This window comes from Streptomyces sp. HmicA12, from assembly GCF_000373565.1.
In the GTDB taxonomy this organism is placed as follows: domain Bacteria; phylum Actinomycetota; class Actinomycetes; order Streptomycetales; family Streptomycetaceae; genus Streptomyces.
The window spans coordinates 114519-225876 of record NZ_KB891800.1 but is presented as its reverse complement, the minus strand read 5'-3'; the positions used below and the strand labels follow the sequence as shown (position 1 = coordinate 225876).

Genomic DNA, 111358 nt, shown 5'->3' with positions numbered 1-111358 from the left:
TCCTCGCTCAACGAGGCGTGGAACCTGACGATCGACAACTCGTCCTCGGGTCCCTACACGCTGAAGGTGATGACCTGGGTGGCGGGCATCATGACGCCGCTGGTCCTGCTCTACCAGGCATGGACCTACTGGGTGTTCCGCAAGCGGCTCGGCACGAACCACATTCCTGCCGAAGCGCACTGAGCCCGAACCCGCCTGATGTGAGGGTGTGTTTCACGTGAAACCGATCGACCAGCGCCTGTTCCGGTACGCCCGGGCCACTCGCCTCTTCCTGATCGCCGTGGTGGCTCTCGGCGCCGTCGGGGCGGGCCTGGTCATCGCTCAGGCGATGCTCGTCGCCGAGGTGGTGGTGGGCGCCTTCCAGCACGGTTTCGACGTGGACCGGCTCGCCACCCCCCTGACGCTCCTCGCGGTGGTCGCCGTCGGGCGCGGGCTCGTGTCCTGGGTGACCGAACTGGCCGCGCACCGGGCGAGCGCGGCGGTCAAGTCCGAGTTGCGCGGGCGGCTGCTCGAGCGCGCCGCGCAGCTCGGTCCCGGGTGGCTGAGCGGGCAGCGCACCGGGTCGCTGGTGGCGCTCGCGACGCGGGGCGTGGACGCACTGGACGACTACTTCTCGCGCTATCTGCCGCAGTTGGGGCTCGCGGTGGTGGTTCCGGTGGCGGTGCTCGCCCGCATCGTCACCGAGGACTGGGTGTCGGCGGCGATCATCGTCGGCACACTGCCCCTCATCCCGGTCTTCATGATGCTCATCGGCTGGGCCACCCAGTCCCGGATGGACCGGCAGTGGCGGCTGCTGTCCCGCCTGTCGGGGCACTTCCTGGACGTGGTCGCGGGCCTGCCGACGCTGAAGGTGTTCGGCCGCGCCAAGGCGCAGGCCGAGTCCATCCGCAAGATCACCGGTGAGTACCGCAGGGCGACCGTGCGCACCCTGCGGATCGCCTTCCTCTCGTCGTTCGCGCTGGAGCTGCTCGCCACGCTGTCGGTCGCGCTCGTGGCCGTCACCATCGGCATGCGGCTCGTGCACGGCGAGATGGACCTGTACGTGGGCCTGGTGATCCTGATCCTGGCGCCCGAGGCGTATCTGCCGCTGCGGCAGGTGGGCGCGCAGTACCACGCTGCGGCCGAGGGCCTCGCGGCGGCGGAGGAGATCTTCGCCGTGCTGGAGACCCCGCTGCCCGAGTCCGGCACGCGGAGCGCCGCTTCGGGCGGTGGCATCAGGTTCGAAAGCGTTTCCGTCCGCCATGACGGGCGGACCTCGGACGCCGTGTCGGAGGTGTCCTTCGAGGTCGCCCAGGGGGAGACCGTCGCTCTGGTCGGGCCGAGCGGCGCCGGCAAGTCGACGCTGCTGAGCGCCCTGTTGGGTTTCGTACGTCCCTGTAGCGGGCGGGTCGTCGTGGGGGACGTCGACCTCGCGGACATGGCGCGGGAGGCGTGGCACGCGCGCGTGGCGTGGGTGCCGCAGCGGCCGCAGCTGTACGCGGGGTCGATCGCGGACAACGTACGGCTCGCCCGGCCCGACGCCGACGACGCGGCGGTGCTGGGCGCCCTGCGGGAGGTCGGCGCGCTGGAGTTCGTGGAGGCGCTGCCCGAGGGCGCGGCGACCGTGCTCGGCGAGGACGGGGCCGGGCTCTCGGCCGGGCAGCGGCAACGGCTCGCGCTGGCCCGGGCGTTCCTCGCCGACCGGCCCGTGGTGCTGCTCGACGAACCGACGGCCGCCCTGGACGGCGAGACCGAGGCGGGCATCGTCGAGGCGGTGCGCAGGCTGGCCGTGGGCCGGACGGTGCTGCTCGTCGTGCACCGGCCGGCGCTGCTCGCGGTGGCCGACCGGGTGGTGCGGATCGAGGCGCCGGGGACGGCACGGACGGGCCGGGCCGCTGTGGCCGTGTCCGCCGAGGTTCCCGCGCCGACCGCCGTTCGTGAGGCGGCCGAGCCGGTCCGGGGGGTGCGGGACACGGAGGCGGCGCACGGGCACGTCCTGGCCCGGCTGCGGGCCGCCGCCCGGCCGCGCCGGTCGCGGCTCGCGCTCGCCCTGCTGCTCGGCGCGCTCGCGCTCGGCAGCTCCGTGGGCCTCATGGCCACTTCAGGCTGGCTGATCTCGCGGGCCTCGCAGCAGCCGCCGGTGCTCTACCTGATGGTCGCGGTGACGGCCACGCGCGCGTTCGGCATCGGCCGGGCCCTCTTCCGGTACATGGAGCGGCTCGTCTCGCACGACGCCGTGCTGCGGATGCTGGCCGACACCCGGGTCGCCGTCTACCGGCGCCTGGAGCGGCTCGCCCCCGCCGGGCTGCGGACCCAGCGGCGCGGCGATCTGCTGTCGCGGCTCGTCGCCGACGTGGACGCCCTCCAGGACTACTGGCTGCGCTGGCTGCTGCCCGCGTCGGTCGCCGCACTCGTCGGCACGGGAGCGGTGGCGTTCACCGCGTGGATGCTGCCCGCGGCCGGAGCCGTGCTCGCCGCCGGACTGCTCCTCGCCGGGGTCGGTGTGCCGCTGCTCTCCGGAGCCGTCGCCCGCCGCGCCGAACAGAGGCTGGCCCCCGCGCGCGGCGTGCTCGCTACCCGGGTGGCCGAACTGCTCACCGGCACCGCGGAACTGACGGTCGCGGGCGCCCTTCCGCGACGTACGCGGGACGCCCGCGCCGCCGACTCCGTGCTGACCCGGATCGCCTCGCGCGCGGCCACCGCGACCGCGCTCGGCGACGGGCTCACCGCCCTGATCACCGGCCTGACCGTGGCCGCGGCGGCGCTCGTCGGCGTCCAGGGCGTGCGCGCCGGACAGCTCGACGGGGTCTCGCTCGCGGTCGTCGTGCTGACGCCGCTCGCCGCGTTCGAGGCGGTGCTCGGCCTGCCGCTCGCCGTGCAGTACCGGCAGCGGGTCCGCAAGAGCGCCGAGCGGGTCCACGAGGTCCTCGACGCCCCCGAACCCGTACGGGAGCCGGAGCGGCCCGCACAGGCGCCGCGGGATCCCTTCCCGCTCGTGGTGCGCGATCTCGTCGCCCGGTACGAGGGGCAGGCGCGGGACGCGCTGGCCGGCGTCGACCTGACGCTGGAGCGGGGCCGCAGGGTCGCCGTCGTGGGCCCGTCCGGCTCCGGCAAGACCACCCTCGCGCAGGTGCTGCTGCGCTTCCTCGACGCGGACGGCGGGACGTACACGCTGGGCGGGACGGACGCGCACGCGCTCGACGGCGACGACGTACGACGTCTCGTCGGCCTGTGCGCCCAGGACGCGCACCTCTTCGACAGCTCCGTGCGTGAGAACCTGCTGCTCGCCAAGAAGGACGCCGGCGAGGACGAACTGCGGGCCGCGCTCGGACGCGTACGGCTCCTGGACTGGGCGGACGCGCTGCCGAACGGGCTCGACACCCTCGTGGGTGAGCACGCGGCGAGGCTCTCCGGCGGGCAGCGGCAGCGGCTCGCCCTGGCCCGCGCGCTGCTCGCCGACTTCCCGGTCCTCGTGCTCGACGAGCCCGCCGAACACCTCGACCTGGAGACCGCCGACGCCCTGACCGCGGATCTGCTGGACGCCACCCGGGGGCGGACGAGCGTGCTGATCACGCACCGGCTCGCCGGGCTGGACGCCGTGGACGAGGTGCTCGTGCTCGACGGCGGACGGGTCGTGCAGCGCGGCTCCTACGCCGACCTGGTCGCTGTCGACGGGCCGCTGCGGCGGATGCGGGAACGGGAGGGCGCGGCGGAACTGCTGGTCGGGGCGGGGCCCGGAGCCGGGCTCGCAGAGTGACCCCGACTTTCCTCGCTAAATAGGACTAACTAGGCTCAAGGGCATGGCAGCACCCCCGGACCCCGCTGTGCCCGACGCCGACTCCCTGGAGGCGGCGACCCAAGCCACGCGCAGCCTTCAAGGTCTGTCGACCGAGCTGACCGCGCGCGTGCCGCAGCTCCTCGAAGCGATGCGGTCCGTGGGGACCGGCCTGGAACTGCACTCCACGCTGGACCGGATCTGCGAGACGGCGGCCGAGCTGGCGGACGCCGAGTACGCCGCGATCGGGGTCGTCTCCGAGGACGGCGACGGGCTCTCCGACTTCGTCTACCACGGCATCGACGCGCAGACCGCGGAGCGCATCGGGCGGCTGCCCGACGGCCATCGGGGCCTGCTCGGCGCGCTCATCCACGACCCCGACCCGGTGCACCTCGCGGACCTCGCGGACGACCCGCGCTCGTGCGGGTTTCCCGCGCACCATCCGCCGATGCGGACCTTCCTGGGCGTCCCCATCCGCGTACAGGGGGAGATCTTCGGAAACCTGTACCTCACCGAGAAGCGCGGCGGCGGCGAGTTCAACGACTACGACCTGAACATGGTCCGAGTACTCGCCACGGAGGCCGGCATCGCGATCGGCAACGCACGCCTCTACGAAGCGGCCAGACAGCGGGAGCGGTGGATCGACGGGTCGGTCGCCGTGACCACCGCGCTGCTCTCCGGCGGCGACGCCGAGGACGCGCTCCAAGTGGTCGCCGAACAGGCCCGCAAGCTGTCCGAGTCCGACGCCGGGATCGTGCTGCTGCCCGCGGAGGAGGGAGGCATGGAGATCGTCGCCGTCGCCTCGGAGGGGCCCTCCGTCATGCTCGGCGTGATCATTCCCCCGGAGAGCGAGATCGTCTCCGAGCTCCTCGACGGCCAGGCCGTCTTCATCGACGACGCGGCAGGTGACCCGCGCATCCTGACCGACCTCGCGCGGGGCTACGGACCGGCCATGATGCTGCCCCTGCAGAGCGACGGCCGGGTCCTCGGGACCTTGGTGACGCCCCGCGCGCGCGGGGGACGGCCTTTCACCGAGGTGGAGCGGACGCTCGCCACCCAGTTCGCCTCGCAGGCCGCGCTCGCGCTGATGATGGCCGAGGCGCAGCGCGACCGGGAACGGCTGGCCGTCTTCGAGGACCGGGACCGGATCGCGCGCGATCTGCACGACCTCGTCATCCAGCGGCTCTTCGCCACCGGGATGATGCTGGAGACCGCCCAGCGCCGGTCCGTCGTGCCCGAGGTGCAGGCCGGGATCGGCAAGTCCGTCGACGAGCTCGACACCACCATCCAGGAGATCCGCACCGCCATCTTCGCGCTCCAGCAGGGACCCGCGGAGGCGCCGTCGGGGCTGCGCACGCGTGTCCTGCGCGAGATCAACATGGCGGCCGTGCCCCTGGGCTTCAAGCCCTCGCACCGCTTCCTCGGGCCGGTCGACACGGTCGTCGGCGAACTCACCGGCAAGAACCTCATCGCCGCCCTGCGGGAGGCCCTCTCGAACGCGTTCCGGCACTCCAGGGCCGCCCACATCGACGTCCTCGTGGACGCCGGCGTGATCCTGCCCGACGGGCAGCAGGGCGTCCGTCTCACGGTCGCCGACGACGGCGTGGGCATCCCGGAAGGCGGGCGGCGCAGCGGCCTGAAGAACCTCAAGCGGCGGGCCGAGTCGCTCGGCGGCGACAGTTGGTACGGGCCCGGGTTCGGGGACGACGGGGGCGGGACGACGGTGGTGTGGCAGGCGCCGTACTGATCCGGAGTGCCCTACTGCTCCGGAGCGTCCGGGACCGATCCGGAGTGCCCGGGACCGATCCGGAGCGCCGGAGACCGATCCGGAGCGCCCCGGGGTGCTCCGTGCCCCCCGGCGGTCCCTGATTCGGCGGTACGTTTCTGCGCCGTACGGGGCATGCCGTGCCCCGGCCGTACCAGTCGTGCGGGACGGCGTCCGGGTGGGCGGGCAACCATCCGAGACATGCGCCCAGGACACCGCCGTTCCAGCACCTCGCTCCTCGTACCGGCGGTGTTGTTGTGCGTTCTTGTCGCCCTCGGCGGCACGCCCGCCCTCTCGGAGGGCGCGGAGGGCCCCGAGCCGAGTGCCGAGGTGGCACGTCTTCTCGAGGAGGCGTCAGCGGCCTCGCAGCGCTACGAACAGGGGCGCAAGGAAGCCGACGCGCGGAAGGCCGAGGCGCGGAAGCTGGAGCGGCTGCTCGCGGGCCAGCGTCGGCGGATCGCCGTGCTCCACGACGATCTCGGCCGCATCGCCCGCGCCCAGTACCGCAGCGGCGGCGACATCCCGTTCACGGCGCAGATGCTGCTCACCGACCGCCCCGAAGAGCTCATGCACGGTCAACGGGCCGCCTGGCAGGCCGACTCGGCGGTCAACAACGCCGTCGACAAGAGCCAGCGGGCCGAGCGCAGGCTCGCGCAGGGGCAGCGCAGGGCGACGGCGGCGTGGCACGCCCTGGAAGGGCGCACCGTACGGCTCGCGCGCCTCAAGGAGGACATCGAGACCAAGCTCGAAGTGGCGCGCCAGCAGCTGCAGGGCGAGGCGGACCGGTCCGTCGCGGCGGGCCAGTGCCGTGGTGCCGTACGCATGGACCAGCCGGAAATCCACGCCACGCGCGCGTGGGTGACTCCCGTGGCGACGTACGCGCTGTCCGCGGGCTTCGACAGCGCGGGCGCGCACTGGGCGCACCGGCACACCGGGCAGGACTTCGCCGTCTCCATCGGCACACCGGTGCGGGCCGCCGGGGCCGGGCGCGTGGTGAGCGTGTCCTGCGGCGGGGGATTCGGCATCGAGGTCGTCGTGCGGCACCCCGGCGGCTACTACACGCAGTACGCGCACCTGTCGGCCGCGGCCGTCGACCAGGGCGAGAAGGTCGTGGCGGGCCAGTGGCTCGGGCAGGCGGGCACCACCGGCAACTCGACGGGGCCGCACCTGCACTTCGAGGTGCGGCTCACGCCGTATCTGGGATCGGGGATCGACCCGGTCACGTGGTTCGCCGATCGCGGCATCAGGCTGTAGCGCCGGTGCGCGGCGCGCGCGTCAGGTGGTGGTGCGGTGCGCGGCGCGGGCGGCCAGCAGGTCCTCGATGACGCGGGCGACACCGTCCTCGTTGTTGGTCGCCGTCACGCCGGTCGCGGCGGTGAGCACATCAGGATGCGCGTTCCCCATCGCGTAGGAGGTGCCGGCCCAGGCGAGCATCTCCATGTCGTTGGGCATGTCCCCGAAGGCGACGACGTCCGCGGGGGAGATGCCGCGCTCCATGCAGCACAGTTCGAGAGTGCTCGCCTTGGAGACCGTGCGTGCGCTGATCTCCAGCAGGGCGCTCGGGCTGGACCGGGTGACGGCCGCCAGGTCGCCGACCGCGGTGCGGGCCAGCGTCAGGAACGCGTCGGGGCCGAGCTCCGGGTGGTACGCGAGGAGCTTGAGGACCGGCTGGTCCGCGACGGCCGATCCCTCGACGGCCTCCGCGAGCAGCTTCTCCGCGGGCGCGACGCTCTCCCCCGGCTCCAGGTGCAGCGGCGGGTACGTCGGCTCGTGGTGCAGGCCCCCGGTCCGCTCGACGGCGAACGACGTGCCCGGCGCCGCCGCGCGCAGGACGCGGACGACATCGAGGGCGTCCGGGACCGCCAGCTCGCGGATCTTGACGAAGCGGTGCTGCCCGGGGCCGCCGTGCAGGTCCACCACGGCCGCGCCGTTGCCGCAGATCGCCAGGCCGTGGCCGTGCACGTGGTCGCTGACGACATCCATCCAGCGGGCCGGGCGGCCCGTGACGAAGAAGACCTCGATGCCGGCCTCCTCGGCGGCGGCGAGCGCGGCGACCGTGCGCGGGGAAACGGTTTTGTCGTCGCGCAGGAGCGTGCCGTCGAGGTCCGTGGCGATCAGCCGGGGCGCTGAGGGGGCCGAGGTCCGGGGCCCAGGAGTCGGTGAGGTCACCGCACCATGGTCGCGCATATGCGCGCACGGCCGTGCGGCGGGGCGCGCAGATGAGTACGTTCCTGGCTCACGCGCCCCGCCCGCCGCGTGCTGTCACCCCATCTGTTTCAGCCGAGTTGGGCGAGGGCCTCGGTGGCGATCTGCTCGAAGACCTTCTGGTCGGCCGCGAAGGCGGTGTCCGGGATCGGCCAGTGCAGGACGATCTCGGTGAATCCCAGCTCCCGGTGGGTGCCCGCGAAGTCCACGAAGGCGTCGACGGACTCCAGGGGAAGGCCGCGGTCCGGGGTGAATCCGGTGAGCAGGATCTTGTCGAGTTCGGCCACGTCACGGCCGATGGCCGCGCAGGCCGCGCCGAGCTTCTCGATCTGCCGGCGAATGGCCTGAACCGATTCCTCGGGCGTGCCCGTCTCGTAGATCTTCGGGTCGCCGGTGGTCACCCAGGCCTGGCCGTGGCGGGCCGCCAGCTTGAGACCGCGCGGCCCGGTCGCGGCCACCGCGAACGGCAGCCGGGGGCGCTGCACGCAGCCGGGGATGTTCTGGGCGGCGCCCGCCGAGTAGAAGTCGCCGTCGTACGAGACCGTGTCCTCGGAGAGCAGCCGGTCCAGCAGTGGGACGAACTCGGCGAAGCGGTCCGCCCGCGCGCGCGGGGACCACGGTTCCTGCTCGCTGTGCGCGAGCGCGGTCGCGTCGAACCCGGTGCCGCCCGCGCCGATGCCCAGCGTGACCCGGCCGCCGGAGATGTCGTCGAGGGAGAGCAGCTCCTTGGCGAGGGTGACCGGGTGGCGGAAGTTCGGCGAGGTCACGAGGGTGCCGAGGCGCATCCGCTCGGTGGCGGTCGCGGCGGCGGTCAGGGTGGGGATCGCCCCGAACCACGGCCCGTCCCGGAACGGCACGCGCCAGGACAGGTGGTCGTACGTATAACCCGTGTGGAAGCCGAGCTCCTCGGCCCGCACCCACGCCTCGCGGGCGCCCTCGTGCCAGCGGCGGTAGGGCAGGAGCACGGTGCTCAGGCGGAGTGGGGACTGGGGCGTGCGGGCCGTGTCGGTCATGTCTGTGAGCGTATGCGGAGCGGTTCGCGCACGCGCGGGTGGTTCACGGGTGGTCGCGGCCGGTCGGGGACGCGCGCGAGGGGGCCGTCAGCGCACGCGGCCGCTGAGCCACTTCGAGAGCGTGAGCACGGTGATGAGCTCCTTGTACGTGCGGTCGCCGGGCAGCGGCACGATCAGCCAGTAGCCGGGCGGGAACCGCTTGCCGCGGACGTGGGCGAGGTCCCCGTAGCAGGACCGCAGGAACGCCGGGACCTCGTCGCGCGGTACGTCGTGGAACTCGACGCCCTCGACCGTGATCAGCGCGTCGTCCTCGGGGAAGAGCCGGACGTCGATCCGCGGGGAGCCGCCCAGCTCCACGTAGGCCTCGTGGGGCAGGGAGCCGTCGGGGTCGAGGGCGACGCCGACGCCGACGTGGGTGCGGCGGGAGGTCCGGTCCGCGCCGATGTCGTGCGTGACCTCGATCGCCAGGTTGAACTCACGGGCGATCTCACGGACCGCGGCGACGGCGGCCTCGGTCGTGGGCAGGTAGGGGTGGTGCGGCTGGTCCATGCTGACCGATCTTGCCTCAAGAGGGCGTGCGGTGAGCCGGGTTCGTCAGGAGAACCGCAGGTAACGCGGGGGAACGGCGGCGGTGAGCCAGACCTCGTTGGCGCTCATCCGGAAGATGTGGCCGTCACGGTGCATCGCGCCCGCGTCCACCGGCAGCACGACGGGGCGGCCGCGCCGGGCGCCGACCCGGGTGGCGGTCTCGCGGTCCGCCGACAGGTGCACGTCGTGCCGGGTCATGGGCCTGAGCCCCTCGGCGCGGATCGCGTCGAGGAAGCGGGCGACCGTGCCGTGGTACAGGTACGCGGGCGGTTCGGCGGGGGCGAGTCCGAGGTCGACGCCGATCGTGTGGCCCTGATTGGCGCGGATCCGGGTGCCGTCGATCGTGAAGCGCCGCTTGTCGTTCGTGGCGACGACGTGGTCGAGCTCGGCGCGGGTGATCCGGAACCGGTGCGCGGCCGTCGCGGAGAGCAGCTCGTCGATCTCCACCCAGCCCGCCTCGTCGGGCGTGAGGCCGATGCGCTCCGGCTGATGCCGCAGGTGTTTCGAGAGGTACTTCGACACCTTCACGGTGCGTTGTTCGTCCATGGCGTCAGAGTGCCCGAGGCGTCTCGGAATCTCTTCCGAATTCTTCTCGGGAAATCTCGACTCGCATGTTTGATCCACAAGCAAGTCCTGTTATCCACAGGGGAATTGGCGATTCTGTGGACAACTGACCAGCGATAAGCCCCACTTGATCAACAAGGTTCTATTTGTCATGACTTGACGTCATTGCGTCCAATGTCCTTGCTTGTACCTCACGTTGGGCGGCGGCCGAGATGAACGCCGAGACGTTCTCCGGCCCAACCAGTGTGCGCACGGCGCGCATTGTCTCCGCGGGAAGGGCGACGGACTGCGGCTCGTCGGACGGCGCGGCGACCGGGCCCGCGGTCAGATGCCGATGGAGATGACGGGTCGCGAACAACCGCATCGCGCGCGCGAGTTCGGCGTCCACGGACTGCTGGGCGAGCGGCCGCAGCCGGCGTACGAGCGAGGCGGCTTCGGCGGCCTCGGTGTCGGTCGGCGGCTGCGGGCCGAGATAGCGTGCGAAGACGTGTTCGGTCGTGAACTCCAGGAAACGGGCCGCTATATGTTCGACCTGGCCCCTCAACTCCCTCAGATGACCGGAGATCGCGGACAGCGGAACGCCCGCCGCGTACAACTCGGCCGCCACCGCCAGCTCTTGAGGACTCGGGACGAGGAACTCGTCGTCCCTTCCCGGTACGCGCTCCAGGACGCCGAGGTCGATCGCGTCCCGCACGGCGGCCTCGTCGGGGTCGCCGCCGAACTTCTCGTCGAGTTCGGCGCGGGTGATGCGTCCCGCCCGCTCGTCCGTCCACGGCTTGTCGACCTCGGCGACCAGGCCGAGCACGCCGCCGAGGCCCCGCCCCGCGTCCCAGGCCTCCAGGAGCTCCTTGATGGAGGCCAGGGTGAAGCCGCGGTCGAGCAGGTCGGCGATCTGGCGGAGGCGGGCCAGATGCGTGTCCGTGTACACGTTCGCCCGGCCGCGGCGCTCGGGGCGCGGCAGCAGACCGCGGTCCTGATAGGCGCGGATCGTGCGGACCGTGGCGCCGCTGTGGTGGGCCAGGTCCTCGATCCGGTACTCGGCGGCCGGCGGTCCCGCTCGCTCCGTCACACCCCACGCCCCTCGGTCGTACCCGGTCGCTCCTGCGGAAGATCCCCGTCCGGTCACGTCTCCGGTCTCGCGCCCGGTCACGCGAGGGCCGAGCGGCCGATCGCGCCCGCCGCGGCCCGGGCCGCGGGTGAGATCGCCAGATACTCGACGGCCTTGCGCAGCGAACCCTCCTGCGAGGGATGGTACGACCGGCGCAGGTAGCGGGGCACGGCCGCACCCAGGTCACGCCAGGAGGGCAGCAGCCCCTTGCGCACGGCCTTGTTGTGCTCGGCCAGCGAGTAGCGCGGGCGCCCGGCGAGCTGAGGGTCGTTCCGTACGAGGTAGGCGGCGCCCCACGCCCACAGGTAGAGCATCACGGGCGCGGTGACCGCCATGCCCGCTGTGCGGCGCGCGTAGCGGGGCAGACCCCGGCCACCGCAGTGCTGGTACATGTCGAAGGCGACGGAGCGGTGCTCGACCTCCTCGGCGCCGTGCCAGCGCAGCAGGTCGAGCATGACCTCGTCGCAGCCCGCGCGGTCGAGGGCCTCGGCGTGCAGCACCCAGTCGCCCAGGACCGCTGTGAACTGCTCGATGGCCGCGATGACCGACAGCCGGAAGCGCAGCCACTCCCGCGTCGGTATCGGCGCCCCCAGAGGCGGCTTCTCACCGAGCAGCTTCTCGAAGAGGAAGTCGACGTACCTGGTGTAGTCGCCGGTCTCCAGCTTCTGGGCGGCCAGGTGGTCCAGTACGTACGCGTGCTGCACGCTGTGCGTGGCCTCCTGCCCCATGAACCCCTTGACGTCCTTGAGGAGTTCGGGATCCTCGACCAGCGGCAGGCCCTCCTTGAAGACCTTCACGAACCAGCGCTCGCCCGCGGGCAGCAACAGATGCAGCACGTTGATGACATGGGTGGCGGTCGGCTCGTCCGGTATCCAGTGCAGGGGCGTCGACCCCCAGTCGAAGGAGACGCGGCGCGGGGTGATCGTGTGGTGCTCGCCTCCCTCGGTGGCCCGCGGGACGTCGGTGCTCACAGCGGCGGCTCCAATCGTGCGATCGCGCGCAGGGCCCTGGGGGTGAAGCGGGACATGAGGTGCGCGCCGCGGGCCTCCGGGGTGACCGGGACGACCGCCTTGTTGTGCACGACGGCGCCGAGGATGGCGTCGGCGACCTTCTCCGGCGGGTAGTTCCGCAGGCCGTACAGGCGCGAGGACTTCTTCTGGCGGCGCTTCTCCTCCTCGGCGTCGGCGCCGACGAACCGGGCCGTCGACGTGATGTTCGTGTTCACCAGGCCGGGGCAGATCGCGGAGACGCCGATGCCCTGCCCGGCCAGCTCGGCACGCAGGCACTCGCTGAGCATGAGGACCGCGGCCTTGGAGGTGGAGTAGGCCGGGAGTGCCTTGGAGGGCTGGTACGCGGCCGCGGACGCGGTGTTCACGATGTGGCCGCCCTGGCCGCGCTCGGCCATCTGTTTGCCGAACAGGCGGCAGCCGTGGATGACGCCCCACAGGTTCACGTCGAGGACCTTCCTCCAGTCCTCGGGCGTGGTGTCGAAGAAGGACCCCGACAGGCCGATGCCCGCGTTGTTCACCAGGACGTCGAGGACCCCGTACTCGGTGGCGACCTTCTCGGCGAGCTTCTCCATGGCCTGCTCGTCCGTGACGTCGACGGTCTCCGCCCATGCCTGCGGGGCGCCGGTCAGCCGCGCCATCTCGGCGGTGCGGGCGGCGCTCTCGGCGTCCCGGTCGACGGCGATCACCCGCGCGCCGGCCTCGGCGAAGGCGAACGCGGTGGCCCGCCCGATGCCGCTGCCCGCCCCCGTGACGAGCACCAGCTGGCCGCCGAACCGGTCCGCGTGCTTGCCGTCGGCGACCTTCCGCTGTGCGGGCACGCCCGCCTCCTGTTCCTCGTTCGCCGTGACGAACTCGCCTATCCAGGCGGTGAGCTGATCGGGACGGGTGCGGGGCACCCAGTGCTTGGCGGGCAGCGTGCGGCGCGTCAACCGCGGTGCCCACCGCTCCAGTTGGTCGTAGAGCTGCGGCGAAAGGAAGGCGTCCCCGAGCGGCGTGATGAGCTGCACGGGCGCGTGCGCGTACGCGTCCTCGCGCGGACGGCGCAGCCGCGCCCTGACGTTGTCCCGGTACAGCCAGGCGCCGTGTGCGGCGTCCGAGGGCAGCGACGGCGTCGGATAGTCGCCGGCCGGGACCCGCTCCACGCGCTCCAGGATCTTGGGCCAGCGCCTGCCGAGCGGTCCGCGCCAGGCCAGCTCCGGCAGTACGGGCGTGTGCAGCATGTACACGTACCAGGACTTGGCGCCCTGGCCGAGCAGCTGGCCCACCTTGCGGGGCGTGGGCCGCTTGACGCGCTGCTTGATCCAGTGCCCGAAGTGGTCCAGGGACGGGCCCGACATCGACGTGAAGGACGCGATGCGGCCCTCGGTGCGCTCGACCGTCACGAACTCCCAGGACTGCACGGAACCCCAGTCGTGCCCCACCACGTGCACCGGCCTGTCGGGGCTCACCGCGTCGATGACGGCCATGAAGTCGTCGGTCAGCTTCTCCAGGGTGAAGCCGCCGCGCAGCGGCTGCGGCGCCGTGGAGCGCCCGTGCCCGCGGATGTCGTAGAGGACGACGTGAAAGCGGTCCGCGAGGCGCGTGGCCACCTCCGACCAGACTTCCTTGGAGTCCGGGTAGCCGTGCACGAGGACGACGGTCGGCCGCGCCGTGCCGCCCGTGTCGGCGGGTGCGCCGGCGGGAGTTTCCGGGGGTGCTCCCAGTTCCACGACGCACAGCTCGACGCCGCCCGTGCGTATCCGGCGCTCGCGCGCGCCGTGGATCTTCGTCAGGTCCGTCATCAGATGCCCTCCGCCCAGCGCCGCACGTGCGGCAGATCGTCGTCCAGCCAAAAGGCGCTCTCCACCGGGTCCTTGGAGTCGGTGACCACGAGGATCTCCTCGAACTTGGCGCCCGTGCCCCGGAAGCCGAGGTGCGGCTCCACCGCCCACAGCCCCGGCTGCGGCGGATGGTCGGAGAAGCGGTACGGGGACCACAGCGGCGACCAGCCGTCCCGGTGTCCGTGCAGCGCGTCGCTCGCGAGCCCCTTGAGCGACTGCGTGCCGAAGCCGAAGAGCGTGGGGTTGATCCGGCGCTCCTTGACCCGGTCGATCTTGTGCGCGATGACGCCGAACGGATACGCCCGGTGCCGGTTCGCATAGCCCTGGCGGACCATCAACCGGTCGACGCTCTCGTAGATCTCGCGCAGCGAGCGCCGCTCGCGCACTTCACGCAGGAGCAGCTCCCGGTGCGCCTCGAGATCCGAAAGCAGCTTGTCGTGCACGGGGTTGAGGCCGAGGCAGCCCGAGTATCCGATGTCCGCGGTGAACCCCTTGTGGACGGGAGCCATGTCGAGGATGAAGGGCATCCCCGCCTCCAGCTTCCGGTTCGTGGGGAAGAACTGCAGCGGTATGCGGAAGTTCGCGAACGCCGTGCGGTCCCCGAACCAGGCGAAGGGCAGATGGAACCAGTCCCGCACCCCGCGCTCGCGCAGCCACTCCCGCTGCATCCGCGCCGCCTCGCGCTCGGTCACCCCGGGCTTCAGCTGCGCCGCGACCGCTTCCGCGCACTCGTACGCGAGTGCCTGCACTTCCCTGAACCCCCGCAGCTCCGCGGAGAGTTCACGTACCACTGCTGAGGTCATGCCACCGTCCGTCCGTGTCACGGCTGCCGGGTCCCGAGACCGGGCCGTCGCCGTACGCGCTCGTAACTTGACACTGATGAATGTGACAATGGCTGACGGCGACGTCAAGAGGCCTGCGCAAGACTGTGGAGAACCTCCCGGTTGTGCACAGTGCCGTCCCCACGCCGGGTGAGCGTCAGGGGCGCGAGGGGCTACTCGGGGATGACCCCTACGGGCCCGTAATACTCAGGTCTCATACGAGGTCGACCCCGTGGTCTGACGCCTCGTGTGGCCTGCGCCACTAACTTCGAACTGTGACTGTGATCGCGACCGAAAGCCTGAGCAAGCGGTTCCCCCGGGTGACCGCGCTTGACCGGCTGACCATGGACATCGGGCCCGGGGTGACCGGACTCGTCGGGGCCAATGGAGCCGGCAAGTCCACCATGATCAAGATCCTGCTTGGTCTGTCCCCCGCCACGGAGGGCCGTGCCGAAGTGCTCGGACTCGACGTCGCCACCAAGGGCGCCGAGATCCGTGAGCGCGTCGGGTACATGCCGGAGCACGACTGCCTGCCGCCCGACGTCTCGGCCACCGAGTTCGTCGTCCACATGGCGCGCATGTCGGGCCTGCCGCCCACCGCGGCGCGCGAGCGCACGGCGGACACGCTGCGCCACGTCGGCCTGTACGAGGAGCGCTACCGCCCCATCGGCGGCTACTCGACGGGCATGAAGCAGCGCGTGAAGCTGGCCCAAGCGCTCGTCCACGACCCGCAGTTGGTGTTCCTGGACGAGCCGACGAACGGCCTGGACCCGGTGGGCCGCGACGACATGCTGGACCTGATCCGCCGCGTCCACTCCGACTTCGGCATCTCGGTCCTCGTCACCTCGCACCTGCTCGGCGAGCTGGAGCGCACCTGCGACCACGTCGTCGTCATCGACGGCGGCAAGCTCCTTCGCTCCAGCTCCACGACGGACTTCACCCAGAACACGGCGACCCTCGCGATCGAGGTCACCGACAGCGACGAACACCCGGACGGGACCAAGGCGTTGCGCGAGGCCTTCGCCGAGCGCGGCATCGAGACCGCCACCGGCGGCGAGCTGCCCGGCGCCGGCCACACCGTCCTCATCACCGCGCAGGGCGAGGAGACGTACGACATCGTGCGCGACGTCGTCGCCGACCTCGGCCTCGGACTCGTCCGGATGGAACAGCGCAGGCACCACATCGCGGAGGTCTTCAGGCCCGCGGAGCAGCCGCGGGCCACCGAGCGGGCCGCCGCCTGGGCCGCCACCGCCGCCGCACAGCAGACGGGAGGCCCGAGCGATGAGCGCTGAGCCCATGCCCACGGACCGTGCGTCCACCCAGATCCACAACATCGGCTACCGCCACTACGACGGTCCGCGCCTGGGCCGCGCGTACGCCCGCCGCTCGCTCTTCTCGCAGAGCCTGCGCGGCGCGTACGGCCTGGGCCGCTCGGCCAAGTCGAAGGTGCTGCCGATGCTGCTCTTCGTCGTGATGTGCGTCCCCGCGCTGATCATGGTCGCGGTCGCCGTCGTCACCAAGGCGAAGGACCTCCCGGTCGAGTACACGGGATACGCGATCTACCTCCAGGCCGTGATCGGCCTGTACGTCGCCTCCCAGGCCCCGCAGGCCGTCTCCCGCGACCTGCGCTTCAAGTCGGTGCCGCTGTACTTCTCGCGCCCCATCGAGCGCGCCGACTACGTGGTCGCGAAGTACGCCGCCATGGCGTCGGCCCTGTTCATCCTCACGGCGGCGCCGCTGCTCGTCCTCTACGTGGGCTCACTGCTCGCCAAGCTCGACTTCACCGAGCAGACCAAGGGATTCGCCCAGGGGTTGGTGTCCGTGGCGCTGCTGTCGCTGCTCTTCGCCGGGATCGGCCTCGTCGTCTCCGCGATCACGCCGCGCCGCGGCTTCGGCATCGCCGCCGTCATCGCCGTCCTGACCATCTCCTACGGAGCGGTCTCCACGGTCCAGGCGATCGCGGACGCGCAGGACAACGGCGGCGCGGTGTCCTGGCTCGGCCTCTTCTCGCCGATCACGCTCATCGACGGCGTACAGACCGCCTTCCTGGGCGCCGCATCCGCCTTCCCCGGCACGCACGGCCCCTCCACCGGCCAGGGCGTGATCTATCTGCTCGTCGTCCTCGGACTCATCGCCGGCTCCTACGGTCTGCTGATGCGCCGCTACCGGAAGGTCGGACTGTGACCGCCCACCCGTCGCCCACCACCACCCTTCCAAAGAATGGGCTGCGCCCATGAGCACTCTTTCCATCGACCACGTCTCCCGGTGGTTCGGCAATGTCGTCGCCGTCAACGACGTGACGATGACCATCGGCCCCGGCGTCACCGGCCTCCTCGGGCCCAACGGCGCGGGCAAGTCCACCCTCATCAACATGATGGGCGGCTTCCTCGCCCCCTCGAACGGCACGGTGACCCTCGACGGACAGCCGATCTGGCGCAACGAGAAGATCTACCGCCACATCGGGATCGTCCCCGAGCGCGAGGCGATGTACGACTTCCTCACCGGACGCGAATTCGTCGTCGCCAACGCCGAGTTGCACGGCCTCGGCACGAAGGAGGCCCAGCGGGCGCTCGCCACGGTCGAGATGGAGGACGCGCAGGACCGCAAGATCTCGACGTACTCCAAGGGCATGCGGCAGCGCGTCAAGATGGCGTCCGCGCTCGTCCACGACCCGTCGGTGTTCCTCCTGGACGAGCCGTTCAACGGCATGGACCCGCGCCAGCGCATGCAGCTCATGGAGCTGCTGCGGCGCATGGGGGACGAGGGGCGCACCGTCCTCTTCTCCTCGCACATCCTCGAAGAGGTCGAGCAACTCGCCTCCCACATCGAGGTGATCGTCGCCGGACGGCACGCGGCCAGCGGAGACTTCCGCAAGATCCGCCGCCTGATGACCGACCGCCCGCACCGCTACCTGATCCGCTCCAGCGACGACCGCGCGCTCGCCGCCGCGCTGATCGCGGACCCGTCGACCGCGGGCATCGAAGTCGACCTGAAGGAAGGCGCGTTGCGCATCCAGGCCGTCGACTTCGGCCGGTTCACGACGCTGCTGCCGAAGGTCGCGCAGGCACACGGTATCCGCCTGCTCACGGTCTCGCCGTCCGACGAGTCCCTCGAGTCCGTCTTCTCTTATCTGGTCGCGGCCTAGTCACGGCACAGGAGGCACTGATGTACGACCCCACTGTCGCCCGGCTCACCTACCGGGCCCTGCTCGGCCGCCGCCGGGCCCTCATCCTCTTCGCGCTGCCGCTGCTGCTCATCGTGATCTCCGCACTCGTGCGGGCGCTCACCGGAGCGGACGACCAGACCGCCGCCGACGTCCTCGGCGGGTTCGCGCTCGCCACGATGGTGCCGCTGATCGGTGTCATCGCGGGCACCGGCGCGATCGGCCCCGAGATCGACGACGGGTCCGTGGTGTACCTGCTGTCGAAGCCGGTCAAGCGGCCCACGATCATCTTCACCAAGCTCATCGTGGCCATCGGCGTGACCATGGTGTTCTCGGCCGTCCCGACGCTCATCGCGGGCCTGATCCTGAACGGGAACGGGCAGCAGATCGCCGTGGCCTACACGATCGCCGCCCTGGTGGCCTCCATCGCGTACGCCGCGATCTTCCTGCTGCTCGGCACGGTCACCCGGCACGCGGTCGTCCTCGGCCTCGTCTACGCCCTCGTGTGGGAGGCGCTCTTCGGCTCCCTGGTGGCCGGCGCGCGCACCCTCAGCGTCCAGCAGTGGTCCCTCGCGGTCGCCCACAAGGTGGCCGGAGGCGACCTCGTCACCTCCGACGTCGGGCTGCCGCTCGCCACGGTGCTCCTGGTGGCCGTGACCGTCCTGGCGACCTGGTACGCGGGCCAGAAGCTGCGGTCGCTGACGCTGGCGGGGGAGGAGTAGGCCCGGGCGCCGCACGAACTTGATGCCGCTTTCACCCTCCCGCCCGCACACTGGTGGGAGGGTGCGTTGTCCGACATGTCACCCGAGTCGAGTCACCCGAGCCGTCGGAGGAGGGCCACCATGGCTGCCGAACGCGACGCCTGGGACGACGTGGTCCTGGATGCCGACTTCATACGCGACGCGGAGACGACCGAGCCGTCCGCGCGGGCCCGCATGCTCAGCGCCCGGTGGCGCAAGAAGGCTCCCGAGCCGCAGCCCTGGCGCTCCGACGAGCCGCCCGCCGGATGGTTCTTCAGCAAGATACGGCGCAGGAAGTGGCGTCGCCGCTGACACCGATGATCACCGGCGATTAATTCGGTGGCGGTGAACTCGGCGCAGGCGCACAGTAGTTGTGTCACCGCGCCGGTGCGGTCCGTTCGCCACCGGTGCCCATCCACGGGGAGAGGAGCGCGACGATGTGGATCAGTGGTCCGTCGAGCTCCCGACAGGGCAGCCCGAGGCAGGCTCCGGAGTAGTCATTGCACTCCGTCGAGCCCCGCCCCAGGGGTGTTGCCCGGGGCGGCCGCTTCGAGCACGTGCCCTCAGCGGTACGTGGGCCGCCCACCCGGAGGATTGGCCGAGTGGTAAGGCAGCGGCTCGCACTGTGTTTGTTTGAGAAGCGAGTCGTCGTCGGGGTCGGTAGCCCCGCGCGCGTTCGATCCGCGCATCCTCCGCAAGAAGCCCCGAGAAGGCCCAGAAGCCCGGCAATGGGCTCAGACCTGCAGCAGACGCTCCAGGACGACCGCGATGCCGTCGTCCGCGTTCGACGTCGTCACCTCGTCGGCCACGGCCTTGAGCTGCTCGTGGGCGTTGGACATCGCCACGCCGTGGGCCGCCCAGCCGAACATCGGGATGTCGTTGGGCATGTCGCCGAACGCGATCGTGTCCACGGCCTTCGCGCCCAGGCGCCGGGCCGCGAGCGAAAGACCCGTGGCCTTGGAGAGGCCCAGCGGGAGCAGTTCGACGATGCCCTCGCCCGCCATCGTGACGCCCACCAGATCACCGGCCACCGTGCGCGCGACCTCCGCGAGCTGGTCGTCGGTGAGCCCCGGGTGCTGCACGTACACCTTGTTCAGCGGCGCCGCCCACAGCTCCGAGACGTCCGTGAACGGGATGGCGGGCAGGTGCCCCTCGCCCACCTGGTAGCCGGGACCGACGATGACGTCGCCCTCCAGGCCGTCCCGGCTCGCGGCGAGCGCCAGCGGGCCGAGCTCCGCCTCGATCTTGGAGAGCGCGAGCCCGGCAAGCTGCCGGTCGAGCGTCACGGACGTCAGGAGGCGGTGCTCCCCCGCGTGGTACACCTGCGCTCCCTGGCCGCACACCGCGAGCCCCTCGTAACCGAGGTCGTCGAGGATGTGGCGGGTCCAGGGCACCGCCCTGCCGGTCACGACGATGTGCGCGGCGCCCGCCGCGGTGGCCGCGGTGAGCGCCTCACGCGTGCGCTCCGAGACCGTGTCGTCGGGGCGCAGCAGCGTCCCGTCGAGGTCGGTCGCGACGAGCTTGTACGGAAAGGCGGGGGCGAGGGGAGCGGGGTGGCTCACTTGGCGTTCGGCTCCAGGCTGTACTGGCTGTGCAGGCCTTTTCGGGCTGCGCTTACTTGGGGTCCAGGGTGGTGCGTCCCCCAAGGTACGGCCGCAGCATCTCCGGAACCCGCACCGAGCCGTCGGCCTGCTGGTGATTCTCGAGGATGGCCACGATGGTGCGCGGGACGGCGCACAGCGTGCCGTTCAGCGTCGCCAGCGGCTGCAGCACCTTCTTGCCGTCGCGGTTGTCCCGCATCCGGATGGACAGGCGGCGCGCCTGGAACCCGTCGCAGTTCGACGCCGAGGTCAGCTCGCGGTACTTGCCCTGGGTCGGGATCCACGCCTCGCAGTCGAACTTGCGCGAGGCCGAGGAGCCGAGGTCACCGGTGGCGACGTCGATCACCTGGAAGGGCAGCTCGAGGCCCGTCAGCCACTGCTTCTCCCAGTCCAGGAGGCGCTGGTGCTCGTTCTCCGCGTCGGCCGGGTCGACGTACGAGAACATCTCGACCTTGTCGAACTGGTGCACGCGGAAGATGCCGCGGGTGTCCTTGCCGTACGTGCCGGCCTCGCGGCGGAAGCACGGCGAGAAGCCGGCGTAGCGCAGCGGCAGCTGGTCCGCGTCGAGGATCTCGTCCATGTGGTAGCCGGCGAGTGCGACCTCGGAGGTGCCGACCAGGTAGTAGTCGTCCTTCTCCAGGTGGTACACGTTCTCGGCCGCCTGGCCGAGGAAGCCGGTGCCCTCCATGGCGCGCGGGCGCACCAGGGCGGGGGTCAGCATCGGCGTGAAGCCGGCCTCGGTGGCCTGCGCGATCGCCGCGTTCACGAGCGCGAGCTCCAGGAGCGCGCCGATGCCCGTGAGGTAGTAGAAGCGCGAGCCCGAGACCTTCGCGCCGCGCTCGACGTCGATGGCGCCGAGCGCCTCGCCGAGCTCCAGGTGGTCCTTGGGCTCGAAGCCCTCGGCACCGAAGTCGCGGATCGTGCCGTGCGTCTCCAGGACGACGAAGTCCTCCTCGCCGCCGCGCGGGACGTCGGGGTGCACGATGTTGCCCAGCTGGAGCGCGAGGCGCTGCGTCTCTTCCTCGGCGTCGCGCTGATCGGCCTCGGCGGCCTTCACGGCGGCGGAGAGCTCGCCCGCCTTCTTCAGCAGCTCCTGCTTCTCCTCCGGCGAGGCCTTGGGGATCAGCTTGCCGAGCGACTTCTGCTCGGAGCGGAGTTCGTCGAAGCGGAGCCCGGACGACCTGCGCCGCTCATCGGCGGACAGGACGGAGTCGACGAGCGCGACGTCCTCTCCACGGGCGCGCTGGGAGGCGCGAACACGGTCGGGGTCCTCACGGAGCAGGCGAAGGTCAATCACCCCTCCAGGCTACCGGTGCGAGGTTCCGGCCCACGACCCGATATCCGGTGCGTTGGTTTATGCCCTATTTGCCGGAATGCGAATTACGTGCGGAACGCGACCGGAAAAGATCGGTGCGCGCCTTCGGTGTGCTCAGGGAGGCGGGGTCAATAAAAGCACCTCTTTCCCCGAAAAGGGGCAGGCTGGGCGCCGCGGCTTGACTCGACTCCCTTGCGGGAGGCGGGACTTGGGGCCCCGTTGTCCACAGGAGTGCACGACTCCGGAGAGTTATCCACAGGCTGTGAGAAAGATCTGTGGATGCCGGAGGAGATCGTTCCGAAAGCCGCATGCATCGCGAAGGATTCCCGTTCCAAACCCTCTTCATGCTCACTTTCGGGTGGAAACCCTTCACTCCAAAGAGTTGATCAAGTGAAAAGAGTGGACGAGGGGTGACGTACACGGCTGTGGACGGACTTGGGGGCTGTAGGGCGATTTGTCGACCATGTCATGCCTTCCTGTCGACTTGTCCCCAGGTCGAGATGGGTACCTGTGGATAACTCTTGTGGATGAAGAAAATCCGCTGGTAGCACCGGGTGCGGAGGCCGAAAGAAGCCGGACCCGACGGTGGAGAACTCGGGTCCGGCGGCGTTCGGGCTCGGGGTGCTAGAACCGCCCGTCCTGGCAGCGCGCCAGCCAGTCCGACGCGGCCACGAACTCGCCGTCCGACGTGCCCGACCGCGGCGGCCGTACGTCCGCGACGGCGACGCCCGCCCGCGGGTACGAGCCGAGGAAGCGCACCTGCGGGCACGCCCGCTTCAGACCCATCAGCGCCTCCGCCACCCGGCGGTCGGAGATGTGCCCCTCCGCGTCGATCGCGAAGCAGTAGTCGCCGATGCCCTTACCCGTCGGCCGGGACTGCAGCAGCATCAGGTTGACGCCGCGGATGGCGAACTGCTGGAGCAGCTCCATCAGGGCACCGGGGTGGTCCTCGCGCTGCCAGATGACGACCGACGTCTTGTCCGCGCCGGTCGGGGCGGCGGGCCGGGCCGGCTTGCCGACGAGGACGAACCGGGTCTGCGCGTTCTCCGCGTCGTGGATCTCGGTGACCAGCGGTTCGAGTCCGTACGTCGCCGCCGCGAACTCGCCGGCGAACGCGGCGTCGAACCGGCCCTCCTGCACGAGCCGCGCGCCGTCCGCGTTCGACGCCGAGGACTCCCAGGTCACGTCGGGCAGATGGGCCTTCATCCAGTTGCGGACCTGCGGCTGGGCGGCCGGGTGCGCGGTGACCGTCTTGATGTCGCCCAGCTTCGTCCCGGGCCGCACCAGCAGCGCGAAGGTGATGTCGAGCAGCACCTCGCGGTAGATCATCAGCGGCGCGCCCGCGACCAGCTCGTCGAGCGTGGTGGTGATGCCGCCCTCGACGGAGTTCTCGATCGGCACGAACGCCGCCTCGGCCTCACCGTTGCGGACGGCGTCGAGCGCCGCGGGCACCGACACCACGGGGGTGAGTTCCCTGGTGGCGGCCTCCGGAAGCGTGCGCAGGGCGACTTCGGTGAAGGTGCCCTCGGGGCCGAGATACGCGTAGCTGGCTGGCATGGGGTCACCCTAATGGGCCTTACGGGACACGGCTCACGGATGCGCCACGGGCCACCCGACCGGGCGGCGGCCCCCTCATCCCTCCAGCAACGCCTGCCCCACGTACCCGCCCTTGTCCGCGCCGCCCGGCACCGCGAACAGCCCGCTCGCCTCGTGCCGGAGGAACTGCGACAGCGCGTCGCCACGATCCAGCTTCCGCTGCACGGGGACGAAGCCGCGCAGCGGGTCCGCCTGCCAGCAGATGAAGAGCAGGCCCGCGTCCGGGACGCCGTCCGCGTCGATGCCGTCGTGGAACGAGAACGGGCGGCGCAGCATCGCGGCCCCGCCGTTCTGGTCGGGTCGGCTGATGCGGGCGTGGGCGTTGATCGGGACGACGAGGTCACCGTTCGCGTCCGTCTTCTCCAGCTTCATCTCGGAGGTCTCGTCACCGCCGGTCAGCGGGGCGCCCGTCGACTTCTTGCGCCCGATGACGTCCTCCTGCGCCTTCGTCGACAGCTTCTCCCAGTCGTCGAGGAGCATCCGGATGCGGCGTACGACGGCGTACGAGCCGCCCGCCATCCACGCGGGGGACTGCGCCGAACCCGACGACGGCACGAAGATCCGCCGGTCGAAGTCGGACTCGGACGGCTTCGGATTGTCGGTGCCGTCGATCTGGCCCATCAGGTTGCGGGTCGTCATGGGCCGGGCGGTGGCGCCGGGTGAGCGGTTGAAGCCGTTCATCTGCCAGCGGACCTTGGCCGCGCCGCCCGCGTCCTTCTGGATCGCGCGCAGCGCGTGGAAGGCGACGAGCCCGTCGTCGGCGCCGATCTGCACCCACAGATCGCCGTTGCTGCGCGCCTTGTCGAGGTGGTCGGAGAAGAAGTCCGGCAGCGGGTCGAGGGCCCCCGGGCGCTGCTTCTCCAGCCCTGTACGGGAGAAGAAGCTGTGGCCGAAGCCGAAGGTGAGCGACAGGGACGACGGCCCGGCGTCCCGGGCGACATCGGTGTCGTCCGAGGTCATCGGCTCGCCCGCCATCAGCCGCTCGGCAGTCGCCGACCAGCGGCGCAGCAGCGCGGTGGCCTCCTTGCGGCCCGCGCCCGCGGCCAGGTCGAAGGCGACGAGGTGACCGTGGGCCTGCATCGGCGTGGTGATGCCGGGCTGATGTTTCCCGTGAAACATCACCTCGTCCGCGCCGAGCGACGTCAACGCCTCTTGCCGCTCGGGCGAGTTCGAGGAGGCCACGGCATATCCCGCGCCCGCGCCGACGGCGCCCAGGGCGACGCCGGTGGCGCCCGCCGTGCCGAGCAGTCGGCGCCGCGAGATGCCCGCGGTGGCCGAGGTGTCTGTCGGGTTTCCGGTCCGGCTTTCGGTGTCAGCCATGGTGGTTCAGCCGATCTTCGCGTTCTTGGAGACGGTGATCTGGTCGATGTCGGAGGTGCGCACGGTCACCTCGATCTTCCAGTCGCCGGCCACGGGGATCTGGACGCCGCTCGCGGTCCAGTGTCCCGTGGCGATGTGGTCGGGGGTGACGGACAACGGCCCGATCTTCTTCGCCTCCTGCGTGAGGGCGACCTTGATCTCGGGGACGTCGAAGGCCTTGCCGTTGGGCCGCTCCACGTAGACATGCATCTCGTTGTCGCCCGTACGGCCCGGATCGACGTCGAGCAGCACCGTGCCCTTGCCGTCCTTGCCGCCGGTGTCGAACGGCAGCTTGAGGGAGAGCGGCCCGGACCGGGTCTGCGCGGCGGAGGTGGCGGCCTTCGCCTCTTCCTCCGTACGGCCCGGTTCGGTGGTGGTCAGCACCGTGGTGACGGCGAGCAGGACGATCGCGACCCCCGCCTCGGCGAGCACGGACCGGCGCAGGCCGAACCGGTGCGGGTCCGCGTCACGGACGCGCTTCTCGCGGGCGGTGGTCATCGCGGCACGCTGGCGGGCGAGCTGGGCGGCGCGCCGGGGGTCGGCCCCCTTCCCGCCGACGGCGACGGGCTCCTTGTCCTCGGCACGCTCGGAGCGCTCCGAGTCCTTCGACTCCTCCGAGCTCTCGGGGTTCTCGGGGTTCTCGGTCTTCGACCCGGTCGTACGCTGCCCCACCACGGTCACGGCGGCGGACTCCTCGGCGATCCGGCCGGTCCACCTGCGCGAGATCCAGGCGATGCCGACGAGAACGGCGACGAGCCCGACCTTGACCAGGAGGAGCTGCCCGTACCGCGTCCCGGTCAGCGCGGACCAGGAACCGACCTGACGCCACGACTGGTAGAGGCCGGTGGCGGCGAGGGCGACCACGCTGCAGAAGGCCACCCGCGAGAAGCGGCGCACCGCGGCCGTCTCGATGGACGGCGCCCGGTACAGCGCGACGAGCAGCGTCGTGAGGCCGCCGAGCCAGGCCGCGACGGCCAGCAGATGCAACACGTCGACGGGCATCGCGAGCGCCGTCTGGATGCCGGTGGAGGCGTGCTCGGCCATCGCCCAGGTGGCGCCGAGTCCGGCCGCGACGACGGCGCCGCCGATCGCGAGTCCGAAGGTGAGGTCCTTCATCTCCTTCTTGTCGCCCTCTTCGGCCCTCTTCACATAGGCGCCGAAGAGCACCGCCACGAAGAGCGCGGCCGCCGCGAGCAACAGAAGACGGGACGTGAGCGCCGCGCCCGACTTGGTCTGCAGCACCTGGCCGAGCAGCGTCATGTCGAAGATGTCGCCGACCTTGCCCGACCCGGTGTACGAGCCGCGCATCAGCAGCATGGCGATGGTGGCCGCGGTCAGCGCGGTCCAGCCGCCGACCACGACGCGCTGCACCGGCTTGATCCCGGCACCGCGCGGCCAGCAGGCGAGCACGAACGCGGCGCCGCCGACGAGCAGGACGAAGCCCGCGTACGAGACGTAGCGCGCGAAGCCGTAGAGGCCGCCGACGACGCCACCGCCGGCGTTCTGGTCCGCGACCACGGCCGAGGTCTTGGAAGGGGCGCCGATGGAGAACGTATAGGCGCCGGAGACGGGATGGCTGTCCGCCGAGACGACCTGGTAGGCGACGGTGAACGTGCCGTCGGGCAGCCCCGAGTGGAGCCCGACCGTGTAGGTCGTGCCCTTCGGGTTGCCCACCTTGCCGTTGTCGACGCGCTTGCCCGACGGGTCGAGGACGCGCACCGAACCGTCGGACATGGCGACGTCCTCGGAGAAGGTCAGGGAGACCTGTTCGGGCGCCTGTTGGACCACCGCTCCCTGCCGGGGATCGCTCCCGGTCAGCGCGGCGTGCGCGGACGCGGGCGCGGCACCGGCCAGGAGCGCGCCGGTGACGGCGAGGAACAGCAGCACCAGGTGCCGGAAGCGGGGAGCGATGGTCTTCACGTTCGGTCAGCCCCTCACTGAGACGAATGAGACGCGTGCGACGAGTCGGATGACGGGTTGTAGGTGGCGGCCTTCACCGGGAAGGCGACCGAGACGGTGCCGGACTTGGCGAAGTGCAGCTTCACGGTCACCTTCTCGCCCTCCTTCGGCAGTTGCTTCAGGTTCTCGAACATGAGGTGGTTGCCGCCCCGTTCGAAGTCCAGGTCACCGTCGGCGGGCACGGCGAAGGAGTCCTGCTCCTTCATGACGCCGCCCTTGGTGCTGTGCATCGTGACGTCACCGGCGATGCCGCTGCTCACCGAGGTGAGGGTGTCGGCCGCGCCGGCGTTGTGCACGACGAAGAACCCGGCCGCCATGTCGCCGGACGCGGGCGCGGGGATGAACGCGCCCTCGACCTTCACCTCCGGCTCGCCGGCGGAGCCGTCGGAGGACGAGCCGCCGCACGCGGTGAGCGCGAGCCCGGACGCCAGGACCACGGCGCCGAGCGCCAACGGGGTGCGCCTCACGGCTTCTCCCCCTTGACGATCTTGGGGAGGTCCTTGGTGTAGTCGTCGACGGTGGCGTCCTCGCCGTAGAGGACGTAGCCGCCGTTGGTCTTCGGCGAGAACGCGATGACCTGCGTGCCGTGCATCGAAACGAGCTTGCCGTTCTTGTCCTTCTGCGTCGGCTCGATGGAGATGCCGATGGTCCGGGCGGCGCCCTGGATGGTGGCGAAGTCGCCGGTCAGCCCGATGAAGTCGGGGTCCTGGGCGTTGAGCCACTTGCCGAGCACGGCCGGGGTGTCACGGTCCGGGTCGGTGGTGACGAAGACGACCTGCAGCTTGTCCTGCTCGGACCGGGGCAGCGCCTTCTTGGCGACGGCGAGATTGCTCATCGTCAGTGGGCAGACGTCGGGGCAGTGCGTGTAGCCGAAGTAGATCAGCGTCGGCTTGTCCTTGGTCCGCTCGCGCAGGTCGAACTTCTTGCCGTGGGTGTCGGTGAGGACGAGGTCCGGCTTCTTGAAGGGCGTGTCGAGGACCGTCGCGGCCTTGTCCGATCCGGCCTCGGTGGACACTTCGGTCACCGGCTTGTCGCTTCCGCTCCCGCTGCCGCAGGCGGTCAGCGTGAGGGCCGCCGCCGTGGCCAGTCCGGCGGCGGCGAGCAGGGTCTTCTTACTCATCTTCATGGTCGTGCGCATAGAGAAATGTCCCAGTTGTGAGGGGGCCGGCGGATGCCGGGGTCGCCCACCGCGACCCCGGCACCCGCCATGGGTGGCTCAGCCGTTGGTACGCCGACGACCCGCCAGAACGCCGAACGCCACACCGGCGGCACCGACGACGATGCCGACGATGCCCAGGACGCGGGCGGTGGTGTCGCTGTCCGAGCCGCTCGAGCTGTCGGTGGTGGAGGAGGCGGCCGCCTCCTTGTGGTCGTCCGACGCCGAGGCGCCGGACGCGCCGTGCTCGTCGTCGGCGGCGGCCGACAGCGCGAGGGTGGGCGCCGGGTTCTCCGGCTCCTCCTGGCCCTCCTGCTGCGGCTCGATCCAGCGCACGACCTCCTTGTTGTCGTACGTCTGGATCGCCTTGAAGACGAGCTGGTCGGCGTCGGTCGGCAGCTGGCCGATGGACACCGGGAACTTCTGGAAGTAGCCAGGCCGTACGCCCTTGTCGTCGCCCTTGCCGGTCGCGGTCCAGGTGACCTTGGAGACGGCCTCGGTGATCTTCTCGCCGTGCATCTCCAGCGGCTTGTCCAGCGTGGACTTGGTGACCTTGGCCTCCCAGCCCGGCACCGGCTCCGGCATCACGGAGGCGAGCGGGTGGTCGGTCGGGAAGTTGACCTCGAGCTTGGTGGTCGCGGCGTCGTCGCGCTCGTTCGGCACCTTGAAGTCGACCACGGCGTAGCCGCCCTTGGCGGCGGTGCCCTCCGGCTGCACGCTCACGTGCGCGAAGGCGGGGGCGGAGACGAGGACGACGGAGGAGACGGCGGCGGCACCGACGAGAGCGGCGCGGGACATCTTCTTCATGGCAGAAAGAACTCCACGTTCAGCGGGATCCAGCGAAGGATGAGAGGGGCGCGACCGCGCGACGCCTCACCTGTAGGGGGCGAAGACGCGGGTACGCGCGCGTGCCGCACGGCACACCTCACCCCAGGACCCCGAGCGCTTCGTGGTGGAGTTGCGGATGCCGTGTCAGGCAGCGAGAAGGAACGCTTCGGCGGCGGGTGGCCCGCGCCGGATCACCGAGTGCTGAAGTGCCGCCGCCCGCAGCGCGGGTGGCGGGGCGAAGCCGGGCCGCGGAACCCACGGGAGCACCTGGGGCGCCCCGGGCAGCCCGGCCCGCAGGGCGCGTACGAGAGCGAGCGCGGCGCGCAGCGAACGGGTGAGCGCCGCTTCCGCGACCCCGTACGCCGAGTGCCGCGACAGCCGCACGACGCGCCCGAGGGCGAGATCGCCGTGGCGCAGCAGCCACCCGGCGCCGGCCGCGGCCAGCAGGTGACCGATCAGCATCGGCAGGGACGGCAGCAGCGACATCGAGGCACCGGCCGCGCCCGCGGCCATGTCGTGGTGCATGCCGCCGGACGGCACGCGCGCGTCGTCGAGGATCCGCTGGGCCTGCGCCGGGCTGAGCGCCGAGGCGCCCGCCCCGCACATCAGCCGCGCGGCCCGCTCCACGACGGACGGCTCCGCGGCGCCCATGGCCATGGAACCGTGCTGCTGGCCCAGCCCGAAGAGGGTGTGCAGGGTGATCTGCCCGATGCCCAGCGTGCCGACGATGCCGGCCAGCGAGCGTTCGCGGCCCGTCATCGGCAGGGCCGCGCAGAAGGCGACGAGGAAGCCGAGCCCCAGCGTCCACAGCGGAACGGTGGCGGTCGAACCGAGGACGTGCCCCGCCGCGGACAGCACGACACAGACCGCGGCGAACACCGCGGCCCTGAGCAGCCGGAGGTCGGCCGCGCTGTGTGTCTGACGACTGTGGGGGGCAGTCATGGCGGCCTCATCATCGCACTGGGCCTGCCCGTCCCATACGGCAGGTCCACAAGGTCCGGAATCTCCCCTACCCCTCTCGCGCGGGCGTGCGCGTCGGCTATATGGGCGCAATCACGTCAACTCCGTGATTGCGCAAGGCCGGTGGCGGCAATACGTATCGGTATGTCGAGCCGCGCCCTGGAGGCTGGAGCATGAGCATCTGGTGGTCCCTCCATCTGCGACGCGATGCTGCGAGCGTTCCGCTGGCCAGGCGCCTCCTCATGGGCACCATGGAGACCGCGGGCGTCGACCCCGACATCTCCTACGACCTGTCGGTCGCGCTCAGCGAGGCGTGTGCGAACGCCGTCGAGCACGGCGGTTCCGCGGCCACCAGCGACGCGTCGGGCGCCTACCGCGTCACCGCTTATCTGGACGGCGAGAAGTGCCGTATCGAAGTGGCCGACTCAGGACCGGGATTCCCCTCGCGGGGGCGGGCCCTCAGCCGCCGCGCACCGGACTACGCGGAGAACGGCCGCGGCCTGTGCCTCATCCAGGAGCTCGCCGACCACGTGGACTTCGGCAACAAGCCCGGCAGGGGCGGCGCCGTGGTCAGCTTCGACAAGATGCTCAAGTGGAAGAAGGACGCGCCGCTGATGGCGGTCTGAGGCGTCACCCAACCAACCGGGAGCGCTACGTGAAGCGCGCGATCGCCGTCATGGTGGGCCGCAGATTCCGCAGCCCCGGCACCTTCCCGAGCAGCGGCCACACCGCCCCGTAGTAGGCGCCCCGGCCGCGCGGCAGCGGCAGCTCCCGTACGTCGTCGATCGCCGGGTGCGCCGTGCGTATGTTCTGCAACTCCCCCGCGTTCAGGCCCCACGGCATGGGCGGCGTCGTGTAGCCCTCCTGGGTGCGCATGTCGCCGCGCAGCGTGCGCTCGCTGAACCAGCGCGGCACCGCGTCGAAGACCAGCGCCCCGCCGCCGAAGCGCTCGGCGCAGCCCGCGATCAGCTGCCGCACCTGCGGCGGCCGCAGGTACATCAGCAGGCCCTGCGCGGTGACCAGGACACCGCGCGAGGGGTCCACCTCGTCGCGCCACGTCAGGTCGAGCGCCGACCGGGCGAGGGTGCGGCGCCGCTCCTCGTCCGGCAGCAGCCGCCGCCGCACCTCGGCCGTCTCGGGCAGCTCGACGCACAGCCAGGTCGCCCGCCCGTTGTCGACGCGCCAGAACTGCGTCTCCAGGCCCTCGGCGAGCGTGACGACCGTGCCGTCCGGGTGGGCGGCGAGAAAGTCCCGTACGGCGTCGTCGAAGGTGCGCACGCGCAGGGCCTGCCCCTGCGCGAGGAGCGGATTGACGGCTCCGAAGGTCTCCTCGAAGGGATGGTCGATCCGCTCGACGAGCTCGATCGCCTTCGGGTCGTCGAGAACGGGCGAGGGCTGCCCGGCCTCGTACGCGCGGTGGTAGAGGTTCCACAGCAGCGTCTGAGGGACACCGCTGAGCTCGACGGACGTCATGGATGCCTCCTCATGGACGCGGAAAAGGCCGCGCCCGTACGCACAGGCGCGGCCTTTCTTCTCATGGTGTGTCAGCCCTTGAGGCCGGCCATCCACGCCTCGACCTCGTCGGCCCGGCGCGGCAGCCCGGCGGACAGGTTCGTGTTGCCGTCCTCGGTGACGAGGATGTCGTCCTCGATCCGGACGCCGATGCCGCGGTACTCCTCGGGCACCGTCAGGTCGTCGGCCTGGAAGTACAGACCCGGCTCGACGGTGAGGCACATGCCGGGCTCCAGCGTGCCGTCCACGTACGCCTCGGTGCGCGCGGCGGCGCAGTCGTGGACGTCCATGCCGAGCATGTGACCGGTGCCGTGCAGGGTCCAGCGGCGCTGCAGACCCAGCTCCAGGACGCGCTCCACCGGGCCCTCGACCAGACCCCACTCGACGAGCTTCTCGGCGAGCACGCGCTGCGAGGCGTCGTGGAAGTCGCGGTAGGCGGCGCCCGGCTTCACGGCCGCGATACCGGCCTCCTGGGCCTCGTACACGGCGTCGTAGATCTTGCGCTGGATGTCGCTGTACGTGCCGTTGATCGGCAGCGTGCGCGTGACGTCGGCGGTGTAGTACGTGTGCGTCTCCACACCGGCGTCGAGCAGCAGCAGGTCGCCGGAGCGCACCGGGCCGTCGTTGCGGACCCAGTGCAGGGTGCAGGCGTGCGGGCCGGCGGCGCAGATGGAGCCGTAGCCGATGTCGTTGCCCTCCACGCGCGCGCGAAGGAAGAACGTGCCCTCGATGTACCGCTCGGACGTGGCCTCGGCCTTGTCGAGGACCTTCACGACGTCCTCGAAGCCGCGCACGGTCGAGTCGACCGCCTTCTGCAGCTCACCGATCTCGAACGCGTCCTTCACGACCCGCGCCTCGGAGAGGAAGACCCGCAGTTCCTCGTCGCGCTCCGCCGTGACCTTGTCGGTCAGGGCGGCCTCGATGCCGGCGTCGTAGCCGCGCACGACGCGCACCGGCCCGGTGGCCTCGCGCAGCTTGGCGGCGAGCTCGCGCACGTCGGACGCGGGGATGCCGTAGAGCTTGCCGGCCTCGGTCAGGGAGTGGCGGCGGCCGACCCACAGCTCGCCCTGGCCGTCGAGCCAGAACTCGCCGTTCTCCCGGTCGGAGCGCGGCAGCAGGTAGATGGTCGCCTTGTGGCCGTCGGAGACGGGCTCCATGACGAGGACGCCGTCCTCCGTCTGGTTGCCGGTCAGGTACGCGTACTCGACGGAGGCGCGGAAGGCGTACTCCGTGTCGTTCGAACGCGTCTTCAGGTTGCCCGCGGGCACGACGAGACGCTCGCCCGGGAAGCGGGCGGACAGCGCGGCACGGCGGGCGGCGGTCTCGGCGGCCTGCGCGATCGGCTGCAGGTCGTGCAGCTCGGTGTCGGCCCAGCCGGACTTCATGTTCTCGGCGAGCTCGTCGGACACGCCCGGGTAGAGGCCGTTCTTGCGCTGCTTGATGGGCTCTTCGGCCTCGGTGGCCTCCGGGGTCTCCGGGTTGAGCTCCTCCGACACGGTTCCTCCTCGACGCGGGTCCTTGGAAACGCCTGGGTACGGCCTGGTGCGGCCTGAAATGGCAGTGGACCCCCTCCATCGTACGAGCGTACGGAAGGGGGTCCAGGGCCGGACGGCCTCTTACCGACCGTGCCCGAGCGCCTACGCGAAGCGGGCGGCGAGAAGGACGATGTCCTCGTCGCTGTCGACGGCGTCGAGTCCGTCGGGAAGCACGGCGTGCAGGACGTGATCGGCGATGGCGCCGGGGTCGTCGCGGATCGCTCTGGGGACGCTCGCGGCGGCCGCGTGCAGCCGTGCGAAGGCGCGGTCCATGGGGTCGCCGGTGCGGCGCAGCAGGCCGTCCGTGTAGAGCAGCACCGTCTCGCCCGGCTCCGGCGTGATCTCCGCGCTCGGGGCCTCCCAGCAGGCGAGCATCCCGAGCGGCGCCGACAGCGTCGTCTCGGCGAACTCCGTGCGCCGCTCGCCGATCACCAGGGGCGGGGTGTGCCCGGCGCCCGCGAGGACGATCTTGCGCTCCGCCGGCTCGCAGTACGCGAACAGGGCGGTCGCGCTGCGCGCGGGCTCGGTCAGCCGCATCAGCAGCTCCAGGTCGGACAGGACGGCGACCGGGTCCTCGCCCTCCATCACCGCGTACGCCCGGAGCGAGGCGCGCAGCCGTCCCATCGCGGCGACCGCGCTCGCGCCGGAGCCGGTGACCGACCCGACCGCGAGCCCGAGCGCGCCCTCGGGCAGCGGCAGCGCGTCGTACCAGTCGCCGCCGCCGCGCGGCCCGGTGCGGTGACGCACGGCGAGCTGCACACGGGCGACCCGCGGCAGGCGCGGGGGCAGCAGTTCCTCGGCCATCGTGCGCGACCACGCGCGCGTGCGCTCCAGTTCCAGCAGGCGGGCCAGGTGCTCGGTGGCGTACGCCGCGTACAGGCCGATGAGGTGGCGCTGGCGCTCGCCCGGCTCGGCCGGTTCGTCGTAGAGCCAGACCGCGGCACCCAGGCGGCCCGCGTCCTCGGTGGCGAGCGGCAGCGCGTAGCTCGCCGCGTAGCCGAGGCGTGCGGCGACCTCGCGGTGGCGCGGGTCGAGCCCGTCCTCGGCGAGCAGGTCGGCGCGGGACTCGGGGTCGGTGCTGAGCCCGTCGAGGATCCGCCCGTACGAGGTGGCGCCGCGCGGCACCGTCTCGATGTGCCCGAGGTCGGGGCGGGACAGGCCGAGGCCGACGGTGGTGTCGAGGCCGAGGCCCCCGTGGACGCCCTCCGGCTCCAGTACGACAAGACCGCGCCGGGCGCCCACCAGGGCGGCTCCGGCGCGCAGCAGTTCGTGCAGTGCGTCCTCGAGTGCGGCCGTGCGGGCCAGACGCTCGGTGAGTTCGTGCAGGGTCGTGAGATCGGAGACCCAGCCGGCGAGGCGGTCCTGGATCACGGCGCCGGGGGCGGCCGGTGCGGGAGGCACCGGTGGTGCCGTCGGGACCGCGGGCGCGGGCGCGACGGTGTGGGCGGGAGAGGGAACCTGTCCAGGAGAGGAATCGATTCCAGCCACTTTCGGCAGGCGCGGGGTTGTCATGGCTTCCGGCTTTCCACCCGGTGCATATTGCTCAATAGCATCGCAAACCCCCATGTCCGCCTTATTGGCTCTGCGCCGCCAGCAATGTCTCCACATCTACACGCACTGGAGAGGGGATGTCCAGCATTGTCCTGCTGGGATTCGTGGTGTCCATGGTGCGGAAGCAGCTTCTGAGGTAAAGAGATCTCGATCCCCTTCCTTGATCCACTCTCGATCTCATGTCGATCTAGATCGTTCCGAGCCGTTCTAAGTTGGCCAAAAACTGACTCGGTGATCGCCATATTGCGGTCGACTGGCATTGTTCGGCTGTGGTCACCAGAGCGTCATAGCGGCCGTGATGGGTACGTACTCGGAGAAGACCAGGGGCAGTTGGGATCCACCCGGAACCTGGTGACGGACCCGGGCGTCATAACCATCGACGACCGTGCCCCATCCTCCCGTGAGGGAGGCGGCGAGAAATACGCGGGACGGCAAACGCCAGGCGCCGCCACCCCACGCCAGGCTTTTAAAGCACACAGCAGGCGCTCGGACTATAGGGGTTACCCCTGCCTCAGGCCGGTGCTTCAGGCTGGGGTCAGGCACTCCAGCACGTACGCGCAGTGACTGATCGACACATGGTGCGATGTGGCCCATAGCGTTCTCTTCGGCTACGGAAAGGAACGAGCGCTCATGCGCGAGATCCTCGGAAGGCGACGCAGGCTCCTGTCCAGGCGTGACAACGGGAAGTCTGACCTGATCAGCGCGGCCCTCACGTTCGCGACAGCGTGGCGGTGGCCGGTCCTGCCGGGCATAGGGCTCGAAGCGGCGGGCCGCCGGGACGGCGTCCGCTGCGCCTGCCCCGACCCGGAGTGCACGGTGCCCGGCGCGCACCCCTTCGACCCGGGACTGCTCACCGCGACGACCGACGAGCGCATGGTCCGCTGGTGGTGGACCAACCGGCCCAAGGCGCCGATCGTGCTCGCCACCGGCGCCTCGTCCGGGGCTTCCGGGGGGCGCGCACCGTGCGCGGTGAGCCTGCCGGCCGTCGCGGGCGCCCGCGCGCTGGCCGCGCTCGACCGCAAGGAGATCCGGCTCGGCCCGGTCATCGCGACCCCGGAGCGGCTGTTCATCCTCGTGGCGCCGTACTCCCTGGAACAGCTCGGTGAGCTCCTGTACGCGCAGGACTTCGTCCCCGGCTCGCTGCGCTTCCACGGAGAGGGCGGCTATGTGGCGCTGCCGCCGTCCGGCACGGGCGCCGGACAGGTCCGCTGGGAGCGGGCGCCGCTGCCGGGTTCGGCCGCCCCCTGGGTGCCCGGCGTGGAGGCCGTGGTCGACGCGGTCGTGGACGCGCTCACTCGTACGGGTGTGAGCGCGCCCGAGTTGTAGCGGTATCGGGCGCGCTGCGAGCCGCTCCGCGGGGTCTGCGCCGATATGTTCGGCGCATGCCTGCCGCGCCACCTCCTCCCACGTCCTCGAACGGGTCCGAGCAGGGGCGCCCCCACTCCCGCCTCCGGCTGGCCGGGCTGCTCGCCGTGGTGGCGCTCACCGCGGCGCTGCCCCTGGCGGGCGCCTCCGCGGGGCCCGTGGGCGACGGGCCCGAGCGGCCGGTAGCGGAACAGGCCGGGCCGGCGCAGACGGGTGCCGCGGACAAGGTCGACGACGTACCGGGAAGCGGCCCATCGGGGCGTGACGCTTCCGAAAGCGACGCTTCCAGAAGCGGTGCGTCCGGACGTGTCGGGGCCCCGGACGAGAAGGCGCGGGCGGAGAAGGAATCCGCGGCGCGGCGGCCCCAGGACGGTTCCCTCCTCACGGGCCTCGGCCTCGCCACGACCACCCGGTGCGGCCCCCAACTCGCCTCCCCCGGCGGCATCGAGGCCCAGACCTGTGTCCTCACCCAGGGCGAGGACACCTGGGCGCGGACCTACTACCGCAACGCGACCGGCTCGGAGCTGACCGCCGTACTGACCCTGATGGCGCCCCGCGGCCGCACGGTGCAGATCCATTGCCCGGTGGGCGCGGAGGACGAGCCCGGCCTGTGCGAGACGCCGCGGGAGCGCACGCAGGGGAGCCCGTCGCAGTACGCGGCGGTGGCGGAGTACGCGGCGGCGGGGGACGGCCCGCTGCTCCTGCGATCGGGGAGCAACTCGGCGCCTTCGCACGGGCGTTGAGGCTTCCCGTCCGGGTGCGGACATGAAAGCGCCCGGTTGCTGGCGACGGGGGATGCACCAGCAACCGGGCTACTTGAACGGTAACAAGAGATCGGCAGTTAGCAAATTCGATCTCTTCTATTCGGACATGGATTTACCTGCAACTACTGGGAGTTGTGACCGGAGTCACCCATTCCGAAAGGGGCTTTTCGGGCCCCCGGCAGCTGACTGGTCGGTCAGTCCGGGGTCCGGCCCGTGCGGACGCGGTGCGTCAGCTGAGCGTCACCTGTCGGTTGGTGAGTCCCCCGCGCGCCCGACGCTCGTCCGCGGTCAGCGGAGCGTCCGTGGCGAGTGCGGCGCTGAGCCGCTCGGCGAACTCGGCGGCGGGCTTCTCGATGTCCTCGGCCTTCACCGGGCTCGGCAGATCCCACACCGGGACGGTGAGGCCGTGCGCCCGGAACGAACCCACCAGACGCGTGCCCTCGCCGAGCGAGGACGTGCCCGCCGCGTGCAGCCGCGCGAGCGCGTCGAGGAGCTTCTCCTCGGGGTGCGGCATCACCCACCGCAGGTGGTTCTTGTCCGGGGTCTCGCACCAGTAGGCGCTGTCCACGCCGGTCAGCTTCACGGTCGGGATGGCCGCGTCGTTGGCACGCTCCAGGGAGGCGGCGACCTCGCCCGACGCGTTCTCCGAGTCCGGAACCCAGAATTCGAAGCCCGTGTGCACGACCGGCTCGAAAGCGCCCTCGGGGTCGAGCACGTCCTGCAGCCGCGGACCGTCGGCGGGGGCGCGGCGGGCCTGCACCGGGTTGCCCGGCTCGGCCTGAAGGGCGCGCAGCAGGGTGTCGGCCAGGTCGCGGCTGAGGTCGCCGGAGGGCGTGTCGTTCTGCAGACCCAGCAGGACCGAGCCGTCGTCACGGCGCAGCGCGGGCCACGCCATGGGCAGCACGGTCGCGAGGGTGACCGACGGGACGCCCTCGGGCAGTCCGTCCTTCAGTGCCAGCTCGACCGTCGCCGCGGGCACCAGCTCGCGCAGGGCGACCCAGTCGCCCTCGCCCGCGAGCCCCTCGAAGGGGCGCTGCACCAGCTCGGTCACCGCGTGCGCGGCCTCCCGGCCGTGGCAGGCCTTGTAACGGCGGCCGCTGCCGCAGGGGCAGGGTTCGCGAGCGCCGACCACCGGGTAGTTCCCGTCAGCGCCTGCGGCGCGGACCCCGTTGGTGACGTGCGGCTTGCCCTTGGTCTGGGGGCGCTTCTTGGCCATCTTGGGTGTCTCCCGGATACGGCTCTCGTACGTACGGGCGCGAGCCTAGCCGCTCGTACTGACACGGGTGGGATTCGGTCCAAGTGCCGCTCGGGGAGCGGGGGTCAGCCGAGGTCGTCGAAGGCGTCCGCGAAATCCAGGCCGGCCAGGTCCGCGACGGGCGGTGCGGCGATGCGCGTGGCGAAGTCGTCGCGGCGGTGCGCCGCGGTATTCGCGTGGACGTCTTTGTGTACGACCACCCAGACGGTGACCTCGCCCCGGGTGTCGTCCCGTACGCCCCAGTCGTCGGCCAGCGCCGTGATGATGTTGAGCCCGCGGCCGCCGTGCGCGGTGACCGACGGCGTGGCCGGAACCGGGCGCGTCGGGCCGCCGCCGTCCGTGACCTCGACCGTCAGGCAACCCCGGTTGTCCACGCGCCATGCGGCGCGTACGTCCCCGTCGCCGACGAAGTCGTCGCCCAGCGGCCTGCCGTGCCGGCAGGCATTGCTGAGCAGTTCGGAAAGGATCAGAATCGCGTCGTCCACGACCGGATCCGGCACCCCGCTCATGCGGAGCTGATCACGCATCCGGTGTCTTGCCTCACCCACGCCTGCAGGGCCATGGGGTACGGCCATGCTCGACGAAGCGGGCACCTCCTGTGCCACCACCAACGCCACCCCCGAGACCTCCTTTGCCCCACGCCACGGTGTGAATGCCCCAATGGACTGGACCGGAAACCGGCCAATCCATGTGCGGTGACGCACTCGTAACGATCGAATACGCAACGAACGCGCCGGAGCACTCCCTGTGACCGTAAGGGTGAAGGTGGCCGGAATCAGGCCCTGCCGAGCCGCCGCAGCACCGCCGCGGGGCGGTTGGTGATGATCGCGTCGACGCCGAGGCGGACGCAGAGGTCGACGTCCTCCGGCTCGTTCACCGTCCAGACGTGGACCTGGTGACCCGCGCGCGCGAGCTTCTCGACGTACGCGGGGTGGCTGCGCAGGATCCGGATGCCGAGCCCCGCGATGCGCACGCCCTTGGGCAGGCGTCCTTCGCGGTGACGTGGGGAGACGAACTGCATCAGGTAGACCGTCGGCAGGGTCGGCGACGCCTCCTGGATGCGGAGCAGGGAGCGCGACGAGAAGCTCATCACCCGCACCGGAGAGGGCTCGTTCGCGGGCGGCGCGTCCAGGCCGAAGCGCTTGAGCAGGAGCAGCAGGCGCTCCTCGACCTGGCCGGCCCACCGGGTGGGGTGCTTGGTCTCGATGGCCAGTTCCACCCGGCGCCCCGCGTCGGCGACCAGTTCCAGAAGCCGCTCCAGGGTCAGCACGGAGGTGTCGACGGCGCTGTCGGCCCAGTCGGGGCCCTCCTCGCTGTCCTTCCAGGAGCCGAAGTCGAGGGCGGCCAGATCCGCGAGTTCCAGGGCCGAGACCGCGCCACGGCCGTTCGACGTACGGTTGACGCGACGGTCGTGCACGCACACGAGGTGGCCGTCGGCCGTGAGCCGCACATCGCATTCGAGGGCATCGGCACCGTCCTCGATCGCCTTCTTGTAAGCGGCCAGCGTGTGCTCGGGGGCGTCCTCCGAGGCGCCGCGGTGGGCGACGACCTGGATGCGTTGCTGTCGTGCGTGGGTCACCGCGTCATGGTGCCACCGCGCGGCGGGCCACCGAGAAAGTTCGGCCTAGCGGATGCGTCCGTTTCGCCCGACATAAAGGATGTCAGCAAGTGCACAGGAACGTCTTATGGCGCCCTGACGTCCCGTGGGAAAAGCTGACGACGTACAACAGCACAACTGGACCGTGACAGGACCATGCCGGACGTCGAGTGACGGCGACCGCTCCGAGGTCGCTGAACACATCGAAGCGGGCTGTGATCGAGGCGGGCTGGGACAATCGAGAGCGATCACATCGGATCGCTCTGGATCGCATCAGCCCGAAGTGGATCGGGTACCCGCATAGACCTGACCGGCCTGACCGGCGACACGACAGCCGTGGATCGAGGAGAGAAAGCTGTGAGCACCGAGAACGAGGGCACTGCGGTCCCCCCAGCCCCGTCCGCACCTCCCGTGCCGGTGGACGCTCCCGCTGCTCCCGCACCGGCCCCGGCGGGCCCCGCCCCGTCGGCCCCTCAGGGTGCGGGGTACGACACGGCGGGACAGGGAGCCGTGGCCGTGGGCCAGGGCGCACCCGGGACGCCCTCCGGCGCACCCGGGACGACCGGTTCCGCCGGCTCCGCGCCGGTCGGCGACTGGCCGCCCCCGCCGCCGGCCGTTCCCGCGTACGCCTCGGGCGGCGGTGGCGGTGCCGGCGGTTCTGAATGGGGCGCCTCCTACCAGCCGCCGCAGCCCAAGTCGGGCGGCCGCCGCGGCGGTCTCGTCGCCGGAGTCATCGCGGCCGCCCTGGTCGCGGGCGCGATCGGCGGCGGAGTCGGCTACTGGGCCGCCGAGCGCAACGACGACGGCGGCACCGGCTCCACCACGGTCTCCGCCTCCACCCCCGCCGACGTCAAGCGCGACCCGGGCACCGTCGCGGGCATCGCCGCCAAGGCGCTGCCCAGCACGGTGACGATCGAGGCCGAGGGCAACAACGGCGAGGGCGGCACCGGCACCGGCTTCGTGTACGACAAGGAAGGCCACATCCTCACCAACAACCACGTGGTGGCGGAGGCGGTGGACGGCGGCAAGCTGTCGGCGACGTTCTCGAACGGCAAGAAGTACGACGCCGAGGTGATCGGCCACGCGCAGGGGTACGACGTCGCGGTCATCAAGCTGAAGAACGCGCCGAACAACCTCCAGCCCCTCCACCTGGGCAACTCCGACAAGGTCGCCGTCGGCGACTCGACCATCGCGATCGGCGCGCCCTTCGGCCTGTCGAACACGGTGACCACGGGCATCATCTCCGCCAAGGACCGCCCGGTGGCCTCCAGCGACGGATCGAGCGGCAGCAAGGCCTCGTACATGAGCGCTCTGCAGACCGACGCGTCGATCAACCCGGGCAACTCCGGCGGCCCGCTGCTCGACGGCAGCGGGAACGTGATCGGCATCAACTCCGCCATCCAGTCCGCCTCCAGCGGTGGCCTCGGCGGTTCGGGCCAGTCCGGTTCGATCGGCCTCGGCTTCGCCATCCCGATCAACCAGGCCGACATGGTCGCCCAGCAGCTGATCAAGACCGGTCAGCCGGTCTACCCGGTCATCGGTGCCACGGTCGCCATGGACGAGGGCACCAGCGGGGCGAAGATCACCGAGCAGGGCGCGGGCGGCGCCGCGGCCGTCACGCCGAACGGCCCGGCGGCCAAGGCGGGCCTCAAGTCCGGCGACACCATCACGAAGCTCGACGACACGGTGATCGATTCCGGCCCGACCCTGATCGGCCAGATCTGGACGCACAAGCCCGGCGACACCGTGAAGCTCACCTACACGCGCGACGGCAAGGAGCACACCGTCGACGTGACCCTCGGCGAGCGCAAGGGCGACAGCGACTGACGGACCCGCTTCCGGGACCCGCTACCCTGGTCCCCGCGCCGCGACGGACTCGAAAGCCGTGCGGGGCGCGGGGTGGGTTGCCCGAGCGGCCTAAGGGAACGGTCTTGAAAACCGTCGTGGCGAGAGTCACCGTGGGTTCAAATCCCACACCCACCGCGCACGTGGGAGGCCCCTGACCAGGAACATTGGTCGGGGGCCTTCGTCATGCTTGCTGCCCGTTGGGGACCGTGATTCCCCGTGAGTTCCCGGTCTGTCGGGCACGGGTGGGGCACGGGCGCGTTCTGGCGAGCCGTCAGTCAGGGCCCCATGGACACCGCCCCGCCGTTATAAGGTCTCGCCATTCTGATCGGACAGCAACGTGCAGGACTTTGGGGTGGGGATCGTGAGCGGAAGTGCGCTCGACGAAGGCAGCATCTGGAAGCTAACACCGCAGGAGGGCGGAGAGCTGGCCGCCAGATGGTGGAAGTGGGCGCTGTCGGCGCCAGACGATCGGAGCCCGGTCAAGGATGAGACCGGTGAATTCGCCGACTGGAAGCAACCGGAGGACGTGTGGTTCCTCGCCGGAACCTACGGCGGACGCGTGGTGCGACGGTGCCAGATACCTGCGCAGCAACCCGTCTTCTTCCCTGCCTTCAACACTCAACGTGGTGGTCTTATTGCTCCTGCCCCCATGCTCGTCGACATTGCGAAGGCTGAGGTGTTCCTGAACGGCCTGCCACTGCCGCTACAAGAGTTCACGTCGAAGCCATTTCGCGTGGGCCTGTACCGGCATGTCGCCTGGGGACTGTGGTGTGGACTTCAGCCCCTCCCGGCAGGGCAGTACGTGCTCGAAATCAAGGCTCAGACCACAGGTGGCTTCTGGGTGGACACCAACTACCACCTGACGGCAGCTGACAGCTAACGGCTGTCCCGAAGAGGTGGAGCCGATTGACCTCGGCTGGCCCCGCACCCGCCCCTGTTCCCCTGCTCACCACTCTCCCCAGCTTCCATCCCGTCCGCCGTCGACCCACACACCGTGGAGCGGGCGTGGTTCAGGGGCGTCAAGGTGGAGCGCGCCACTGTACGAACGACCTTGACGCCCCTGGGCCGCGTCTGCTCGGCTCTGCCTGGGTCGATGGTGGTCGGGATGGGAGCCCACCACGCTCACCACGATGTGCCTGTGGTCGGCGACGGCGCCCCTCCATCCCGGTGCCGGCCGATCCCCGCCGGAGGCATCCTCTGTGACCGTGGCCGTGCATACCTGGTGCTCGACTCATGGGCCCGGCGTTATTCACGTGGGCGGGCGTCGGCGCAGCAGGGGCGGAGCGGGCCGAAGGCAGGAGCGCAGCCCCAGGCGGAGCCGGGAGCCAGCCCGGCGGAGCGGAGCGCAGCCGGGCTTGATGAGGTAGAGAAACTTGTAACAGCTCCTACGGACTTGCGGTCTTGTCGGCGTGGCCCCCGGCTGGTGGCATATGTGGAGGCGGCATGCGTCAGGGGGAGGCGAGCGGTGAGCGGCTTATCGGTGAGTTCGTGGAAGCGGCACGGTCGGGACCGGCTCTACGTGAACCTTCTTGACGGCACTGCGGTTGCCTGGGCAGATCGCGCTACGAGGGCCGTGACAATCATGGTTCCGAGGTACCAGGCAGAAGCGCTTGAACTACTCAGGCAACACCTCGGCTCCGACCTCACCGTTACCCAGACGTCAGAGCGATCGTCCGCGGCGCTTCCTCGGACCTCCGAAGAACCTCGTGGTCCTCGGACCCCCCTTGCTGGCAGTAAGCCCGCACCCCTTCCTCGGCTCGAACCAAGTGAGGACCTGGCGCGCAATCGACCGGGCTCACGGATTGTCGGGATGCTGGCTGAGCGCGGCCCCTCGACCGCGGAGCGACTCCGGGACAAGCTCCTGCGGCGCCCTTCCGAGTGGGACGGCTGGTACACCGGCCTGAGGGGAGAACGCCGGGTTGGCCGAGAGCTGGAACGCCTCACCGCGCTCGGGTGGCGGGTCGTGCACGGTATTGCCAAGAGCAACGGCGGCGACATCGACCATCTGCTGATCGGGCCCGGCGGAGTGTTCAGCCTCAACACCAAGACTCATCCTGGCGCGACGGTCTGGGTCGGTGACTCCATGGCAAAGGTCAACAGAGGTCGCCCGTACCCCTACGTGTCCGCGAGCAAGTCAGAGGCGTCCTACGTGAGGGAGGTACTGGAACGGCACTGCGACTTCTCGATCACTGTCGAACCGGTCCTGGTCTTCGTCGATATCGCGTCTCTTGATCGTGAGGTGACGCAACAGGTCGTCCGCGTCTACCAAGAGCGTGAGGTGTCAGCGCTCGGTCCGCTCCGCGGAGTCCTCGCTCCCGATCAGGTAGAGCAGGTCTACGCGGTGGCGCGTCATCAACGTGTCTGGCTCAGAGCCTGACCCTGCGCGTTCCTCACTAGTCGGCCCGTAAAGCCTGCTTCGCAGAGCCGTTTGTACGCGGCAATCACGTTGTCTGGTACTTGCTGGGTGACCATGAACCCCTGGTCCGGGTAGATCAGTAGTCGCTGCAAGGCGCCAACGAGCATGTCGATTACAAGGCGGGCGTCCCCGATGGAGTCGACGTACTCGTCGAGCGTCATCGGGGTGGACGCGCTGACGATCTCGACTTCGGGCCAGAGCTTTCGCGCCGTCGCGTAAGCCCGCCGCTCCTCGTACGGCTTGCTGATCAGGAGCACGGAGGAAACGTCAACTCCGGCTTCCTCCAACAGGGCTTTGGAGAAGCGGATGTTCTCTCCGGTGTTGCGGGCTTCAGGCTCTACGAGCACTGCCGAACTGGGTACGCCGAGTTCGAGGGCACGCTCGCGGTAGTGAACGCCTTCTCCTCGCGGCATGTGGTCGCGCGTGGTGGGACTGGTGGCTCCGGTGAACACAAGCAAGGGGGCAAGACCGCGCTTGTAGAGGTCTACCGCCGTGTCGGCGACGCCCAGGTCGTGGCTCCCCAGGCCGACCGCGACCGAGCACGGCTTCAAGGCGTGGCCCATCTGGTGGTAGTCCCACAAGCGGCGAGTGTCGGCCCATGCCTGCGTCGAGATCATTCCTGCCCCTTCTCGGCTTTCGCTGAGTCCGGAACCTTGAAGTCGTACTCCCAGGCGAAGCGCGAAGCCGCGTGTACACCGATAGCGAACTCGACCACTGTGTCAGAGGCGGTGAAGGTCGTTCGGTGCAGTTCGACAACGGGTTCGCCTGGGGGAAGCTGGAGGAGTTTCACCTCGTCGGCAGAGGGGGCGCGCGCGAAGATCTCTTCCTTCATGTGGTCGATCTCGTACCCGGCGTCGAACAGCACCCGGAATCCGCCTCCGCGGCCGGCCGGTCCTGGTGTCGGGTCCACCAGGCGTGTGCCCTCGACGTGCTCGGGCCGGTAGTAGCTGGTCAGGGAGTGCGTCGGCTGGTCGCCTTCCTTCACGAGTCGAGCGCGTGCGTAGACCTCGGCCCCTTCGGGGAGCCCGTGCGCGGCGGCGACGAGGGGCGGGGCCTCGATCAGGCTGACCGTCTGAGTCTGTTCGTTTCGGCGGTAGCCGCGGCCTGAGGCGACCCGGTCGGCGATGAACGCCACCTCGTCACTGTCGCGCCACTTCGCCTTGTCGTAGCGGGCAACGCCAAGCCGTTTGAGCGGAACCTGTTGCCGGACAACCGTGCCGTGTCCTCGCGACGAGGTGACCAGGCCCTCGGCCTCCAAGGCCTTATAGGCGGCATGCACCGTGGACTTGGAGCCCTCGCCTGCATCCACCAACTCCCTGATCTGCGGCAGCTTCCTGCCCGGAGGGTATTTGCCCTGCTCGCCGCGTCTGATCTCCTCGGCCAGCTTGTCTGCCAGCTCCCGCCACTTGGGCGCCATTGCGTGACTCCTCTCGACGAGTCCAGTCAAACACAGTCCTAGGACTGTTGACAGTCCTAGGACTGCGCGTCATAGTCATCTCAATGAACCCGCAGTCCTAGGACAGCGGGACCGGAGGGTCTTCTTTGGGCTGCTCCGACGCATCGACTCAGGGAGAGCTGTATGCCGTCCTTCAAGATCGACCTCAAGACCGCTGTGGTGTTCGTGGCGACCGCGCCGACGCCGAAGCTGGTGAACCAGAAGACGGGCGAGCGGGCTATGGACCGGGAGACGAACGCGCCGCTGTCGACGGTGGGGCTGCTGGTCTCGGACGACGGGGAGGGGAACCTCTACCAGGTGACCGTCCCGGAGACGGGTCTCCCGAAGGAGCTCACGCCGGGGATGCCGGTCCGGGTGACCGGGCTCAAGGCCCGTGACTGGGAGAACACCTTCAACGGCGAGAAGCGCCACGGGATCTCGTTCCGCGCGATCGCGATCACGACGGGGGCCTGATCATGGCTGACCTGACCGTGTGGCTGGAGGCGTCGGGCGCCTTAGCGGCGGCTGGTGGCGTCGGCTACGCCAAGGTCCGTGCACCGCGGGCGTACTGGGCGACGGTCGGCCTGCCGATGGCCTGGGGCCGGTTCGCCTTCTCGTACCGGAACACGATGGATGTGTGCGGGCTGACGGTGCAGCCGTCCGGCTTGCGGGCGTTCGTGTCGCGCCGGGTCGCTCGCAGCGAGGTGCAGCCGGTTCCGCCGAAGATCCGCCGGGTGCGGGGCACCTCGACCGGCCTGCGGGTGACGCTCCGGCTTCCTGCCGGTCTGGAGCCTGCCGACCTGGCCGCGGCCTCCGAGCGGCTCCGGCACGCCTGGGGCGTCCACGCGGTCCATGTCCGCCCGACCAAGCCGGGATTCGTGGAACTGCGGATGACCGGCTTTGACCTGCTGCGCCGGGTGCAGATGCCGAAGAAGGCGGCTCCGCGCGGTCTGGTGGTGCCGGTCGCGCTCCGGGACGACGGCACCGCGTATGAGCGGAACTACCGCGAGATCCCGCACGCGCTGACTCTCGGTGCGAACCAGTCGGGCAAGTCCATGTACCAGCGCAATCTGATCAGGGGCTTGGCTCAACTGCCGGTTGCCCTGGTCGGGATCGACTGCAAGCGCGGTGTCGAGCAGTCCCGGTACGCCCCGCGGCTGTCGGCGCTGGCGACGACCCCGGACGATGCCGCCTCGCTGATCGATGTGCTCGTGGCGGAGATGGAGGACCGCTTCGACCTGCTGGCCAAGCATGGCGTCTCGGACCTGTGGGAGCTGCCCGAGCGACTGCGTCCGGCGCCCGTCGTGCTCCTGGTCGACGAGATCGCGGAACTGTTCCTGATCTCCTCCAAGAGGGATGAGGAGCGCCGCGAGCGCATCGTCACCGGCTTGATCCGGCTCGCGCAGCTCTCCCGCGCGGTCGGGATCTACCTGGAGATTTGCGGGCAGCGCTTCGGCTCCGAGCTGGGCAAGGGCGCGACCATGCTCCGGGCTCAGCTCACCGGCCGTGTGGTGCACCGGGTCAACGACAAGCAGACCGCGGAGATGGGGCTGAACGACGTGGCCCCGGAGTCGGTCCCGGCCGCGTGCACGATCCCCGCCGACCGACCCGGGCAGGCCGTTGCCGCGGATGCCTCGGGTGGTTGGGGGCGCATCCGTACCCCGTTGACCTCGGTCGACGAAACCGTGGCGGCCTGCCGGGAGTTCGCCCACCTGATCCCGGATCTCCCGGCCCTGGAGCCCTTCCGCCCGGTCGTGCCGCTCGATCCGACGCTGATCATCCCGCCCATGCCGAAGCAGGCTCCGGCAGCCTTCTGACCTGCTGCTCCACCCGGTTGGCGTGACCGTCTCGCGCCAAGTCCCTACCCCGTCCATGCCTGAAACCGGAAGGGAACACCGCCATGGCTCGCGTCAAGACACCCGCCCCCGCCCCGGCACCGCAGAGCACCGAGTGCCCGACCTGCAAGGGCTCCGGACAGGTCTCCCGGACCGTCCGCGTCGGCAGCAAACACCGCGTCGTCGGCCAGCAAGCCGGACTCTGCCTGACCTGCCTCGGCTCGGGCGACGCCCCCGCCGAATGACCGCCCGGGGCTGGGCGGCCGGACCCGTTCCCCGCCCCGCCCCCGGCCCAACGCTCAAGGAGGTGAAGCGACATGAACCGCTCGATCCGTGTGGACGCCGTACTCGTCCAGGCCGTGATTGCCGGTGCCCTGTCCTTCTCCCACCTGCATGACCTGGCCGACGCTGCCGGACAGACCGGCTGGAAGGCATGGGCCTACCCGATCAGCGTTGACCTGCTGCTGGTCGCGGCCTGGCGGCGCCTGCGCACCGCCCACGGTGACCGTGCGGCCTGGATCTGGTTCGTGATCGCCCTGTTCGCCTCGCTCGGCGCCAACATCGCGACTGCCGGTTTCCTCGACCTGGCCCATGTTCCGGCCTGGCTGCGGGTCGTCGTCGCGGGATGGCCTGCGCTCGCCTTCCTCGGCGGCACGCTCCTCGTCCACACCCCGGCCACCGCACCCGCCACCCCGGAGCCGACCGAGGACGGGCCCGCGGTCGACCTGCACCGCACCGACCCCGCGCCCGGCCTCGACGAGCGTTCCGAGCCGCCCGCGCCCGCCGAACTCTCCGCCGCCGAACCGTCTCCGGAACCGGCTCCGGTCCCGGCGAGCGTTCCGCCGGCACTCCTGGACCACGCCCGAAAGATCGCCGAACAGCACCGCGCGAGCACCGGAACACCGCTCCCGGTCGACAACCTGCGCGCCCAACTCGGGCTTCCCGACACGGTCGTCGACTCGATCGCCGCACACCTCCAACTCACCTGACCAGAAAGGCAGACCCGTCATGACCGTTTACCGGCGCTTTCGCAACGTCCGCCAGTTCGGCCCGGTCCAGGTCGCCAGCTTCTTCGACGCCCGCGGCCGCGAGCGTCATGCCGCCGCCTGCACCGCGCCCCGTTGCGACTTCTCCGCGGAGTACGACAACCGCTCCGCCGCCGAACTCGCCGCCCGCACCCACCGCTGCACCGCCTAGGAGACCGCCGTGGACGTCCCGCTCTGGCTCGCCCTGATCGTCGTCGGCTATCTCGGCATCAAGCTCACCCGCCCGCCGATCTGGCTCGTGGTCCTGCTCCTGCTTGGCGGCTACCTCATCGCCCACAGCTTCCTCGGCCCCACCGTCGACGCCCTCATCAACTGACCTGCACAGAAAGGAGATCCCGATGTTCAGTCCCAAGGTCCCGGTCAACGACCAGCCGACCGGTCAGATCATCCCGCTCGGCGGCATCACCGCCGTGAACGGCCACCAGCACGCCCCGGCCTGCTCCTGCTCGAATCCGGCCCCCGCACCGGCCACGTCCACGCGGCCCGCGGTGCAGCTCACCCCCGGCTCGCTGCTCCTCCTCGTCGGCAGCGGTACCGCCGCGGTCCTCGTGGTCGGCGCCGTGCTGGTCTCCATGCTCCTCGCGGTCGCCATCACCGCGGGCTCGCTCGCGATCGTCGCACTTGTCATCCGCTCACTCATCAACCAGGAAAGGAAGTCCTGACCATGGGCATCTTCAGCAAGCGTCAGGAAGTCGACCACGCTGCGGCGGACCGCGCCCTCCAGGCGGAGAAGCGCCGGGGAAGCGAAGAGCTCAACGCGATCCGCGATCGGATCGGCGACGGCTCGGCAACGGACCAGGACTACAAGATTTTCCGCAAGGTCACGGGCATCAAGCGCTCCGAACTCTAAACACCGCCCGGGGCGGCCTCGGTCGCCAAACTTCCGCCGCCCCGGACGGCTCCACCCCTCCTGATTCAACGGACCCGAAAGGGAAGTCCCATCATGTCCCAGCCCACCCCTGCCCGCGCGCGCATCTGCTCCGACTGCGACGGCTTCCCCGTCGTCGCGATCACCACCGGCCTGCGCAACCGCGACGGCTCCCGCCAGACCCTCACCGCCACCTGCCCCACCTGCAAGGGCCACGGCCGCACCACTCCGGCCGCCACCCTCGTTCGCGTCGGGCGGTGACCGCGATGGCTGAGCTGACCCCGACCCCCGAGCGGCCCGGACTGCACATCAGCAAGCCCTCGCCTTCCGCCCCCGCCACCGCGTCCGCGGTCTGCCACTGTGGTGCCTCGGCCACCGCCAAGGGCGACGCACAGGTCAAGGCCCTCGTCGACGGCTACACCGCCAACCACGGCCCCGCCCACCACCGGACGGGACGCTGACCATGACCGACACCGCCACCATGGCGGGCCTGGACCCGGCCACCCTCGCCGACGTGCTGAGGGTCGCCGGGTCCCCGGGCTTCGACCGCATCCAAGACCAGATCCGCCGTACCGGCGGCTGCTCCGACCCGATCCACCTCCAGGGCTCGACCGTCACCCGCGACCGCGCCACCGGCCAAGCCCTGTTCTCCTACTCGACCGACACCGAGCCCGGCGGCAAGCTCCGCATCGCGTGCGGCAACCGCCGGGCCTCCCGCTGCCCCTCGTGCGCCTGGACCTACGCCGGGGACACCTACCACCTGATCCGCGCCGGACTCGTCGGCGACCCGGACAAGGGCACCCCGCACACCATCCGCGACCACCCCCGCGTCTTCGCCACCCTCACCGCCCCGTCGTTCGGCCCGGTCCACAACCGGCCCGACAACCGGCCCTGCCGCTGCGGCACCCGACACCCCGAGGACTCGCTCGAGTTGGGCACGCCGCTCGACCCGGACAGCTACGACTACGCGGGCGCGGTGCTGTGGAACAACCACGCCTCCGAGCTGTGGCGCTTCTTCACGATCTACCTGCGCCGCGAGATCGCCGCCCGCGCGGGCCTCACCCAGAAGGCGGCCCGCGAGCAGTCCAAGGTGTCCTTCGGCAAGGTGGCCGAGTACCAAAAGCGCGGTGCCATCCACTTCCACGCCGTGATCCGCTTCGACGGTCCCGACGGACCTGACTCCCCGCCGCACCACTGGGCGAGCGTCGAGCTGCTGACCGACGCGATCCATGCCGCGGCTGCCCGGGTCCGTGTCGACCTGGACGCCTCCGGCGACCACCCGGCCCGCGTCCTGTGCTGGGGTGACCGCCTCGACGTGCGCGAGATCAAGGCGTTCGGGGACGGCTCCGAGATCACCGAACAGGCCGTGGCCTCCTACGTCGCCAAGTACGCCACCAAAGCGGCCGAGACCACGGGCACCGTGGACCGCCGGATCGGCAACAGGGAAGCGCTCGTCCTCCTCGACGTGCCCGACCACCCCCGGCGACTGATCGAGGCATGCCTTGACCTACACGCGGCGTACCCGGACCGGAAGCTCCGCGACTGGGCCCACATGCTCGGCTTCCGCGGCCACTTCTCCACCAAGTCCCGCCGCTACTCCACCACCCTCGGAGCCCTCCGCCAGGTCCGCGCCGACTACCGCGCCGCCCAACACCGCGCCGCCCTCGGCCTGCCCGACCCCGACGAGATCCCCGAGGAGACCACCCTCACGCTCGCGCACTGGAGCTACGCCGGACACGGCCACACCCCGGGGGAGTCCTGGCTCGCCGCCAACATCCGCCGCGACATCGAGCACAACCGAGAGACCGCCCGCGAAGAAGGCACCACCGACGCACTGATCGAAGGGGAGGCGTGGTGACGATGGACCGCCTGTTGACCGTGCAGCAAGCAGCCGAGGCGCTTGGTACCGGAGTCCGCTTCCCGCGGCGGCTCATCGAGGAACGGCGCATCACCTTCGTGAAGGTCGGGCGGCACGTCCGGATCCCGGAATGGGCCCTGGCGTCCTTCATCACGGAGCACACCGTGGAACCGGTCGCCGTGACCTATCGGAGGGCCGCGTAGTGGCTGGTAAGCGCAAGGTCCGCCGGAACTTCGGCCGTATTCGCAAGCTGCCCTCCGGCCGCTTCCAAGCGCGCTATCCGGGCCCTGACGGCGTGCTCCGCCCTGCGGACCGCACGTTCGCCACGACGACGGACGCCGGTCGGTGGCTCGACAAGAAGCGCATCGAGATCGAAGACGGCCGGTGGCTCGACCCTGCCGAAGGGCAGACGACCGTACGCGACTGGTCCGCGCGCTGGCTCGCCGCGGTCTCCCCGCAGCTCAAGCACAAGACCCAGGCCACGTACCGGTCCCTGATCAACTCCCTGATCAATCCGGCACTGGGTGACCGGGAGCTGTCGAGCCTGCGGCCCATCACGATCACGGAATGGGTCGGCTCGATGCGGACCAGGGGGCTCAGCGCGTCCCGCATCCGGCAGGCATACCGGGTGCTCTCGCAGATCATGCAGTCTGCCGTCGACAACGACATGATCCCGGTGACGCCATGTCGGGGCGTGAAGCTTCCGCGGATGCCCCAGACCGAGCCGCACATCCTGACCCCGCTCGAAGCGTCCCGGGTGGTGCGGAGCGCGGCCAAGCCCCATGACCTGCTGATCGCGCTCCTTGCGTACGCGGGCCTGCGTGTCGGTGAGGTCTTCGCCCTCCGACGCGTCGACATCGACGTGTCCGGCGGCTTCGTCCTCGTGGATGAGAACCTCGCCGAAGCGAACGGCAAGCTCGTCTTCGACACCCCGAAGTCCCACCAGAAGCGACTGATTCGCGTCGGCCCGACCCTGGCGAAGAAGATCGGCAAGTACCTGGAGGCTCTTCCCGGTGGGGATGACGCGCTCCTGTTCACTACGCCTGCGGGCAAGCCCCTGCGCTACAACCAGTGGCGCAAGGCGTACTTCGACCCGGCCGTGAAGGCTGCTGGACTGTCCGACGTGACCCCGCATGATCTCCGGGCCTCGCACGGGACGTGGGTCGCCGACAAGTACGGCGTCATGACCGCCGCGCATCGGCTCGGGCACTCGAACGCGAGCGTCACGACCCGGCACTACGCCCGTCCGGTCGCCGGTCGTGATGATCAGGTGGCCGAAGCGTCGGACTCCTGGCTGAGCGGGCACGATCACGAGCCGGGGGCACGTAGCGGGCACGACGACGATGACGACGGCTCCTCTGGCGCTCTCGTACCCGTCTGACCTGCGGCGGAGACCTCATCGCCCGTGATCGGCGAAAGGTCTTGAAAACCGTCGTGGCGCGAGTCACCGTGGGTTCAAATCCCACACCCACCGCGCAGGTTGGAAGGCCCCCGACCGGGACATCCGGTCGGGGGCCTTCGCGCTGCGCGGCGTCGTCCGCCCCGCCGCGGGGCGATCAGCCGGCCCGGCCCCGCCGCGCCGTCGGCCCGGGCGTCATGGTCCGGCCGTGAGCCGGGCCGCCGACGCGATCGTCGAGCGGGCCTCGCGCTCCGGGAGGCCGGTGCGGACCGCGGCGTCGGTCAGGGCGTCGGCGAGGGTGTCCCCGATGCCGTTCTCGTAGGCGCGGCACGCCGCCCAGAAGAGACGGGTGTTGCGCTGCCCCTCATGGGCGCCCAGGACGAACTGGACGAGTCCCAGGCCGTGTTGCCCGGAGTGGCCGGGCGCGGGGTGCTGCGGGCGCGGTGGAGGGGTGAGCAGGCGCAGCAGCGCCGGTGGGCAGGGAGCGGGCGCCAGGTGGGCGGTGCCGGGCACCGTGGCGTAGACGCCGTGCTCGGTGCGGGAGCCGGGCCCGACCAGGTAGCCGCCGGCGCCGCGGATGTCGATGCCGGGGGCGAGCCGGCCCGCCGAGTTGGGCACGGCGACGTCCGGCGGTCCGGACAGCCACAGGTGCCGGCCACCGCTCGGGGTGGCCACGACGACGGTGTCCGGGATCGTGAAGAGGTGCCGTAAAGCCAGCTCGCGCAGCGAGGCGGAGGAGTCCGTCCCGGTCTTGGTGTCCAGGTCGACGCCGATGAGGTGGTGCGGCGGGAGACCGCACGCGATGCCGTAGCCGGTGGCCCTGGGGGCGGCGGCGAAGAGGGCGCGGATGCGGCGCGGGTCGGTCGTCGCGTCGTACACGCCGTGCCCGGGAAGCCCGCACTCGCCGTGGCAGCGCGGAGCCGTCGGGGGGTCGTCGCGGTGCGGTGAGGGCAGCGCGGGGAGCTTGGTGCGCGACAGCGGGATGACGGAGAGCCCGCGCTCGGCGGCGGACAGGGCGTGCGCGAGCGCGAGGGTCGCGAGGGGCGCGTTCGACGCGTACGGGGCGTGTGGGGCGGGGGATGCGGGGCGGGAAGGGTGCCGGTCGGTGGTGGCCATGCCCTCATTTTCGTACGAGTGTTCGAAAGAAGAAAGAGGTGGGGTCCGAACGGGGTGCCGATTCGCCAAAAAATGTGCTGAAACGCTTCGCCGCATGGGAGGGCCGGAATGTGATCACCAGTTGGTGTGCATTGACGACTGAACCGGGAGTTTGTGGGCGCGAAGAGGGTTTATCGATATGTCCTCACGCTTGCGTGTGAAGAGGGGCTTCTGGGGTGGTTCGCCAGGGTTCCGGTGGGCAACTCTGGTCTCGCGACGTCGTGAACATCGCTGAGGCGGTCGGCCAACTGCCTTGGTGCAACCCGTACTTCCCCGGGTGTCGGACCCCCGTCCGAGTGCCCGGTGTACTTCCTTCTGGAGGAAAAGACATGGCTTCCATCCGTACCGCCCGTGCCATCGCCGCCGTCGCAGCCCTGCCCCTCGCCGCAGCCCTCTTCTCCGGGGTGGCGATGGCCGACAACGGCGCGTTCGCGGACAACGGATCGAATGCGGGCGTGGCGACGATCAGTGGCAGTGGTGTCGGTCACGACAACAACGGCAACTCGTCCACCAGTCAGCAGCAGGCCGTGGGCAGCGGCGCCTCGAACCAGAACAACACGGCCCAGGTGAACGGCTCGGCCTTCACGGCGATCGACCAGTCCAACGAGAACATCGCGGTGAACTTCACCGAGCTCTGGTGACCCTCCGGCCCCTGCTCGCCAGGGGCCCTCTGTGGGGTGTGTGACAGTCCGCGCGGCGGTGCTCCGGCACCGCCGCGCAGGCGTGTGTGCGCCCGGCGGATCTCTTGACAGGGCAACGTATCTGACGGACAGTCAGAAACTCTTCTTCGTCCCCCTGTCGGTACGAGGTCCGGGAGGGCCGCCGTGCACCTCGCCCCCACCGACCGCCAGCGCGAGCTGCGCGGTCAGTTGCGTGAACGCTTCCGTACGCTGATGCCGGACGGCCCGCCCGCGGCCGACGACCTGACCGGGCAGCGCGAGGTGCTGCGCCGGATCGGTGCCGAGGGGTTGCTCGGCCTCGGCTGGCCCGTGGAGTACGGCGGGCAGGGGCGCGGACCCGACGAGCAGTTCGTGTTCTTCGACGAGGCCTACCGCGCGGGCGCGCCGGTCTCCATGGTCACGCTCAACACTGTCGGCCCCACGTTGATGAAGTACGGGACCGAGGAGCAGAAGGCCTATTTCCTGCCGCGCATCCTCAGCGGCGACCTCGTCTTCGCGATCGGCTACAGCGAACCGTCGGCCGGCACCGATCTGGCCTCGCTGCGCACCCGGGCCGTGCGGGACGAGGCGAGCGGTGACTGGCTGATCGACGGGCAGAAGGTCTTCACGTCGAACGCGCAGAACGCCGACTGGATCTGGCTCGCCTGCCGCACCGCCCCCGAGGCGCCCAAGCACCAGGGCATCTCGATCGTCCTCGTGCCGACCGACGCACCCGGGTTCTCCTGGACCCCGATCGAGACCGTCGGCGGGCTGACCACGACGGCCACGTACTACGACGGCATCCGCGTGCCCGGCTCGAACCTGGTCGGCGAACTCCACGGCGGCTGGGGGCTCATCACCAACCAGCTCAACCACGAGCGGGTCGCGCTCGCCGCGATCGGGATGCAGGCCGAGGACTTCCACGCCGCCGTCCTCGCCGCCGCGCGTACACCCGATCCAGTGACGGGTGAGCGCCGGATTGACGCTCCGTGGGTCCGTTCCGCACTGGCCGAGGCGCATGCCCGGCTGGCGGCGACGCGCCTGCTCAACTGGCGTCTGGTGGGGGATGTCGGGGCCGGCCGGCTGGCTCCCGGCGACGCCAGCGGCGTGAAGTTCGTGGGAACCGAATCGGCGGTCGAGGTGTATCGACTGTGTCAGCGGATCGCGGGCGACGCCGGGTGGGTGCGGTCCGGGTCGCCGGGGGCGTTCGGGGGTGAACCCGGATCGGGGGACGGGGAGTTGGAGCGGATGAACCGGGCGGCGCAGATCAACACGTTCGGCGGCGGGGTGAGCGAGGTGCAGCGGGAGATCGTGGCCACGATGCGGCTCGGGATGAAGCGGGGGAGGCGGTGAGGGGCATGGCCGAGGAGCAGCAGGCGTCGGTGGGTTCGGTGGACTCGGTGGACTCGGTGTACGAGGAGTTGAAGACGTTCGAGGGGCGGGTCGCCGCGAGCGCACTGGAGGGCAAGGACCCGGTCAACGTGCCGATGATCCGGCACTGGTGCGAGGCCATGGGCGACACCAGCCCGGCGTACGAGGGCCCGGACGCGATAGCGCCGCCGACGATGCTGCAGGCCTGGACGATGGGCGGCCTGTCCGGGTACGAGGGGCGCTCGCCGGCTCACGACGAGCTGTTCGCGCTGCTCGACGGCGCGGGGTACACCTCGGTCGTCGCCACCGACTGCGAGCAGGAGTATCTGCGGCCGCTGCGGCCCGGGGACACGATCACGTACGACTCGGTGATCGAGTCGGTGTCGCCGCTGAAGACGACGAAGCTGGGCACGGGGCACTTCGTCACGACGCGGATGGACGTGCGGGCGGACGGCGAGCTCGCCGGGACGCACCGCTTCCGGATCCTCAAGTACGCTCCCGCGCGGCGCGGTTCGAAGCCGGACGGTACGGCGAAGAAGCTCCGGCCGCGCCCGGTGGTGAACCGGGACAACGCCGGATTCTGGGACGGCGTCGCGGAGCACCGGCTGCTCATCCAGCGCTGCACGGAGTGTGACGTGCTCCGTTTCCCGTGGCTGCCGGGGTGCAACGCGTGCGGCGGCCAGGAGTGGGACACGGTCGAGGCGAGCGGCGAGGGCACGGTGTTCTCGTACGTCGTCATGCATCACCCGCCCTTCCCTGCCTTCGACCCGCCGTACGCGGTGGGGCTGATCGAGCTCGCGGAGGGCGTGCGCATCGTCAGCAATGTGATCGGGGTGCCGTACGACAAGGTGCGGATCGGGTTGCCGGTGCGGCTCGAATTCCTGCGGGCGGACGAGGAGTTGGAGCTACCCGTGTTCCGGGTGGTGGAGGGGCTCGTCGAGAACGGGTCGGGCGGCGCGGCCGGGGCGGGTGAGGCGTGACATGGACTTCACCCCCACCGCAGAGCAGGAGGCGGCGCGCGACCTGGCGGCGCGGATCTTCGGCGACCTGTCCACTCCGGAGCGGCTCGCGGGCCTGGGCGACGGCACCGACACCGAGCTGTGGAAGGCGCTGGGCGGCGCGGGCCTGGCCGGCGCCGTGGAGGAGACCGGGCTGCTCGGCCTGGTGCTGATGCTGGAGGAGCAGGGCAGGGCGACGGCGCAGGTGCCGTTCGCGGTGAGCTGTGTGTACGGGCTGCTGACGGTGGCCGCGCACGGCACGGCCGAGCAGCGGGAGCGGCTGCTGCCCGGGCTGCGGGACGGATCGGCCGTGGCGACGGGGGCCTTTCCGGGACGTACCGGGATCATGGTGTCCGCGGGCGGCGGGCGCGACGGGTCCGGGCGGGCGCGGCTGACCGGCGCCGTGCCGTGGGTGCCGTGGCTGCGGGACGCCACGCAGGTGCTCGTGGCGGTGCGCGAAAAAGTTACCCACAGCCTGTGGATGGTGGACGCGGCCGACGCCGGGTGCGAGCCGGTCGAGCTGACCGCGCCCTGGTCCGCGGGCCGGCTCGTGCTCGACGGCGCGCGGGCCGAGCGGATCGGCGGCCCGGACGCCTACGAGGACGTGCTGGCGACGGCCCGCACCGCGTTCGCCGGGCTGCAGGCCGGGGTCGGCGCGGGCTCACTGGCCAGAGCGGTGGCGTACACGAACGAGCGGGAGCAGTTCGGCAGGCCCCTCGCGGCCAAGCAGGGGGTCCAACTCCGCGCTGCCGAGGCTCACATGGACGTCGAGGCGATCCGGGTCACCGCGTACGAGGCGGCCTGGCGGCGGGACGAGGGGCTCGCGTACGGCAGCCACGCGCTGACCGCGGCCTGGTGGGCGTCGGAGGCGGGCAAGCGGGTGGTCCACACGGGCCAGCATCTGCACGGCGGCATGGGCGCCGACCTGGATCATCCGGTGCACCGGCACTTCCTGTGGGGCCGGCAGCTCGACGGCTATCTGGGCTGTGGCGGCGAAGTGCTGGAGGAGCTGGGCACGTTCATCGCGCACGAAGGACATGGAGGAGGCGAGTCGGCATGAAGGCGGGCGATGTGCTGCCGGTGCTGGAGATCCCGGTCACCCGGACCCTGATCGTCGCCGGGGCGATCGCGTCCCGCGACTACCAGGACGTGCACCACGATGCCGAGTTGGCCCATCAGAAGGGCTCCCCCGACATCTTCATGAACATCCTGACGACCAATGGCCTGGTGGGCCGGTACATCACCGACCACTTCGGCCCGACGGCGGTGCTGCGCAAGGTCGCGATACGGCTCGGGGCTCCCAACTACCCGGGCGACACCATGGTGTTGACCGGCGAGGTGACCGAGGTCGAGCCCGGGGCGGACGGGGACACGGCCCGGGTCAGGGTCGTCGGGAAGAACGGGATCGGCAGCCATGTCACCGGCACGGTCACCGTCACGGTGCCCGCCGCCTCGCCCGTCTCCGGTGCCGAGGACGAAGGGAGCCCGGCATGAGCGTGCGGACCAGGGACCGGCTCGGGGGCAGGGCCGCGATCGCCGGCATCGGCGCCACCGAGTTCTCCAAGGACTCGGGCCGCAGCGAGCTGAAGCTGGCGGTGGAGGCGGTGCACGCGGCGCTCGACGACGCGGGCCTGACCCCCGGTGACGTCGACGGCATGGTCACGTTCACCATGGACACCAGCCCGGAGATCACCGTGGCGCAGGCCGCGGGCATGGGAGAGCTCTCCTTCTTCTCGCGGGTGCACTACGGGGGCGGCGCGGCCTGCGGCACCGTGCAGCAGGCGGCCCTGGCCGTGGCGAGCGGCGTGGCCGAAGTCGTCGTCTGCTACCGGGCGTTCAACGAGCGGTCGGGCCGGCGCTTCGGCTCCGGGGTGCAGCACCGGGAGGCCTCGGCGGAGGGCGCGGCGCTCGGCTGGAACCTGCCGTTCGGGCTGCTCACCCCGGCGTCCTGGGTGGCGATGGCGGCGCAGCGGTATCTGCACACGTACGGGCTGACCCCCGAGGCGTTCGGTCATGTCGCCGTGGTGGACCGCAAGTACGCGGCGACGAACCCGGCCGCGTACTTCTACGAGAAGCCCATCACCCTCGCCGACCACGCCGCGTCCCGCTGGATCGTCGAACCGCTGCGGCTGCTCGACTGCTGCCAGGAGACGGACGGCGGGCAGGCGATCGTCGTGACGAGTGTCGAGCGGGCCCGCGATCTGGCCCGGCCGCCCGTCGTGATCCGGGCGGCGGCGCAGGGAGCCGGCCGGGCCCAGGAGCAGATGACCAGCTTCTACCGGGACGACCTGAGCGGGCTCCCCGAAATGAGCGTCGTGGCACAGCAGTTGTGGCGGACGGCGGGGATGGGTCCGGACGGCATCGACGTCGGGATCCTCTACGACCACTTCTCGCCGTTCGTGCTGATGCAGCTGGAGGAGTTCGGGTTCTGCGCCGCCGGGGAGGCGGCCGGTTTCGTCGCCGAGGAGCGGCTGCCGCTCAACACCCATGGCGGACAGCTGGGGGAGGCGTATCTGCACGGGATGAACGGCATAGCCGAGGGCGTGCGGCAGGTCCGCGGCACCGCGGTGAACCAGATACCGGGCGCGGCGACGGCGCTCGTCACCGCGGGCACCGGGGTCCCCACATCGGGTCTGATTCTGGGGGCGGACGGCTGAACGGGGCGTGTGTCCCTGGCCCGCCGACGGGTGCTGACCCTTCACTCGGCCCATGTACCGACAAAAGATGATCATGGGACTCGGGGTCTTTCTCGCGCTTCTGCTGGGCGGTGGCGCCGCCCTCCCGGAGGCTTCCGCGTCGGGGCAGGGAGCGTCCCGGCCCTGGAGCGCCGGGGTGCGCACCTTCAAGGGCTGGGCCTTCGACGTCTGCTCGGCGCCGTCGCGGGACACGATGCGCCGGTGGAGGTCGTCCGACTACCGGGCGGTGGGCGTGTACTTCGGCGGCCGCGGCCGGTTCTGCCGCCACCAGCCGAACCTGAACCGCGGGTGGATGCGCGCGGTGCACGGGATGGGGTGGGGGGTCCTGCCCGTGTACGTGGGTTCGCAGGCGGTCTGCGTCAAGGCGCGGCACAAGAAGGGGGTGGGCATCGGGCGGCATCCGTGGAGGCAGGGCGTGCGCGAGGCGCGGGACGCGGTGCGCCGGGCCGGGGCGCTCGGCATGCAGCGGCGCAGCCCGCTCTATCTCGACATGGAGGCCTACGACTATCGGAAGCGGGCGTGTGCGCGCAGGACGCTGTCCTTCGTACGCGGATGGGACAGGGAGGTGCGCAGACACGGTTACGTTCCCGGTTTCTACAGCAGCGCCGGATCAGGGGTGCGGCACATGGAGGCGGCCCGCCGGGCGGGGGTGCCGGATCTGCCGTCGGTGATGTGGTTCGCGCGCTGGCACACCCGTCCCCACCTGTACCGGGAGCCCTCGCTCAGACGGCACGCCTGGCATCCGGAGCGCCGGATCCACCAGTACGCGGGCAATGTGAAGGAGCGGCACGGCGGTCGCACCCTGGTGGTCGACCGGAACCTGGTGCACGCTCCCGTGGCCCGCGTCCGCTGAATCCGGCGTGACGCCGGGTGCTTCCGTGGGCGTACGTTGGGGGTGTCTCTCAGGGGAGAACCCTCAGGGATCCTCACCCCGTCCTCCACCTTCAGGAGGTGGGGCTACCACCCCGCGTACAACCTGAGGCGGACGCCGCTTCGGGACCTCCGGCCGATCCGCAGGAGGAGGGTGCGCTCATAGCGTGGAGCCATGACCGCAACCCTGGCGTCTGTCTGCACCGGCGCATCGGAGCCTGCGCCGCGTCCGCGTACCGGCCCTCACCACGGGACCACCGGGACGCACCCGTCGCGTGCCGCCCACCCGGCGCACACGACGTACCCGTCGTTCGCGTCGTACGTCCGGGCCCGCCAGCCCGTGCTGCTGCGCACCGCCCGGTCGCTCACCGCGAACCCCTGCGATGCCGAGGACCTGCTGCAGACCGCGCTCACGAAGACGTACGTCGCGTGGGACCGGATCGAGGACCACCGGGCCCTCGACGGCTATGTGCGCAGGGCCCTGCTGAACACGCGGACCTCGCAGTGGCGCAAGCGCAAGGTGGACGAGTACGTCTGCGACGAACTGCCCGAGCCGCCCGTGGTGCCCGCTGGGGACCCGGCCGAGCAGCAGGCGCTGCACGACGCGATGTGGCGCGCCATCGTGAAGCTGCCCGCGCGGCAGCGGGCGATGGTCGTCCTGCGGTACTACGAGGACCTGAGCGAGGCCCAGACCGCCGAGGTGCTCGGGGTCTCCGTCGGCACGGTGAAGAGCGCGGTGTCGCGGGCTCTCGGGAAGCTCCGGGAGGACCCGGAGTTGCGCCCGGCGCGGAGCTGATCATCGAGGTCCGCAGGTCGGCTCCTGGAGGTCCGCAGGTCGGCCGGTTGATCGATCATTCCCGGGACTAGTGACATACCGAGTGGTATGCGGTGAGAATCGGCGGAAACCTACTGCTCCGTAGCGCCCACCGGGAGGACGCCGTGCTGAGCACGATGCAGGACGTACCGCTGACAGTCACCCGCATTCTTGTGCATGGCGTACTGGTGCACGGTTCATCGCAGATCATCACCTGGACCGGCGAGGGCGAGCCACAACGCCGTTCCTTCGCCGAGGCCGGGGTACGCGCCGTGCAACTGGCCAACGCACTGCGCGACGACCTGGGCGTCGAGGGCGACGACCGCGTGGCGACGCTCATGTGGAACAACGCCGAGCATGTCGAGGCCTACTTCGCCGTCCCCTCCATGGGCGCCGTTCTGCACACCCTCAACCTCCGCCTTCCGGCCGAGCAGTTGACGTGGATCGTGAACCACGCAGCCGACCGCGTCATCATCGTCAACGGTTCGCTGCTCCCGCTGCTCGCGCCGTTGCTGCCCCGCCTGGAGACGGTCGAGCACATCGTCGTGTCCGGGCCCGGCGACCGCTCCGTGCTCGAAGGAGCCCGCGCCCAGGTCCACGAGTACGAGGAACTCCTCGCCGGGAAGCCGACCACGTACGACTGGCCGGAGCTGGACGAACGCCAGGCGGCGGCCATGTGTTACACCTCCGGCACCACGGGCGACCCCAAGGGCGTCGTCTACTCGCACCGTTCCATCTACCTGCACTCCATGCAGGTCAACATGACGCAGTCGATGGGCCTCACGGACGCCGACACCTCGCTCGTCGTCGTGCCCCAGTTCCATGTCAACGCCTGGGGACTGCCGCACGCCACCTTCATGACCGGCGTGAACATGCTGATGCCGGACCGGTTCCTGCAGCCCGCGCCGCTCGCCGAGATGATCGAGAGCGAGCGGCCCACGCACGCCGCCGCCGTCCCCACCATCTGGCAGGGACTGCTCGCCGAGCTCACCGCCAAGCCGCGCGACGTCTCCTCGCTCACCCAGGTCACCATCGGCGGCGCGGCCTGCCCGCCCTCCCTCATGACGGCGTTCGACAAGCTCGGCATGCGGGTCTGCCACGCCTGGGGCATGACCGAGACCTCCCCGCTCGGCACGGTCTCCCGTCCCCCGGCCGGCGTCGAGCCCGGCAGCGACGAGGAGTTCGCGTACCGGCTCACGCAGGGCCGCTTCCCGGCGGGCGTCGAGGGGCGGCTCTGCGGCCCGGCCGGCGAGATCCTGCCCTGGGACGGCGAGTCCGCGGGCGAGCTGGAGGTGCGCGGCAACTGGATCGCGGGCGCGTACTTCGGCGGCGCGGGGTCGGACGACAAGCCGCTGCGCCCTGCCGACAAGTTCAGCGAGGACGGCTGGCTCAAGACCGGCGACGTGGGCACGATCAGCCCCGACGGCTATCTCACCCTCACCGACCGCGCCAAGGACGTCATCAAGTCCGGCGGCGAGTGGATCTCCAGCGTCGACCTTGAGAACGCGCTGATGTCCCACCCGGACGTCGCCGAGGCCGCCGTCGTCGCCGTACCCGACGACAAGTGGGGCGAACGACCGCTCGCCACCGTCGTGTTGAAGGAGGGCGCGAGCGCCGACTTCGAGACGCTGCGGACGTTCCTCGCCGACAAGGTCGCCAAGTGGCAGCTGCCCGAGCGCTGGACGATCCTGCCCGCGGTCCCGAAGACGAGCGTCGGCAAGTTCGACAAGAAGGTGCTGCGCAAGCAGTACGCGGACGGAGACCTGGACGTCACCAAGCTCTGACGGTGTGTTTCACGTGAAACGGGGGACGGCCGAACAGGCCGCCCTCCGTTGTCCGTTGGTGCCGCGTCCGTTGGTGCCGTGTCCGTTGGGCCGCGTCAGTTGGTGCCGATCTTCGCCAGCAGATCCACGATCCGGCTCTGCACCTCGGTGCTCGTCGAGCGCTCCGCGAGGAACAGCACCGTCTCCCCCGCCGCGAGCCGCGGCAGGTCGGCGGTGTCCACGGCCGCGGTGTAGACGACGAGCGGGGTGCGGTTCAACTGGCCGTTCGCACGCAGCCAGTCGATGATGCCGGCACGCCGACGACGTACCTGGAGCAGATCCATCACCACCAGGTTCGGCCGCATCTGCCCCGCGAGCGTCACCGCGTCGGAGTCGCTCGCGGCCCGCGCGACCTGCATCCCGCGCCGCTCGAGGGTCGCGGTCAGCGCGAGCGCGATCTCCTCGTGCTCCTCGATCAGCAGAACCCGCGGCGGGTGCTGCTCGCTGTCCCGCGGGGCGAGAGCCTTCAGCAGCACCGCCGGGTCGGCCCCGTACGCGGCCTCGCGCGTCGCCTGACCCAGGCCCGCGGTCACCAGGACCGGCACCTCGGCGGCGACGGCGGCCTGCCGCAGCGACTGCAGCGCGGTCCGGGTGATCGGCCCGGTCAGCGGGTCGACGAAGAGCGCGGCCGGGAACGCCGCGATCTGCGCGTCGACCTCCTCGCGGGAGTGCACGGTCACCGGGCGGTAGCCACGGTCGCTCAGCGCCTGCTGCGTCGTCACGTCCGGAGCGGGCCACACCAGGAGCCGGCGCGGATTGTCCAGCGGCTCCGGCGGCAACTCGTCGTCCATCGGCTGCGGTTGCGGCCGGTTGGCGACCTCGACCGCGCCACCCGGACCGTCCAGCGGCTCGGGGCCCTCGTCGGCGTCCTGGTCGGGGGCGCCGATCGCGTAGGAGCGGCCGCGGCCCTCGGACGGGTTCATCGACGCCAGCAGCGGCGGCTGCGGCGCGGACTGCTGCTGGGGGTGCGGGCGGGCCGCCGTCCCCTGCGCGGGAGTCTCCGTGGCGGAGGCCTCCGGCTGCTCCTGCCGGGTGGACAGCTTGCGTCGCCGTCCCGAAGCCCCGCCGAGTGTCTGCCCGGCCTCCGGCTGCTGCACGCCCTGCGCGGGCGTCGCCCCGGGACGAGGCGGCACCTGTGCGCCCCGCTGCTGCTGGGCGATCTGCCGGCCGAACGGCACGCCCTGGCCCAGGGTGCGCACGCTGAAGGCGCGGCCCTGCGTCGAGTTCGGGTCGGCGGCCGGTGCGGGCGGGCCCTGCGGGGCCTCGGCGGGCAGCGGCTGTGCGGCGCGCGGCCGCGAGGCGTTCTCCGGCGGCAGCACGGTGCCGGTTCCGGTGGTGGTGGCGCCGGCCGGGGCGGCATCCGGCATCGGCGTGCCTTGGGCGGGCGTGCTCTGCGTCGGGTGCGGCTGCGGCGGCGTGTGGTCCTCCGCCGGGTGCTGCGCGGCGGCGTCGTGCTGCTGTTCCTCGGGCAGCGGCATCGGCAGGGGCTGCGCACCGGCGCCCTGTGCGCCGTGCGTGCCCTGTGCGGCGTCGTTGCTCTGCTGTACGTCGCCGGAGTCGGCCTGCGCCTGAGCCTGTGCCTGCGCCTGTGCCTGAGCGGCCTGAACCGCGGCATCCGGCGCGGCGGTGGTCGCCGCGGGCATCGCCGACCCTGCGGCCTCGGGCGCCACCGGCGTCTCGACGGCCTCGGGCGAACGATCGGCCTGCGCGGGCGGCAGCGCGAACACCTCGCGCGGGCCCGCCTGCTCCTCGGCGGCCTGGTTCTGCGCGGCACCGAGCGCACGCCGCGCACGCCGCCCCGAAGGCTGCCCCGTGGCACCTGTCCCGGCACCGGCGAGCTCCAGCTCACCGCCCTGACCCTGCTGCCCCTGGCCCTGATCGGCGGCGCCCGACGGCAGTGCGGGCAGCGCGGCCTGCTCCTGGTCCCCGGCACGCCGGGCCCTGCGGCCGGTCGGCGCGGGCACGCCCTGCGGCGGCACCGTCTCGCCCAACGCCGGGGAACCCGCCGCGTGTTCGGCCGCGGTCATCACGGAACCCTCGCTGGCCGAGCCGCCCTGCGCGGGCCGTGCCCGGCGCCGTCCGGTGCCACCGGACGCCGGAAGCTGGTTCTGCGTGCCGTCGTCTCCGGCCTGAACGGGCTGACCGGGCTGACCGGCCTGACCGGCCTGACCCGGACCTGCCTGGCCGGGCAGTTCCGCGGAGCCCGTGGCACCCGCGGCGCCGGCGGCACCCGTGCCCTCTTCGGCGGCACGCCGCCCGCGTCGCCGCCCGGTACCGCCGGACGGGGCGGCGGCAGCCGTCTCACCCGGCAGCCCGCTCTCCAGGAAGGAGTCGACCGAGGGCCCTGCGGCCCGGCGCGCACGCCGCCGCCCGCCCCCGGTGGCCGCGTTGGCCTGCTCGGGCACGCTGAGCGCGGTCTCCTCGGCCACCCGCGCGGGCGAGGCAACGGGCGCGGCCGGAACGACCCCGGCCCCACTGCCGATCGGCACTTCAAGTACGTACGCGCTGCCGCTCATGCCCGGCATCTCGTGCGTCTGCAGCACGCCGCCGTGCGCCCGCACGATGCCCCGGACGATCGGCTCGTGCACCGGATCGCCACCGGCGTACGGCCCGCGCACCTCGATGCGGACGCTCTCGCCGCGCTGCGCCGCGGCCACGACCACGGTGTTGTCGACGTATCCGGCACCGGCGGCGGGCACCCGCGCGTTTCCGGTGGCGTCGATCCCGGCGACGTCGGCGATCAGATGCGCCAGGGCGGTGGCGAGCCGGCCGGCGTCGACCTCGGCCTCCATCGGCGGCGCGTGCACGGCGAACTGGACCCGCCCCGGGCCGATCAGCTCGACGGCCCCGTCGACACCGGCGGCCACGACCGCGTCGAGCATCACCTTCGTGCGGGCGAGCAGGGAGCCGCCCTCGTCAAGGGTCTGGTAGGCGAGCACGTTGTCGACGAGCGTCGTGATCCGGGAGTAGCCGGCGGACAGGTGGTGCAGCACCTGGTTCGCCTCGGGCCACAGCTGGCCCGCGTCGTCGGCGGCGAGCTGCCCCAGCTCGCGGCGGAGTTCGTCGAGCGGCCCGCGCAGCGACTGCCCGAGCACGGCGAGCAGCTGCGAGTGGCGCGCGGCCAAAGCCTCGTAACGGTCCTTCTCGCGCTCGGCGAAGGCGGCGCCCCGCTCCCGCTCGGCGGACAGCTCCTCGGCATGCTGCTCGCGCAGGCCGGTCAGCTCGGCGCCGAGCTCCTCGCGCACCCGGGCGAGCTCCTCGGCCCGCTCCTGGCGCTCTTGCTCGGCGGCCTCGTCCCGCCGGGCGATCTCCTCGGCGTGCTCCTCGACCAGCTTGTCGTAGGGGCGGCGGTCGGTGAACGTCATCACGGCGCCGACCAGTTGGTCCCCGTCGCGCACCGGCGCCGTCGTCATGTCGACGGGCAGCCGGTCGCCGTTCTTGGCCCACAGGACCTGCCCGCGCACCCGGTGCTTGCGCCCGGAGCGCAGGGTGTCGGCGAGCGGCGACTCCTCGTAGGGGAACGGCTCGCCGTCGGCCCGTGAGTGCAGGACGAGCTGGTGCAGCTCCTGTCCGCCCAGGTCACTGGCGCGGAAGCCGAGGATCTGCGCGGCGGCCGGATTGACGAGCACGATCCGCCCGTCGGTGTCGGTCCCGACGACGCCCTCGGAGGCGGCCCGCAGGATCATCTCGGTCTGCCGCTGCGAACGGGCCAGCTCGGCCTCGGTGTCGACGGTCCCCGACAGATCGCGCACCACGAGCATGAGCAGCTCGGTGCCGCTGTAGCCACCGACGCCGGAGCCTCCGGAGCCGTACGAGGATCCGTACGGGTCCACGGCGTCCCGTGCGCTGTCGGCGAGGTTCGCGGAGGTGACCTCGACGGGGAACTCGCTGCCGTCGGTGCGCCGGGCGACCATGCGGTGCGGCTTGGTCCGCCCCCGCTCGTCGGTGACGGTGTCGGGGCGGCGCATCGATCCCGGGATCAGCCGGGAGTCGAACTCCGGCAGCAGATCGAGCAGTCCGCGCCCCACGAGGGCGGTGCCGGGCGCCTCAAAAGCCTCAAGTGCGATCGAATTGGCGTTCACCACGGTCCCGTTGGTGTTGACCAGCACCAACGCGTCCGGGAGCGCATCGAGTATGGCTGCGAGGCGAGCAGCGCCTCGGGATGGCCTGCTGCTCACGACGACGCTTCCTCCCTGATGTACCGCTTTACCGCGACGTGCCCATCGCGCAGGCCATCTTGCCTCGCGCCGCGCAACGTGTCACGGGAGGGAGTCTACGGGCACCCGTTGCGCTCGCGGCGCCGGATGAGAGGGAGCCCACGTAGAGGGGCACGAAGAGGATGTGGGGATCGCGCGGGGGCGGTGTGCCCGGTGGACCCAGGGTCACGGCGCGGTAGCAGGCAGCACGGGATCCAACTGCCGCCAGCGCGCGATCTGGCATCCGTCGCTCACCTTGTACGAGGCGTCGACGGCCCGCCCGTGCCAGGTGCCGGTGATGCGCGCGGTGGCGTCCCCGCCGTACTGCATCGTGCACTGCGCCCCGGCGGGCACCGGCGCGAACGGATCGGCCCCCGTCGCCCCGATCTCCTCGAGCCTCCCGCAGGCCGCGCCCGGATCGGGGTGCGTGCCACCGGCCGGCCCGCACTCCAGCTCGTACGTCCCGTCGCTCCCGTTCCCCGCGTCGGCGACGGAGATGGTCAGCCGGTCGGGCCCGCGCCCGTCCAGGGAGCTGAACGGGGCCGGTGGCATGCGCCGCGGCCCGGTGTCGGCGTGCGCGGCCGAGGGCAGGGCGGCGAGGGCGGCGCCGGAGGCGACACAGACGGCGGACGTGACGAGTACGTGGCGGGAGAGACGACGCAGCGACAGCATGCCGTGCCTAACGCGTTCGCCCGCCACGACGTTGCGCCCCGCAATGGGCTTTGCTCTGTGGCCTGCCCTCCTAGTACCGTGGGAGGCGATTGGTGACACGGCGTTCAGCTGTGTCATCATCTGCACGCAACCGCTCGCGTTCGCGCCTGCGGGATGTGCTGGAGGCGTCGCCTAGTCCGGTCTATGGCGCCGCACTGCTAATGCGGTTTGGGCCTTAAAGCCCATCGAGGGTTCAAATCCCTCCGCCTCCGCAGCAAGATCCGAAGCCCCGGTCCACCAGGACCGGGGCTTCGGCGCTTCCCTGGCCTCGACCACGCGCAGGACGCGTTTCCGCAGGTCACAACGGGTGAGGCAATCGGATTTCACATGGCGGCGGCAGTCATGTAATGTTCTTCTTGTCGCCGGGACGGGCCGAAAGGCCGGGAACGAAGACAAGAGCGAAAACAAAAAACAGGCACTCGTAGCTTAACGGATAGAGCATCTGACTACGGATCAGAAGGTTGCAGGTTCGAATCCTGCCGAGTGCACACAGACAAGAGGCCCCGGAGAGATCCGGGGCCTCTTGCGTTGTTCCCGGGGCCGGCTCAGGCCGTGCCCCGTTTCGCCGTGCTGATCGCCGTGGAGAGTGCGCCGGTCGCCGCCAGGCTGCCGAGCATGACCAGGACGACGCCGACCATGAAGAGGCCGCTGGAGTCGTCCGACCAGTCGTAGGCGGCGGCCGCGGTGAGGCCGGTGGTGGTGCCGAGGGCCGCGGCGGTGGCGTGGTGGCGGGACGCCGACCAGTAGAGCGGGGCCAGCAGGGTCAGGACCAGGCCGATCACCTGCCATGCCTCGTAGGGGCCGGTGACCGAGCCGTCGGGGTGTACGTCGCGGGTCTGGTCCCAGCCCAGCCAGAGTGCCCACGCGGCGAGTGCCGTCGCGGCCGGGGCGAGGGCCGGCAGGAGGCGGCGGGCGGGGTGCGGCAGTCGTTCGTCCATGGGTCCGAGTGTGGTCGCGAGAGCGGCGGTGGAGCAGAGCGCGGGTACTCAGATCGGGCCGAGTACGTGTACCCGGCGTTGTCAGTGGGGTGCGCCATCCTGGGACGTATGACGTGGTGGTGCACCGGGGTGCGGTGGCGTGGGGGCGGGCCGATGTTCGGGTGGACGGGGGACGGGGACGGCAGCGAGCGGGAGAGCGCGGTGCGGTTCGGGGAGGGCATGGCGTTCCGGGTCGCGGGGCCGCGGCGGTGTCTCGGGGTGTGGCGGGGCGGGCGGCGCAGACTCTGCCCGGGGTGGGACGCCGTGCCGGTGCGCGGGACGCGGGCGCAGTGCGCGGAGTGTGCGGGGATCGACCGGGCGCAGTCCGTGGCCGCCGACACGATGGCCGATGATCCGCGGCCGTACCACGTGTATCTGGCCTGGTTCGGGGACGGGCTCGTGAAGGTGGGGATCACGGGGGTGGGGAGGGGCAGCGCGCGGTTGTTGGAGCAGGGCGCCGTCGCCTTCACGTGGCTGGGGCGGGGGCCGCTCATGGCGGCGCGGCGGGCCGAGGAGCTGCTGCGGGTGGCGCTCGGGGTGCCGGACCGGATCTCGTACGAGACCAAGCGTGTGGTGCGGGGCGCGGCGGTGTCGCGGGGCGCGGAGGACGAGTTGGCGCGGGCGCACGCTGTCGCCGGGGGACTGGGCGGGTGGCCCGAGTCGTTGGAGCGGATGCCCTGCGAGGTCGTCGGGCACGCGGAGGTGTTCGGGCTCGCCGCGGTGGACGGGGTCGACGCCGTGGTGAGCGGGCTCGCGGAGGGGGCCGTGGTGGCGGGGCGCGTGGTGGCCGCCGCCGGGCCGGACCTGCATCTCGTCGAGCGCGGTGGGCGGCGGCTCGTGGTGGATACGCGGGTGCTGGCCGGGTGGCCGTTGGAGGGCGTCGGTGACGGGGTGACCGGGTCGTCCGTCGAGGTGCGGGAGGTGCCCGGAGTGCAGGGCGGATTGTTCTAGGCGGACGGCGAGGAAGCGGCGGGAAGGGTGGACAGGGGGGTGGGCGCGGGTGACCGTAGGGCCATGAGTGATCACGCCGAGGCGCCTGTCGCGCCGTTGCCGGCCTTCGAACTGCGTTATTACGTGGTGGTGTTCAGCTCCGCGCGGACCGAAGAGGACCGCGGGTACGGGGAGACCGCCTATCTGATGCACGAGCTGGTGCGGGAGATCCCGGGGTATCTCGGGCACGAGTCCGCAGGGACGCCCGGCGGGCTCGGGATCACCGTCGGCTACTTCCGGGACGTCGCCGCGATCGAGCAGTGGCGGTCGCGGGGCGAGCATCGGGACGCGCAGAAGCAGGGGCGGGCCGAGTGGTACGAGCGGTACACCGTGCACGTCGCCAAGGTCGAGCGCAGCCATGGGTTCGTGCGTGAGTAGCCCCGACGCCGGTGAGGCCGGCCTCGTCGCCGGGTTCCTCGCGCGGCACGGGCTGCCCGGGCTCGTCGACGTGCACACGCACTTCATGCCCGAGCGGGTGCTGCGCAAGGTGTGGGCGTACTTCGACTCGGCCGGGCCGCTGACGGGCGGCGAGTGGCCGATCACGTACCGGGAGGCGGAGGACCGACGGGTCGCGCGCATGCGGGAGTTCGGGGTCGTGGCCTTCACCGCGATGCTGTATCCGCACAAGGCCGGGATGGCCGAGTGGCTCAACGAGTGGGGTGCGGACTTCGCCCGGCGGACGGCCGGGTGCCTGCGGACCGCGACCTTCTTCCCCGAGGCGGGCGCGGAGGCGTATGTGCGGCGGGCCGTCGAGGAGGGCACGCGGGTCTTCAAGGCGCATGTGCAGGTGGGGGCGTACGACCCGACCGACGCGTTGCTCGATCCCGTGTGGGGCGTGCTGGCCGAGGCCGGGGTCCCTGTCGTGACGCACTGCGGGTCCGGGCCCGCGCCGGGCAAGCACACCGGGCCGGGGCCGATGGAGCGGGTCCTCGCGCGCCATCCCCGGCTGCGGCTGATCGTCGCGCACATGGGGATGCCGGAGTACACGGAGTTCCTGGACCTGGCCGAGCGGTACCGCGAGGTGCGGCTCGACACGACGATGGCGTTCACCGACTTCGTGGAGCGGCAATCACCCTTCCCGAGAGGGGAGTTGGGGCGGCTGGTGGATCTCGGGGACCGGGTGCTGCTGGGCAGTGACTTCCCCAACATCCCCTATCCGTACGTGCATCAGCTGGAGTCGATCGAGCGCCTCGGCCTGGGAGAGGAGTGGGTGCGCGCCGTCTGCTACCGCAATGGCGCCGAGCTGTTCGGGCTGTGACTCAAGTGACGTGTGTGTGACGGGAGTTGGGGTGGGTAGGTACCGCCGCGGATCGATTGGTCCAGACCAGGTGAACTCCACGGAGGTACTGACATGTTCGGGCTCTGGTTCACAAGACGCGTGGTGTGGGTGGCGGCCGCCGTCGCCGGGATCGCCGGGGTCGTCGTCGCGCCGGGCGCGGCGACCGCCTCCGAGGGGCACGGGCACCACCAGGGGCGGTTCGTCGTCAGCGAGGCGCAGTTCGAGCGGATGTTCCCGGAGCGGAACGCGTTCTTCACGTACGACGGGCTCGTCGAGGCCACGAAGGCGTATCCGCGGTTCGCGCACACGGGTGGGCGGGCCGCGCGGGAGCGGGAGGCCGCCGCGTTCCTCGCCAATGTCTCGCACGAGACCGGCGGGCTGTACTACGTCGTCGCGCAGAACACGTCCACGTACCCCATCTTCTGCGACGAGGCCCGGAGTTACGGCTGTCCGGCCGGGCACGACGCCTACTACGGGCGGGGCGCGATCATGCTCAGCTGGAACTTCAACTACAAGGCCGCCGGTGACGCGCTCGGGCTCGATCTGCTGCACGAACCGTGGCTCGTCGAGCGGGATCCGGCCGTGGCCTGGATGACGGCCCTTTGGTACTGGAACACGCAGACCGGTCCGGGAACCATGACCGGACACGACGCCATGGTGTCCGGGGCCGGCTTCGGGGAGACGATCCGCAGCCTGAACGGGACCGCCGAGTGCGACGGCGCGAACGGCGGCGCGAACACCGCGCAGATGAAGCACCGGGTCGAGCTCTATGTCGGGTTCAGCCGGGTTCTCCGGGTTTCACCGGGGCGCGGGCTTACGTGCTGAAAGGCTCGGCTTGGTGATTCCTGAGGATTCGTGAGGCTTCTGACCTGCTGTTTTGTCAGTCGCCTCGCGATTCCTCAGAGGCGCCTGTGAGTTTCTCAGGGTATTCACAGGTAAGGAAAAGGGTGTTCTCAGAGGACCGCAGCATGGTTGCAACATGACCGCGACCTCGCCCCAGGGGCGTACCGAACTGCTGAGGCCGGACGGGAGCCCTGTCCGGGTGCTTGTCGTGGACGACGAGCAGTCGATCACCGAGCTGTTGTCCATGGCCCTGCGTTACGAAGGCTGGCAGATCCGCAGCGCCGGCGACGGGGCCGGAGCCGTGCAGACCGCACGCGAGTTCCGGCCCGACGCCGTCGTGCTCGACATGATGCTGCCGGACATGGACGGGCTGAGCGTGCTCGGGCGGCTCCGCCGCGAGCAGCCGGAAGTGCCCGTGCTGTTCCTGACCGCCAAGGACGCCGTCGAGGACCGGATCGCCGGGCTGACCGCGGGTGGCGACGACTACGTCACCAAGCCGTTCAGCCTGGAGGAGGTCGTCGCGCGGCTGCGCGGACTGATCCGGCGGACCGGTGCCGCCGACCGGCGCAGCGACTCCGTGCTGGTCGTGGGTGACCTGATGCTCGACGAGGACAGCCACGAGGTGTCCCGGGGCGGGACCGGCATCCACCTGACCGCCACCGAGTTCGAGCTGCTGCGGTTCCTCATGCGCAATCCGCGGCGCGTGCTCAGCAAGGCGCAGATCCTGGACCGGGTGTGGAGCTACGACTTCGGCGGCCAGGCCAACGTCGTCGAGCTGTACATCTCCTACCTGCGACGGAAGATCGACGCCGGGCGCGAGCCGATGATCCACACGCGGCGCGGTGCCGGATACCTGATCAAGCCGGCCGCCACGACGGTGTCGTGAGCCGGAGGCGCGGGGCGCGGCCCCGGACGCTGCGGACACGCCTGGTCGTGTCCGCGGTGGCGTTGCTGGCCGTGGTGGCCTCGGTGATCGGGGTCGTGACGACGGTTTCGCTGCACTCGTATCTGTACGACCAGCTCGACGAGCAGGTGCAGGGCATCGCGATGCGGGCCGCTGGGCCGCAGCCGCAGGACCTCCCCGGCCAGACCGGTCACGGCATGCCGACGCCGCAGAACCTCGTCGACGAGGGACCGCTGGACTTCGTGACCCGCGGCTCCAACGCCGGGACCATAGGCGCCGAGGTCAGCGACGGCCGGGCGACCGACGGCGCGCGCAACGTCGACGGGACCACCGACGCCGGTGGTCTGCAGACGACCACCAAGGACCTGACCTCCGACCAGCTCAAGGCGCTGGACAGCGTCTCGAAGGACAAGCAGGAGCACACCGTCGAGCTGCCCGGGCTCGGCTCCTACCGTGTCGTGTACGCCAGCGGCAGCAAGGGTGACTTCTACGTCGGCCGCCCCACCGCCGAGGTCGACACCACCATCAACAAGCTCATCATCACCGAGGTCTGCGTGGCCGCCGCCGCCCTCGTGGCCGCCGGTGCCGCGGGCGCCATCATGGTCGGCGTCACCCTCCGCCCCCTGCGTCGCGTCGCCGCCACCGCCACCCGGGTCTCCGAACTCCCGCTCCACAGCGGTGAGGTGACCCTCTACGAGCGTGTCCCCGACGCCGAGGCCGATCCGAGGACCGAGGTCGGGCAGGTCGGTGCCGCGCTCAACCGCATGCTCGATCACATCCACGGCGCCCTGCACGCGCGCCAGCAGAGCGAGACGCGCGTGCGGCAGTTCGTCGCGGACGCCAGCCATGAGCTGCGCACCCCGCTCGCCTCCATCCGCGGGTACGCCGAACTGACCCGGCGCGGGCGGGAAGAGGTCGGGCCCGATACGCGGCACGCCCTCACCCGCGTCGAGTCCGAGGCGCACCGCATGACGGGCCTGGTCGAGGACCTGCTGCTGCTCGCGCGGCTCGATGCCGGGCGGCCGCTCTCGTACCAGCCGACCGACCTGTCCCCCCTCGTCATCGACGTGCTGAGCGACGCCCGCGCCGCCGGGCAGGGCCACAACTGGCGGCTCGAACTGCCCGACGAGCCCGCCTCCGTGCTCGCCGACTCCGCGCGGCTGCAGCAGGTCCTCGTCAACCTGCTGGCCAACGCCCGTACGCACACCCCGCCCGGCACCACCGTCACCGCCCGCGTGCACCGGCACGGGCCCTGGGTCTGTCTCGACGTGCAGGACGACGGGCCGGGCATCCCCGCCGAGCTGGCGCCGCACGTCTTCGAGCGGTTCGCGCGCGGCGACTCCTCGCGGTCCAGGAAGGCGGGTTCGACCGGGCTGGGGCTCGCCATCGTGCAGGCCGTCGCGGCCGCGCACGGCGGTGCCGTGACTGTCGACAGCGTGCCAGGCCGGACCGTGTTCACCGTGCATCTGCCGGCTCACGACGAGCCCGTCAGCGCGCTCCCGGCGGGCGCCGAAGCGTCCGTGACACCTGCGCAGGTGTACCCACAGCCGTACTCACAGGCAGGGCAAAGCCTCACCACACAGCGCTGACAGCGGGGTTGGCGAATGTCGATGGCATGCGAACCGACTCTTCTCCGGGCATCGACCCCACCGCCGCGAAGCTCGGCGCGCTGCCTGCGCGGGAGCACCTCCCGGCGGGCAGCGGTATCGGCAGCGTGCCGGTCCTGGATGTCGTCATCCCCGTCTACAACGAGGAAAAGGACCTGGGTGAGTGCGTGCGCGGACTGCACGCCCACCTGGTCCGCACCTTCCCGTACCGCTTCCGCATCACCGTCGCGGACAACGCCTCCACCGACACCACCCCGGAGGTGGCGCGCCGGCTGACCGGCGAGCTGTCCGGGGTCGCGTACTTCCGCCTGGAGCAGAAGGGCCGCGGGCGCGCCCTGCGCACCGTGTGGTCGGCGTCCGACGCGCCGATCCTCGCGTACATGGACGTGGACCTGTCCACCGACCTGAACGCGCTGCTGCCGCTCGTCGCCCCGCTGATCTCGGGCCACTCGGACCTGGCGATCGGGTCCCGGCTCGCCCGCTCCTCGCGAGTCGTGCGCGGGCCGAAGCGGGAGTTCATCTCGCGGGCCTACAACCTGATCCTGCGCGGCTCGCTGCAGGCCCGGTTCTCCGACGCCCAGTGCGGCTTCAAGGCGATCCGGCGCGATGTCGCGCAGGCGCTGCTGCCACTGATCGAGGACACCGGATGGTTCTTCGACACGGAGATGCTGGTCCTCGCCGAGCGCGCCGGGCTGCGGATCCACGAAGTGCCCGTCGACTGGGTCGACGACCCGAACTCGACCGTCCACATCGTCAGGACCGCGACCGACGACCTGAAGGGCGTGTGGCGGGTGGGCCGGGCCCTCGCCACCGGCTCGCTGGCCCTCGACCGGCTCGCGCGGCCCTTCGGGGACGACCCGCGCGACCGCCAACTCCCTGGTGTTCCGAAGGGGTTGGCGCGCCAGCTGGTCGGCTTCTGCGTCGTGGGCGCGCTGTCGACGCTGTTCTACCTGCTGCTGTACTCCGGCTTCCGTACGTTCACGGGGTCGCAGGTCGCCAACGCGCTGGCCCTGCTGGTGTCGGCCTTCGCCAACACCGCCGCCAACCGGCGCCTGACCTTCGGGGTGCGCGGCCGCGACAAGGCCGTCCGGCACCAGGCCCAGGGGCTCGTCGTCTTCGGCATCGGGCTCGCCCTGACCAGCGGGTCGCTGGCCGCGCTCAACGCCGCCTCCAGCGACCCCGCGCACTCCACCGAACTGGCCGTGCTCATCGCGGCCAACCTCGCGGCGACCGTGCTGCGCTTCCTGCTCTTCCGGGCGTGGGTGTTCCCCGACCGGCCCGCCTCGACTCCCGCACCCACCTCGACCGTTCAGACACCTCAGGTTCCGCGGGCCTGGGACGACGCCACCGTGCGGATGACGCCGGCGCGCGCGCACGACCCCTACCTCGACTCCAGGGACCAGCGATGACCACGATCGAAACGACCACGACCACGAGTACGAGTGCTGATCCGCCGGTCGCGGCGGGCGGCGGATCCGGCGGCGGCCACGGTCGGCCCAAGGACAAGCTCCGCACCCGCGCATGGCGCGGCCGGCCCGAGGACGCGCGCTGGGTGCGCCCGGCCTTCCTCGGTCTGCTCCTCGTCATCGGCCTCGCCTACCTCTGGAACCTCTCCGCCTCCGGATACGCCAACTCCTTCTACTCGGCGGCCGTCCAGGCGGGCAGCGAGAGCTGGAAGGCGTTCTTCTTCGGCTCGTCCGACGCGGCGAACGCCATCACCGTCGACAAGCCGCCGGCCGCGCTGTGGCCGATGGCGCTGTCCGTCCGCCTCTTCGGCCTCAACTCGTGGGCGATCCTCGTCCCCGAGGTGCTGATGGGCATGGCCACCGCCGGTGTCCTCTACGCGGCCGTGCGCCGCCGGTTCGGCGCCGCCGCGGGCCTGATCACCATGGCCGTGTTCGCGACGACGCCGGTGGCCGCGCTGATGTTCCGGTTCAACAACCCGGACGCGCTGCTCGCCCTGCTCATGACCGTCACGGTGTACTGCGTGCTGCGCGCGATGGAGCGGGGCCGCACGAAGTGGCTGGTCTGGGCGGGCGTGGCCGTCGGTCTCGCGTTCCTCGCGAAGACGCTGCAGGCCTTCCTGATCCTGCCGCCGCTGGCCCTCCTCTACGGGATCTTCGGCCCGACCCGGCTGCGCAAGCGGCTCGGTCAGCTGGCTCTCGCCGGGCTCGCGATGGTCGTCGCGGGCGGCTGGTGGGTGGCGATCGTCGAACTGTGGCCCGCGTCCTCGCGGCCGTACATCGGCGGTTCCCAGAACAACTCGTTCCTCGAACTCACCTTCGGCTACAACGGACTTGGCCGCATCAACGGCGACGAGACCGGCAGCGTGGGTGGCGGTGGCGGTGGTACCGGTACCGGGCAGTGGGGCGAGACCGGGCTCACCCGGATGTTCAACTCCGAGATCGGCAGCCAGGTCTCGTGGCTGCTGCCCGCCGCGCTGATCCTGCTCGTCGCCGGGATCGTGCTGACCTGGAAGGCGAAGCGGACCGACACGGCGCGCGCCGCGTTCCTCGCGTGGGGCGGCTCGCTGGTCACCACCACGCTGATCTTCAGCTTCATGGCCGGCATCTTCCACCAGTACTACACGGTGGCCCTGGCCCCCTACCTCGCGGCCGTCGTCGGCATGGGCGCCGCCGTGCTGTGGGAGGAGCGCTCGCGCATCGCCTGGTCCGTGACGCTGGGCGCGGCCGTGGCCGTCACGGCGGTCTGGGGGTTCGTACTGCTCGGACGCACCCCGGACTACCTGCCGTGGCTGCGGTGGGCCGTGCTCGTGGGCGGTCTGGTGGCCGGGCTCGGGCTCGCTCTCGCCGGGCGGCTCAACCGTCAACTGGCGCTCGGAGTCGCCGGTTTGGGCCTTGTCGCGTCGCTGGCCGCGCCGACCGCGTACACCATCAGTACGTTGAACACCGGGCACTCCGGGTCGATCGTCACGGCCGGTCCTTCGGGTGCCAGCGCGATGGGGATGGGCGGGGGTCCCGGCGGGGGCGGTGGTGGCCGGGGCGGCTTCCCCGGTGGCGGCAACCAGCAGGGTGGCCCCGGCGGCCAGATGGGCCAGCCCCCGACCGGTGGCACCGGCACCGGTAATGGCAACAGCAACAGCAACCAGCTGGGCGGGGGATTCCCCGGCGGCAACCAGCAGGGCAACCAGCAGAACGGGCAGCAGGGCACCATGCCCGGCGGCATGGGCGAGGGTGGTCCCGGTGGTGGCGGAGGCGGCGGCATGGGCGGCCTGCTCAACGGCGCCGAGGTCAGCTCCAAGGCCAAGAAGCTCCTGGAGAAGAACGCCGACGACTACACCTGGGCCGCGGCCACCGTCGGCTCACAGAACCAGGCGAGCTACCAGCTGGCCACCGGTGACCCGGTGATGGCCATCGGCGGGTTCAACGGGACCGACCCGTCGCCGACGCCGGCCCAGTTCAAGCAGTACGTGGAGGACGGCAGGATCCACTACTTCATCTCCAGCGGCTCCGGTGGAGGCGGCATGGGCGGATCGAGCTCCGGCTCGGCGTCGAAGATCACGTCGTGGGTCGAGGACAACTTCAAGAAGGTGACCGTGGGGTCCGCGACCTTCTACGACCTGACGCAGCCCAAGAGCTGACCTTTTCCCCGACCCCGCCCCTTCCCGAAGTGACGCTGCGCGGCCGGGGAGGGCGGGGTCTTTCGGGTCGTTCCGCGGCGGACGGCCGGTGGGGCTTCTCGCGCAGTTCCCCGCGCCCCTGAGGCATGCGCTCCGCGCAGCCTCCCCTGGGCGAGCGGAGCTCGCTTCAGGGGCGCGGGGAACTGCGCGAAGCAGGACCACCGGCCGTCAGGCAGCTACGAATCGCCCATGGGGCAGACGCGGATCCTTCAGGGGCGCGGGGAACCGCGCGAGAAGCCCCACCGGCCCGCACCCGCCGACGAATCGGTCACCCGGCAGACGAACAGGCCTACCGCCGCAGTCCCACCTCCGCGATCACCGGCCGATGGTCCGACGCCGCCGGCTCGGCCACGACGGAGGCGGCCCGCACCGTCACCCCCTCCCCCACCGCCACAAAGTCGATCCGCTTCACCGGCACGTCCGCGGGGTACGTCCCCCCGCTCACCGGCCCCGCATCCCGCAACTCCGTCCACAACGGTGCCAGTTCCGCCGCGGACGGCTCCGCGTTGAAGTCGCCGAGCAGCACCTGCCGCGCCCCGGGAACGGACGCCCGCTCCTCCGCCATGATCCGCCGCGTGTCCGCGACCTGCGCGACCCGCACCGACGGGTCCCCGCGGTAGTCCAGGTGCGTCACGAAGACCTGCACGGGCACGCCCCGCACCTTCAGCGTCACCTCCCCGAACCCGGGCGCGGGCGCCGGCACCGGATTCGGGTCCTGCGTCGACAGGCGCGTGATGTCGTGGTTGGCCGCCGAGCGGATCGGATACCGGGACAGCACCGCGACCCCGAACTCCCGCCGCGGCGCCCCCGCCGTCACCGGATCGAGGCTGTAGATCGGCGCGAACGACACCCGCATCCCGAGCCGGTCGGCCAGCTCCCGCGCCACATCGAGGTCCTGGCTGCGCGCACCCCAGTGCACGTCGACCTCCTGGAGCCCGATCACATCCGCGTGGAGCGCGCGGAGCGCCGCCGCCTGGCGGTCGAGGTCGAAAACGTTGTCGGCGCCGGAACCGGCGTGGATGTTGTACGTGGCGATGCGCAGCGGGACCGGCGGGCCGTGCTGCCCGTGCTGTCCGGCGGCCACCGCGGGAGCCGCTCCCAGCAGGCTCAACACCGCGATGGACAAGGCGAGTTGCGATACGGAACGGGATCGTCTCGGCATGCCCGAACGGTATGCCGGAAACCCGCTTGTACGCCGTAAGAGTTCTCCTTTACGGTGTACAGCGACAACCCCGCCCGCATCACAGGAGCCCGTATGACGGCGACGACCGCCGAGAACCCCGGTGGCACCACCCGGCCGCCCGCCCCGGCCGGCGGCCACCCGCAGCGCTGGATCATCCTCGGCGTCATCTGCCTCGCCCAGCTGACCGTGCTGCTCGACAACACCGTCCTGAACGTCGCGATCCCCTCCCTCACCCGGGAACTGCACGCGTCGACGTCCGACATCCAGTGGGTGATCAGCTCCTACTCGCTCGTCCAGTCCGGCCTGCTGCTCACCGCGGGCTCCACCGCCGACCGCTACGGGCGCAAGAAGATGCTCGCGGCCGGGCTCGTGCTGTTCGGCGCGGGCTCGCTGGTCGCCGGACTCGCCGACTCCACCGGGCAGTTGATCGCCGCCCGCGCGGGCATGGGCGTGGGTGGCGCGCTGCTGATGACCACGACCCTCGCCGTCGTCGTGCAGATCTTCGACGACACGGAGCGCGTGAAGGCGATCGGCCTGTGGGCCACCGTCAACTCGCTGGGCTTCGCCGTCGGACCGCTGCTCGGCGGCGTGATGCTGGACCACTTCTGGTGGGGCGCGATCTTCCTCATCAACATCCCGGTCGCGGTCCTCGGCCTGGTCGCCGTGCTGACGCTCGTACCGGAGTCGAAGAACCCGCAGGGCGACCGGCCCGACCTGCTCGGCGCGGTGCTCTCCACGATCGGCATGACCGGCGTCGTCTACGCGATCATCAACGGCCCCGACAAGGGCTGGACCTCCGCGACGACCTTCACCTCGGCCGCGATCGGTGTCGTCGTCATGGCCGCGTTCGTGGTGTGGGAGCTGCGCATCCCGTACCCGATGCTGGACATGCACTTCTTCCGCAACCAGAAGTTCACGGGCGCGGTCGCCGGGGCCATCCTCGTCGCGTTCGGCATGGGCGGCTCGCTCTTCCTGCTCACCCAGCACCTCCAGTTCGTGCTCGGCTACGGGCCGTTGGAGGCGGGCCTGCGCACGGCGCCGCTGGCGCTGACCATCGTCGCCCTGAACCTCACCGGCGTCGGCGCCAAGGTGCTCGCCAAGGTCGGCACCCCGGTCACCATCGCCGCCGGCATGAGCTGCCTGGCGGCGGGGCTCGCGGCGATCGCCGTGCTCGGCGGGGACTCCTACGGCGGCATGCTGTTCGGCCTGATCGTCATGGGCGTCGGCATCGCCTTCGCCATGCCCGCCATGGCCAACGCCATCATGAGCGCGATCCCGCCGGAGAAGGCGGGCGTGGGCGCGGGCGTCAACGGCACGCTGGCCGAGTTCGGCAACGGCCTCGGTGTCGCCGTCCTCGGCGCGGTCCTCAACGCCCGGTTCGCGGCGCTCGTCCCGGTCGCCGCGGCCTCCCTCCCGGCGGCGCTGGCGGCCGCCGACTCGGCGGGCGAGAAGGCCCGCATCGCGGACGCCTTCTCCTCCGGCCTGGAGACGAGCCAACTGGTCGGAGCCGTCGCCGTTCTCGTCGGCGGACTGCTGGCGGCGGCGTTGCTCAGGCGCGCGGAACGGGCAGACTCAGCGGCAGGCTCCGAGAAGGCCGCCCTCTGACCAGGCCCTAGCATCGGAGCGGGCGGACCGACGGATTCCGCGACCTCGTCGCAGGTCCCGCCGGTCCGTCCGGGTACGTCAACTCCTGGGAAGGTGCGCCATGGTGAAGGCAGCGCGGATGAGTGTCTGGCTCGATCAGGGCAAGCCCGCACGCGGTCGGCGCAGCGAGCAGCCCAGCGGTCTGGACCGTGACCGGATCACCGAGGCCACGGTGAAGCTGCTCGACGCCGAGGGGCTCGCCAAGTTCTCCATGCGGCGCCTCGCGGGCGAGCTCGGCGTCACCGCGATGTCCGTGTACTGGTACGTCGACACCAAGGACGACCTGCTCGAACTCGCCCTGGACCGGGTCTTCGGCGAGTCCGGCGTCGCCGCCGGGGAACCGGCCGAAGCCGACTGGAGCGCGCAGGTGCGCCACCTCGCCACCACGTACCGGTCCCTGCTGGTGCGTCACCCCTGGATCTCGTCGCTGATCGGCAACTACCTCAACATCGGCCCGAGGGCGCTGGAGTTCTCGGCCGCGGTGCAGCGCGTCTTCGCCCGCACCGGCCTGCCGCAGGAGGCACAGCGCGGCGCCATCGCCAGCGTCATGCAGTTCGTGTACGGGTACGGCACCGTCGAGGGTCACTTCCGGCAGCGGTGCGCGGAGGTCGGCATGACGCAGGACGAGTACTTCCATCAGGCGATGTCCACGTTCAGGGCGCCGGCCGACATGCCGGAGATGCTGCGGCACGCCGAGGACACGATGGCGCAGGTGGCGGCGGGGGAGACGGTCGAGCAGGTGCGCGACGTGGACTTCCAGATCGCGCTGGACCTGCAGATCGCGGGCATCGCGGCACTGGTGGCGCGGGAACGCCCCTGAGGTCACGGGCCGCCGATCATCCCGAGCGCGTCGGCCGCCGGCGGTGTCAGCGCGGAGCGGTCCCGCAGCTCGGCCGGCGGGACCCAGGCCACCGCCTCGGTGGAACCGTCCACCTCGGTCACCACCGGGGCGCCGGCGCTGAGCGTCACGGCGTAGAACAGCGCCGTGAGATGCCAGTCCACCCCGTCGCGCCGGGTCGTGTAGGTCCGGGCGTCGAGCAGCCGGGGCGCCGCGGTGAGCGCGAGCCCGGTCTCCTCGCGCAGCTCACGGGCGAGGGCCTCGACGGGCTGCTCGCCCGGGTCGATCCCGCCGCCCGGCAGATGCCACAGGCCCGGCGCGAAGACCGCGGAGGTCTCCGAGAGCCGGGCCAGCAACAGCCGGTCGTCCCGCGTCGCGACGGCGTACGCCGAGACGCGGGTCCGTGGCGAAGGGTTTGGGGTCACGGTGCCAGCCGGGCAGGGAAGCCCCCGGTCGCCACGGGGCCCCACTTCTCCGGCGTGATCCGGATGATCGACTTGCCCTGCTTGACCATCGCCTCCCGGTACTCGTCCCAGTCCGGGTGCTCCCCCGAGATGACGCGGAAGTACTCCACCAGGGGTTCGACGGAGTCGGGGGAGTCGATGACCTCCGCCGAACCGTCGATCTGCACCCACGGCCCGTTCCACTCGTCGCTGAGGACGAGCAGGCTCACGCGCGGGTTCCGCTTGGCGTTACGGGTCTTGGCGCGCTCGGGATAGGTGGAGACGACGATCCGCCCGTCGCCGTCGACCCCGCAGGTCAGTGGTGAGGCCTGCGGGGTGCCGTCGGCGCGGGCGGTGATCAGGAGGGCGCGGTGGCGAGGGCGTACGAAGTCCAGCAACTCGTCCAGCGATACACGGGTGTTGGTCGCGATGTTCGGAGCCATGCGCCCAGGTTAGTTACATGGACGGCAGCGCGTCGCCCTGCACCGCCTGGATGTCGAGCTCCACCTTCAGCGTCGCCCCGATGGCCGCGATGCCGGCCTGCACGACCTGGTTGTAGTTCATGGCGAAGTCCTCGCGCTTGAGCTCGGCGGTCGCCTTGAACGCGGCGCGGGTGCCGCCCCACGGGTCGGCGCCGGTGCCGAGGTAGCTGAGGTCGAGGTCGACCTGGCGCGCGACGCCGTGCAGCGTCAGCTCACCGTGGACCGTCCAGCGGTCGGGCCCCGCGGGGCTCAGGCCGGTGGAGCGGTAGGTGATCTGCGGGTACGTCTCGACGTCCAGGAAGTCGGGGGACTTCAGGTGGCCGTCGCGCATGCCGTTGCCGGTGTCGATCGACGCGGCGCTGATCACGGCCTCGACGCGGGACTTCTCCACGTCCTGCGCGATGTCGATCCGCGCGCTGAACTCGGTGAACCGCCCGTGCACGGACGTGATCCCCAGGTGCTGGGCGGTCGCCGCGACCGCGGAGTGCGCCGGGTCGACGGTCCACGGTCCGGGCGGCGGCAGCTCGGCCCCGCCCTGCCGGGCCAGGACGACGGTGCCGACCTCGGCCCGGCCGGTGGCCGTGACCAGCGCGGTGGAGGCCGCGGGGGCGTACCCGACGGCGGTCACGATCACGGTGTAGGGGCCCGGGGTGAGAGCGGACGCGTCGTGCACGGCGCCCTCGTCGTCGGCCTCGGCCCGCAGCACCTGCGCACCGGTCATGTCGGTCACCGTGACGACGGCGTGCGGCAGAGCCCACCCGTCCCGCGTCCGGATCCGCGCGCTGAGTCCCATCGTCCACATCTCCTAGCTCAAGTTCTCACACACGTAAGGGAATTGGTTGTGCCCTGTACGTGAAACGGCCCCGGCCCGTGCGACGTCTCGGCCGTCCCCTGCCGTAGAACGACGCCACCGGGTCCGGGGCCCTTTTTCCCACATCCGGGCGGCCGCCGCGGCTCACGTCTCCGCTCGAAGCGCGGGCCGCGGCGGCAGGCCGCCCGGAGTCAACTACTCGCCGGGGTGGGCGAGTTCGATGTCGTGGCCGTCGACACCGCTGCCGTTCACGCTCAGCCCGGTGGCGACCGGCGGGTAACCGGTCGCGATGACCGTGTACTCGCCGCCGTCCAGGTCGGTGAAGGCGTACGCGCCGTCGTCACCGGTGGTGGCGGTGGCGACCACGTTGCCCGCGGCGTCGACGAGCGTGACCCGCGCGTCGTTCAGCGGGCGGCCCGCGGCGTTGATCGTGCCCTGCACCTGCGAGCCGGAGTTGAGCTCGACCTCGACGCGGGTGACACCGGTGCCGCCGACCTCGACGGGCAGCGCCAGCGGGCGGTGCCCGGCCGCGTTCACGGCCACGGTCACCGGGCCGGGAACCAGCTCGGCGAAGGTGAACTCGCCCTCCTGGCCGGAGAGTCCGGTGGCCAGCACGTCACCGCGGACATCGGTGACGATGACCATGGCGCCGACGACCGGGGCCTTGGTCTCCGCGGCCCTGACGACACCGCTGAGACCGCTCGTCCCGCTGAGCAGGATGTCGTACGCGACCGGCTCCTCGCCGACCACGACGGTGGAGGCCTGCGGCTGGTAGCCGTCGGCGGAGGCGATCAGCACGTACGAACCGGCGCCCGGGGCGTCCACACCGTACGAACCGTCGCCCTGGGCCACCGCGCGGCCCAGCTGGCGTCCCCCGAGGGAGATCAGCGTGACCGCGGCGCGCGGCACCGGGGCGGACTCGGCGCCGCGGACGAAACCGCGCACCGGGATGCCGCTGCCGGTGGACTGCGCCGGAACGTCACCGGCGACCGAGGCCACGGCGGCGAGCCGCTGCGTCTGCGGGTCGGCGGCGGGCTCGGCCGCACCGACCAGGCTCGGCACCTTCTCCGGCGCGGGGGCCGGGGTGGCGGTGATGCCGGCGGGGGCGCCGGAAGCGGACGCCTCGGTCTCCTTGGCCTGGTCCAGGCCGCCCGTCGTACGCAGCGGAACCTCCTTGATGAACAGTGTGGCGATGAGCGCGAGCAGGGCGATCGGCGCGGCGATCAGGAAGACGTCGGCGATGCCGTGCCCGTAGGAGCTCTCCATGATGGTGCGCAGCGGCGCGGGGAGCTTGTCCAGGTCCGGGATGGAGCCGCCGCCGGTGCCGCCGTGGCCGAGCGCGGCACCCTTGGGACCGAGGTCGGCGAGGCCGTCCTTGACGTAGTGCGTGATGCGGGTGGACATGATCGAACCGAGCGCCGAGACACCCATCGCACCGCCGAGGGAGCGGAAGAAGGTGACCGTGGAGCTGGCCGAGCCGATGTCCTGCGGGGCGACCTGGTTCTGGGTGCAGAGCACGAGGTTCTGCATCATCATGCCGATGCCGAGACCCATGAGGGCCATGAAGATCGCGACGCGCCAGTACGGGGTGTCGTAGCGGATCGTGCCGAGCAGGCCGAGGCCCGCCGTGATGAGGACGCCGCCGGAGACCAGCCACGCCTTCCACTTGCCGGTCTTGGTGATGACCTGGCCCGCGACGGTCGACGAGATGAACAGGCCGCCGATCATCGGGATCGTCATGACACCGGACATCGTCGGCGACTTGCCGCGCGCCAGCTGGAAGTACTGCGAGAAGAACACGGTGCCGGTGAACATCGCGACACCCACGAAGAGCGAGGCGATCGAGGCGAGCGTGATGGTCCGGTTGCGGAAGAGCCGCAGCGGGATGATCGGCTCGGCGGCCTTGGCCTCCACGAGGATGAAGATCAGGGCGAGCACCACCGCGCCGCCGACCATCGCGCCGGTCTGCCACGACATCCAGTCGTACTTGTCGTCGGCGAAGGTGACCCACAGGAGCAGGGTGCAGACCGCGGCGGTGATGAAGAAGGCACCGGCCCAGTCGACCTTGACGTTGTCCCGCTTGACCGTGGGGAGCTTCAGCGTCTTCTGGAGCACGATGAGCGCGATGATCGCGAACGGCACACCGACGTAGAAGCACCAGCGCCAGCCGAGCCACGAGGTGTCGGTGATGACACCGCCGAGCAGCGGGCCGCCGACGGTGGCGACGGCGAAGGTCGCACCGAGGTAGCCGGAGTAACGGCCCCGCTCGCGCGGGGAGATCATCGCGGCCATCACGATCTGCGCGAGGGCGGACAGACCGCCGACGCCGATGCCCTGCACCACACGGCAGGCGATCAGCATGCTGGGGCTCTGCGAGAGCCCCGCCACGACCGAGCCGCCCACGTAGACGATCAGGGCTATCTGGACGAGCGCCTTCTTGCTGAAGATGTCGGCGAGCTTGCCCCACAGGGGCGTGGTCGCGGTCATCGCCAGCAGCGACGCGGTGACGACCCAGGTGTAGGCGGACTGGCCGCCACCGAGGTCTCCGACGATCTCGGGCAGAGCGTTGGTGACGATCGTCGACGACAGGATGGCGACGAACATGCCGAGCAGAAGCCCGGACAGCGCCTCCATGATCTGCCGGTGCGTCATCGGAGCGCCGGAGCCGGGAGCGGCACTCCCGTGCTTGGCATGGCTGCCCCGCACACCAGCCGGTGTGGATGTTGCCATGGGATTCCTTTTCTTACGTCTTTTGCGTCTTTACGCGGGTGTACGGGTGGTCCGGCAGTCGCCGAAGCTGTCGCGCAGCCTGGTCATGAGCGCGATCAGCTGACCGACCTCGTCGTCGGTCCAGTCGCTCAGCCGGTCGGCGAGCAACTGGGTGGTGCGGGTACCGAGCTCCGTCATCTGCCGATGGCCCTCATCGGTGAGGTGCAGGATGCGGGAGCGTTTGTCGGCGGGGTCGGGGCGGCGTTCGATCCAGCCCCGATCGGCGACATGGGCGACGTGCCTGCTGGTCACCGACATGTCGACGGCGAGCAGCTCCGCCAGCCGGCTCATCCGCATCTCGCCGTAACGGGCGAGCAGCGTGAGCACGGCGGCCGAACCGGCCGGACAGTCGTGGGGCAGGATCCGCGCCATGTCCCTTTTGACGGCACCGATGGCGCTGAGCTGCCGCGCCAGTTCGTCATAGTGACGCTGTGCGGCCACAGCACCTCCTGACCGAATCCTTATTTGTTGCTTAGAGCAACCATAGAAGCAGTTGGTTGCCGCAGGCAAACTAAAAGGGGCGTTCGACTCTAAAAACTAGGCAAACGTCCGGGTCGTATGGTGTAAAGACGCAGCTCAAGTGGGCTGTGGGTGACCTGTGGCGCCCGTGCCGCCGATTCGCTAGGGTCCTTCCCCATGGCACACAACCCCCAGGGCCCGGGTCCCGAAGGCAACTACGACCCCGCGGGCAACACTCAGATGTTCCGCGCCTTCGTCGACGAGGGCGGCACGCCGACCCCGCGCGCGCAGGCGGCTCCGGTGAAGTCAGGCCCCGGCGCGGGCCTGATCGTCGGCATCGTGGTCGCGGTCGTCGTGGTGGCGGCAGTGGCCTGGCTGGCCCTCAAGTAACCAGCGGGACAAGGGAGTCGGGGCAGCAGTCGCCGTCGGCGGGCCGCTGCCTCACTTCCACTTCACGGAGACGTCCCGCGTCTCGACGTGCATCCCGAGCGGTACGCGCCAGGAGTCGACGCACACGTTCCACGTCTTCTCCTTCTTCTCCCCCGCCCCGATGGGCACGGGGAGCTCCTCGGTGGACTCGACGGTCGCCCAGTCGATCCCCAGTGAGCCGATGACGTGCGTCCCGAAGGTGACGCTCCCCGAACGCACCGCGCTCCCACCGGAGTTGCGCAGGGTCAGTGTCACGTCCTGACACCACCGCTTGTCGGCGTCCTTCAGTACGGCTTCGCTCACCTTCAGCGCGGCGGGCCCGGCGGGCGACGGCGCACTGCCGCCCTGCTGCTGCGCGGGCGTGGAACCCGCGCTCGATCCGGGCGAGTTGCCGCCCCCGGAGCCACCGGAGTCAGGGGACCTACTGGGGTCGCTGCTGTGCTCCGAGCCGGAGGAAACCGAGTCGCCGGAGTCAGTGGAGTCGTCGGCGCCCGAGTCGGTGGCCCCCGCACCGGACCCGCTGCCCGTGTCGCCGTCGCCGCCCGTGCTCCCGGAGTGCTCGTCGCCCCCGTCCGATGCGGCCCCGGACGACTGCGCAGGGTCCGGGTCGAGCGGTACGAGCCGCACCTTCCCGGTCGGCGCGACGCTGTCGCCGGGCGCGCTGGGCGCACCGGCCGCTCCCACGGCGACGTACTTGGAGGGCCCGCCGTCCCCGCCGAGGGCAACGGCGGCGGCCCCGCCCAAACCCATCACGGCAGCCGAGGCGACGCCCACGGCAGCGCCTCTACGTCCTCGTATCCAGGTCCGCAGCATCGCGCCAGTGTGTCTGACGGACCGTCAATTAGGAACCCCGCCAACCCCGCCGGTACCGGGGAGCGGGGTCCTGAGCGGCGACCTCAGTCCGCGATCAGCCCTTCGCGCAGCTGCGCCAGCGTGCGGGTCAGCAGCCGGGACACGTGCATCTGCGAGATCCCGACCTCCTCGCCGATCTGCGACTGCGTCATGTTCGCGAAGAACCGCAGCATGATGATGCGGCGCTCGCGGGGCGGCAGCTTCGCCAGGAGCGGCTTGAGCGACTCCCGGTACTCGACGCCCTCCAGAGCCGTGTCCTCGTACCCCAGGCGGTCGGCGAGCGAGCCCTCGCCGCCGTCGTCCTCGGGCGCGGGCGAGTCCAGCGAGGACGCGGTGTAGGCGTTGCCCACCGCGAGCCCGTCGACGACGTCGTCCTCCGAGACGCCCAGCACGGCCGCGAGTTCGGGAACGGTCGGCGACCGGTCCAGCTTCTGCGCGAGCTCGTCGCTCGCCTTGGTGAGGGCGAGCCGCAGCTCCTGAAGCCGGCGCGGCACGCGCACCGACCAGGACGTGTCCCGGAAGAACCGCTTGATCTCGCCGACCACGGTCGGCATGGCGAAGGTCGGGAACTCGACGCCCCGCTCGCAGTCGAACCGGTCGATCGCCTTGATCAGGCCGATGGTGCCGACCTGGACGATGTCCTCCATCGGCTCGTTGCGACTGCGGAAGCGCGCCGCCGCGTACCGCACCAGCGGCAGGTTGAGCTCGATGAGGGTGTCGCGGACGTAGGCGCGCTCGGGGCTGTGCTCGTCGAGCGTGGCGAGCCGCAGGAAAAGGGAGCGGGACAGGGTGCGGGTGTCGATGGGCCCTGTGGGCACGGTCGGCACGGCCGTCCCGGAGGTCTCCTGGACCGGGGGCGGGGTCGGGGCCGAAGCCTGGGCCGGAACAGGAACAGGCGTGTCGGGCGAGAGCGTGAGCACCTTCGAGCTGCCCTGGTCTGCGGACATGCCACCCCCTTGAGGTCGCGGACGGTCGCGGCGGACGCTCCCGTCAGGTAGGAGCGCAGCCTCCACCTGAATACCGGACGTGAGGCTGCGCCAAACGCGGTTCCAGCAGAATGTCACATGTCGGCAACACGCTGTAGTGACATGTCGACATGTATGGGGCGGATCCGCGCAGGAAGCAGGGGGTGTGGCCGAAGGTGACGGCGATTCCGTCGAGAAATCCCGTCGGAAGCGGTCTACCCGATTCAGCTACGCATCGATCCTGTTTGCGGATCGAAGTCGCGCGAAACTACGGGCGAGGAGTCTTGACACGTGCATCTGCGAGACACCCAGTTCGGCACTGATCTGGGACTGGGTCAGGTTGTTGTAGTACCGCAGCAGCAGGATCCGCTGCTCCCGCTCGGGGAGCTGGACGAGCAGATGCCGTACGAGATCGCGGTGTTCGACGCCGTCGAGCTCCGGGTCCTCGTAACCGAGCCGGTCGAGCAGCCCGGGCATCCCGTCGCCCTCCTGCGCGGCCTCCAGGGAGGTCGCGTGGTACGAGCGCCCCGCCTCGATGCAGGCGAGCACCTCGTCCTCGCCGATGCGCAGCCGTTCGGCGATCTCGGCGGTCGTCGGGGACCGGCCGAAGGCGGTGGTCAGGTCCTCGCTCGCCGCGTTGACCTGCACCCACAGCTCGTGCAGGCGGCGCGGCACGTGCACGGTGCGCACGTTGTCCCGGAAGTAGCGCTTGATCTCACCGACGACGGTCGGCATGGCGAAGGTCGGGAACTGCACCCCGCGGTCCGGGTCGAACCGGTCGATGGCGTTGATCAGGCCGATGGTGCCGACCTGGACGACGTCCTCCATCGGCTCGTTGCGGCTGCGGAAGCGGGCCGCCGCGTACCGCACCAGGGGCAGGTTCGCCTCGATCAGGGCGCCGCGCACCCGGGAGTGCTCGGGCGTGCCCGGCAGCAGGTCCTTGAGCTGGGCGAAGAGGACCTGGGTGAGTGCCCGGGTGTCGGCCCCGCGCGACTTCGCGGGCGGAGTCTGGGGCTGCGGCGCCTGCGGAGGCTGTGGCGCCTGCGGCGCTTGCGGTGCTTCTTGAGGCGCAGTACTGGCCGGCACGGTCAACCCCACCTCTGTTTCCGTCAACTCATCGGTCAAAAGCGGTCATAGCATCACAAGACATGTGCACTGTGTGCAAGCACCGCATAACTACGTGTTGAAGGGCTAGTTGGGGCAAAAGACGCAAAAAAGCCCCCCACCGTTCCGGTGAGGGGCCGCTCGATCGTGTGACGCGAGCAGGTGTCAGAACGCGTAGTCGGCGATCACCCACGTGGCGAACTCACGCCACTGCGCGACGCCCGCCTGGTGCGCGGGGTGCTCGATGTAGCGCTTCAGGGCGTCGGTGTCCTCGACCGCCGAGTTGATCGCGAAGTCGTACGCGATGGGGCGGTCGGTGATGTTCCAGTCGCACTCCCAGAACGTCAGCTCGGGGATCTGCTCGCCCAGCGCGCGGAAGGCCTCGACGCCCTCGACCACACGGGGCTCGTCACGGCTGACGCCGTCGTTGAGCTTGAACAGGACCAGATGGCGGATCACGGGCGACGCTCCTCGGCCGAACTCACGAACTCACGAATTCACTTGCCGCCGTTGGCCACCCAGGTCATGAAGTCCCCGATGGCCTGCGCGGCGGTCGATACGCCTTCGAAGCCTATCTGGACGTAGTCGGCGGCCTTGGCGGGGTCGGTGATGATCACGTACAGCACGAACACGATCACCAGGAAGAGCCCAATTTTCTTCGGATCCATCGTGCTAGGCCTCCCCGTGCCCCGGTGTATCTCGTGTGACCCCTGTTGCCGGGCGCGAGTCTAACGTGACGCTCTCTCACATGACCTTTAAGGACCAACGACCCTGCTCCACAGGCCCTTTGCCGCCGTCGCGCGGTGTTCCCGTGGCGCAGGATGGGTGGTGAGCCCGGAGGGTCTGGCAGGAATCCGAAGGGCAGGGACAGGACCCCGACTGCGGGGTCCACGCCGCAGACTTCCCCCTGACGCGGCGTGGGCTTACGGGCGTCCGTCCTCGTCGGGGGAAGCGGCTTGTCCCCCCGATGCCGCTTCCCCCGCCCCGAGCGGGACGAAGAGCCCCGGTGCCCCTGGTCAGGCGCCGGGGCTCCTCGCGTTGCTCCGGGCGGGCCGGCGTCTTTCACGGCGGCCGCGACAGCTCGAAGGGCCCGGCTCAATGAGCCGGGCCCTTCGTCAAGAGCGGTAGCGGAGGGATTTGAACCCTCGGTGAGTTTCCCCACACTCGCTTTCGAGGCGAGCTCCTTCGGCCGCTCGGACACGCTACCGAGAGGAACTCTAGCCCATAGGGGGCCGTGGTCCGAAATCCGTTTCCCTGAAGAAGCGGGTCAGGGGCTCGGCGCACTCCTCGGCCAGGACACCGGAGATCACTTCGGGCCGGTGGTTGAGCCGCCGGTCGCGGAGCACGTCCCACAGCGAGCCGGCCGCACCGGCCTTGTCGTCCCGGGCTCCGTAGACGACGCGGTCGACGCGGGACTGGACGGCGGTGCCCGCGCACATGGTGCACGGCTCCAGGGTGACGACGAGCGTGCAGCCGGTCAGCCGCCACTCTCCCGCCTGTTGTGCCGCCCGGCGGATCGCCAGGACCTCGGCGTGGGCGGTGGGGTCGCCGGTCAGCTCGCGTTCGTTGTGCGCGGTGGCGAGGACCGTCGTGCCGTCCGGAGCGAGCAGGACGGCGCCGACGGGCACATCGCCGCCCGCCGCGGCGAGCCCGGCCTCGGCCAGGGCCTGCCGCATGGCGGGCTTCCAGGGATCACGTACGGGATCGGGGGTCTCGTCAGTCGCGGGGGGCGTCACGGCCAGGAATCTAACCCCGGTGGCCGGCCCCCGGGGTCAGCGCACCGTCTCGAGGACCTCCGCGGCGCCCAGTGCGTCGGCGATCTCGCTCAGGGCGTCCACCCCGTCGAGCGCGAGCAGTTCCTTCTCGGAGACGCCGAGGTCGGCGAGGATCTCGGTGTCCCCGAGCGGCCCCGCGGGCACGGCGTCGGAGCCCGCGCCGCCACCACCACCGCCGTCGTCCTCTTCTTCGCTGTCGTCGGAGGACGCCTCGGGTTCGCCGTCCTCCGTGCCGTCCAGGTCGAGGGCGTCGAGTTCGTCGACCCCCTCGACGGAGTCCGGATCCTTGCCGAGCAGTTCGTCGGTGAGCAGGATCTCGCCGTAGCTGCTGCGGGCGGCGGCCGCCGCGTCCGAGATGTAGATACGAGGGTCGTCCTCGCCGTCCAGGCGGACGACGCCGAACCACGCGTCCTCCTGTTCGATGAAGACGAGGACCGTGTCGTCCTCAGCGTCGGCCTCGGCCGCCGCTTCGCGGGCCAGGTCGGACAGATCCGACAGGGTCTCCACGTCGTCGAGCTCTGTATCGCTCGCTTCCCACCCGTCTTCGGTGCGCGCGAGCAGTGCGGCGAAGTACACCGTGACTCTCCCACTGGTCTCAGGTGTGCCGGTCGGGGGTCCCCCCGGCGGAGTCTTGGTGGACGGGAGTGCAGTTCAAGCCCCGCCCACTCGGAATCGTGGCAGAAAGTGCGCCGTCAGGAGAGGTCTTCCGTGCGCTGTGTTTGGCGTCGTGTCCTCGGCGGGGTGCGCGCACGGGTGTCGGGTGTGAGGCGCGTCACCTGCGTGTCACCGCTGGGACACGGGATGCGCGGCCGGCCGGGGCACGGGCGTGCCCCGGCGCATCACCATCGGAACGTGCGCATCCGCATCTGCTGACGCATCCGCGCGGCCCGCGCGCGGCGCGGCTGGACGCGGGCCCGCAGCTCGCGTGCCTCGGTCAGCTCGCGCAGGAACAACGCGCGGCGGCGCCTGCGTTCGGCGTCCGTCTCGGGTTCCTGCCGTCCGGCCGCCGTCTCGTTCTCGGCGTCCGGGCCGTGCTGTGCTCGGCGCTTCTGGTCCGGCATGGGCCACACCACCACCCCAGTCGACGGGTCCTTCCCCATTGTCCCTCGCCCCTCGGGTTTCCCTCTTGGTGCGGCTTTGATGCCCGTGGGGCGCCCGGGGAATGCCGGTGCGCGAGGGAGCCGCGGTCACGGGGCCCGGTTACTGTTGAGGACATGCGGATCCACGTCGTCGACCACCCGTTGGTGGCGCACAAACTCACCACGCTGCGCGACAAGCGCACCGACTCCCCGACCTTCCGGCGCCTGGCCGACGAGCTGGTCACCCTGCTCGCCTACGAGGCGACCAGGGACGTGCGCACCGAGCAGGTCGACATCGACACCCCCGTCTCGCGGACGACCGGCGTGAAGCTGTCGTACCCGCGTCCGCTGGTGGTGCCGATCCTGCGCGCCGGTCTCGGCATGCTCGACGGCATGGTGCGGCTCCTGCCGACCGCCGAGGTGGGCTTCCTCGGCATGGTGCGCAACGAGGAGACCCTGGAGGCGTCCACGTACGCGACGCGCATGCCGGACGACCTCTCCGGCCGCCAGGTCTACGTCCTCGACCCGATGCTCGCCACGGGCGGCACGCTCGTCGCGGCGATCCGGGAGCTCATCAAGCGCGGTGCGGACGACGTCACCGCCGTGGTGCTGCTCGCCGCGCCCGAGGGCGTCGAGATCATGGAGCGGGAGCTGGCCGGTGCGCCGGTGACCGTGGTGACCGCGTCGGTCGACGAGCGGCTGAACGAGAGCGGGTACATCGTGCCGGGCCTCGGCGACGCGGGCGACCGGATGTACGGGGCCGCCGAGTAGTCGGCCCCGCCCACGATCACAAGCCGCAGTCGCGTCCGCTCATCGACCGAGCGGACGCGACTGCGGCTTTTCCGTGGTTCCTAGGGGGTCATGCGCAGCTCGGCGACGAGGAAGGGGCCGGCTCCGGGTCGCTCAGCGCGCGGAGCGCCTTGTCCGCCTTCGCCTTGGGCGTGAGCCCCTTGAAGTCCTTGCCGATGATCAGGTCGACCTCGGTCGGCTTGTCGCGGGTGTCCGACTTCAGCTCGGCGCCCGAGAGCTGGGTGCCCAGGACGGGAAGCGCCGCGTCGGAGGCCGACGCGGCGCCGAGCAGTATCCCGACGCCCTTGACCTTCTTGTCGTACGTCTTTGTCGCGTTTCCTACGTCGCCGATGGCGAAGCCGCGCTTCTTCAACTCGTCGGCGGTGTCCTTGGCCAGGCCGCCGCGAGTCGTGGCGTTGAAGACGTTGACCTTGATTCTGGCGGGGGCGGGCAGCTTCGCCGCGGCCTTCGTCGGGGAGGGGGACGCGCTCGGTTTCTTCGCGCAACGCGAGGAGCCCGGACCAGCCGCGCTGGCCTTGGCGCCGCCCGTGAAGATGTCGACGAGCTGGAACGATCCCCAGCCGATCAGGCCGATCGCCGCGACGGACGCGACGACGGCGAGCACGATCCTGCTGCGCGGGCGGCCGCGCCGCATACGCGGGTACTTGTCCCCCGTGATGCGGTACTTACCGCCCATGCCGGGGGGAGTGAGCATGCTCATGGGCGCAGCGTAGTGCTGCCCGGCGGCGATGCCTATTAAATGATCAGTGGTGGCCGCTCAGTCCAACCCAAAAGGGCCAATGCGGACGTGAGGTCCCGTCAGGCCGGTGGCCGGCGTCAGCCGAGTTCGAGGACGCGGGCGTGCAGCACCTGGCGCTGCTGGAGCGCGGCGCGGACGGCGCGGTGCAGCCCGTCCTCCAGGTACAGATCGCCCTGCCACTTCACGACGTGCGCGAAGAGATCGCCGTAGAACGTCGAGTCCTCGGCGAGCAGGGTCTCCAGATCGAGCTGGCCCTTGGTCGTCACCAGCTGATCGAGGCGGACCGGGCGCGGCGCGACGTCCGCCCACTGCCGGGTGCTTTCCCGGCCGTGGTCGGGGTACGGCCGGCCGTTTCCGATGCGCTTGAAGATCACACGGAAAGCCTACCGGGCGAGGCTCTCCGGGCGCAGCCATGGAGACGGAGTGCAACCCTGGGAAATATCGCCATGAACTGGTGTGAAATGTGAACACTCAAACCCGGGACAGGGGCCTGAAATGGGTGACAGCGAGCCGATGACGGGCGAGCAGGCGAGTGCGGCGGACCCGTCCGGGTCAGGTACGGGCGTCTCGTTGACACCGGGGTCGCAGGCGCCGCAGGAGGAGACGGCCGCCCACCCCGAGGCCGTCACCGGCGCCCCGGCGCTGCCCGCCGAGGCCCTGGAGATCGCCGCCGGGTACGCCTTCACCGGGCCCGCGCTCGACCTCGGCGCGCTGCTGTGGGACGGGCAGTGCCACGCGGACGCCCAGATCCGCATCCCGCTGCCGATGCTGAACCGGCACGGTCTGGTCGCCGGCGCCACCGGCACGGGCAAGACGAAGACGTTGCAGCTCATCGCGGAGCAGCTGGCCGCGCAGGGCGTCCCGGTCTTCCTCGCGGACATCAAGGGCGACGTCTCCGGCATCTCGGCGCCCGGCGAGGACGGCGACAAGATCCGCGGGCGGGCCGGTGAGGTCGGTCAGGACTGGCAGGCCACCGGTTTCCCGTGCGAGTTCTACGCGCTGGGCGGCATCGGCACCGGCATCCCGCTGCGCGCGACCGTCACCAGCTTCGGTCCCGTGCTGCTGTCGAAGGTGCTGCAGCTCAACCAGACCCAGGAGCAGTCGCTCGGCCTGATCTTCCACTACGCGGACCAGAAGGGCCTCGAGCTCGTCGACCTGAAGGACCTGCGGGCGGTCGTCACCTTCCTCACGTCCGACGAGGGCAAGCCCGAGCTGAAGACCATCGGCGGCCTGTCGACCGTCACCGCCGGGGTGATCCTGCGGGCCCTGACCGCGTTCGAGGCGCAGGGCATGGGGGACTTCTTCGGGGAGCCGGAGTTCGACACGAGCGAACTGCTGCGGACCGCTCCCGACGGGCGGGGCCTGGTCTCCGTACTGGAACTGCCCGCCGTGCAGGACAAGCCGCAGCTGTTCTCCACGTTCCTGATGTGGCTGCTCGCCGATCTGTTCCAGCGGCTGCCGGAGGTCGGCGATGTCGAGAAGCCCAAGCTCGTCTTCTTCTTCGACGAGGCGCACCTCCTCTTCAACGGGGCGTCGAAGGCGTTCCTCGAAGCGATCACGCAGACCGTGCGGCTGATCCGGTCCAAGGGCGTCGGCATCTTCTTCGTGACGCAGACCCCGAAGGACGTGCCCGCCGACGTCCTCGGGCAGCTCGGCAACCGGGTGCAGCACGCGCTGCGCGCCTTCACGCCCGACGACCAGAAGGCGCTGAAGGCGACCGTGAAGACCTTCCCGAACTCGGGGTACGACCTGGAGGAGACCCTCACCTCGCTCGGCACCGGTGAGGCCGTGATCACCGTGCTCAGCGAGAAGGGCGCGCCGACGCCGGTCGCGGCGACGCGGCTGCGGGCGCCGGAGTCGCTGATGGGGCCCGTGGAGGCGGGGGCGCTGGACGCGGCGGTGAAGGGGTCGCTGCTGTTCTCGCGGTACGCCGACGCGGTGGACCGCGAGTCGGCGTACGAGAAGCTGACCGCCCAGGAGGCGCAGACCGCGGCCCGCAAGCAGGCCGAGGTGGAGGCCGCCGAGGCCGAGAAGGCGGCGAAGGCGGCCGCCAGGGCGAAGCCGGCGCAGGACGCCTCCGTCGTGGACCAGGTCGTGGGCAGCGGGATCTTCAAGTCGCTGGCCCGGTCCGTGGGGACGCAGCTGGGGCGGGAGATCTCCCGGTCGATCTTCGGTACGCGCAGGCGGTGAGCCGATCGCGCTCCTGAGAGGCCCGGCCCGCATTCCGCGGGCCGGGCCTTCGCTCAGCTCCTGTTCTTCTCCTGGTGGGCCTGTGGCGTCCTGTCCTGCGGGGCCGGACGTTCCTGGGACCGCTGGTCGGCCCGGCTGTCTCGGGCCGCTTCCGCGCGCAGCAGGGCGCGCAGGAGCGCGTACGGGTCCTTGGGCATGGCTGGGGTGTCCTTTCGGTGCTGACAGGGGTCTCCGGGGGTGGCGGTGACTGTCAGCAGCGCAGGACGACCGTGCGCAGGGCGCGGTGGGACAGGCGCGCGGGGTGGTTCGCGGGGGCGGGGGCGAGCGGGGCCGCCGCCGGGAGCGGACGGCGGGGCGGCGGGGCCGTGAAGGGGCGGGTGTGGTGGCCGCCGGAGAGGCGGACGGCCGCTTCGAAGGTGTCCTGGCTCGGGTCGCCGGGCTCGCAGGCCGCGGCGGCAGCCGGGGGCGGGGCCGCGGCCTCGGCGGACGCGGCGGCGAGCGGCGTGAACAGGAGGGCGACGACCAGCAGGAGCGCACGCGCCCAGGCCCGGGCACGGGGGCCCGGCGCGGCGGGGGACGGTGCGGCGCTCATGCGTCGACATGTCCCCCGGACACGCCCATGACGTGATCTCCGGGCGGCCTTTTCCGCTCTCTTGGGCTACGCGGACGTCAGCGTGCTGACGTCTTGGCCGCCTTCGCCGCCTTGGCCGCGGCCTTCATCTCCTGCTTGTGGGCGCGGACCTTGGCCAGGGACTCGGGCCCGGTGATGTCGGCGACGGAGCGGAACGCCTTCGCCTGCCCGTAGTCGCCGGCGGCCTCCCGCCAGCCCGTGGGCCGCACGCCGAGCTGCTTGCCGAGCAGGGCGAGGAAGATCTGGGCCTTCTGCTTGCCGAAGCCGGGCAGGTCGTTCAGACGCTGGAGGAGCTCCTTGCCGGTGCCGACGCCCTCCCACACGGCCGCCGCGTCACCGTCGTAGTGCTCGACGAGGTACGCGCACAGCTGCTGGACGCGCTGGGCCATCGAGCCCGGGTAGCGGTGCACGGCCGGCTTCTCGGAGAGCAGCGCGGCGAACGCCTCGGGGTCGTGGGCGGCGATCTCGTGCGCGTCCAGGTCGTCGGCGCCGAGCCGGTCGGCGATCGTGCGCGGCCCGGCGAACGCCCACTCCATGGGCACCTGCTGGTCGAGCAGCATGCCCACGAGCGCGGCGAGCGGGCTGCGGCCGAGCAGTTCGTCGGCGGCGGGGTCCTGGGCGAGGTGGAGGGTGACAGCCATACGTCGATGATCGCGCGGGGTGCTCAGCCGCGCGCCACGAGGAGCGCCGAAGCCGTCAGGCCGACCGTGACGATCACCCCGCGCAGCACCGCGGGAGGCAGCCTGCGGCCGATGCGCGCCCCGATCAGACCGCCCGCCGTCGAGCCCGCGGCGATCAGCGCCGCCACCGTCCAGTCGACGTCGGCGACCGCGATGAACACCACCGCGGCGACGCCGTTGACGATCGACGCGAGGACGTTCTTCGCGGCGTTCAGGCGCTGCAGGTCGTCGCGGAGCACCGCGCCGAACATGCCCATGAGCAGCACGCCCTGGGCCGCGCCGAAGTAGCCGCCGTAGACGCCGATGCCGAGGACGCCGAGCCACATGGGCAGGCCGCCGTCGGTGCGGCCCGAGCCGGCGGCGGCCTGACGCTCGCGGAGCCGGCGGTTCAGGCGCGGCTGGAGCAGGACCAGGACGCACGCGGTGACGATCAGGACGGGGACGATCGCGCGGAACGCGGCGTCGGGGAGATTCAGCAGGAGCAGCGCCCCGGCCAGACCGCCGATGAGCGAGGCGGTACCGAAGCGGATCAACCGCCTCCGCTGGCCGCGCAGCTCGCGACGGTAGCCGTACGCGCCGCTGAGCACGCCGGGCACCAGGCCGATGTTGTTGGAGACGTTGGCGAGCACCGGCGGGTAGCCGAAGGCGAGGAGCGTCGGGAAGGTGATCAGGGTGCCGGAGCCGACCACCGCGTTCATGCCGCCCGCGGCCAGTCCGGCGGCGCCGATCGCCACCGCTTCCACAAGGTCCAAGGCTTCGCTTCCTGTAGGTGTCGGCCAGGTCGGTGCCCGGTCTCAACGGGTCGGCACCCGCCGGGAGTTCGCGACCTCCGAGGCGGGTTGCCGCCCTCGGGGCGTCCCGCAGCCGATCGTGCTCCCGGCGACCGACCCAAGTCAATCCTAGGGTTTCCTTACCCTTACCCAAGCTGTAGCTTCAGCCGGTGTGACCCTCGACGACCTCCGTGTCTTCGTCGCCGTCTGCCGCGCGGGCAGTCTCAGCGCCGTCGCACGCGATCTGTCCTGTACGCAGTCCGCGGTGAGCCAGCACGTCAAACGGCTGGAGCGGGAGATCGGCATCGGCCTCCTCGAACGGCATCCGCGCGGCGTCGTGCCCACCCCCGCGGGCCGCATCCTGCGCACCGCCGCGGCCGACGGCATCGGGGCCATCGACGACGCGCTGCGCCGCCTGGACGACCTGGCACGCGGCGAGAGCGGTTCGGTGCGGGTGACCACCGGCGCCACCTCCGTACGCCACTTCATGGCCGAGGCGATCGTCGCGTTCCGGCGCGGGCACCCGCAGGTCAGCCTGGAGTTCCAGACGGTCAGCTCCAGCCGGGCCTGCTTCGCGGCGCTGGCCGCGCACGACCTGGACCTGGCCTGGATCACCATGGGCACCGCGGAGCGCGGCATAGAGCTGCGGCCCGTGGTGGAACTCCCCTGGGTGCTGGCGGTCCAGGAACACGACCCGTTGGCGGCCAAGCCCCATGCCGAGCCGGGCGACCTGGCGGCCTCGGCCCAGCTGATCCTGCCGCCCGAGCACTCCACCTCCCGCGCCCACCTCGACGACCGGTTCGCCGAGCTGGGCATCGCGGGCGCCGCCGCCTCCGGCACCGGCATCGCCGACTGGGACACCGCGGTGCACCTGGCGGAACTCGGCCTCGGCCACGCCGTCGTCCCCGACCTGCCGGGCCTGCGCGGCCCCGGCCACCCCGGGCTCGCCCTCGTCCCCGTCCCCTGCCTGCCACCCCTCCAGGTCGGCTGGGCCGTCCGCCGCTGGGCCGCGCTGCCACCACCGGCCAGGGCCTTCGCGGACCTGGTCGAGAGCGGCTGCCCCGGAACCCCGGCCCGCCGCCCGAACGGGTGACGCCGGATCGCGGACGCCGCGGCCCCCGGCCACGCTGACCCCATGACCACCACGCACCACCTCACGGCCCTGGCCGACGACCACCTGGCCGCGGCCCGCACCGCCGCGCACGGCCGCAGCGCCGAACTGATCCTGCACGAGGACCGGTTGAGGCAGAGCGTCATCGCCCTGGTCGAGGGCACGGCCCTGGAGGAGCACAACGCCCCACCGGCCGCCGCCCTCCAGGTCCTGACGGGCCGCGTCCGCCTCACCGCCGCCTCCGGCGACGTGGAACTCGGCCCGTCCGACCTGCACGCGATCCCGCAGGAACGCCACGGGCTCCTGGCGCTGACGGACACGGTGGTGCTGTTGACCGCGGTCACCGCCTGACCGGGGGGTGCGTCAGACGGTCACCGCGGCCTCGGCGGCGCCCCGGGGGCGTTGCGCGGGACGGCGGTCCAGGCCGGCGAGGTGCGTCACCACGGATCCGTAGAACCGGTCCACGGCGTCGTCGACGCTGCGGATGAATCCCGACTCGGCGTTGCCGCGGGCACCGCCCATTCCCTTGAACAGTGACAGCCGGAAGCCGGTGATGGTGGCACCGTCCTTCGGCAGCAGGTCTCCCGGCTCCGGTCGCAGCCGCTCGAGCGTGCTGCGCGGGCCGCTCCCGGTGTCGACCAACGTCTCCACGTGCAGATCGGCCGGAGCCTGGGCCAGAGCCCTGAGCAGCCGCTTCGCGGAGGACAGGGGATAGCTTCCCTCGGGCGCGGCCACATCGATCGATGTCCGCAGTTTGCCGGTGCGCAGATCCGCGGTGATCCCGAGGATCCCGGGCGACCCGTCCACCCGCAGTTCCGCCGTGAGCCGCCCTTCGTCGCACAGCCGGTCCGCGAGCCCCGTCCGCCGTGCCCCCGGGGCGCTGCCGCGCCTGCTGCGCTGCACCGGTAGCGCCTTCTGCCCCAGCTCCCCGCCGAGTCGCAGGCAGACCTGTCGGATCAGCCGTTCCCAGCTCTCCACGACCTCGACTGCGCGCGGGTCGCCCTGGCACAGCGTCTCCGCGTCGATCGCGTTGCGCACGGGGACCCAGGCGGGCCCCATGTTCTGGAAGCCGTGACAACCGGAGTTCTCGTGCTGGAGGTAGTGCAGCAGCTCCTGCAACAGCCATGCGTGCGCGGCGTTTCCGACCCCCTCGTGCCGGATCAGCATCTGCGCCTGGTGCGCCACCTCTGCCCAGGAGAGATGCCACAGGGACACCTTGTGCTTCCGGCGCCCGTCGATCTTGACGTCCACCAACGGACTGCCCTCCAGAGCCACGTCGTTGGAGAGCGTGATGACCGCTTCATAGCCCCGGCGGGCGGCGATGTCGACGTAGTTCTGCACCTGCTCGGCCTTGAGCGGGTTTCCATTGGTCTTCGTCTCGAGCAGCGCCGTCCACAGCTTGCCCGCCCGCTCCACCCGGATCACGCCGTCCGGGCGCTTGGGAGAATCGCCGTGGGGCAGCGAGACCTCGGTGAAGGTCTGCATACGGCCGGCCGGGGCGCCGAAGCCGGCGGTGAGCCTCCGCCCGAACTCCGGGACCTCGGTCATCACCGCGAGGAGCACCGACGTCGCCCGTGTCTCCCGCTCCTTGTCGCTCCGGAAGGACGGCACGGGAAAGAGCCGGGCAGGCCGCCATGTCTCGTTCTCCGCGAGCGACTTCTTGGCGGCCTTGGGAAGCGTCACCTTCTTCTTCGCCGTGCGAGCCGCGCGCTTCGGTGCGGGTGCGGCCGGTGCCGGGGGTTCGTCGACCGGGCCCGGCTGCGCGGGCAGCGCCGTCGCCGTGGCTGCCGCGGCCGTCGCGGACGGGTCCGCAGGTGGGGCTCCGGCCGCGGTCGACTCCGAGTCGGTCGGTGCGTCGAGGCGGTCGTCGGAAATCTCGGAACCCTCGGCCTCGGCGTCGTCGACGATGTCGATGCCGAAGTCGGTGGCCAGTCCGGCGAGCCCGGACTCGTAGCCCTGCCCGACGGCCCGGAACTTCCACTGGTCCCCACGCCGGTACAACTCGCCGAAGACGAAGGCCGTCTCGACACTCGCGTCGCTGATGGAGAAGCCCAGCAGTGCCTCGCCCGAACGGCCCGAGAGCGTCATGCGGAGGCCGTCGAGGTCGCCGAACGTGGAGGCCCCGTACTGACTGGCCGCGATGACGACGCGGGAGACGTCCGCGCGCATGGCGTCCAGGTCGAGGCCGATCCGGTCCTCGCTGCCGTCGCCCGTGGGCGATTTACCCAGCAGATGAACGGTCCCGTCGGCCGCCGACGGATGGTTGTAGAAGTAGAAGTCGTCGTCGCTGCGCACCTTGTCGTCCGGACCGAGCAGAAGCACGGAGACGTCTGCGTCCCCGTCGCCCGCTGTGCTGCTCCAGCCCAGACTGACGGTCACCGATCCGGTGTCCTCCCCTAAGGACGCCAGGCCGATGTTGGCCCCTTTGGACATCTCGTGCATGTAGCCCCCTCACGTGCCACCGCCGTCATGCGCGCGGTGCATATGACGCACCGTAGCGTCCGGAGTCCGCATGTGAGGAGGTGTTGTGAAGGTTGGGGAGTGCTGTTGCTCCGGAGTCGGTCGCTGACAACCTCGTCCGAGGGTCGGCGCGAGCCGACGACTGGAGAGGGGTGCCGATGAAGCCGTTCGGGAAGTCGTACCAGGAAGTCTTCCGCGCGAGCACCGAGGACCCGGAGGGGTTCTGGCTCGCGGCCGCCGGTGGGATCGACTGGGACGTGGTGCCCTCGCGGGCGCTGGACGCCTCGCGGGCGCCGTTCTACCGGTGGTTTCCCGACGGTGAGCTGAACGTGTGCCACAACGCCCTCGACCGGCATGTCGACGCCGGGCACGGGGAGCGGGCCGCGCTCGTGTACGACTCGCCGGTGACCGGGGCGCAACGCACGTACAGCTATGCGGAGTTGCGGGATCAGGTCGCCGTCTTCGCCGGGGTCCTGGCGGGGCTCGGGGTGGGGCGGGGGGACCGGGTCGTCGTCTACATGCCGATGGTGCCCGAGGCCGTCGTCGCGATGCTGGCCTGCGCGCGGATCGGGGCCGTGCACTCCGTGGTGTTCGGCGGGTTCGCGGCGAACGAGCTGGCCGTGCGCATCGACGACGCCGCGCCGAAGGTCGTCGTGTCGGCGTCCTGCGGCATCGAGGGGGCGCGCGTCGTCCCGTACAAGCCGCTGCTCGACCGGGCCGTCGAACTGGCCGCCCACCGGCCCGACGCCTGCGTGGTGCTGCAACGGCCGCAGTGCGAGGCCGAGTTGGGGGAGCGGGACGTCGACTGGGCGGCGGCCGTCGCCGGCGCCGAACCGGTGGGCTGCGTGTCCGTGGCCGCGACCGACCCGCTGTACGTGCTCTACACGTCCGGAACCACCGGGAAACCCAAGGGAGTTGTCCGGGACTGCGGCGGCTACGCGGTCGCGCTGCGCTGGACCATGGAGGCCGTGTACGACGTCGGCCCGGGCGAGGTCATGTTCACGGCGTCCGACGTGGGGTGGGTCGTCGGGCATTCGTACATCGTCTACGGGCCGCTGCTAGCCGGGGCGACGACCGTCCTGTACGAGGGGAAGCCGGTCGGCACACCGGACGCCGGGCAGTTCTGGCGGGTGGCGCAGGAGTACGGCGTGAAGACGCTGTTCACCGCGCCGACCGCGTTCCGGGCCATCAAGAAGGTCGATCCGGAGGGGGAGTTGGCGCGGCGGTACGACCTGGGCGCGCTCAGGTATCTGTTCCTCGCCGGGGAGCGCCTCGACCCCGAGACGTACCACTGGGCGGGTCAGCTGCTCGGCATCCCCGTCGTCGACCACTGGTGGCAGACCGAGACCGGCTGGCCGATCGTCGCCGATCCGGTGGGCATCGAGCAGGTGCCGCTGAAGGCCGGGTCGCCCACGCTGCCGCTGCCCGGCTGGGACGTCCGGGTGCTCGGCGCCGACGGGAAACCGGTGGCCGCGGGCGTGGAGGGGTCGATCGTGGTGAAGCTGCCGATGCCGCCGGGGGCGCTGCCGACGCTGTGGAACGACGACGAGCGGTTCGTCTCCTCGTACCTGTCGGCGTACGACGGCTTCTATCTGACCGGTGACGGCGGGTACGTCGACGAGGACGGCTACGTCTTCGTGATGGGGCGGACCGACGACGTCATCAACGTCGCCGGGCACCGGCTCTCGACCGGCGGCATGGAGGAGGTCCTCGCCTCCCATCCCGACGTCGCCGAGTGTGCCGTCATCGGGGTCGCGGATTCCCTGAAGGGGCAAGTGCCGCGGGGTTTCGTGGTGTTGAAGGAGTCGAAGGAAGGCGACGAGCGGGATCCGGCCGTGGTCGCCGCCGAGCTCGTGCGGCTCGTACGGGACCGGATCGGGGCCGTCGCCTCGCTCAAGGACGTCGCGGTGGTGGCGGCGCTGCCCAAGACCCGGTCCGGGAAGATCCTGCGGCGGACGATGCGGGGGATCGCCGACGGGCTCGACGAGCCCGTGCCGTCGACGGTGGACGATCCGGCGGTGCTGGACGCGCTGCGGCCGGTGCTCACCTCACGCCCCGCCGACGATTGAGGAGCGCGGGCCGGGCGCGCAGTTCGCCGCGCCCCTGGGGACCTTGGAAAGGGCCTCCTCGGGCCGCAGCCCAGCGCCCTTCCGGAAGCGGGCGGCGAACGAATCCGGGCCGAGCGCGGCCCGCGCCCGTGCCGTCACCCGGTCCACGTCCCCCCGTTCCGCCGGGGGCAACGGCGCCCCGGCCGCCCGCCTGGCCGCGTCCGCCGCACCCAGCAGGAGCGCGGCGGAACCGGAGTCGCCGGACAGTGACAGGGCGCCCGCCAGGCCCTCCAGGGTGAGGGCGTAGGCGCGGGGTTCGGCGAGGACGCGGGCGGCTTCCAGGCCCCGCAGATGGTGGGCCCGGGCCGCGCCCGCGTCGCCGCGCAGCTCCGCGAGGAAGCCGAACTCGGCGGCGAGGAGGTGGTCGCCCGCGCGGGAGGGCAGGTCGCCGAAGCCGTCGCGCAGGTCGACGAGGTGGGCCTCGGCGACATCGAGCCGCCCCGACCGGCGGGCACCGAGCGCGAGGCCCATCCCGGCGTGGATCTCCCCGTACTTGTAGCCCTGCTCGGCGGCCCGGACGCGGGCCCGCTCGTGCAGATCGCGGGCCCGGTCCCAGTCGTGGCGCAGCAGCGCGACGCGGCCGAGGCCGGAGAGGCGGGCGGCGACCTCGGAGGCGAGGCCCAGGTCGCACGCGATGCGCAGGCCCTCCTCGTTCAGCCGCTCGGCCTCGTCGTACGCGCCCTTGATCTCGGCGAGCGTGGCCAGCGGCTGGATCGTCTGTGCCGCGCCCCACTGGTCGCCGAGCCGGCGAAACGTCTGTGCCGCGCGCCGGCCGTCCCGTTCCAGGGCGGCCAGGTCACCGCGGAAGAGGGCGTGCATCGCGCGCAGGGCGAGCATGGCGGCGGTGGACCAGGGGTCGTCGGGGCCCGCCGGATGGGCGTCGAGGTGGCGGCCGCAGGCGTCGAGCCGACCGCTGCCGAACAGGCCGTACGCGTAGAGCCAGTGGGCCGGCGAACCCGCCTCCGCCGCGAACGCCACGTCCGCCGCGGCAGGCCCGGCCGCCCCGGTCAGCAGCCCGAACGCGGCGTGCAGCAAACGCAGTTCGGCATCTCCGGGCGCCCGAGGCACGGCCGACAGCGCGCGGTACGCCTCGGTCCACCGCCCGCGCAGCAGCCACCACCAGCCGAGCGCGGCGCCGAGCCGCACTGCGGCGGCCGGGTCGTGGCGCACCGCCTCGTCGAGCGCGGCCCGCAGATTGCCGGACTCGGCGTCGAGTCGCACGAGCCACTCCCGCTGGTCACCGCCGCGCAGCAGGGGCGCGGCCCGTTGCGCGAGAGCGAGGTGGTGGCGCAGGTGCCGGGCGCGTACGGCGGCGACGTCGTCCGTCTCCGCCAGGCGTTCCAGGGCGTACGCGGACACGGACTCCAGGAGCCGGTAGCGCGGCCCGGGTCCGCCGCCGGGCCCTTCCACCACCACGACCAGGGAACGGTCCACCAGCCGCGTGACCAGCCCGAGCACGTCGTCACGGGCCACGTCCTCACGGGCTGCGTCTTCACGGGCCACGTCCTCACGAGCCACCTCCCCGCCCGTCTCGTCGCCCGCGCCTTCATCCGCGCACACCGCCTCCGCCGCGGCCAGGGTGCAGCCGCCCTGGTGCACGGCGAGCCGGCGCAGCACGATCCGCTCGCGCGCGCCGAGCAACTCCCAACTCCAGTCGATCATCGCCCGCAGGGTCCGCTGCCGCGCGGGCGCACCCCGCTGCCCGGCCGCCCCGAGCAGCCGGAACCGGTCGTCGATCCGTGCCGCCAAGTCCCGTACACCCAGGGCCCGTACGCGCGTCGCGGCCAGCTCGATGGCCAGCGGGATGCCGTCGAGGCGGCGGCAGATCTCGGCGACGGCGTCCCGGTCCGCGACCGGGTCGAAGCCGGGCGCGGACGCGGCGGCCCGCTCGCCGAACAGGCCGATGGCGTCCGCCGGTCGCAGCGGCTCGACGGGGTGCACGGTCTCCCCCGACGCGGCCAGGCCCAGGGGTTCCTGGCTGGTGGCGAGGACGCGCAGGCCGGGTGCGGAGCGCAGCAGCGTGTACGTCAGCTCGGCCGCGGCGTCGACGACGTGCTCGCAGTTGTCGAGGACCAGCAGGAGCCGCCGCGCGCGCAGGGCGTCGGCCAGATGCCGTAGGGGCCCGCCGTGTGCGGTGGCGTGCGGCGCGGCGTGCGGCGCGTCCTCGCGTAGGCCGAGGGCGGCGGCGACGGCCTGCGCGAGGTCGTCCACGTCGCTGTCGCCGTGCAGGGCGGCGAGTTCGACGAGCAGGACGCCGTCGGGCGCGTGCGGCCCGGCCCGGCCGACGGCGGCCGCGGCTTCCAGGGCGAGACGGGTCTTGCCCACGCCACCGGGGCCGGTGAGCGTCACCAGACGGTGGGCGGCGAGCAGGCCGTCGAGGGCGCGGAGGTCCTCGGTGCGGCCGACGAGGGGAGTGGTGGGGGCGGGAAGGTTCACCGCGCCGCCGCCGGGCCGCGCGTCGACCGTGCCGATACGGCCCCGCGCCCCATCGGGCCGCTCGTGGCGGAGGACGGCGGTGTGGACGGCGGCCAGTTCGGGGGACGGGTCCACGCCGAGCTCGTCCGCGAGCAGCCCGCGCACCTCCTCGTACGAGGTGAGCGCCTCGCTCTGCCGGCCGGACAGGTACAGCGCCCGCATGTGCAGGGCCCGCAGCCGCTCCCGCAAGGGGTGCCGCGCCACGAGCCCGGCGAGCTCACCGGCGACGACGTCGTGCCGTCCCGCCTCGATGCGGGCGGCGGCGCGCTCCTCCAGCGCGACGAGCCGCAGCTCCTCCAGCTGCGCGGCCGACGCGCGTACGGAGTCGGCGTCGGCGAAGTCCGCGAAGGCGGGCCCGCGCCACAACTCCAGCGCACGATCGAGGAGTTGCACCCGCTCCCGCGCGCCCACCGCGACCCGCGCCCGCTCCACGAGCCCCCGGAACGTGACGGCGTCCACCTCGGCGCCGTCGTCGAGGACGAGCCGGTACCCGGCCCCGTCCCGCAGCACGCGCTCCCGACCTACGGCCCGCCGCAGCTGAGACACCTTCGCCTGCAGCGAGTTGGCGGGATTCCCCGGCGGCCGGTCTCCCCACACCGCGTCGACGAGCCGGTCCACGGAGACGGCCCGGCCCTCGTGCGTGAGCAGCACGGCGAGCACGCCGCGCACCTTCGCCTCGGGGACCCCGACCAGCTCCCCGCCGTCCCGCTCCCGGACGACGAGTCCCCCCAACACCCCGAACCACATGCGAAAACGGTACCGAACGCGCCGCCGCCCGGGGTCGACCGTCAGCAACCCGTCAGCGAACCCGAAGCCCCTCCCGCCAGGCTCGTCCCGACGACCACGAACCCCCGGCACGGGAGCCCCCATGACCACCTACGCAGGCCGGACCGAGGTGGCGAAAGGCAGCAGACCGCCCCTCCCCGCCCTCCTCGCCCTGGCCACCGCCGTCTTCGTCACGAGCCTCACCGAGACCCTCCCGGCGGGCCTGCTCCCCGCCATGAGCCGTTCCCTCGGCACCACCGAGTCGGCGACGGGCCAGACCGTCACGGTCTACGCCGCCGGAACCTTCCTCACCGCGATCCCGCTCACCGCCGCCACCGCCGCCTGGAACCGCAGGCGGCTCCTGCTCACCGCCATGGCCGGGTTCGCCGCGGCCAACACGGTGACGGCGCTCTCCTCCTCGTACGCCCTGACGATGACGGCACGGTTCGCGGCGGGCGTCGCGGCCGGCCTGGCCTGGGCCCTGCTCGCCGGGTACGCGCGCCGCCTCGCCCCGCCGAACCTGGAGGGCAAGGCCCTCGCGATCGCCATGGCGGGCATCCCGGTGGCGCTCTCCGTCGGCGTCCCGGCGGGCACCTTCCTCGGCTCGGCGCTCGGCTGGCGCACCGCGTTCTGGGCGATGACGGCGCTGACCGTGGTCCTGCTCGGCTGGATCCGCCTGGCCGTCCCCGACCACCCGGGCCAGGAACGCGCGGCCCGCACCCCGATGCTGCACGCGCTGCGGGTCCCCGGCGTCCCCGCGGTCCTCACGGTCACCCTCGTCTTCGTCCTGGCGCACACGATCCTCTACGCGTACATCGCGACGTTCCTCGACGACCTGGGCCTGGGCGGCTCCACCGATCTGGTCCTGCTGGTCTTCGGCGCGGCGTCGCTCGTCTCCATCGGCGTCGTCGGCGCCCTCGTCCACCGCGGCCTGCGCGCCCTCACCCTCGCGGGCACCGTCCTCGTCGCGGTCGCGGCCGCCGTCCTCGCCCTGTTCGCGGACTCCACCGCCCTGATCTACGTCGCCGCCGCGCTCTGGGGCCTCGGCTGGGGCGGCGTCCCGACGCTGCTGCAGACGGCGGCGGGCCGCGCGGGCGGCCAACAGGCCGACGCCGCGCAGGCGTTGCTCGTCACCCTGTGGAACGCGGCGATGGCCGGCGGCGGCGTGGCAGGCGGCATCCTGCTCGACCTCTCCGGCACGACAGCCCTCCCCTGGGCGGTACCCCTCCTCCTCACCCCGGTCCTCGCCGTGGTCCTGACGTCCCGCAGACACGGCTTCCCGACCGCCTGAACCCGGCCGATCCCCGGCGACTACTCGAAGCCGGCCGTCGCCGGGTCCGCCGCCAGGCACCACGCGAGCACCGACGGCCAGGCCCCGTAACCGTCGTCCAGGGACAGGTGCCCGGCGCCCGCGACCACGTCCGTGGCGATCCCCAGCGGACGCCCGTACGCGACGACGGCGCCTTCGGGGCAGCACGGATCGGCGTCGCTCGCCACGATCCGGGCGCCCACGACCTGCCCGGCCACCGGCCCGGGCGGCGCGAAGCCCGCGATCTCCGGGTGCCCGGCGACGAACGACGCGGAGGGCGGCGCCACGAGCAGGACCCGCGCCACGGCCCCCTCCGGCACGAGCCCGCGGGCGACGGCGTGCAGCCACACCAGGCAGCCGAGACTGTGGCGGACGACGACGGGCGGCGCGGAGAACCCCGCCAGCCGCCGGCACAACTCCCGCACCCACAGATCGAGTTCGGGCTCATCGGGATCGGGCAGCTGCGGGTACGCGACCTCGTGACCCCGGGCCGCGCTACGCCCGCACCGACCTGCTGACCGACATCCTGGACGTGGCCCTGCCCCCGGGCCACCGCCTGGCGGACCGCCCCGCGGTGGACCTGCGCGACCTGGCGGAGGAACGCTGGCTCGTGGGCACCCCGGCGACCTGCTGCGGAGCGGTGACCCGTTCCGTGTGCGCGGCGGCCGGCTTTGAGCCGGGCCCGAGCGGCCCTGTGACTGCCCTCGGACTACGCCTAGGGCCCACGAGACGGTCGACCGTATGACGCACGTCACGCCACCGTGCCGTGCTCCGACTCCCCGGCGTCCCGGCCGATGCTGCGGAAGGTCGCGCAGCAAGTCGGCGACGCTTTCTGGGATCCGCCGAGCCCAGCCGCCCCAGAAGCCGACTGAGACGAAAACCGGGACGAAAACTGGGCCGGACAACGTCGCCCGGTGAGGCACTTGGCGGAGGATACGAGATTCGAACTCGTGAGGGGTTGCCCCCAACACGCTTTCCAAATGTTCGTCTGGGTGTCCGGCGAGAGCCAGGGATGTTCTGACCTGCAGGGATGCGGTGACCGGTGAGCCTCGTGAACGGTGGCGTACGCCGGTGAATGCAACCAGGACTGCAACCACGGAAGTGGGAGCAGCGTGAGTGTGTCCAGCGTGAGTGTGTCCAGCTTCTGCTCGTGGTTCCTGGTCAGCGGGAAATCGCTTCCTTACTCCCCGTTCTGCGACCAGGCCGCGGTGAGCGCGGTGACCGGGTCAGTGTCGGCTGGTGCCGCGGGCCACCATTCGCCGTCGTCGTCCTGGAGGTAGGGGTACCAGCGGGCGTCGGGGCCCAGACGCAGCTGGATGCCGTGGTGGGTGAGGGTGAGGCGGTTGCGCCAGGTTCTGAGGTGTGTGGGGGAGTCGGTCATCTCGGCGAGGGCCGCGTCCAGGGCGGTGCGGGCGGCCTTCATCACCGTCGTGTCGGGGGCGTAGGGGTGTTCGGCGACGGTGATGCCCGTGGGGCCGCCGTGGCGCCAGGCGTGGGTGAGGCGTGCGAAGGCAGTGGGTTTGGTGCCGGTGTTCTGGATCAGGTGGTGGAACCACTCGGGTCCGGGGTCGCTTGCGGCGATGCGGACGGCGTCCTGGTGCTGGGTCAGGTACAGGTCGGCGGTGTCGCCCGCGAGGAGCCGGGCGGCGCGCGCGGTGGCATCGGCCATGAGGCGTTCCAGGTCGGCGGCGGCCAGGCCGGCTCCGGATGGCGGGGTGACGGGCAGTGCTGTGGTGTGGGCGGCGGGTTCCGGGAGTTCGGGCAGTTCGGGGGACTCTTCGGCCCAGTGGGCGTACGCGGCGGCGGCCGGGATGCCGGCCGGTGCCGGTGGGGCGGCGGTCTCCTGTGCTGCCGTACGGAGTGCGCGCAGCTGGGCGAAGATCTCCTCGCGACCGCGGCCGCGCAGCGCGAAGAGCACGAATGGGTCGGTGTCGATGGTGGCGGCGATGGCGTAGCAGAGCGCGGCGGCGTGCTTGCAGGGGTATCCCCAGTCGGGGCAGGAGCACTCCGGATCGAGCTCGGTGGGCAGTGGGAGCAGTGGGACGCCTGCGCGCCGGGCGTCGTCCACGAGTTCGGCGGGCATCTCGTCGTCGAGAAGTGCCGCGAGATGTCCGGCGCGGGCCGCGATCGTGTCGAGCAGGGTGTCCCACTGGGGGCCGGTGAGGACGGGCAGGTGGACTGAGGAGCGGTACGGGCGCGGGCGGCTGCCCTGGACAGAGGCATTGACCTTGCCCGGAGCGATGGTGACCGGGCCGACCATGCCCTTGCGGGCGTAGGTGCGTCCGCGCGAGAGCCGTCCGGCGTCCAGGGTGGAGTCCTCCAGAGCGGCCACCCATGCCTGGCCCCACCAGGTCGCGGCGAAGGCTCGCTTACCGCGGGCGGGGGCACGGCGCGGGCCGGGGACAGCGGGATTCATGACTGCCTTCCCAGGGCGACGAGTTCGGCGAGGTCGGCGTCGGACAGTTCGGTCAGGGCTGCCTCGCCGGAGCCGACGACGGCGTCGGCGAGGGCGCGCTTGGCTTCGAGCAGCTTCGCCACCTTGTCCTCCACGGTTCCCTCCGCGAGGAGCTTGTGCACCTGGACGGGTTTGTCCTGGCCGATGCGGTAGGCGCGGTCGGTGGCCTGGTCCTCGACGGCCGGGTTCCACCAGCGGTCGTAGTGCACGACGTGAGTGGCGCGGGTGAGATTGAGTCCGGTGCCCGCCGCCTTCAACGACAGCAGGAACACCGGCACTTCACCGCGCTGGAATCGGTCCACCATCTCCTCGCGCCGTGCGACGGGGGTGGCCCCGTGCAGGAAGAGAGCGGGGACGCCGCGCTCGGCGAGATGCTTCTCCAGCAGAGCCGCCATTTGTTTGTACTGCGTGAAGACCAGCACGGATTCGCCTTCGGCGGTGATGGTGTCGAGAAGTTCGTCGAGCAGGTCGAGCTTGCCGGAGCGGCCCCGCAGGGGGGTGGACCGGCGCAGGCCCTGCTCTTTCACATACGGGGGCTCTTTCAAATACTGGGCGGGGTGGTTGCAGATCTGCTTCAGCGCGGTGAGCAGCTTGAGTACCAGACCGCGTCGGGCGATGCCCTCCGACTCCGCGATCTTCGCCATGGTCTCGCGGACCTGTGCCTCGTACAGGCTGGTCTGCTCGGCCGTCAGCGGGACGACGTGGTCGGTCTCGGTCTTGGGCGGCAGTTCGGGCGCGATGCCGGGGTCGGACTTCTTGCGGCGCAACAGGAAGGGACGTACGAGACGGGACAGGCGCTCGGCGGCCTCGGGATCCTCGCCCGCCTCGATGGCGCGGGCATGCCGGTCACGGAAGGCGGTGAGCGAGCCGAGGAGCCCGG

108 protein-coding genes, 5 tRNA genes and 1 pseudogene (2 of these 114 only partly in view) are annotated in these 111358 nt (G+C 71.4%); 59 read left to right on the top strand and 55 right to left on the bottom strand.

The window, feature by feature from the left end; translation table 11 throughout:
* From cydB to B072_RS0109320, 4 genes are all read left to right on the top strand, one after another.
* A protein-coding gene (gene cydB, locus B072_RS0109335) for a cytochrome d ubiquinol oxidase subunit II (RefSeq protein WP_018529670.1) crosses the window boundary here: on the top strand, positions 1–183 show its 3' end. 822 nt of this gene lie to the left of the window's left edge; only the last 183 of its 1005 coding nucleotides appear in the window; the start codon falls outside the window, past its left edge; its stop codon occupies positions 181–183.
* 34 nt (positions 184–217) lie between these two features.
* Positions 218–3736, top strand: a complete 3519-nt coding sequence (cydD, locus tag B072_RS0109330; protein WP_018529669.1) for a thiol reductant ABC exporter subunit CydD — start codon at positions 218–220, stop codon at positions 3734–3736.
* 43 nt (positions 3737–3779) lie between these two features.
* Positions 3780–5501, top strand: a complete 1722-nt coding sequence (locus B072_RS0109325; RefSeq protein ID WP_043243622.1) for a GAF domain-containing sensor histidine kinase — start codon at positions 3780–3782, stop codon at positions 5499–5501.
* Between the two features lie 219 nt (positions 5502–5720).
* Entirely contained in the window at positions 5721–6773 is a 1053-nt protein-coding gene (locus B072_RS0109320) for a M23 family metallopeptidase (RefSeq protein WP_018529667.1), read from the top strand.
* Positions 6774–6794: 21 nt separating this feature from the next.
* Here the strand turns inward: B072_RS0109320 and B072_RS0109315 are convergent, their stop codons facing one another.
* The 8 genes from B072_RS0109315 to B072_RS0109280 all read right to left on the bottom strand — a co-directional run bounded on the left by B072_RS0109315 (position 6795) and on the right by B072_RS0109280 (position 14630).
* A complete protein-coding gene (locus B072_RS0109315; protein WP_078506357.1) occupies positions 6795–7706 on the bottom strand; it encodes an HAD hydrolase family protein in 912 nt (303 codons plus the stop codon).
* Between the two features lie 89 nt (positions 7707–7795).
* Positions 7796–8737: an LLM class flavin-dependent oxidoreductase gene (locus B072_RS0109310; protein WP_018529665.1), complete on the bottom strand. Its 942-nt coding sequence runs from the start codon at positions 8735–8737 to the stop codon at positions 7796–7798.
* Positions 8738–8824: 87 nt separating this feature from the next.
* A complete protein-coding gene (locus B072_RS0109305) occupies positions 8825–9286 on the bottom strand; it encodes a hypothetical protein (protein ID WP_018529664.1) in 462 nt (153 codons plus the stop codon).
* 45 nt (positions 9287–9331) lie between these two features.
* The gene (locus tag B072_RS0109300; protein WP_018529663.1) at positions 9332–9871 is read right to left on the bottom strand and encodes an RNA 2'-phosphotransferase; all 540 of its coding nucleotides are present in this window, start codon (positions 9869–9871) and stop codon (positions 9332–9334) included.
* A 160-nt stretch (positions 9872–10031) separates the two neighbouring features.
* Positions 10032–10958: a MerR family transcriptional regulator gene (locus B072_RS0109295; protein WP_018529662.1), complete on the bottom strand. Its 927-nt coding sequence runs from the start codon at positions 10956–10958 to the stop codon at positions 10032–10034.
* Between the two features lie 77 nt (positions 10959–11035).
* Positions 11036–11968: a metal-dependent hydrolase gene (locus B072_RS0109290; protein ID WP_018529661.1), complete on the bottom strand. Its 933-nt coding sequence runs from the start codon at positions 11966–11968 to the stop codon at positions 11036–11038.
* Positions 11965–13788 (bottom strand): SDR family oxidoreductase, encoded by a 1824-nt coding sequence (locus B072_RS0109285; protein ID WP_018529660.1) that lies wholly within the window; start codon positions 13786–13788, stop codon positions 11965–11967. Before B072_RS0109285 ends, B072_RS0109290 begins: the two co-directional genes overlap by 4 nt.
* On the bottom strand, positions 13788–14630 hold the full coding sequence (locus B072_RS0109280) for a M24 family metallopeptidase (protein WP_026245620.1): 843 nt from the start codon (positions 14628–14630) through the stop codon (positions 13788–13790). Before B072_RS0109280 ends, B072_RS0109285 begins: the two co-directional genes overlap by 1 nt.
* Before the next feature lie 299 nt (positions 14631–14929).
* On the opposite strand from B072_RS0109280, the gene B072_RS0109275 reads away from it, so the two are divergent.
* The 6 genes from B072_RS0109275 to B072_RS48090 all read left to right on the top strand — a co-directional run bounded on the left by B072_RS0109275 (position 14930) and on the right by B072_RS48090 (position 19246).
* Positions 14930–15940 (top strand): ABC transporter ATP-binding protein, encoded by a 1011-nt coding sequence (locus tag B072_RS0109275; RefSeq protein ID WP_018529658.1) that lies wholly within the window; start codon positions 14930–14932, stop codon positions 15938–15940.
* On the top strand, positions 15930–16832 hold the full coding sequence (locus tag B072_RS0109270) for an ABC transporter permease (RefSeq protein WP_051127131.1): 903 nt from the start codon (positions 15930–15932) through the stop codon (positions 16830–16832). The genes B072_RS0109275 and B072_RS0109270 overlap by 11 nt, the downstream gene beginning before the upstream one ends.
* 49 nt (positions 16833–16881) lie before the next feature.
* Positions 16882–17793 (top strand): ABC transporter ATP-binding protein, encoded by a 912-nt coding sequence (locus B072_RS0109265; protein ID WP_018529656.1) that lies wholly within the window; start codon positions 16882–16884, stop codon positions 17791–17793.
* 20 nt (positions 17794–17813) lie between these two features.
* Positions 17814–18533 carry an ABC transporter permease gene (locus B072_RS0109260; protein WP_018529655.1) on the top strand — a complete coding sequence of 240 codons (720 nt, stop codon included), beginning with the start codon at positions 17814–17816 and terminating at the stop codon, positions 18531–18533.
* Between the two features lie 120 nt (positions 18534–18653).
* Entirely contained in the window at positions 18654–18863 is a 210-nt protein-coding gene (locus B072_RS0109255) for a hypothetical protein (protein ID WP_018529654.1), read from the top strand.
* Positions 18864–19139: 276 nt separating this feature from the next.
* Positions 19140–19246, top strand: a tRNA-OTHER gene (locus tag B072_RS48090).
* Positions 19247–19285: 39 nt separating this feature from the next.
* Here the strand turns inward: B072_RS48090 and B072_RS0109250 are convergent.
* The 9 genes from B072_RS0109250 to B072_RS0109210 form a co-directional block, all read right to left on the bottom strand.
* Complete coding sequence (locus B072_RS0109250; RefSeq protein ID WP_018529653.1) at positions 19286–20113, bottom strand: HAD family hydrolase; 828 nt, start codon at positions 20111–20113, stop codon at positions 19286–19288.
* 52 nt (positions 20114–20165) lie between these two features.
* Positions 20166–21449 carry a serine--tRNA ligase gene (serS, locus tag B072_RS0109245; protein ID WP_018529652.1) on the bottom strand — a complete coding sequence of 428 codons (1284 nt, stop codon included), beginning with the start codon at positions 21447–21449 and terminating at the stop codon, positions 20166–20168.
* A 642-nt stretch (positions 21450–22091) separates the two neighbouring features.
* Complete coding sequence (pheA, locus tag B072_RS0109240) at positions 22092–23024, bottom strand: prephenate dehydratase (RefSeq protein ID WP_018529651.1); 933 nt, start codon at positions 23022–23024, stop codon at positions 22092–22094.
* A gap of 75 nt (positions 23025–23099) precedes the next feature.
* Positions 23100–24383 (bottom strand): iron uptake transporter deferrochelatase/peroxidase subunit, encoded by a 1284-nt coding sequence (gene efeB, locus B072_RS0109235; RefSeq protein ID WP_018529650.1) that lies wholly within the window; start codon positions 24381–24383, stop codon positions 23100–23102.
* A 6-nt stretch (positions 24384–24389) separates the two neighbouring features.
* Complete coding sequence (locus B072_RS0109230; RefSeq protein WP_018529649.1) at positions 24390–26342, bottom strand: copper resistance CopC/CopD family protein; 1953 nt, start codon at positions 26340–26342, stop codon at positions 24390–24392.
* 14 nt (positions 26343–26356) lie between these two features.
* On the bottom strand, positions 26357–26848 hold the full coding sequence (locus tag B072_RS0109225) for a copper chaperone PCu(A)C (protein ID WP_018529648.1): 492 nt from the start codon (positions 26846–26848) through the stop codon (positions 26357–26359).
* Positions 26845–27501, bottom strand: coding sequence for an SCO family protein (locus B072_RS0109220; protein WP_026245619.1), 657 nt, complete (start codon positions 27499–27501; stop codon positions 26845–26847). Before B072_RS0109220 ends, B072_RS0109225 begins: the two co-directional genes overlap by 4 nt.
* A 96-nt stretch (positions 27502–27597) precedes the next feature.
* Positions 27598–28344 (bottom strand): YcnI family protein, encoded by a 747-nt coding sequence (locus B072_RS0109215; protein ID WP_018529646.1) that lies wholly within the window; start codon positions 28342–28344, stop codon positions 27598–27600.
* 165 nt (positions 28345–28509) lie between these two features.
* Positions 28510–29307: a hypothetical protein gene (locus B072_RS0109210; RefSeq protein WP_018529645.1), complete on the bottom strand. Its 798-nt coding sequence runs from the start codon at positions 29305–29307 to the stop codon at positions 28510–28512.
* Positions 29308–29498: 191 nt separating this feature from the next.
* Between B072_RS0109210 and B072_RS0109205 the strand changes: the two genes are divergently transcribed.
* Positions 29499–29951, top strand: coding sequence for an ATP-binding protein (locus B072_RS0109205; RefSeq protein ID WP_018529644.1), 453 nt, complete (start codon positions 29499–29501; stop codon positions 29949–29951).
* A 25-nt stretch (positions 29952–29976) separates the two neighbouring features.
* Here the strand turns inward: B072_RS0109205 and B072_RS0109200 are convergent, their stop codons facing one another.
* The 3 genes from B072_RS0109200 to B072_RS0109190 all read right to left on the bottom strand — a co-directional run bounded on the left by B072_RS0109200 (position 29977) and on the right by B072_RS0109190 (position 33884).
* A complete protein-coding gene (locus B072_RS0109200; RefSeq protein ID WP_018529643.1) occupies positions 29977–30798 on the bottom strand; it encodes a class I SAM-dependent methyltransferase in 822 nt (273 codons plus the stop codon).
* Positions 30799–30869: 71 nt separating this feature from the next.
* Positions 30870–32333, bottom strand: coding sequence for an aminopeptidase P family protein (locus B072_RS0109195; RefSeq protein WP_018529642.1), 1464 nt, complete (start codon positions 32331–32333; stop codon positions 30870–30872).
* A 141-nt stretch (positions 32334–32474) separates the two neighbouring features.
* On the bottom strand, positions 32475–33884 hold the full coding sequence (locus B072_RS0109190) for a PP2C family protein-serine/threonine phosphatase (RefSeq protein WP_199791023.1): 1410 nt from the start codon (positions 33882–33884) through the stop codon (positions 32475–32477).
* Between the two features lie 669 nt (positions 33885–34553).
* Between B072_RS0109190 and B072_RS0109185 the strand changes: the two genes are divergently transcribed.
* Both B072_RS0109185 and B072_RS0109180 read left to right on the top strand, forming a co-directional pair.
* A complete protein-coding gene (locus tag B072_RS0109185; RefSeq protein ID WP_018529640.1) occupies positions 34554–35249 on the top strand; it encodes a bifunctional DNA primase/polymerase in 696 nt (231 codons plus the stop codon).
* 56 nt (positions 35250–35305) lie between these two features.
* Entirely contained in the window at positions 35306–36031 is a 726-nt protein-coding gene (locus B072_RS0109180; RefSeq protein WP_018529639.1) for a hypothetical protein, read from the top strand.
* 250 nt (positions 36032–36281) lie between these two features.
* Here the strand turns inward: B072_RS0109180 and B072_RS0109175 are convergent, their stop codons facing one another.
* From B072_RS0109175 to B072_RS0109165, 3 genes are all read right to left on the bottom strand, one after another.
* Positions 36282–37268: a DUF5926 family protein gene (locus B072_RS0109175; RefSeq protein ID WP_018529638.1), complete on the bottom strand. Its 987-nt coding sequence runs from the start codon at positions 37266–37268 to the stop codon at positions 36282–36284.
* Between the two features lie 104 nt (positions 37269–37372).
* Entirely contained in the window at positions 37373–38011 is a 639-nt protein-coding gene (locus tag B072_RS0109170) for an ATP-binding protein (RefSeq protein ID WP_078506356.1), read from the bottom strand.
* 71 nt (positions 38012–38082) lie between these two features.
* On the bottom strand, positions 38083–38886 hold the full coding sequence (locus tag B072_RS0109165) for a glycerophosphodiester phosphodiesterase (protein WP_018529636.1): 804 nt from the start codon (positions 38884–38886) through the stop codon (positions 38083–38085).
* 375 nt (positions 38887–39261) lie between these two features.
* Between B072_RS0109165 and B072_RS0109160 the strand changes: the two genes are divergently transcribed.
* From B072_RS0109160 to B072_RS49060, 4 genes are all read left to right on the top strand, one after another.
* The gene (locus tag B072_RS0109160) at positions 39262–40731 is read left to right on the top strand and encodes a S1C family serine protease (protein ID WP_026245616.1); all 1470 of its coding nucleotides are present in this window, start codon (positions 39262–39264) and stop codon (positions 40729–40731) included.
* A 71-nt stretch (positions 40732–40802) separates the two neighbouring features.
* Positions 40803–40887 (top strand) — tRNA-Ser (locus B072_RS0109155).
* A gap of 217 nt (positions 40888–41104) precedes the next feature.
* Complete coding sequence (locus tag B072_RS49065; RefSeq protein WP_026245615.1) at positions 41105–41632, top strand: hypothetical protein; 528 nt, start codon at positions 41105–41107, stop codon at positions 41630–41632.
* A 930-nt stretch (positions 41633–42562) separates the two neighbouring features.
* Positions 42563–43129, top strand: a complete 567-nt coding sequence (locus B072_RS49060) for a nuclease-related domain-containing protein (protein ID WP_018529633.1) — start codon at positions 42563–42565, stop codon at positions 43127–43129.
* Here the strand turns inward: B072_RS49060 and B072_RS0109140 are convergent.
* Complete coding sequence (locus tag B072_RS0109140) at positions 43105–43785, bottom strand: YdcF family protein (protein ID WP_018529632.1); 681 nt, start codon at positions 43783–43785, stop codon at positions 43105–43107. The two genes, B072_RS49060 and B072_RS0109140, sit on opposite strands and share 25 nt — an antisense overlap.
* Positions 43782–44585: a GntR family transcriptional regulator gene (locus tag B072_RS0109135; RefSeq protein ID WP_018529631.1), complete on the bottom strand. Its 804-nt coding sequence runs from the start codon at positions 44583–44585 to the stop codon at positions 43782–43784. The genes B072_RS0109140 and B072_RS0109135 overlap by 4 nt, the downstream gene beginning before the upstream one ends.
* Positions 44586–44747: 162 nt before the next feature.
* Between B072_RS0109135 and B072_RS0109130 the strand changes: the two genes are divergently transcribed.
* The 13 genes from B072_RS0109130 (at position 44748) to B072_RS0109070 (ending at position 51591) form a co-directional block, all read left to right on the top strand.
* On the top strand, positions 44748–45077 hold the full coding sequence (locus tag B072_RS0109130; protein ID WP_018529630.1) for a hypothetical protein: 330 nt from the start codon (positions 44748–44750) through the stop codon (positions 45075–45077).
* 2 nt (positions 45078–45079) lie between these two features.
* The gene (locus B072_RS0109125) at positions 45080–46420 is read left to right on the top strand and encodes an FtsK/SpoIIIE domain-containing protein (RefSeq protein ID WP_018529629.1); all 1341 of its coding nucleotides are present in this window, start codon (positions 45080–45082) and stop codon (positions 46418–46420) included.
* Between the two features lie 83 nt (positions 46421–46503).
* Complete coding sequence (locus tag B072_RS0109120; protein WP_018529628.1) at positions 46504–46683, top strand: hypothetical protein; 180 nt, start codon at positions 46504–46506, stop codon at positions 46681–46683.
* Positions 46684–46755: 72 nt separating this feature from the next.
* Positions 46756–47427: a DUF2637 domain-containing protein gene (locus B072_RS0109115; RefSeq protein ID WP_018529627.1), complete on the top strand. Its 672-nt coding sequence runs from the start codon at positions 46756–46758 to the stop codon at positions 47425–47427.
* Between the two features lie 19 nt (positions 47428–47446).
* A complete protein-coding gene (locus tag B072_RS0109110; RefSeq protein WP_018529626.1) occupies positions 47447–47635 on the top strand; it encodes a mobile element transfer protein in 189 nt (62 codons plus the stop codon).
* 9 nt (positions 47636–47644) lie between these two features.
* Positions 47645–47800, top strand: coding sequence for a hypothetical protein (locus B072_RS48640; RefSeq protein WP_018529625.1), 156 nt, complete (start codon positions 47645–47647; stop codon positions 47798–47800).
* Between the two features lie 22 nt (positions 47801–47822).
* Entirely contained in the window at positions 47823–48146 is a 324-nt protein-coding gene (locus tag B072_RS0109100) for a hypothetical protein (protein WP_018529624.1), read from the top strand.
* A gap of 2 nt (positions 48147–48148) precedes the next feature.
* The gene (locus tag B072_RS0109095) at positions 48149–48334 is read left to right on the top strand and encodes a hypothetical protein (RefSeq protein ID WP_018529623.1); all 186 of its coding nucleotides are present in this window, start codon (positions 48149–48151) and stop codon (positions 48332–48334) included.
* Positions 48335–48427: 93 nt separating this feature from the next.
* Positions 48428–48613 carry a hypothetical protein gene (locus tag B072_RS0109090; RefSeq protein ID WP_018529622.1) on the top strand — a complete coding sequence of 62 codons (186 nt, stop codon included), beginning with the start codon at positions 48428–48430 and terminating at the stop codon, positions 48611–48613.
* A 5-nt stretch (positions 48614–48618) separates the two neighbouring features.
* Complete coding sequence (locus tag B072_RS0109085) at positions 48619–48813, top strand: hypothetical protein (RefSeq protein ID WP_018529621.1); 195 nt, start codon at positions 48619–48621, stop codon at positions 48811–48813.
* 2 nt (positions 48814–48815) lie between these two features.
* Positions 48816–50210: a replication initiator protein RepSA gene (gene repSA / locus B072_RS0109080; protein WP_018529620.1), complete on the top strand. Its 1395-nt coding sequence runs from the start codon at positions 48816–48818 to the stop codon at positions 50208–50210.
* A 2-nt stretch (positions 50211–50212) separates the two neighbouring features.
* Complete coding sequence (locus tag B072_RS0109075; protein ID WP_043243619.1) at positions 50213–50413, top strand: excisionase family DNA-binding protein; 201 nt, start codon at positions 50213–50215, stop codon at positions 50411–50413.
* Complete coding sequence (locus B072_RS0109070) at positions 50413–51591, top strand: tyrosine-type recombinase/integrase (protein ID WP_018529618.1); 1179 nt, start codon at positions 50413–50415, stop codon at positions 51589–51591. The genes B072_RS0109075 and B072_RS0109070 overlap by 1 nt, the downstream gene beginning before the upstream one ends.
* A 213-nt stretch (positions 51592–51804) precedes the next feature.
* Here B072_RS0109070 and B072_RS0109065 read toward each other — a convergent pair whose 3' ends face one another.
* Positions 51805–52725, bottom strand: a complete 921-nt coding sequence (locus tag B072_RS0109065; RefSeq protein WP_018529617.1) for a bifunctional DNA primase/polymerase — start codon at positions 52723–52725, stop codon at positions 51805–51807.
* 368 nt (positions 52726–53093) lie between these two features.
* Here B072_RS0109065 and B072_RS0109060 point away from each other — a divergent pair, with 368 nt between their 5' ends.
* From B072_RS0109060 to B072_RS0109020, 9 genes are all read left to right on the top strand, one after another.
* Complete coding sequence (locus tag B072_RS0109060) at positions 53094–53405, top strand: hypothetical protein (protein WP_018529616.1); 312 nt, start codon at positions 53094–53096, stop codon at positions 53403–53405.
* A gap of 183 nt (positions 53406–53588) precedes the next feature.
* Positions 53589–54776, top strand: coding sequence for an acyl-CoA dehydrogenase family protein (locus B072_RS0109055; RefSeq protein ID WP_018529615.1), 1188 nt, complete (start codon positions 53589–53591; stop codon positions 54774–54776).
* Between the two features lie 5 nt (positions 54777–54781).
* On the top strand, positions 54782–55774 hold the full coding sequence (locus B072_RS0109050) for a bifunctional MaoC family dehydratase N-terminal/OB-fold nucleic acid binding domain-containing protein (RefSeq protein ID WP_018529614.1): 993 nt from the start codon (positions 54782–54784) through the stop codon (positions 55772–55774).
* A 1-nt stretch (position 55775) separates the two neighbouring features.
* Complete coding sequence (locus tag B072_RS0109045) at positions 55776–56852, top strand: acyl-CoA dehydrogenase family protein (RefSeq protein WP_018529613.1); 1077 nt, start codon at positions 55776–55778, stop codon at positions 56850–56852.
* On the top strand, positions 56849–57286 hold the full coding sequence (locus tag B072_RS0109040; protein ID WP_018529612.1) for a MaoC family dehydratase: 438 nt from the start codon (positions 56849–56851) through the stop codon (positions 57284–57286). Before B072_RS0109045 ends, B072_RS0109040 begins: the two co-directional genes overlap by 4 nt.
* Positions 57283–58449: a lipid-transfer protein gene (locus tag B072_RS0109035; protein WP_018529611.1), complete on the top strand. Its 1167-nt coding sequence runs from the start codon at positions 57283–57285 to the stop codon at positions 58447–58449. The genes B072_RS0109040 and B072_RS0109035 overlap by 4 nt, the downstream gene beginning before the upstream one ends.
* A gap of 52 nt (positions 58450–58501) precedes the next feature.
* Entirely contained in the window at positions 58502–59341 is an 840-nt protein-coding gene (locus B072_RS0109030) for a DUF1906 domain-containing protein (protein ID WP_234018827.1), read from the top strand.
* A 192-nt stretch (positions 59342–59533) separates the two neighbouring features.
* Positions 59534–60154 carry a SigE family RNA polymerase sigma factor gene (locus B072_RS0109025; RefSeq protein ID WP_018529609.1) on the top strand — a complete coding sequence of 207 codons (621 nt, stop codon included), beginning with the start codon at positions 59534–59536 and terminating at the stop codon, positions 60152–60154.
* Positions 60155–60297: 143 nt separating this feature from the next.
* Positions 60298–61956: a long-chain fatty acid--CoA ligase gene (locus tag B072_RS0109020; RefSeq protein ID WP_018529608.1), complete on the top strand. Its 1659-nt coding sequence runs from the start codon at positions 60298–60300 to the stop codon at positions 61954–61956.
* 95 nt (positions 61957–62051) lie between these two features.
* Here the strand turns inward: B072_RS0109020 and B072_RS0109015 are convergent, their stop codons facing one another.
* Together B072_RS0109015 and B072_RS0109010 are read right to left on the bottom strand one after the other, a co-directional pair.
* A complete protein-coding gene (locus B072_RS0109015; protein WP_026245611.1) occupies positions 62052–66173 on the bottom strand; it encodes a PAS domain-containing protein in 4122 nt (1373 codons plus the stop codon).
* A gap of 204 nt (positions 66174–66377) precedes the next feature.
* Positions 66378–66863 (bottom strand): SSI family serine proteinase inhibitor, encoded by a 486-nt coding sequence (locus B072_RS0109010; protein WP_018529606.1) that lies wholly within the window; start codon positions 66861–66863, stop codon positions 66378–66380.
* 160 nt (positions 66864–67023) lie between these two features.
* On the opposite strand from B072_RS0109010, the gene B072_RS0109005 reads away from it, so the two are divergent.
* Both B072_RS0109005 and B072_RS0109000 read left to right on the top strand, forming a co-directional pair.
* A tRNA-Ser gene (locus tag B072_RS0109005) sits at positions 67024–67114 on the top strand.
* Positions 67115–67317: 203 nt separating this feature from the next.
* A tRNA-Arg gene (locus tag B072_RS0109000) sits at positions 67318–67390 on the top strand.
* Positions 67391–67447: 57 nt separating this feature from the next.
* Here B072_RS0109000 and B072_RS0108995 read toward each other — a convergent pair.
* On the bottom strand, positions 67448–67840 hold the full coding sequence (locus B072_RS0108995; protein WP_018529605.1) for a hypothetical protein: 393 nt from the start codon (positions 67838–67840) through the stop codon (positions 67448–67450).
* Between the two features lie 108 nt (positions 67841–67948).
* Here B072_RS0108995 and B072_RS0108990 point away from each other — a divergent pair, with 108 nt between their 5' ends.
* The 8 genes from B072_RS0108990 (at position 67949) to B072_RS0108955 (ending at position 77103) form a co-directional block, all read left to right on the top strand.
* Positions 67949–68830, top strand: a complete 882-nt coding sequence (locus tag B072_RS0108990; RefSeq protein WP_202538536.1) for a DUF2797 domain-containing protein — start codon at positions 67949–67951, stop codon at positions 68828–68830.
* 63 nt (positions 68831–68893) lie between these two features.
* Complete coding sequence (locus tag B072_RS0108985; protein ID WP_026245609.1) at positions 68894–69247, top strand: antibiotic biosynthesis monooxygenase family protein; 354 nt, start codon at positions 68894–68896, stop codon at positions 69245–69247.
* Entirely contained in the window at positions 69228–70127 is a 900-nt protein-coding gene (locus tag B072_RS0108980; protein ID WP_026245608.1) for an amidohydrolase family protein, read from the top strand. The genes B072_RS0108985 and B072_RS0108980 overlap by 20 nt, the downstream gene beginning before the upstream one ends.
* Positions 70128–70220: 93 nt before the next feature.
* Positions 70221–70973, top strand: coding sequence for a chitinase (locus tag B072_RS0108975; RefSeq protein WP_018529601.1), 753 nt, complete (start codon positions 70221–70223; stop codon positions 70971–70973).
* Between the two features lie 154 nt (positions 70974–71127).
* Positions 71128–71877: a response regulator transcription factor gene (locus B072_RS0108970; protein WP_018529600.1), complete on the top strand. Its 750-nt coding sequence runs from the start codon at positions 71128–71130 to the stop codon at positions 71875–71877.
* On the top strand, positions 71874–73484 hold the full coding sequence (locus B072_RS0108965; RefSeq protein WP_026245606.1) for a sensor histidine kinase: 1611 nt from the start codon (positions 71874–71876) through the stop codon (positions 73482–73484). Before B072_RS0108970 ends, B072_RS0108965 begins: the two co-directional genes overlap by 4 nt.
* A gap of 26 nt (positions 73485–73510) precedes the next feature.
* Positions 73511–74911, top strand: coding sequence for a bifunctional glycosyltransferase family 2/GtrA family protein (locus B072_RS0108960; RefSeq protein WP_018529598.1), 1401 nt, complete (start codon positions 73511–73513; stop codon positions 74909–74911).
* Positions 74908–77103 (top strand): ArnT family glycosyltransferase, encoded by a 2196-nt coding sequence (locus B072_RS0108955; protein ID WP_018529597.1) that lies wholly within the window; start codon positions 74908–74910, stop codon positions 77101–77103. Before B072_RS0108960 ends, B072_RS0108955 begins: the two co-directional genes overlap by 4 nt.
* A 328-nt stretch (positions 77104–77431) precedes the next feature.
* On the opposite strand, the gene B072_RS0108950 is transcribed toward B072_RS0108955, so the two are convergent.
* Positions 77432–78304: an endonuclease/exonuclease/phosphatase family protein gene (locus tag B072_RS0108950; RefSeq protein WP_051127129.1), complete on the bottom strand. Its 873-nt coding sequence runs from the start codon at positions 78302–78304 to the stop codon at positions 77432–77434.
* Positions 78305–78397: 93 nt separating this feature from the next.
* Between B072_RS0108950 and B072_RS0108945 the strand changes: the two genes are divergently transcribed.
* Together B072_RS0108945 and B072_RS0108940 are read left to right on the top strand one after the other, a co-directional pair.
* Positions 78398–79930: an MFS transporter gene (locus B072_RS0108945; RefSeq protein ID WP_018529595.1), complete on the top strand. Its 1533-nt coding sequence runs from the start codon at positions 78398–78400 to the stop codon at positions 79928–79930.
* Positions 79931–80030: 100 nt separating this feature from the next.
* On the top strand, positions 80031–80789 hold the full coding sequence (locus tag B072_RS0108940) for a TetR/AcrR family transcriptional regulator (RefSeq protein WP_018529594.1): 759 nt from the start codon (positions 80031–80033) through the stop codon (positions 80787–80789).
* A 2-nt stretch (positions 80790–80791) separates the two neighbouring features.
* On the opposite strand, the gene B072_RS0108935 is transcribed toward B072_RS0108940, so the two are convergent.
* The 5 genes from B072_RS0108935 to B072_RS42875 form a co-directional block, all read right to left on the bottom strand.
* Complete coding sequence (locus B072_RS0108935) at positions 80792–81232, bottom strand: NUDIX hydrolase (protein WP_078506355.1); 441 nt, start codon at positions 81230–81232, stop codon at positions 80792–80794.
* The gene (locus B072_RS0108930; protein WP_018529592.1) at positions 81229–81693 is read right to left on the bottom strand and encodes a PPOX class F420-dependent oxidoreductase; all 465 of its coding nucleotides are present in this window, start codon (positions 81691–81693) and stop codon (positions 81229–81231) included. Before B072_RS0108930 ends, B072_RS0108935 begins: the two co-directional genes overlap by 4 nt.
* Positions 81694–81706: 13 nt before the next feature.
* Entirely contained in the window at positions 81707–82525 is an 819-nt protein-coding gene (locus B072_RS0108925) for a YceI family protein (RefSeq protein ID WP_026245603.1), read from the bottom strand.
* A 213-nt stretch (positions 82526–82738) separates the two neighbouring features.
* Complete coding sequence (locus B072_RS0108920; RefSeq protein ID WP_026245602.1) at positions 82739–85273, bottom strand: MFS transporter; 2535 nt, start codon at positions 85271–85273, stop codon at positions 82739–82741.
* 30 nt (positions 85274–85303) lie between these two features.
* On the bottom strand, positions 85304–85753 hold the full coding sequence (locus B072_RS42875) for a MarR family winged helix-turn-helix transcriptional regulator (protein WP_018529589.1): 450 nt from the start codon (positions 85751–85753) through the stop codon (positions 85304–85306).
* Between the two features lie 195 nt (positions 85754–85948).
* Here B072_RS42875 and B072_RS0108910 point away from each other — a divergent pair, with 195 nt between their 5' ends.
* Positions 85949–86161 (top strand): hypothetical protein, encoded by a 213-nt coding sequence (locus B072_RS0108910; RefSeq protein WP_018529588.1) that lies wholly within the window; start codon positions 85949–85951, stop codon positions 86159–86161.
* Between the two features lie 51 nt (positions 86162–86212).
* Here B072_RS0108910 and B072_RS0108905 read toward each other — a convergent pair whose 3' ends face one another.
* The 9 genes from B072_RS0108905 to B072_RS0108865 form a co-directional block, all read right to left on the bottom strand.
* A complete protein-coding gene (locus B072_RS0108905) occupies positions 86213–86950 on the bottom strand; it encodes a hypothetical protein (protein ID WP_234018826.1) in 738 nt (245 codons plus the stop codon).
* Between the two features lie 146 nt (positions 86951–87096).
* The gene (locus B072_RS0108900) at positions 87097–87999 is read right to left on the bottom strand and encodes an RNA polymerase sigma factor SigF (RefSeq protein WP_026245600.1); all 903 of its coding nucleotides are present in this window, start codon (positions 87997–87999) and stop codon (positions 87097–87099) included.
* 246 nt (positions 88000–88245) lie between these two features.
* Entirely contained in the window at positions 88246–89142 is an 897-nt protein-coding gene (locus B072_RS0108895; RefSeq protein WP_078506354.1) for an RNA polymerase sigma factor SigF, read from the bottom strand.
* Between the two features lie 144 nt (positions 89143–89286).
* Complete coding sequence (locus tag B072_RS0108890; protein WP_018529584.1) at positions 89287–89580, bottom strand: Dabb family protein; 294 nt, start codon at positions 89578–89580, stop codon at positions 89287–89289.
* 38 nt (positions 89581–89618) lie between these two features.
* On the bottom strand, positions 89619–89789 hold the full coding sequence (locus B072_RS48635) for a hypothetical protein (RefSeq protein ID WP_026245598.1): 171 nt from the start codon (positions 89787–89789) through the stop codon (positions 89619–89621).
* Positions 89790–90243: 454 nt separating this feature from the next.
* A tRNA-Ser gene (locus B072_RS0108880) sits at positions 90244–90328 on the bottom strand.
* Positions 90329–90338: 10 nt separating this feature from the next.
* Positions 90339–90797: a tRNA adenosine(34) deaminase TadA gene (tadA, locus tag B072_RS0108875; RefSeq protein WP_018529582.1), complete on the bottom strand. Its 459-nt coding sequence runs from the start codon at positions 90795–90797 to the stop codon at positions 90339–90341.
* Between the two features lie 96 nt (positions 90798–90893).
* On the bottom strand, positions 90894–91472 hold the full coding sequence (locus B072_RS0108870; protein ID WP_018529581.1) for a hypothetical protein: 579 nt from the start codon (positions 91470–91472) through the stop codon (positions 90894–90896).
* A 263-nt stretch (positions 91473–91735) separates the two neighbouring features.
* Complete coding sequence (locus tag B072_RS0108865; protein ID WP_018529580.1) at positions 91736–91957, bottom strand: hypothetical protein; 222 nt, start codon at positions 91955–91957, stop codon at positions 91736–91738.
* 153 nt (positions 91958–92110) lie between these two features.
* Here B072_RS0108865 and upp point away from each other — a divergent pair, with 153 nt between their 5' ends.
* Positions 92111–92746 (top strand): uracil phosphoribosyltransferase, encoded by a 636-nt coding sequence (gene upp / locus B072_RS0108860; RefSeq protein WP_018529579.1) that lies wholly within the window; start codon positions 92111–92113, stop codon positions 92744–92746.
* An 88-nt stretch (positions 92747–92834) separates the two neighbouring features.
* Here the strand turns inward: upp and B072_RS0108855 are convergent, their stop codons facing one another.
* Together B072_RS0108855 and B072_RS0108850 are read right to left on the bottom strand one after the other, a co-directional pair.
* The gene (locus B072_RS0108855) at positions 92835–93485 is read right to left on the bottom strand and encodes a LytR C-terminal domain-containing protein (protein ID WP_106432839.1); all 651 of its coding nucleotides are present in this window, start codon (positions 93483–93485) and stop codon (positions 92835–92837) included.
* A 116-nt stretch (positions 93486–93601) separates the two neighbouring features.
* Positions 93602–93898 (bottom strand): type II toxin-antitoxin system VapB family antitoxin, encoded by a 297-nt coding sequence (locus tag B072_RS0108850; protein WP_003955420.1) that lies wholly within the window; start codon positions 93896–93898, stop codon positions 93602–93604.
* 121 nt (positions 93899–94019) lie between these two features.
* Between B072_RS0108850 and B072_RS0108845 the strand changes: the two genes are divergently transcribed.
* Positions 94020–95714: a helicase HerA-like domain-containing protein gene (locus B072_RS0108845; protein ID WP_018529577.1), complete on the top strand. Its 1695-nt coding sequence runs from the start codon at positions 94020–94022 to the stop codon at positions 95712–95714.
* Positions 95715–95767: 53 nt separating this feature from the next.
* Here the strand turns inward: B072_RS0108845 and B072_RS48085 are convergent, their stop codons facing one another.
* The 4 genes from B072_RS48085 to B072_RS0108825 all read right to left on the bottom strand — a co-directional run bounded on the left by B072_RS48085 (position 95768) and on the right by B072_RS0108825 (position 97777).
* Positions 95768–95911: a hypothetical protein gene (locus B072_RS48085; protein ID WP_018529576.1), complete on the bottom strand. Its 144-nt coding sequence runs from the start codon at positions 95909–95911 to the stop codon at positions 95768–95770.
* A gap of 53 nt (positions 95912–95964) precedes the next feature.
* Positions 95965–96306: a hypothetical protein gene (locus B072_RS0108835; protein WP_018529575.1), complete on the bottom strand. Its 342-nt coding sequence runs from the start codon at positions 96304–96306 to the stop codon at positions 95965–95967.
* A gap of 77 nt (positions 96307–96383) precedes the next feature.
* Entirely contained in the window at positions 96384–96986 is a 603-nt protein-coding gene (locus B072_RS0108830) for an HhH-GPD-type base excision DNA repair protein (RefSeq protein ID WP_018529574.1), read from the bottom strand.
* A 23-nt stretch (positions 96987–97009) separates the two neighbouring features.
* On the bottom strand, positions 97010–97777 hold the full coding sequence (locus tag B072_RS0108825; protein WP_026245597.1) for a sulfite exporter TauE/SafE family protein: 768 nt from the start codon (positions 97775–97777) through the stop codon (positions 97010–97012).
* A gap of 190 nt (positions 97778–97967) precedes the next feature.
* On the opposite strand from B072_RS0108825, the gene B072_RS0108820 reads away from it, so the two are divergent.
* Together B072_RS0108820 and B072_RS0108815 are read left to right on the top strand one after the other, a co-directional pair.
* Positions 97968–98888, top strand: a complete 921-nt coding sequence (locus B072_RS0108820; RefSeq protein ID WP_018529572.1) for a LysR family transcriptional regulator — start codon at positions 97968–97970, stop codon at positions 98886–98888.
* 42 nt (positions 98889–98930) lie between these two features.
* Positions 98931–99257, top strand: coding sequence for a hypothetical protein (locus B072_RS0108815; protein WP_018529571.1), 327 nt, complete (start codon positions 98931–98933; stop codon positions 99255–99257).
* A 12-nt stretch (positions 99258–99269) separates the two neighbouring features.
* Here the strand turns inward: B072_RS0108815 and B072_RS0108810 are convergent, their stop codons facing one another.
* Positions 99270–101348 (bottom strand): TerD family protein, encoded by a 2079-nt coding sequence (locus B072_RS0108810; protein WP_018529570.1) that lies wholly within the window; start codon positions 101346–101348, stop codon positions 99270–99272.
* A gap of 176 nt (positions 101349–101524) precedes the next feature.
* Here B072_RS0108810 and B072_RS0108805 point away from each other — a divergent pair, with 176 nt between their 5' ends.
* The gene (locus tag B072_RS0108805) at positions 101525–103435 is read left to right on the top strand and encodes a propionyl-CoA synthetase (protein WP_018529569.1); all 1911 of its coding nucleotides are present in this window, start codon (positions 101525–101527) and stop codon (positions 103433–103435) included.
* Here the strand turns inward: B072_RS0108805 and B072_RS42870 are convergent.
* Positions 103415–106696, bottom strand: coding sequence for a BTAD domain-containing putative transcriptional regulator (locus B072_RS42870; protein WP_018529568.1), 3282 nt, complete (start codon positions 106694–106696; stop codon positions 103415–103417). The two genes, B072_RS0108805 and B072_RS42870, sit on opposite strands and share 21 nt — an antisense overlap.
* A gap of 121 nt (positions 106697–106817) precedes the next feature.
* Here B072_RS42870 and B072_RS0108795 point away from each other — a divergent pair, with 121 nt between their 5' ends.
* Positions 106818–108005: an MFS transporter gene (locus B072_RS0108795; protein ID WP_018529567.1), complete on the top strand. Its 1188-nt coding sequence runs from the start codon at positions 106818–106820 to the stop codon at positions 108003–108005.
* Between the two features lie 20 nt (positions 108006–108025).
* Here B072_RS0108795 and B072_RS42865 read toward each other — a convergent pair whose 3' ends face one another.
* Positions 108026–108448, bottom strand: coding sequence for an alpha/beta hydrolase (locus tag B072_RS42865; protein ID WP_234018825.1), 423 nt, complete (start codon positions 108446–108448; stop codon positions 108026–108028).
* Between the two features lie 47 nt (positions 108449–108495).
* On the opposite strand from B072_RS42865, the pseudogene B072_RS46365 reads away from it, so the two are divergent.
* Positions 108496–108768 (top strand): annotated as a pseudogene (locus tag B072_RS46365) (LysR substrate-binding domain-containing protein); the annotation flags it as partial.
* Positions 108769–109203: 435 nt separating this feature from the next.
* Here the strand turns inward: B072_RS46365 and B072_RS0108785 are convergent.
* Positions 109204–110439: an SWIM zinc finger family protein gene (locus B072_RS0108785; protein ID WP_026245596.1), complete on the bottom strand. Its 1236-nt coding sequence runs from the start codon at positions 110437–110439 to the stop codon at positions 109204–109206.
* Positions 110436–111358 carry the 3' portion of a DEAD/DEAH box helicase gene (locus B072_RS0108780; protein ID WP_018529564.1) on the bottom strand. Its footprint extends 1903 nt past the window's final position, so only the last 923 of its 2826 coding nucleotides appear in the window; the start codon falls outside the window, past its right edge; the stop codon is at positions 110436–110438. The genes B072_RS0108785 and B072_RS0108780 overlap by 4 nt, the downstream gene beginning before the upstream one ends.

What these genes read in the sequence shown, in the direction of transcription:
- B072_RS0109325 (WP_043243622.1), top strand. Translation starts at nt 3,780, where the DNA reads ATGGCAGCACCCCCGGACCCCGCTGTGCCCGACGCCGACTCCCTGGAG.
- B072_RS0109320 (WP_018529667.1), top strand. Translation starts at nt 5,721, where the DNA reads ATGCGCCCAGGACACCGCCGTTCCAGCACCTCGCTCCTCGTACCGGCG.
- B072_RS0109315 (WP_078506357.1), bottom strand. Translation starts at nt 7,706, where the DNA reads ATGCGCGACCATGGTGCGGTGACCTCACCGACTCCTGGGCCCCGGACC.
- B072_RS0109310 (WP_018529665.1), bottom strand. Translation starts at nt 8,737, where the DNA reads ATGACCGACACGGCCCGCACGCCCCAGTCCCCACTCCGCCTGAGCACC.
- B072_RS0109305 (WP_018529664.1), bottom strand. Translation starts at nt 9,286, where the DNA reads ATGGACCAGCCGCACCACCCCTACCTGCCCACGACCGAGGCCGCCGTC.
- B072_RS0109300 (WP_018529663.1), bottom strand. Translation starts at nt 9,871, where the DNA reads ATGGACGAACAACGCACCGTGAAGGTGTCGAAGTACCTCTCGAAACAC.
- B072_RS0109285 (WP_018529660.1), bottom strand. Translation starts at nt 13,788, where the DNA reads ATGACGGACCTGACGAAGATCCACGGCGCGCGCGAGCGCCGGATACGC.
- B072_RS0109280 (WP_026245620.1), bottom strand. Translation starts at nt 14,630, where the DNA reads ATGACCTCAGCAGTGGTACGTGAACTCTCCGCGGAGCTGCGGGGGTTC.
- B072_RS0109270 (WP_051127131.1), top strand. Translation starts at nt 15,930, where the DNA reads ATGAGCGCTGAGCCCATGCCCACGGACCGTGCGTCCACCCAGATCCAC.
- B072_RS0109265 (WP_018529656.1), top strand. Translation starts at nt 16,882, where the DNA reads ATGAGCACTCTTTCCATCGACCACGTCTCCCGGTGGTTCGGCAATGTC.
- B072_RS0109260 (WP_018529655.1), top strand. Translation starts at nt 17,814, where the DNA reads ATGTACGACCCCACTGTCGCCCGGCTCACCTACCGGGCCCTGCTCGGC.
- B072_RS0109255 (WP_018529654.1), top strand. Translation starts at nt 18,654, where the DNA reads ATGGCTGCCGAACGCGACGCCTGGGACGACGTGGTCCTGGATGCCGAC.
- pheA (WP_018529651.1), bottom strand. Translation starts at nt 23,024, where the DNA reads ATGCCAGCCAGCTACGCGTATCTCGGCCCCGAGGGCACCTTCACCGAA.
- efeB (WP_018529650.1), bottom strand. Translation starts at nt 24,383, where the DNA reads ATGGCTGACACCGAAAGCCGGACCGGAAACCCGACAGACACCTCGGCC.
- B072_RS0109220 (WP_026245619.1), bottom strand. Translation starts at nt 27,501, where the DNA reads ATGAGTAAGAAGACCCTGCTCGCCGCCGCCGGACTGGCCACGGCGGCG.
- B072_RS0109215 (WP_018529646.1), bottom strand. Translation starts at nt 28,344, where the DNA reads ATGAAGAAGATGTCCCGCGCCGCTCTCGTCGGTGCCGCCGCCGTCTCC.
- B072_RS0109210 (WP_018529645.1), bottom strand. Translation starts at nt 29,307, where the DNA reads ATGACTGCCCCCCACAGTCGTCAGACACACAGCGCGGCCGACCTCCGG.
- B072_RS0109205 (WP_018529644.1), top strand. Translation starts at nt 29,499, where the DNA reads ATGAGCATCTGGTGGTCCCTCCATCTGCGACGCGATGCTGCGAGCGTT.
- B072_RS0109200 (WP_018529643.1), bottom strand. Translation starts at nt 30,798, where the DNA reads ATGACGTCCGTCGAGCTCAGCGGTGTCCCTCAGACGCTGCTGTGGAAC.
- B072_RS0109190 (WP_199791023.1), bottom strand. Translation starts at nt 33,884, where the DNA reads ATGACAACCCCGCGCCTGCCGAAAGTGGCTGGAATCGATTCCTCTCCT.
- B072_RS0109185 (WP_018529640.1), top strand. Translation starts at nt 34,554, where the DNA reads ATGCGCGAGATCCTCGGAAGGCGACGCAGGCTCCTGTCCAGGCGTGAC.
- B072_RS0109180 (WP_018529639.1), top strand. Translation starts at nt 35,306, where the DNA reads ATGCCTGCCGCGCCACCTCCTCCCACGTCCTCGAACGGGTCCGAGCAG.
- B072_RS0109175 (WP_018529638.1), bottom strand. Translation starts at nt 37,268, where the DNA reads ATGGCCAAGAAGCGCCCCCAGACCAAGGGCAAGCCGCACGTCACCAAC.
- B072_RS49060 (WP_018529633.1), top strand. Translation starts at nt 42,563, where the DNA reads ATGCTGGCTGAGCGCGGCCCCTCGACCGCGGAGCGACTCCGGGACAAG.
- B072_RS0109140 (WP_018529632.1), bottom strand. Translation starts at nt 43,785, where the DNA reads ATGATCTCGACGCAGGCATGGGCCGACACTCGCCGCTTGTGGGACTAC.
- B072_RS0109135 (WP_018529631.1), bottom strand. Translation starts at nt 44,585, where the DNA reads ATGGCGCCCAAGTGGCGGGAGCTGGCAGACAAGCTGGCCGAGGAGATC.
- B072_RS0109130 (WP_018529630.1), top strand. Translation starts at nt 44,748, where the DNA reads ATGCCGTCCTTCAAGATCGACCTCAAGACCGCTGTGGTGTTCGTGGCG.
- B072_RS0109125 (WP_018529629.1), top strand. Translation starts at nt 45,080, where the DNA reads ATGGCTGACCTGACCGTGTGGCTGGAGGCGTCGGGCGCCTTAGCGGCG.
- B072_RS0109120 (WP_018529628.1), top strand. Translation starts at nt 46,504, where the DNA reads ATGGCTCGCGTCAAGACACCCGCCCCCGCCCCGGCACCGCAGAGCACC.
- B072_RS0109115 (WP_018529627.1), top strand. Translation starts at nt 46,756, where the DNA reads ATGAACCGCTCGATCCGTGTGGACGCCGTACTCGTCCAGGCCGTGATT.
- B072_RS0109110 (WP_018529626.1), top strand. Translation starts at nt 47,447, where the DNA reads ATGACCGTTTACCGGCGCTTTCGCAACGTCCGCCAGTTCGGCCCGGTC.
- B072_RS0109100 (WP_018529624.1), top strand. Translation starts at nt 47,823, where the DNA reads ATGTTCAGTCCCAAGGTCCCGGTCAACGACCAGCCGACCGGTCAGATC.
- B072_RS0109095 (WP_018529623.1), top strand. Translation starts at nt 48,149, where the DNA reads ATGGGCATCTTCAGCAAGCGTCAGGAAGTCGACCACGCTGCGGCGGAC.
- B072_RS0109090 (WP_018529622.1), top strand. Translation starts at nt 48,428, where the DNA reads ATGTCCCAGCCCACCCCTGCCCGCGCGCGCATCTGCTCCGACTGCGAC.
- B072_RS0109085 (WP_018529621.1), top strand. Translation starts at nt 48,619, where the DNA reads ATGGCTGAGCTGACCCCGACCCCCGAGCGGCCCGGACTGCACATCAGC.
- repSA (WP_018529620.1), top strand. Translation starts at nt 48,816, where the DNA reads ATGACCGACACCGCCACCATGGCGGGCCTGGACCCGGCCACCCTCGCC.
- B072_RS0109075 (WP_043243619.1), top strand. Translation starts at nt 50,213, where the DNA reads ATGGACCGCCTGTTGACCGTGCAGCAAGCAGCCGAGGCGCTTGGTACC.
- B072_RS0109065 (WP_018529617.1), bottom strand. Translation starts at nt 52,725, where the DNA reads ATGGCCACCACCGACCGGCACCCTTCCCGCCCCGCATCCCCCGCCCCA.
- B072_RS0109060 (WP_018529616.1), top strand. Translation starts at nt 53,094, where the DNA reads ATGGCTTCCATCCGTACCGCCCGTGCCATCGCCGCCGTCGCAGCCCTG.
- B072_RS0109050 (WP_018529614.1), top strand. Translation starts at nt 54,782, where the DNA reads ATGGCCGAGGAGCAGCAGGCGTCGGTGGGTTCGGTGGACTCGGTGGAC.
- B072_RS0109045 (WP_018529613.1), top strand. Translation starts at nt 55,776, where the DNA reads ATGGACTTCACCCCCACCGCAGAGCAGGAGGCGGCGCGCGACCTGGCG.
- B072_RS0109040 (WP_018529612.1), top strand. Translation starts at nt 56,849, where the DNA reads ATGAAGGCGGGCGATGTGCTGCCGGTGCTGGAGATCCCGGTCACCCGG.
- B072_RS0109035 (WP_018529611.1), top strand. Translation starts at nt 57,283, where the DNA reads ATGAGCGTGCGGACCAGGGACCGGCTCGGGGGCAGGGCCGCGATCGCC.
- B072_RS0109030 (WP_234018827.1), top strand. Translation starts at nt 58,502, where the DNA reads ATGTACCGACAAAAGATGATCATGGGACTCGGGGTCTTTCTCGCGCTT.
- B072_RS0109025 (WP_018529609.1), top strand. Translation starts at nt 59,534, where the DNA reads ATGACCGCAACCCTGGCGTCTGTCTGCACCGGCGCATCGGAGCCTGCG.
- B072_RS0109010 (WP_018529606.1), bottom strand. Translation starts at nt 66,863, where the DNA reads ATGCTGTCGCTGCGTCGTCTCTCCCGCCACGTACTCGTCACGTCCGCC.
- B072_RS0108995 (WP_018529605.1), bottom strand. Translation starts at nt 67,840, where the DNA reads ATGGACGAACGACTGCCGCACCCCGCCCGCCGCCTCCTGCCGGCCCTC.
- B072_RS0108990 (WP_202538536.1), top strand. Translation starts at nt 67,949, where the DNA reads ATGACGTGGTGGTGCACCGGGGTGCGGTGGCGTGGGGGCGGGCCGATG.
- B072_RS0108985 (WP_026245609.1), top strand. Translation starts at nt 68,894, where the DNA reads ATGAGTGATCACGCCGAGGCGCCTGTCGCGCCGTTGCCGGCCTTCGAA.
- B072_RS0108980 (WP_026245608.1), top strand. Translation starts at nt 69,228, where the DNA reads ATGGGTTCGTGCGTGAGTAGCCCCGACGCCGGTGAGGCCGGCCTCGTC.
- B072_RS0108975 (WP_018529601.1), top strand. Translation starts at nt 70,221, where the DNA reads ATGTTCGGGCTCTGGTTCACAAGACGCGTGGTGTGGGTGGCGGCCGCC.
- B072_RS0108970 (WP_018529600.1), top strand. Translation starts at nt 71,128, where the DNA reads ATGACCGCGACCTCGCCCCAGGGGCGTACCGAACTGCTGAGGCCGGAC.
- B072_RS0108960 (WP_018529598.1), top strand. Translation starts at nt 73,511, where the DNA reads ATGCGAACCGACTCTTCTCCGGGCATCGACCCCACCGCCGCGAAGCTC.
- B072_RS0108955 (WP_018529597.1), top strand. Translation starts at nt 74,908, where the DNA reads ATGACCACGATCGAAACGACCACGACCACGAGTACGAGTGCTGATCCG.
- B072_RS0108950 (WP_051127129.1), bottom strand. Translation starts at nt 78,304, where the DNA reads ATGCCGAGACGATCCCGTTCCGTATCGCAACTCGCCTTGTCCATCGCG.
- B072_RS0108945 (WP_018529595.1), top strand. Translation starts at nt 78,398, where the DNA reads ATGACGGCGACGACCGCCGAGAACCCCGGTGGCACCACCCGGCCGCCC.
- B072_RS0108940 (WP_018529594.1), top strand. Translation starts at nt 80,031, where the DNA reads ATGGTGAAGGCAGCGCGGATGAGTGTCTGGCTCGATCAGGGCAAGCCC.
- B072_RS0108930 (WP_018529592.1), bottom strand. Translation starts at nt 81,693, where the DNA reads ATGGCTCCGAACATCGCGACCAACACCCGTGTATCGCTGGACGAGTTG.
- B072_RS0108925 (WP_026245603.1), bottom strand. Translation starts at nt 82,525, where the DNA reads ATGGGACTCAGCGCGCGGATCCGGACGCGGGACGGGTGGGCTCTGCCG.
- B072_RS0108920 (WP_026245602.1), bottom strand. Translation starts at nt 85,273, where the DNA reads ATGGCAACATCCACACCGGCTGGTGTGCGGGGCAGCCATGCCAAGCAC.
- B072_RS0108910 (WP_018529588.1), top strand. Translation starts at nt 85,949, where the DNA reads ATGGCACACAACCCCCAGGGCCCGGGTCCCGAAGGCAACTACGACCCC.
- B072_RS0108905 (WP_234018826.1), bottom strand. Translation starts at nt 86,950, where the DNA reads ATGGGTTTGGGCGGGGCCGCCGCCGTTGCCCTCGGCGGGGACGGCGGG.
- B072_RS0108900 (WP_026245600.1), bottom strand. Translation starts at nt 87,999, where the DNA reads ATGTCCGCAGACCAGGGCAGCTCGAAGGTGCTCACGCTCTCGCCCGAC.
- B072_RS48635 (WP_026245598.1), bottom strand. Translation starts at nt 89,789, where the DNA reads ATGGATCCGAAGAAAATTGGGCTCTTCCTGGTGATCGTGTTCGTGCTG.
- tadA (WP_018529582.1), bottom strand. Translation starts at nt 90,797, where the DNA reads ATGCGGCAGGCCCTGGCCGAGGCCGGGCTCGCCGCGGCGGGCGGCGAT.
- B072_RS0108865 (WP_018529580.1), bottom strand. Translation starts at nt 91,957, where the DNA reads ATGCCGGACCAGAAGCGCCGAGCACAGCACGGCCCGGACGCCGAGAAC.
- upp (WP_018529579.1), top strand. Translation starts at nt 92,111, where the DNA reads ATGCGGATCCACGTCGTCGACCACCCGTTGGTGGCGCACAAACTCACC.
- B072_RS0108855 (WP_106432839.1), bottom strand. Translation starts at nt 93,485, where the DNA reads ATGAGCATGCTCACTCCCCCCGGCATGGGCGGTAAGTACCGCATCACG.
- B072_RS0108845 (WP_018529577.1), top strand. Translation starts at nt 94,020, where the DNA reads ATGGGTGACAGCGAGCCGATGACGGGCGAGCAGGCGAGTGCGGCGGAC.
- B072_RS48085 (WP_018529576.1), bottom strand. Translation starts at nt 95,911, where the DNA reads ATGCCCAAGGACCCGTACGCGCTCCTGCGCGCCCTGCTGCGCGCGGAA.
- B072_RS0108835 (WP_018529575.1), bottom strand. Translation starts at nt 96,306, where the DNA reads ATGAGCGCCGCACCGTCCCCCGCCGCGCCGGGCCCCCGTGCCCGGGCC.
- B072_RS0108830 (WP_018529574.1), bottom strand. Translation starts at nt 96,986, where the DNA reads ATGGCTGTCACCCTCCACCTCGCCCAGGACCCCGCCGCCGACGAACTG.
- B072_RS0108815 (WP_018529571.1), top strand. Translation starts at nt 98,931, where the DNA reads ATGACCACCACGCACCACCTCACGGCCCTGGCCGACGACCACCTGGCC.
- B072_RS0108810 (WP_018529570.1), bottom strand. Translation starts at nt 101,348, where the DNA reads ATGCACGAGATGTCCAAAGGGGCCAACATCGGCCTGGCGTCCTTAGGG.
- B072_RS0108805 (WP_018529569.1), top strand. Translation starts at nt 101,525, where the DNA reads ATGAAGCCGTTCGGGAAGTCGTACCAGGAAGTCTTCCGCGCGAGCACC.
- B072_RS42870 (WP_018529568.1), bottom strand. Translation starts at nt 106,696, where the DNA reads ATGTGGTTCGGGGTGTTGGGGGGACTCGTCGTCCGGGAGCGGGACGGC.
- B072_RS0108795 (WP_018529567.1), top strand. Translation starts at nt 106,818, where the DNA reads ATGACCACCTACGCAGGCCGGACCGAGGTGGCGAAAGGCAGCAGACCG.
- B072_RS0108785 (WP_026245596.1), bottom strand. Translation starts at nt 110,439, where the DNA reads ATGAATCCCGCTGTCCCCGGCCCGCGCCGTGCCCCCGCCCGCGGTAAG.